Raw genomic sequence first — 115343 nt, forward strand, 5'->3', positions numbered from 1 at the left:
AGTAGTAGGTGTCGTCCACCCGGAAGACATCGATGTCGGCCAGGTCCTCCCACAACACCGGGTTGGAATAGGTCGACGACGGCGGCCACGGCCCACCCGACGGACTCGCCGACGGACTCGGACTCGGAGACGGACTCGGGGACTGGCTCGGAGAGGGCGAGGGGTCGGAGACGCTCCCGACGCGGACCAGTTGCCACTGCTGGTTGTTGCCGCCCCAGTCGGAGTACTGCACGATCCTGCCGCCGTCCGCGGTGGAGGCGTTCTGGACCTCCACGGCCTTGCCGCTGTTGCGGTTGATCAGCCGTACGTAGCCGCCGGACGAGTCGGCGAGCTGGAACTGCTGGTTGGTGCCGTTGTGGTCGCTCCACTGCACGACGTCGGCGGCGTCGGCGGTGGAGAAGTTGTAGACGTCCAGGACCTTGCCCGAGTGGCGTGACTGGAGGCGGTAGTAGCCGCCGCCGGAGTCGACGAACCGCCACTGCTGGTTGTTGGCGTCGGTGCGGGACCACTGCACGAGCAACCCGCCGTCGGCCGTCGAGAAGTTGGAGACGTCCAGGGCCTTGCCGCTGTTGCGGTTGACCAGGACGTACCAGGCGTTGGTGTCGACGCTCGCCGCCGACGCCGGCGCAACCCAGGTGAGGGCGGTGGCGAGGACGGTCGCGAGCGCCGCCAGCAGACATGCGACGAGAGTGGCCGGCGAGCGTCGTCGGCCACCCACCACGCGAACGGGGGGTGAGTGCATCTTTTCTCCTGTGAAGGGGGGACACGGCGGGCCATTCCGTCCGGCGTCGCGGTGGATGCCCGCCTTCCGCACGGCGGATTCCGAGCGTGAGGAATCTCCGCGGGTGGAGTGACCTCCGGGCCTCCTGGCAGGTTCGAGCCTGCGAGGGGTCTCCAGAGGATGGAGCCGGCGAGGCGCCGCCTGGGCCCCGAGCAGGGCTTCGCCTCGAGGCACGACCCGGTGCGTCACCGACGACGCGTCTGGAGTCGGCTCGTCACATGAGGACGCGCTCGTCGCCGGACGAGCCAGACAGTTCGACAGGGACTGTGAGCGCTAACATCAACAGGAAACGTTCGCTCCTCTCCTCGTACCGACCGGAGGTGGTGGTGCGCGGGAGCAAATCCGAGGCGGCGAGCACCTGTCAATGCCGCGGCCTCCGCCTGGCGCCGCCGTCGCGTCCCGCGCCCCGTCTCACCTGCCACGACGCGCCGTGGGCGGCCATGCCTGCGGGTGTTTGGGATGAAACGTTCATCCAGACCACGGCCGCGGCGGACCGCCAACCAAGGGAGGTCGGAAAATTACCCGATTATTGACACATCAGTGCAGCCTACGAGCACCGTCTCGGCCCGATGAGGAGAAAATTTCCAGAAACGTTTTGGGGTGATTTCCAGATCGCCTCGTCAAGGCGGGTCCCTCCTGCCAGGCTCGGTGGCCAGCCACTCCACCGTCAAACGGCGTCACGCTCCAGATGCGGTCCTGCAGCAGCCTCTCCAACCAGCGCCGGACCCGGGTCCGGCCTCGACGAGGCAGGCGAGCCCGGGCCGATCCCCGCTCCTTTACACTGCTAGACATCCGATGTATGCGGCCTCGTTCGCGAGGAAACAGTGGAGGAGGCTCCGTGGCGGTCACGGACGCGGCGATCGACAAGATCAAGCAGATGATCACGTCGGGCGAGCTCGCTCCGGGTGACCGGCTGCCGAAGGAGGCCGATCTGGCCGAACGGCTCGGTTTGTCCCGCAACTCCCTGCGGGAGGCCGTCCGCGCCCTCGCCCTGATCAACGTACTCGACGTCCGGCAGGGCGACGGCACCTACGTCACCAGCCTCCAGCCCCACCTGCTCCTGGAGGCGATGTCGTTCGTCGTGGACTTTCACCGCGACGACACCGTGCTGCAGTTCCTGGAGGTGCGGCGGGTCCTGGAGCCCGCCGCCACCGCGATGGCCGCGATGAACATGCCGGACGAGGACGTCAAGGAGCTCCGCGCCATCCTCGACGCGCTGCCGGACGATCCCAGCGTGGAGGAGCTGGTCGCCAACGACCTGCGGTTCCACCAGCACATCGCGGCGGGGTCGGGCAATCCCGTGCTGTGCTCGCTGATCGACAGCCTCTCCGGCCCGACGACGCGCGCCCGGGTGTGGCGCGGCCTCACCCAGGAGGGGGCGCTCGACGACACCCGGGAGCAGCACGTCATGATCTGCGACGCGATCGCGGCCCGGAGGCCGGAGGTGGCCAGGGCGTGGGCCACGGTCCACGTGGCGGGCGTCGAGGAGTGGCTCCGCCGCACGCTCTGAAGCGGCACAGCCCCGGGTCACGCCTCGGCCCGCGGTCCGGGCACGTTGCGCCCGCCGACGGCCGGGCGGGCCGGCACCGAACGCCGCGGCCGCCCCGGCTTCACCTTCACCTTTTCGGAGCGTTGACGGCGCAGTAGTGCCTATGTAACATCTGGCCAAACCTCTGCAATAACCGTGCAAGAGACGTCAAAACCCTTGCCGTTCACCGCAACACCCTGAGTGCATCGCGTCCGTGCATTCGCCGCCGGTTGCCGTGGGGACCGAACGTCCTCCAGCACCGGCCTGCCGTCCCCCACGAGAGATGGAAGAGCGCGGATGAGGACATCGCACGGACCGTTACGGCTGCTCGCGACCCTGGTCGTCGCAGGCATGCTCACCCTCCTGGCATGGGTCGTCCCGGCCGGCGCCGCAGGAGGGCCCAACCTGTCGCCGGGCAAGGCGACTCAGGCCAGTAGCTCCACGGCCGGCTATCCCGTGCCGGCCATCAACGACGGCAACCAGGACACCTACTGGGAGAGCGCCAACAACAGCTTCCCGCAGTGGGCGCAGGTCGACCTCGGCACCGCCAGGAGCGTGGACCGGATCGTCCTCAAGGTGCCCTCGCCGAGCGTCTGGCAGACCCGCACCCAGACGCTCTCGGTGCAGGGCAGCGCGGACGGCTCCGCCTTCAGCACGGTCGTGGCCTCGGCCGGCTACACCTTCGACCCGGCGACCGGCAACAAGGTCACCATCGACTTCACCGCCGCGACACACCGGTTCTGGCGGGTGAACATCACCGCCAACACCGGCTGGCCCGCCGCGCAGATCTCCGAGTTCGAGATCTACGCGGCGAGCGGCACCGAGGCCGACACCCAACCGCCGAGCGCCCCCACCAACCTCGCCTACACCCAGCCGGCCTCCGGCCAGATCACGCTCACGTGGAACGCCTCCAGTGACGACGTGGCCGTGACCGGCTACGACGTCTACGCCAACAGCCGGCTCCGGGCCAGCGTCGCGGGCACCGTGCTCACCTACACCGACACCCAACCGGCGTCCGCGACCGTGACGTACGTCGTCCGGGCCAGGGACGCGGCGGGCAACCAGTCGGCCGACAGCAACGCGGTGACCCGCGACGGCACCGGCGACCCGGGCTCCAACCTGGCCATCGGCAAGGAGATGGTCGAGTCGGGCCACGTGTACACGTTCGTCGCGGCCAACGCCAACGACAACAACACGGCCACCTACTGGGAGGCCAACCCGGGGGCGTATCCCAACACCCTGACCGTCAAGCTCGGCGCCAACGCCACCGTCAGCGCGGTCGTGCTCAAGCTCAATCCCGACCCGGTCTGGGCGACCCGCACGCAGAACATCCAGATCCTGGGCCGCGAACAGAGCGCGACCACCTACCAGACCCTCAAGCCGGCGGCCGACTACACCTTCAACCCGGCCTCCGGCAACTCCGTGACGATCGATCTGTCCGCGACCGTCGCCGACGTCCAGCTGAGGTTCACGAGCAACACCGGCGCGCCGGGCGGCCAGGTCGCCGAGTTCCAGGTGATCGGCGTCCCGGCGCCGAATCCCGACCTCACCGTCACGAACGTGTCGTGGACCCCGGCCTCCCCGGCCGAGACGGACACGATCACGCTGTCGGCCACGGTCAAGAACGCGGGCACCGCCGCCTCGGCCGCCGACAGCGTGAACCTCTACGTCGGCGGGGCGCCGGCCGGCGCCCCGGCCATCCCTGCCCTGCCGCCGGGCGGCACCGCGACCGTCACCCATGCCGTCGGCACGCGCGCCGAAGGGACGTACACGGTCAGCGCCAGGGTGGACGCCGACAACACGGTCTTCGAGCAGAACGAGAACAACAACCTGCTGAACGCCTCGTCGCCGCTGGTCGTCGCGCAGGCTCCCGGTCCCGACCTGCAGGTGCTCGGCGTCGCCCCCAACCCGCAGAACCCCGCGGCCGGGACGCCGGTGACGTTCACGGTGTCGGTGAAGAACCGCGGGACCGCCGCCACGGGGGCGACCACGGTCACCCGCGTGGCGGTGGGCGGCACGACGCTCAACGGCTCCACTCCCCCGATCGCCGCCGGGGCGACGGTCTCCGTCGCCGTCAGCGGAAGCTGGACCGCGACCGACGGCGGCGCGACGATCACCGCCACGGCCGACGCGACCGGCGTCGTCGCCGAGACCAACGAGAACAACAACACGTTCTCGCAGGCCATCGTGGTCGGGCGCGGCGCGGCCGTGCCGTGGGTCGAGTACGAGGCCGAGGCCGCCCGCTACCAGGGCACCCTGCTGGAGACCGATCCGCTGCGGACGTTCGGGCACACCAACTTCGCCACCGAGTCGTCGGGCAGGAAGTCGGTGCGGCTGAACGGCACCGGCCAGTTCGTGGAGTTCACCTCGACGAACCAGGCCAACTCGATCGTGGTGCGCAACTCCATCCCCGACGCCCCGACCGGCGGCGGCATCGACGCCACGATCAGCCTGTACGTCGACGACGTCTTCGTCCAGAAACTGCCGCTCTCGTCCCGGCACAGCTGGCTGTACGGGAACACCGACGACCCCGAAGGGCTGACGAACACCCCGCAGCCCGACGCGCGGCGGCTGTTCGACGAGGCGCACGCCCTGCTGCCGCAGACCTACCCGGCGGGCACGAAGTTCCGGTTGCAGCGCGACGCGAGCGACACGGCGGCCTTCTACGTCATCGACTTCGTCGACCTGGAGCAGGTCGCGCCGCCGGCGAGCCAGCCGGCCGGCTGCACCTCGATCACGGCGTACGGCGCGGTGCCGGGCGACGGGGTCGACGACACGGCCGCCATCCAGCGAGCGGTGACCGACGACCAGAACGGCGTGATCGACTGCGTCTGGATCCCGCCGGGCCAGTGGCGGCAGGAGCAGAAGATCCTCACCGACGACCCGCTGAACCGCGGCCAGTACAACCAGGTGGGCATCAGGGACGTCACCATCCGCGGCGCGGGCATGTGGCACTCGCAGCTGTACACCCTGACCGAGCCGCACCTGGCGGGCGGCATCAACCACCCGCACGAGGGCAACTTCGGCTTCGACATCGACGACAACGTCCAGATCTCCGACATCGCCATCTTCGGCTCCGGCCGCATCCGCGGCGGGCCGGGCGGCGCGGAGGGCGGCGTCGGGCTGAACGGCCGGTTCGGCAGGAACACGAAGATCACCAACGTGTGGATCGAACACGCCAACGTCGGGGTCTGGGTCGGCCGCGACTACGACAACATCCCCGCCCTGTGGGGCCCGGCGGACGGGCTGCAGTTCAGCGGCATGCGCATCCGCGACACCTACGCCGACGGCATCAACTTCACCAACGGCACGCGGAACTCGCGGGTGTTCAACTCCTCATTCCGTACGACCGGAGACGACTCGCTGGCGGTCTGGGCCAACCGGTACGTCAAGGACCCCTCGGTCGACATCGCCCACGACAACAGCTTCGTCAACAACACCGTCCAGTTGCCCTGGCGTGCGAACGGCATCGCGATCTACGGCGGCTACGGCAACACGATCGAGAACAACCTCGTCTACGACACCATGAACTACCCGGGCATCATGCTGGCGACCGACCACGACCCGCTGCCCTTCTCCGGCCAGACGCTGATCGCCGGCAACGCCCTCTACCGGACCGGCGGCGCCTTCTGGGGCGAGAACCAGAAGTTCGGCGCCATCACGCTGTTCGCGGCGACCAGGGACATCCCCGGCGTCACGATCAGGGACACCGAGATCCACGATTCGACCTACGACGGCATCCAGTTCAAGTCGGGCGGCGGCGCGACACCGGGCGTGGCGATCAGCAACGTGAAGATCGACAAGTCGAACAACGGCGCCGGCATCCTGGCCCAGAACGGCGCCCGCGGCAGCGCGACGCTGACCGGCGTCACGATCACCGGCTCGGCCAAGGGCGACATCGTCCGCGAACAGGGCACGAGCTTCGTCATCAACGGCGGCTAGCGCGACACGAGGGCGGCCCGGAGTTCACTCCGGGCCGCATTCTCGTGCCGGGCACGTCGCCGGGCACATCTCCCCGGGGCCACGCGGGCGGCGTACGGTCAGTCCTGCGCCTTGCCGCTGGTGAGCCGGGCCATGATGAGGGCGAGCAGGATGATCGCGCCGTAGATGGCCTGGATCCACTGGGCGGACACGCCGGCCAGGGTCAGAATGTTGTTGATCAGCCCGAGCACGAGCACGCCGCACAGGCCGCCGAACAACGTGCCCTTGCCGCCGTCCATGCTCACCCCGCCGATGACCGCGGCGGCGAACACGGTGAAGATCATGCCGTTGCCCTGGTCGGCCGCCACCGAGCCGAGCCGTCCGGTCATCAGCAGGCCGGCCAGGGCGGCGAGCAGCCCACCGATCACGAACACCGTCCACACCACCTGGTCGGCCCGGATGCCGGCGGCGCGGGCCGCGTCCGCGTTGCCGCCGATGGCGTAGATCGACCGTCCGTGCCGGAAGTAGCCCAGCACGACGATGCCGATCGCGAACAGCACGCCGCAGATCCAGATCGAGGCGGGCAGGCCGAGCCAGCGGGCGTTGCCGAGATAGAGGAACGACTCGGGCAGCTCGAACAGGTTCTGCCCGCCGGTGAAGCCGATCTGCAGCCCGCGCAGCACGATGAGCATGCCGAGCGTCACGATGAACGCCGACAGCTTGAACCGCACGATCAGCATGCCGTTGAACGCGCCCACCAGCGCGCCGACCAGCAGGCAGAGCGGGATCGCGGTCCAGGCGGGCAGCTCGGCGCCCAGGCCGTTGGAGACCGCGGGGATCACCAGCCCGACCGCGAGGGCCGGGGCGAGGCCGACGGTCGACTCCAGGGACAGGTCGAACTTGCCGGCGATCAGGATGACCGCCTCGGCGAGCACCAGCAGCGACAGCTCGGTCTGCTGCTGGAGCACGTTGACGATGTTGTCCCCGCTGAGGAAGGCCGAATCGATCAACGCCCCCACCAGCACCAGCAGCGCGATGGCCGGGAGCAGCGCCAGGTCGCGGAATCTGGCCAGCCGAAGCGCCGGCGCGGCCGTCACAACACTCGTCGAGGGGGTCATCGGTCGCCGACACCTTCCATCACGGCCACCAGCTCGGCCTCGGCCCAGCCCCGTGGCATCTCCTTCACGACCCGGCCGTGGAACATCACCAGCACCCGGTCACAGATCCGCAGGTCCTCCGGCTCGTCGGAGACGAGGACGGCGCCGGCGCCCCGGGTGACGGCGTCCTCCACCGCTGCCAGCAGGGCCTGCTTCGACTTCACGTCCACCCCGACCGTCGGGTTGATCACGACCAGGGCCTTCGGATCGTCGGCGAGCGCCCGCGCCATGACCACCTTCTGCGCGTTGCCGCCGGACAGCTCCCCGACCGCCTGCTCGGGCCCGGACGTCTTGATCGCCAGGTCCTCGATCATCCGCTCCGCCCTCGCCCGCCGTCCGGCCGGGGAGACGACGCCGAACCGGCCGAGCTTGTGCGCGATCGGGAAGGTCGCGTTCTCGGCGATCGACAGCAGCGGCACGAAGCCCTCGTGGTGGCGGTCGCGCGGCACGAACCCCAGGCCGGCGCGCAGCGCGGCGGTCACGTCGCCGGGCCGGGGGACGGTGCCGTTCACGGTCACCGTCCCGGTGTCGGCCCTGCGCAGTCCCACCAGCGTCTCGGCCAGTCCGACCTTCCCGCTGCCGCCCGAGCCGGCCAGGCCCACGATCTCGCCGGCCCGCACCGCCAGGTTCACCTCCCGATATCGCCCCTCCAGGCCCAGCCCGGCCGCCTCCAGCACGACCGGCGCGGCCGGGTCCGGCGTACGGCCGCGCGTCCGGTAGGCCGCGGCGGCCTCGCCGGTCATCGCGGCGACCAGCTCGTCGTGCGGCAGGTCGGCGACGGGAGCGGACATCACGTGCCTGGCGTCGCGGTAGACCGTGACGGTCTGGCAGATCTCGTACACCTCGTCGAGGTGGTGGGAGATGAACAGCATCGTGACGCCCTGCTCGCGCAGCGCCCGCATGCGCTCGAACAGCCGCTGGATGGCCGGGCCGTCGAGCTGCGCGGTGGGCTCGTCGAGGATGATGAACCGGGCTCCGAACGACAGCGCCCTGGCGATCTCCACGAGCTGCCGCTGCTCGACCGACAGCTCTCCCGCCACCACCCGGGCGTCCACGTCGAGGCCGTACTGCGCGAGCAGGTCGGTCGCGCGGTCGCGCAGGGCCTTCCACCGGATCGGCCCCCGGCCCGACTGGCGGTTGAGGAAGAGGTTCTCCGCCACGGTCAGGGTGGGGATGATCGTGGACTTCTGGTACACGCAGGCGACCCTGCGGCGCCAGGCGTCCCGGTCCGCGATCGGCGGGGCGGGCTCCCCGCCGAAGCGCACCTCGCCCTCGTCCGGGCGTTGCAGGCCGGTGAGGATCGACACCAGCGTCGACTTGCCGGCCCCGTTCCTGCCGACCAGCGCGTGCGTCTCCCCCTCGGCGACGGAGATGCCGACGCCGTCGAGCGCGACCGTGGGGCCGAACCGTTTGGTGACGTCCCGGGCCTCTACCGCGATGCTCATGTCCTCACTCCGCTGTCCCCATTCCGCGGGGCGAGCCCGTCACTTGCCGACCTGGTTGCCCCAGAGCGCGGGGTCGTCGACGTTGTCCTTCGTCACCAGCGGGGCCTTGAGCTGGTCCTCCAGGCGTCCGCCGCCCACGTCCACGATGGTGCTGTCGTGGTCGGTCGGGCCGGGCGCGAAGGTCTTGCCCTCGATCGCGGCCTTGGCGTAGTAGACGCCGTACTTCGCGTACAGATCGGCGGGCTGGGAGAGGGTGGCGTCGATCTGACCGTCGCGGATGGCCTGCAGCTCCTGCGGGATGCCGTCGTTGGACACGATGAAGATGTGCTTGGGATCGTCCGGGCCCACCAGCAGGTTCTTGCTCTTGAGCACCTGCAGGGTCGGGGCGAGGAAGACGCCGCCGGCCTGCATGTAGATGCCCTTGATGTCGGGGTGCTGGGTCAGCCGGGTCTGCAGCGCGGCCGCCGCCTTCGGTCCCTCCCACTCGGTGGGTTCGGCGAACACCTGGATGCCGGGGTAGTTCGTCTTCATGCACTCGGCGAACGCCTCCGACCGGTCGCGGCCGTTGACCGACGACAGCGAGCCCTGGAACTCGATGACCTTGCCCTTGCCGCCGAGCTTGTCCCCGAGGAACTTGCACGCCTCGCTGCCGTAGAGCCGGTTGTCGGTGCGGACCACCATGAACGTCTCGCCCTTGTCCGGCCGCGTGTCCACCGTCACCACCGGGATCTTCCTGCCGGCGAGCTGCTGCAGCGTGCTCGCGACGGCGCCGGTGTCCTGCGGCGCCATGACCACGGCCTTCGCCCCCTGGCTCACCAGCGCCTGGACGTTGGCCACCAGCTTGGCCACGTCGTTCTGCGAGTTGGTCGAGGGCATCAGGTCGACGCCGAGCTGCTTGGCCTGCTGCGGCACGTACTTCGCGTAGGAGTTCCAGAAGTCGGAGTCGGCGCGGGGCAGATCGACCGCGATCTTCCCCCCGGCCGCCGCCGCACCTCCTCCCGCAGAACCGCCGCCCGCCGCCGGCTTGTCGGCGGAACCGCAGGCCGCGAGCGAGAGCGCGAGAGCGAGCGCGGCCGCGCCCGGGCCGGCCGTACGGATGATCATGGTGTACCTCGATTCGCCACTGTGGGGGGTTGGGAAAAGATCACGAGTGCGTCGCGCCGCTCCAGGCGGGGCCGTCCGGGAAGGAGTACGCGGCGATCGACTCGGCGCGCATTTCGGCGTTGAAGCCGGGGGCGGCCGGCGCCCGGTAGGCGCCGTTCTCGACCACGACGGGGTGCGTGAAGTGCTCGTGCAGGTGGTCGACGTACTCGATCACGCGGTCCTCCGTCGTGCCGCTGACCGCCACGTAGTCGAACATCGACAGGTGCTGCACCAGCTCGCACAGGCCGACCCCGCCGGCGTGCGGGCAGACGGGCACGCCGAACTTGGCGGCGAGCAGCAGGATCGCGACGTTCTCGTTGACGCCGCCGACGCGGGCGGAGTCGAGCTGGAGGATCGACATCGAGCGGGCCTGCAGCATCTGCTTGAAGACCACCCGGTTCTGCACGTGCTCGCCGGTGGCCACCTTGATCGGCGCGAGCGCGCGGGCGATCACCGAATGGCCGAGCACGTCGTCGGGGCTGGTCGGCTCCTCCACCCAGTAGGGGTCGAACTCGGCCAGCGCGCTCACCCATTCGATGGCCGTCCGCACGTCCCACCGCTGGTTGGCGTCGATCGCGATGCGGAAGCCGTCGCCGCAGACCTCGCGGGCGATGCGCATCCGCCGGATGTCGTCGTCGAGGTCGGCGCCGACCTTGAGCTTGATCTGGGTGAAGCCCTCGGCGAGCGCCTCCTTGCACAGCCTGCGCAGCTTCTCGTCGCCGTACCCCAGCCAGCCGGGCGAGGTCGTGTAGGCCGGGTAGCCGCGCTCCCGCAGGCGCGCGACGCGCTCGGCCCGTCCCGGCTCGGCCCGGCGCAGGATGGCGAGCGCCTCGTCCGGGGTGAGTGCGTCGCTGAGGTAGCGGAAGTCGACCAGGGAGACGATCTCCTCGGGCGCCATCTCGCCCAGCAGCAGCCACAGCGGCTTGCCCGCCCGCTTGGCCGCCATGTCCCACAGCGCGTTGGTCACCGCGGAGACCGCCATGTGCATGACGCCCTTCTCCGGCCCGAGCCAGCGCAGCTGCGAGTCGTGCGTCATCTCGTGGTGCAGCCCGGCGAGGTCGGCGGGGTCGCGGCCCACGACGTACGGCTCCAGCGCCCTGATCGCGGCGGCCTGCACGTCGTTGCCCCGCCCGATGGTGAAGGCGAAGCCGTGCCCTTCGAGACCGTCGTCGGCCCTGAGCACCACGTAGGCGGCCGAGTAGTCCGGGTCCGGATTCATCGCGTCGGAGCCGTCCAGTTCCCTGGATGTCGGAAAGCGGATGTCGTGGGTCTCCAGCGCCACGATCACGCTGTGCTTACCGGTTCGCTCGCTCATGCTGGGCCCGGCGTCCGCGGCCGGCCCTGGCCGGCGATCTCCGGTTCTGTGGCGGCCTGCCCGGCAGGTCTCACTCGCAGCAGCTTCACACCGCATCCCTCGGGTAATACATCCGATGTCTCGCCCCCGGATGCTGTCCCTGCGACGCTGATCGTGTCAATACCCTCACGGCGGATACATCCGACCTGTTATGCAGTCGGGCCCGCGAATCACCGGCAAGCACGCACACGATTACCCCTAAAGGCCGCCCAGATTCACAGAAGACATCCGATCGGTGTCTTGTTACACAAGAATTTCGGTGCTATCTCCTTGTCTCAAGGTCACCCTGTGATCGGAGGAATGCGTGTCCCACCCCCCGTTACGACTCCCAGCCGTCCTCGCGGCCGTCCTCGCACTGGCCGCGGGTCTCGCCCCGCCCGCGCAGGCGACCGCCGAACCCGCCCAGCAGGCGGGCGCGCCCGACAACCTGACCCTCTGGTACGACAGGCCCGCCACCGACTGGGAGACCCAGGCGCTGCCGATCGGCAACGGCCCGCTTGGGGCCAAGATCTTCGGCGGCGTGGCGACCGAGCAGCTCCAGTTCAACGAGAAGACCCTGTGGACCGGCGGTCCCGGCTCGCCCGGCTACGACTTCGGCAACTGGAAGACCCCGCGGCCGGACGCCATCACCGACGTCCAGCGGCAGATCGACCGCGACGGCAGGATGGCGCCGGACGCCGTGGCAGCCAAACTGGGTCAGCCCAAGACGGGCTTCGGCGCCTACCAGACCTTCGGCGACCTGTATCTCGACTTCGCCGGCGCGCCCCGGAACCCCACGGCGTACCGGCGCGAGCTGAGCCTGCGCGACGCCGTGGCCCGGGTGACCTACGCCGCCGACGGCGTCACGTACGCCCGCGAGTACTTCGCCAGCCACCCCGGCAACGTGATCGTCGGCCGGCTCTCCGCGGATCAGGGGGGCAAGGTCTCCTTCACGCTGCGCCACACCTCTCCGCGCAACGACAAGACGGTCACCGCCACGGGCGGGCGGCTCACCATCCGCGGCGCCCTGTCGAACAACAAAATGAAGTTCGAGGCACAGGTGCAGGTGGTCAACCAGGGCGGCGTCCGCACCGACGACGGGGACAAGGTCACCGTCACCGGCGCCGACAGCGCGGTCTTCGTGCTGTCGGCCGGCACCGACTACGCCGGCGACTACCCCGCCTACCGTGGCCCCGACCCGCACGCGAAGGTGACCGCCGCCGTGGACGCCGCGGCCGGCAGGAGCTTCGACCAGCTCAAGCAGGCGCATCTGGCGGACTACCGCGACCTGTTCGACCGGGTGAAGCTGGACATCGGCCAGAGCACCCCGGCCGTTCCGACCGACCGGTTGCGCCGCGCCTACACGGGCGGCGGATCGGCCGACGACCGGGCGCTGGAGGCGCTGATGTTCGCCTACGGCCGCTACCTGCTGATCTCCTCCTCGCGGGAGGACGACCTGCTGCCCGCCAACCTGCAGGGCGTGTGGAACAACTCCACCAGCCCGCCCTGGTCGGCCGACTACCACGTCAACATCAACCTGCAGATGAACTACTGGCCGGCCGAGCAGACGAACCTGGACGAGACGACGCGTCCGTACGACCGGTACATCTCGGCGATGGTCGCCCCGGGCACCACGACCGCACGGGAGATGTATGGCGCCCGGGGCTGGGTGGTCAACAACGAGACCAACCCGTTCGGCTTCACCGGCGTGCACGACTGGGCCACCTCGTTCTGGTTCCCCGAAGCGGCGGCCTGGACCACACAGCACCTGTACGACAGGTATCGGTTCACCGGCGACGTGGCCTACCTGCGCGACACCGCCTATCCGGTGATCAAGGGCGCCGCCGAGTTCTGGCTCGACTTCCTGCACACCGATCCGCGTGACGGCACGCTCGTCGTGTCGCCCAGCTACTCCCCCGAGCACGGCGACTTCTCCGCCGGGGCCTCGATGTCCCAGCAGATCGTGCGCGAGGTCCTCACCAACGCGCTCGCCGCGGCGAAGAAGCTCGGGGTGGACTCGGACTTCCAGGCCGAGGTGAAGGCGAAGCTGGCCAAGCTCGACCCGGGCATCCGCGTCGGCTCCTGGGGCCAGCTCCAGGAGTGGAAGAGCGACTGGGATTCCACAACCGACGACCACCGGCACGTCTCCCACCTCTACGCGCTGCACCCCGGCAACCAGATCACGGCGGGGACGCCCGAGGCCGAGGCCGCGAAGGTGTCGCTCGCGGCCCGCGGCGATGGCGGCACCGGCTGGAGCAAGGCCTGGAAGATCAACTTCTGGGCCCGGCTGCTCGACGGCGACCACGCGCTGAAGATGCTCAGCGAGCAGATCAAGACCTCCACCCTCGACAACCTCTGGGACACCCACCCGCCGTTCCAGATCGACGGCAACTTCGGCGCCACCTCCGGCGTGGCGGAGATGCTGGTGCAGAGCCAGCACGACTACGTGCACGTGCTGCCGGCGCTCCCGTCGGCATGGAAGAACGGCTCGTTCTCCGGCCTGCGCGCCCGCGGCGACGTCACCGTGGACGCGACCTGGAAGGACGGCGCCGCCGACACGATCACCGTGCATCCGGGCACGACCGGGCCGATCACCGTGAAGTCCGGCTTCATCGCCGGCCGCTACCGCGTCTATGACGGAGACGGCCACGAGGTCGGCCCGCACCGCGACGGCGACACGCTGACGTGGAACGCCACGGCCGGCAAGGCCTACACCATCCAGAACGAGGCCGCGATCACCCTCACCGCGCCCGCGGCGACGGGGCCGGGCGACTCCTTCCCCGTCGAGGTCGCCGTGACGGCCACCCGGAAGCGCGCGGTGCCGGCGTCCGATGTGTCGCTGACCCTGCCCAAGGGCTGGACGGCGGCCCCCGCCACGGTGCACCTGCCGGCGTCCGCGCCGGGCCGGACGCGGACCGCGACGTTCACGGTCACCAGCGGGCCGGCCGACGGCACCAGAAGCGCACGGCTCACCGCCACGGCGACCGGGGACGGCTGGACAGGCGGCGCCTCGGCCACCGTGGCGCTGAACCCCTGTGCCACTCCCCCCGCCGACCGGCCGCTGGTGGCCTGGGACCCCTCCTCCGGAGACACCGTGACCGACGCGTCGGGCAACGGGCGCGACGCGCGGATCGTGGGCGGCGCGGCCTACGACGCCACCGCGCCGAGCGGCAGCGGGCTGCTCCTGTCCGGCTCGACCTACCTGACCACCGGGAACACCACCCTCGGCTATCTGCCCGAGGCCACCTTCGCCGCCGAGGTCAAGGTGGCGGGCAGCGGCTATCGGCGGCTGTTCGACTCCCAGCCCTCCGGCAACCCCGGCACCGACGGGATCATCGTCGACCTGACGCCGTCGAACACGCTGCGGTTCATCGGAGCCGGCCTGAACGTGGGGATCAACACGACCATCCCCACCGGCCGCTGGATCGACCTGGTCGTCACCCTGGCCAAGGGCGGGGCCATCGACGTCTACGTCGACGGCGTACGGGTGGCCGGAGGCCAGGCGACCGGCGACGGCATCACCGGCTGCACGTCCCGCCCGCTGCGCTTCGCGGCGGACCAGGGCGGCGGTCAGCGGCTGTCCGGCACGGTCGACCGGATGGCGATCTTCGCCGGCAGGCTGTCACCTGAGCAGGTGAAGACCTGGCAGGATCTGGCCTTCTGACACCTGGCCTTCTGACATCTCATGAACGGGCTCCGGGGCACGCCTCCCCGGAGCCCGTTCCGCGCGCCGACCTTCCGTCAGCGGCCGTACACCTCCAGTTCGTACACGCGGGCGGCCCGGTCGCCGTCGCCGGTCGGGGTCAGGACGTCGAGCCGGACGTACCGCGCCGTCACCGGCGTGATCGCGTGGGTGGTCACGTCGGCGGTGTTGCCACGGACCGACGCCACGGTCGTCCAGGTGGTGCCGTCGGTGCTCGTCCGCAGGTCGAAGTCTCGGGTGTTCCAGCTCGCCTTCTCCCCGCCCGCGCCGGCGTGCCGGACGACGAGGCGGCCCACGGTCACGGCGGAGCCCAGGTCGAGGCGCAGCCACTTGGCGGCGCCGAGCGAGCACCACTTGTCGCCGATGCCGCCGGTCCAGCTTCCGTTGACCGCCTTCGCGGGGCCCTCGGACGGCGCGCAGGCGCTGTCCGCCGTGGCGGGCCGGTTGAGCGCGAGGTTGGCCGGCGACCCGGCCCGCCTGTTCTCGAACTCCGTCGTCCAGTACTTCGTCCGGTCGAGGTAGGCCGTCTCGGCCGCCGCGCCGGTCCTGCCGTACGCGCCCTCGTAGGTCTGGTAGCCGTGCCCGGCGGGCGGCGTGCCGGACGCCGGCTCGATCACGCTGCCCTCGTGCCACTCGTTGAACGAGGTGACGGACACCCACGTCGGCAGCCCGCCCGTCGCGGGGTCGAGCGCGTTCGCCCATTCCGTGTCGTACGTCGCGCCGTTCGCCCGGCCGAGCGTGGGCGTGGTGTTGCCGGGTACGGCCCGGTCGTCGACGTACCCGGGGCCGATCGACGGCGCCCAGACGAGCCCGTGCTGCCTGGCGTAGTCGGAGGCGTTCTTCCAGCCGGGGGCCGTGGCGCCCGCGATGGCGTCGTAGGTGTACATGCCGGAGAAGTGTGCGATCTTCGTGGTGTCGGTGGTCTGCGCCAGGACGATGTTGTCCCGGTTCACCTGGTCGAGCGCGGACCAGTCGGCGACGCGCAGGCTCTCGAAGACGTAGAACGCCGGCCGGTTCCCCTGGTCGGCGGCCCGGTAGAAGGCCGGGTGGCCCCCGTACGTCGCGTCGATGTAGCGGATGTCGGCGACGGTCGAGTCGGCGGTGCGGCCTTCGTACGGCTCGAGGTGCCAGGCCACCTTGAGTCCCTGCGCCTGGGCGGCGTCCAGGACCCGCCTGACCAGGGTGTCCTCGTAGCTGCCCCTCCCCCACCAGCTGTAGACCAGCACGCCCACTCCTGCCTGCCGGATCCACTTCATGTGCTGGGCGACCGCCCCTGCGACGTCGCCCGAGTCGTACGCGCCGAGAGCGGGGTACAGGTCGGAGCCGATGTCGGCGGGCGGGGTGTGGCCGCCCTGCTGCCAGTGCCGCCAGCTCCCGTTCACCGAGGGCGAGCCGTACCAGGGGTAGTAGAAGATGTGGGTGTTCGCCGACAGGTCGGGGGCCGCCGCCCGGGCGGGCGAGAGGGGCAGGCCCAGCAGGCCGCCGGCCAGCAGGAGCGCCAGGACGATACGTCTCATCACGCCGTCACCTCGTGACCGTGAAGGAGTCGAGGTCGAACAGGTAGTTGCCGCCGCTTCCCGTGAAGACGAGGTACAGCGGGCCGGAGGCCGAGCCGGTCAGCGTCCCCGAGACCGTCCGGAAGGTGTCCCAGCTCCCGGTCACCGGCACGTTCACCGACCCCAGCAGCGTCCCCGTCGCCGAACCCGAGCGGACCTGGATCGTCCCACCGGAGCCCGCCGAGGACACCCGCGCGCCGAACGACTTCAGGCCCGAGGTGCTCACGCCCGAGTACGCGGCCCAGTCGCCGTTGTTGATGTACCCCACCGTCTTGCCGCCGCTCGCCCCGGCGTGGTCGGCGGGCTGGACGCCGGACTGCGAGGTGTACGCCTCCCCTTCGACGGTCGTCGTGGCCGACGTGGTGAGCGAGAACGTGTCCACGTCGAACAGGGAACCGGAGCCGCCGGTGAAGACCAGGTACAGCGGTCCGGAGGCCGATCCGGTCAGCGTGGTCGAGATGGTCGTGAAGGTGTCCCAGCTGCCGGTCACCGGGACGGTGACCGAGCCGAGCAGGGTGCCGGTCTGGGAACCTGACCGGACCTGGATGGCGCCGCCCGCTCCCGCGGAGGAGACCCGGGCGGTGAACCCGGTCGCGCCCGCCGTGCCGACCGAGGCGTACCCCACCCAGTCGCCGTTGTCGATGAACCCGACGGTCGTGCCGCCGCTGGCGGTGCCGTGAGAGGCGGGCTGGACGCCCGACTGGGAAGTGTAGGACTCCGCTTCAATCGTCCCGCCGCCCGGACCGCCGCTGGGGGGAGCGCAGTCGGCCTGCACCGCTCCGGCCGCGTACCTGATGCCGCCGAGCAGCAGGCGGCGGAAGTTCGGCTCCGTGTAGGACTCGGCGGTATGGCCGAGACCGGTGTAGAACGCGCGGCCGGACGCCTGCGGGTGACACCAGGTGATCGGGTGGTCGCCCATGTTCCCGCCGCTGTAACTGGACTCGTCCAGGCTCTGCAGCACGTGCACGTTGGGCCGCGGGTTGGTGCGGTAGTTGTACCACTCGTCGGTCCGCGTCCACGTCGCCGGCAGGCCGGAGGTCGCGGGATGTGCGGCGTCCTCGGTCTTGACGTTCGCCTGCTGGATGGAGGGATGGCTGTCGAACCACGCGCCCACCAGCTGGCCGTAGTAGGGCCAGTCGTACTCGGTGTCGGCGGCGGCGTGCACGCCCACGTAGCCGCCCCCGCCGTCGACGTACGACTGGAAGGCGGCCTGCTGGGCCGCGTCCAGCACGTCGCCGGTGGTGCTGAGGAACACCACGGCCCTGTATTGCGCGAGATTGCTCGAGGTGAACGCGCCGGCGTCCTCGGTCGCGTTCACCTCGAAGTCTCCTGTGGCGCCCAGGTCGCGGATGGCCTGGACGCCCGCGGGAATGGAGTCGTGCCGGAACCCGGCCGTCTTGGAGAAGACGAGCACCTTGAAGGCGGCGGCCTCGGCGGCCTCGGCGGGCACGGCGGGGATGGCGGTGGCGGCGGCGGTGGCGAGCACCGCCGCGGCGAGCATCAGACGTCGCAGCATGGGGGTCCTTCCGCCGGGTCACTTGGTGATCGTGAAGGTGTCGATGTCGTACAGGTAGTCGGTGCCGCTGCCGGTGAAGACGAGGAACAGCGGACCCGAGGCCGAGCCGGTCAGCGTGGTCGAGACGGTCGTGAAGGTGTCCCAGCTCCCGGTGACCGGCACGTTCACCGACCCCAGCAGCGTCCCCGTCGCGGAGCCGGAGCGGACCTGGATGGCGCCTCCCGAGCCGGCGGAGGACACCCGGGCGCTGAAGCCCTTCGCGCCGGCCGTGCCGATCGACGAGTAGCCCGCCCAATCGCCGTTGTTGATGTACCCCACCGTCTTGCCGCCGCTCGCCCCGGCGTGGTCGGCCGGCTGGACACCCGACTGCGAGGTGTACGCCTCGCCCTCGACCGTCTGGCTGGTGGAGGTGGAGGCGTCGAAGGTGAAGGCGTCCAGGTCGAGCAGGTTGCCCTGGCCGGTCACACCGCGGAAGACGAGGAACAGCGTGGTCGAGCCGGTGGGCGCGCCGCTGAGGGGTGCGGAGACGTCGGTGAAGGTGTCCCAGCCTCCGGTGTTCGGCACGGTCACGCCGCCGAGCAGCGTGCCGGTCGCCGAACCGGCCCGCACCTCGATCCGGCCGCCGGGGCCGCCGGACGACACCCGGGCGGTGATCTTCGTCGCGTTGCCCAGCGCGTACGGCTGGAAGGAGATCCAGTCGCCGTCGTCGGTGAAGCCGACGGTCTTGCCGCCCTCGGCGCCGCCGTGGTCGGCGGTCTGGACGCCCTGCTGGGCGCCGAAGTGCTCGGCCTGCCGGTGGCGCGGCTGCAGGATGCGCTTGCTGTGTGCGGTGAGCCCGGCGGAATCCGTGTAGCTCGCGTCGAAGACGCCGTAGATGTTGGCCGCCGCGTCGTGCTCGCCGTCCGTCGGCACCTGGACGCTCCCCGAGCAGCCGGTCCTGGAGGTGATCTGGTGCTCGTGGCTGTCGTGTCCGAGCAGGTAGGTCACGGTGACCTTGGAACAGTCGATCGTGCCGTCCTCGGGGTCGCTCACCTGCACCTGGAACGGCACGGTGTCGCCGAACGCGAACAGCTGCCCGTCCGCGGGGGTGGTGAGCGACACGGTCGGCGCGGTGTTGCCGGCGGTGATCAGCACGTCGGCCGTCCCGGTCAGGCCCTGTGGGTCCCTGACGGTCAGCGTCGCCGTGTAGGTGCCCTTGGTCGTGTACGTGTGCGCCGGATTGGCCTCGGTCGAGGTGCCGCCGTCCCCGAAGGCCCACGAGTAGGTCAGCGCGCCGCCCTCCGGGTCGGAGCTGCCGGCCGAGGAGAAGGTGACGGCCAGCGGCGTCGGGCCCGAGGTCTTGTTCGCCGACGCCTTGGCGACCGGGTTGCGGTTGCTCCCGCCGATGTACTCGATCCGGTAGAGCGCCTGGTTGTTGCTCCCGGTGCCGTAGTCGAGCACGTACAAGGCGCCGTCGGGGCCGAAGGCCATGTCCATGACCTGCGTGCCGGTCCAGGGGAAGGCGGAGATCTCCCCGGGCGAGCCGTCGCTCTTCACCTCGATCGCCTTGATCCACCGCCTGCCGTACTCACCCGCGAAGAAGCGGCCGTTCAGGGAGGAGGGGAACTTGACGCCGGAGTTGAGACCGGCGTCGTAGCGGTAGACCGGGCCACCCATCGGCGACTCCGACCCGCTGCCGAACTCCGGCGGCGATCCGGCGTCGCCGCCGTACCTGATCCAGCTCGGCTTGGCCGGGGGCAGCTTGGCGAGGCCGGTGTTGCGGAAGGAGTCGTTGGTGGGCCCGCCGGCGCAGTCGTACTTGGCTCCGGAGGGGCCGCTGGGGAACGTGTACTCGTTGTAGGTCTCGGCGGTGGTGTTCGTCCCCGTGCAGTACGGCCAGCCGTAGTTGCCCGGCCCGGTGATCCGGTCGAACTCCACCTGCCCGCCCGGCCCGCGGTTGGGGTCGCTCACTCCCGCGTCCGGCCCGTAGTCGCCCAGGTAGACGATGCCGGTGGCCTTGTCGACGGACATCCGGAAGGGGTTGCGGAAGCCCATCGCGTAGATCTCGGGCCGCGTCTTCGCCGTGCCGGGCGGGAAGAGGTTGCCGCTGGGGATCGTGTAGGTGCCGTCGGGCTGCGGCTTGATGCGCAGGACCTTGCCGCGCAGGTCGTTGGTGTTGCCCGACGAGCGCTGCGCGTCGAACTGCGGGTTGCGGTCGGTGCGCTCGTCCAGCGGGGAGTAGGCGTTCGACTCGAACGGGTTGGTGTCGTCGCCGGTGGTCAGATAGAGGTTGCCCGCCGCGTCGAAGTCGATGTCGCCGCCGACGTGGCAGCATTGCCCGCGGTCGTTGGGGACGGCGAGGACGACCTTCTCGCTGGCCATGTCGAGCGTGTCGTCCGCCTTCAGGGTGAACCGGGACAGGTGCAGCTCGCCCTTCCACTGGTCGAACTGTGCCTGGGTGCCGTTCGTCGGCGCGTCGCCGTCCAGAGTGGTGAGCCGGGGCGAGTAGTACAGCCAGATGTAGCGGTTGGCGGCGAAGCCCGGGTCGGCCGCCACACCCTGCAGGCCCTCCTCGTCGTGCGTGTAGACGTTGAGCTTGCCCGCCACCTTGGTGGTGCCGTTCGCGTCGGTCACACGCACCGTGCCGTCGCGAGCCGTGTGCACGACCGACCGGTTCGGGAGAACCGCCAGCGACATGGCCTCGCCGAGCTCCGCTCCCCCGGCCGCGAGGGCGACCTGCTGGTAGTCGGAGGCCGGGATGGTCAGCGCGTTCGCCGCGGGAGCGGTCAACGTGACGGCTCCCGGGATGATGAGCGCCAGCGTGGCCAGTTTCGTCAGCCACGGACGTCGGGACATGGGGACTCTTCCTTCCTGACCTGAAGACTCATGTCAGGCAAGGCGCGCGCCGCCGCGCTGTTGCCCTTGTGCCGGGTGGAGGGGTGCCGCCCCTGATTTCTTCCTTCACTGCTCTGTCCGCTTCTTGCGGAGAACTGTAGAGGAATTTACCGGTTTCTAACACAGGTGGTATCCGTCTGTCACCCCCTCGCGTTCGAGCATCCGGTCCTCAGCCCTTGAGCGCGCCGACGAGGCCGTTGACGAAGTAGCGCTGCAGGAACAGGAACAGCGCGACGACAGGCAGGACGATGATCAGGGACGCCGCCATCACCTCGTTGTAGCGGGGCACCTCGCTCGATATCAGCGACTCCAGCCCGATGGGCAGGGTGTAGCGGGAAGGGTCGGACAGCGACACGCGCGACAGCAGGTACTCGTTCCACGTCGGCACGGCCGTGAGCACGGCGACCGTGACGTGCGCCGGCCTGGCGAGGGGCAGGTAGACGGACAGGTAGATACGCAGGTCGCCCGCCCCGTCGCAGCGCGCGGCGTCGCGCAGCTCCCCCGGCACGGCACGGAAGGAGCCGGTCAGCAGCAACACCGTGAGCGGCGCCGTGCCGTTGACGAACGGCAGGACCAGCCCGAGGTGTGTGCCGAGGATGCCGAGGTGCTTCTCCAGCACGACCACCGGCAGCAGCATCGTGATGCCGGGGACGAACAGCAGCGAGACGAACATCCAGAACAGCGCCCGCCGTCCCGGGAAGTCGAGCACGGCGAAGGCGTAGGACGCCAGGCTGTAGACCACGAGCACGCCCGCGACCGTCAGCCCGGTGACCTTCAGGCTGTTGAGGAAGTAGTCGAAGAAATGCAGCCGGCTCCAGGTGGACGTCACGGTGGCGAAGGTCGGGGCCTCGGGGATCAGCCCGCCGCCGCGCAGGATCTCCAGCCGGCCCTTGAAGGCACCCGACACCATCCACAGGAACGGGTAGAGGCTGACCAGGGCGTAGCCGGCCAGCCCGGCGTACGCCAGGATCCGGGCCGTGCGGGAGCCGCTCATCGCACCGCCCTGAGCAGCCGCGCGTTCGCGAGCGTCAGCAGCAGCGCCACCGCGAACAGCAGCCAGCCGAGCGCACTGGCCAGTCCCAGGGTCTGGGCCAGGCCCTTGAAGAACGACAGCCGGTAGGCCATCAGCCCGAGGACGTCGGTGTGCCCGCCCGGCCCGCCGCGCGTCATGACCAGGAAGATCTGGAAGCCGTGCAGCGCGTCGCGGATGCCGAGCAGCACGATCGCGGCCGTGATCGGCCGCAGCAGCGGCCAGGTCACGTGGCGCAACACGTGGCGCGGCGCGGCCCCGTCGAGTTGCGCCGCCTCGGGCAGGTTCGGGTCGATCGCCTGCAGTCCGCTCAGGTAGAGCAGGGTCGCGACCGGCACGCTCGACCAGACGAGGACGACGATCAGGGTCGGCAGCGCGGTCGCGGGGTTGCCGAGGAAGCCCTGCGGCTGCGCGAGCGATCCAAGGCCGGTGGCCCGCAGCAGGAGGTTCACCGCCCCGTCGGGCTCCAGGACATAGCGCCAGGCGAAGTAGACGGCGATGCCCGTGGTCACGTACGGCAGGAAGTAGACCGAGCGGAGCACGGCGCGCAGGCGCCCCACGGAGTTCAGCGCGACCGCCAGCGGCAGCGCGATCACGACAGTCAGCAGGGGCACGGCAACCATGACCTGCAGCGTGTGCCCTGCGGCCCGGCGCAGCTCGGCCGCGAGGACGGGGTCGGCGTAGAGCAGGTCGAGGTAGTTGCGCACACCGACCCAGATCCAGCGAGGGGTGAAGCCGTTCCACTTGGCGAAGCTGAGCGCGAGTCCGCTCGCGATGGTGTAGACCCCCATCAGCAGGAACAGCGCGACGGCGGGCAGGACGAAGACCACGCCGGTCACCCGGGACGACCACCGGCGGGCGCCGCCGGACGCGCCCGCCGCGGTCTTCCGGGTGCGCTCCCTCAGTGTGAGGACGCTCATCCGGTGGCCTTCCCCATCGAGGCCATGGCCTTGTCCAGCTCGGCTCCCGCCTGCCCGGGCGTCAGCTCCCCGAGCGGGCTCAGCCGCACCATGACGTCCCCCGGCTTGACCTGGTCGTAGTCGGACGGCTGGAAGCTCACGTCCGCCGCGTCGTACGCGCCGGCCGGCGGCCCGCTGAAGAACTGCTGCATGGCCGCGAGGTCGGGGCCGACCAGCGACTCGGCCTGCGCCCCGAGGTCGGTGGCGGGCAGGTCGAGGGACTTCCTGGCGACGGCGCCGGCGCCGGCCGGCGAGGTGAGCCAGTCGATCCATCGGACGGCGGCCGCGCGGTCCTTCGCGGTCGCCGTCAGGCCGAGCCCGGTCAGCGCGAGCGGCGACATGGAGATCTCCTTGTTCGCCCCCTCGGCCGGCGGCGGGACGGGGAAGGTGAGCAGCGTGGCGGGGGACACGCCGTTCTGCGCGAGGAACGCCAGCGTGAAGGTTCCGCCGACGTCGAAGGCGGCCTTGCCCTGGGCGAAGGCGATGTCGGCCTCGTCGATGCCCAGGGTGGTCGCGCCGGGCATCCAGTACGGCGTCAACCTGCTGTAGAGCTCCAGCGTCTCGACCCCTTCCGGCGAGGCGAAGCCCTGGGCCGCGCCCTTGGCCCACATCGCGTGGAACCGGTCCCTGCCGAGGTAGGAGTGCGCGAGCGGCTGGTAGATCCAGTTGAAGCCGGTCTGGCTGACCTTCAGGCCGAGGGCCAGGCCGCCCTGCCGCGGATCGCGGGCCGTGGTGGCCTTCAGCGCGTCGAGGAAGTCCTCCCAGGTCTTCGGCGGTGTGTCGGGGTCGAGCCCGGCCGCCTTGAGCTTGTCCTTGTGGGCGTAGACGATGCCGAAGGCGCCGGCCGTGAACGGCACGCTGAACCGCTGTCCGGCCGTGGCGTTCTTGAAGGGGGAGTCGGCGGCCGCCTGGTCGATGCGCTGCCGGGTCAGCACGCCGCTCTCCCGGGTGGTCGGCAGGAGTCGCTGCTTCCATGCGTCGGTGACGTCGTCCCGGATGTCCTGCAGCAGCCCGGAAGCGCCCATCTCGAGGTCTTCACCGCCGGAGTGGACCTCGAGCACGTCGGGCAGCCCGCCCGTCTGCGCGGCGCTCTGCACCTTGCTCACGAAGACGTCGTCGGGGGTCACCGCCTCGACCTTGACGGCGATCCCGGTCTCCTTGGTGAACTGCGCGGCCGCCGTCGTCAGGGCCTCCGCGTGGGACTTCTTGAACGTCCACATCGTCAGCGTCCGGTCACCTCCCCGGGCCGGCTCACCGGTGTCGCCCGCGCAGCCCGCCGCGGCGACCGCCGCCGCGAGCACGAGCGCGGGTGCGAGCAGGCGGCGGAGCCGCCCGCGTGCCACGTCCATGGATCTTCCTCTCTCCGTCGGCCTGTCCGTCCCCGCCCGGGTCCGCCGCCCGGCCGCCCGGCCGCTTCCGGGCCGGCGGACAGGGCTCTCCGCGATCCGCGGGGCCGGTGTCCGGGTGGGCGACGTCGTCTCCGGGTGCCGCCGGAGGTGCACGTCACGCCTGGTTCTCGTCGTCGAGAGCGTCGTGCAAATCGTTAAGACTGATCCCGAAAGTCGCACGGGACCATCCGGATGTCAAGGGGCCGGATCAGGCGGAGCCGCGCCGCACGAGACGGGCGGGGATGACCACCTCAGCGGACGGCCCGGCGCCGCCGGACAGCCGGTCGAGCAGCCGCCGCGCGCACGCCCGGCCGATCTCCCTGGCGGGGTTGGCCATGGTCGTGAGGCCGGGCACGACCATGGCGGCCGCCTCGATGTCGTCGAACCCCATGACGGCGAGGTCCTGTGGCACGCGCAGGCCGCGGGCGCGGGCGGTGTCCAGCGCGCCGATGGCCATGACGTCGTTGGCGCACAGCACGGCGTCCGGGGGATCCGGCAGATCGAGCAGCGCGGCGGCGCCCCGGGCGCCGCCCGCGCGGTCGAAGTCGGTGTGCACGACCAGGCGCGGGTCGGGGGGCGTCCCGGCCGCCGTGAGAGCGGCCCGGTAGCCGGCGACGCGCTCGGCGGCCGGCCCCTCGGCCGGGGGCCCGCTGACGAAGCCGATCCGCCGGTATCCCCACTCCAGGAGGTGACGGGCCGCCTCGCCCGCCGCGCCCTCGTCGTCGCTGCGCACGACGTCGACGCCGTGCTGCGCGAGCCTGCCGCCGAGCCGTACGACGGGGATGCCGGCCTCGATGGCGGGCGCCAGGTCCTCGGCGTGGGTGTGGAACACGGCGAACGCCAGCCCGTCGACCTGCCGGGCGATCATCCGCTCGATCGCGGCCCGCTCCCTGCGCCGGTCGCCGTCGGTGTTGCTGATGATCTGCTCGTAGCCCGCGCCACCGAGCACGTCCTGCATGCCGCGGGCGAGCGCCGGATAGAACGGGTTGGTGATGTCGGGGATGGCCAGGCCGATCGTCTGGCTCCTGCTGGTGCGCAGGCCGCGGGCGAGCGCGTTCGGCCGGTAGCCGAGCTGCTCGATCGCCTCGAGCACCCGCCGCCGGGTGTCCTCGGCGACCGGGCGGCGGCCGTTGAGCGCGTGGGAGACGGTCGTCGCGCTCACCCCGGCGAGCCGCGCCACGCCCCGGATGCTCGGCCGCTGCCCCCTCGCCACCGAAGAGCCGGGGGCGGGCTCGGCGGAGGTTTCCCCCGCGGGAGTCACGGGGCCTCGATCCCGCCGTCCGGCCGCCTCACCCGCGCCGCCCACCGCTCGTGCAGGTGGGTGAGCGGGGGATGCCGGGCGGCCGCGGCCTCGTCGACGTCGATGCCCCATCCGGGCCGATCACTGGGGTAGAGGTAGCCGTTCACCGGGCTGATGGTTCCGGGGAAGACCTCGTGCACCGCCTCGGGGTAGACGTGCCCCTCCTGGATCTGGAACGCCGGGGACGTGACGTCGAGGGCCACGTTGGCCGCCGCGCCGATCGGTGACACGTCCGCGGGCGCGTGCCAGGCCGTGCCCACCCCGGTCAGCTCGCACAACGCCACCAGCTTGTGCGCCGGGGTGAGGCCGCCGACCGCGGAGACGTGCAGGCGCAGCAGGTCGACCCCGCCGTCCCTGACCAGGCGGGCCGCGTCGGCGACCGATGCGACCTGCTCCCCCGCCGCGATCGGCATCGGCGCCGCCTCGCGCACCTCGGGCAGCCGGTCGTACAGCTCCGGCGGGATCGGATCCTCCAGGAAGAACAGGCGGTACGGCTCGAGCGCCCGCGCCAGCGCCACGGCCTGTTTGACGGTGAGCCGGGAGTGCACGTCGTGCATCAGGCCGGGATCCTCCCCCAGCTCGGCCCGGGCCCGTTCGAACAGCTTCGGGGTCTCCCGCAGGTAGCGCTGCACGTCCCAGCCGTCGGGGTAGGGCGAGGCGGGGTAGCCGCCCGGAGATCCGGGCGCGCCGTAGTTCCCGAACCCTGGCGCCCCCGTCTGCAGCCGGACGTGGCGATAGCCGTCCGCCAGGATCGCGGCCGCGTGCTCGATCGTCTCCTCCACGGTCGCCCCGCCCGCGTGCAGGTAGGTGTCGGCCGCCGCGCGCACCCTGCCGCCGAGCAGCTCGTACACCGGCATGCCGGCCCGCTTGCCGGCGATGTCCCACAGCGCCTGATCCACCCCCGACAGCGCGCTGTTGAGCACCGGCCCGCCGCGCCAGTAGGAGGACAGGTGGACCATCCGGGTGATGTCCTCGATGTCGGCGGGGTGCCTGCCGGTCAGCATCGGCCCGACGTGCCGGTCCACCGCGGCCGCCACCGCGTGGAAGCGCTGGGTGAAGGTGGCGCAGCCCAGGCCGTACAGGCCGGGGTCGCTGGTGTCGACGCGGACGACGACCAGCGGCACCCCTTCGGGGGCCGTCACGATCGTCCGGACCGCGGTGATCCGCAGGCCGTCGCGGGCCGGCCAGGGGGCCTGCGTCTCCGGCATGACCGCCGCGCCGTCGAGGGGGCGGGTCACGACGCCTCCCCGGCCGGAACGGGCTCGTACAGGTGCTCGGCGGTGAAGCCGAGCAGGGTCTCGGCCGCCGTCAGGTCCACCGGCGCGGTCCTGCCGGGCAGCGGGGCGCGCCGTTCCGCGGCCGGATGGAAGCGGGCGAGCAGGTCCTCCGTCCGCTGCGGGGCGAGCGTCACGGGGGCGGTCACGAAGACGACCCGGAAGCCCTCGACCGGCCGGACCAGCGACAGCCAGGCGGCCCGGGCCGCATCGCGGGTGTCCAGGTAGGTCCACAGCTCGCTCGCGCCGCGCCCCGGGTCCTCGGCGTATCCGGCCGCCCGCTCGTCCAGCTTGTCCCCGGGGCCGCCGAGCAGCGGGTAGCGCAGCGCGACGACCGTCATGCCGTGGCGGCGGGCCATCATGGCGGCGGTCGTCTCGTCGACCTGCTTCGACAGCCCGTACGGATCCTCCACCTGCAGCGGCAGGGCCTCGTCCACCGGCACGTACGCCGGGTGGAGCGGCCGCGCCGCCCACGGCAGACCGAGGGCGCTGAAGCTGCTCGCGACGACGGCCCGGCGGACGCCGGCCGCGCCCGCCTCCTCCAGCACGACGAACGTCGCCCCCACGTTGCCCAGGAACACCTCCTCCGGGGTGCCGAGGGTGGGTGCGGGGATCGCCGCGAGGTGGATCACGGCGTCGACGCCGTCGAGCGCCTCGCGCACCGCCTCCGGATCGTCGGCGCGCCCGGCGACGACGCGATCCGCCCGCAGGTCGCCGGGATCGCGCAGGTCCAGCGCGCTGGCCGGCACGCCCTCCCGGGCGAGCAGGTCGAGCGTCGCACGGCCCACCCGCCCGGCGGCGCCCGTCACCAGGACCCGGCGCGGCAGCTCCGCCATGTGCCCCCCACTTCCGTCCGTTGACCCGCAAAACGTTTTGTGTACGGTGAGAGCAGCATGCGTGCGCCCGGCGACGGGAGTCAAGGCGGTATTCGCCGACCGTCGATCGATGCTTACATCCGACCTATCTTTTCCGCGCCTGTGAACGATCACAACAAATCCGGACATCAGCAGCCCTTGACGGGCGGAGACATCCGATGTTAACTGCGGCTGACAGTCCGGAGACTGCGATTGTGCGCCACCTCGTGCCGGAGGCGGCGCACGAAGCCCCCGGGCTGTGACACACGGGGAGAGGCCCGCGCGGCGTCGATCCGGTCGCCGACAGCCGGCACGGCGCCGCGCGGCCTCTCCACCCCGTGATCCCCGTCCTCACTCACCGCCGCACCGACTCCCCGTCTCCCGCCGGATCGCGGGAGGCGGATCCGCCATGCCGCGACGCGTCCACCCGTCAGGGGGCGGCCACCACCACGAAAGGGTGAGCCATGTGATGAGGCTCCTGCGGCTCCTGCCGCTGCCCGCGCTCCTCGCGGGGCTGCTGACCGGCGGGGTCGCCGCCCCGGCGCGCGCCTCGGCTGCCGACGCCGCCTTCGACCAGGCGAGCGGCACGCTGAACGTCGACTACGCGAGCTACCTGTCCAAGCACGACGTCGTCTACAACCGGCCCAACACCAACCCCCTGTACGGCCTGACCGTCGGCAACGGGCGCACCGGCGCCATGGTCTGGAGCCAGAACGGGCTGACGATGCAGACGTCCGGGGTCGACCTGTCCGAGCAGTCCGCGTACGCCGCCGGGCTGGTGAACCTGGCGACCACCCCGGCGATGGACGCGGGCTACTCCAGTTACCAGCAGCGGCTGTCCCTCTACGACGGCACCCTGGTCACGAAGTACGACACCAACCGGACCGTCACCGTCATGGGGTCGCCGAACTCCGAGGTGATGGGCATCCACGTGGACGACGCGCGCGGCGGCGTGTCCGGTGTGGCCCTCACGCTGAGCATGTGGGACCCCGCCACCGTCACCAACAGCGGCGACGTGCCCTCTCTGAACACATGGAAGACGATCTCCACGTTCGCGGACGCCGGCGTCGCCGGGCTGAGCCGGGGGCAGTCCGATCCGAACGGCTTCGGCTACACGCTGGCGGCCACGGTCGAGGGCGCGAGCTTCTCCACCCAGGTGGTCGACTCGCGGACGGTCCGGCTGACCGTCACGCCGGCCTCCAGCTACACGATCTGGTTCACCGCGGCGAGCCGGATCAACGCCCCCGGCCACGACTCCGTGGCGCAGGCCCGCAACCAGCTGAGCTCGGTCAAGTCCGCCGGGTACGCCACCACGCTCACCGGCTACAAGAACTGGTGGCACGCGTTCTGGGCCAGGTCGTTCGTGCAGTACTCCGGCCTGGGCGGCGACGCCGACTACCTGGAGAACGTGTACTACCTGTCCACCTACATGATCGCGGCCGGCGGCCGCGGGAACTACCCCTTCCACTTCATCAACGGCGTCTTCCGGGCGACGCGGGACGAGACGAAGTGGAGCAACGCGTACTGGTACTGGAACCAGCGCGATGTCTACCTGTCCTTCCTCGCCTCCAACCACACCGACCTCGTCGACCGGCACGACACCCTGTACAGCCGGAACTACGCCGCCCTGAAGGCGTACACCCTGACGAGGTACGGGGTGGACGGCCTGTGGGTGCCGGAGACCATGGGCTGGGACGGCAACGCGCGGGGCACGGTCGGCAGCGACTACACCAAGAACATCCTGTCCACTGGTTATGAGGCCGCCTACAGCATGTACATGCGGTACCGCTACACCGACGACGCGGACTACCTGCGAAACGTGGCCTATCCCTTCATGCGGGAGACCGCGAAGTTCTACTCGGCCATGCTGTCCCGCGACGCGGCCACCGGCGCCTACTCCATGGCGAACTCCAACGCCCACGAGACGTACTGGAACGTGCGCAACGCGATCACCGACCTGGCGGCCGTGCGCAGCCTGTTCCCGCTGGCGATACGGGTGAGCGCGCAACTCGGGGCCGACTCCGGCCTGCGGTCGACGTGGCAGGACGTGCTCGACCACCTGACGCCGTATGCCGTCTCCAACGGCGCCTACCAGCCGCACCAGCCGCCCCTCTCCCAGACCCGCAACAACGAGAACGTGGCGGCCGAGCTGATCTGGCCGTACGAGGTGACCGGCATCGGCTCCCCCGACTACCAGACGGCCCTGAACACCTGGAACCAGCGGCCCTTCCCCTACGGCAACGTGTGGTCCAACGACGCCGTGCAGGCCGCCCGGCTGGGCCTCGGCGACCAGGCCTACCAGGGCATGAAGACCATGCTGCAGAAGTACCAGAACTACCCGAACGGCATGACGAACAACACCAACGGCGTCTTCGAGTACCTGGGGGTACACCTGACGGCGCTGAACGAGTCGCTCATGCAGAGCTACAACGACAGGATCCGGGTGTTCCCGGCCGTGCCCGGCGACGCGTCGTTCGCCGGGAAGTTCACACTCCTCGCCAAGGACGGCTTCCTCGTCAGCTCCGAGCGGGAGGCCGGCGAGGTCAAGTACGTCGGCCTGAAGAGCCTGTACGGCAAGCAGGCCACGGTCGTGAACCCGTGGAACGGCCAGCAGGCGCGGGTCCGGCGGGTGTCCGACGGCGCGATCCTGACCACGGGCTCCGGCGCCGAGCTCACGTTCGCGACGGCCGCCGGCGCGGTCTACGTGGTCGAGCGGACGACCAAACCGCTGAGCTCGTACGCGCAGGCCCGGCTGACCGGCACGGCGAACCAGGGCATTAAGGCCCTGAGTGGCACCGCGTCCGCCCTGGGCCTGGGGGCCACGCAGAGCGGGCTGGTGAACGACACCGAGCTCACCTACGACGCGAACTGGCACCACACGACGGCCCGCGGCTACGGCGACTACAACGACGACACCCACCACACGACCACGGCGGGGGCGACCGCGCGATACGCCTTCACCGGCACCGGCGTCGACTACCTGTCCGAGCGCAACGGCGACATGGGCAACGTGGACGTCTACATCGACGACGTCTTCCAGGCCAACGTCAACCTGTACGTGCCGGGGGCCCGGCAGGCCCAGCAGGTCGTCTACAGCAAGACCGGCCTGGCGAACGGACAGCACACCATCACGATCGTCAACAGGACCACCTCGGTCGGCATGGTGGACGCCCTCCGGATCCGCACGCAGCAGGGCGGCTCCCCCGCCGTCAGCCTGCGCTCCCGGGCCAACGACCTGTACGTCACCGCCGCCACCGGGTCACCGCTGATCGCGAGCAGGTCCGGCGTCGGCGTGAACGAGCAGTTCGACCGGATCGACCTCGGCGGCGGGGACATCGCGCTGCGCGCCCGGTCGAACGGCAAATACGTGACGGCAGAGAGCGCCGGGGCGCAGCCCCTGATCGCCAATCGCGACGCCATCGGCCCATGGGAGACCTTCCGGCAGGTCGCCAACCCGGACGGCACGATCAGCCTCAGGGCGCAGGCGAACGGCAGGTACGTCTGCGCCGAGAGCGGCGGCGCCCAGCCCCTGATCGCCAACCGCGACGCGATCGGCCCCTGGGAGTCGTTCGACCTCGTGACCACCTGACGCCCTCGTGGGCGCCACGCGGACGCGGGACATCCGTGCCCGGCCTCACAGTGTGCCCGTGAAACCAGTGTCCTCGTGAAACTTCCACCGGCAGGTGAGGGGGTGTGGCTGCTCAACGCGTACCCGCCGCGCTCCGGCGAACCGCGTTCTTGTTCCCCGCCCGGGTCTTGGCCAGCGTGATGGCCTGGCCGCGCGCCGGGTGCTCCCCGCGCACCCGGCGGCCCCAGGAATCTCCAGGAACCCGAGAGGAGACCCGTGCGAACGCGAACGCTCCCGATCGCCCTCACCGCGGCGATCGCCCTGTCGATCGGCGCGGCCGGACAGGTGCCCGCCCTCGCGGCCGCCGACGGCCCGGCGCTGACGGTGGACACCACCACCGGGCGGCACCCCATCAGCCCGTACATCTACGGCATGAACTTCGCCGACGAGGCGCTGGCCAAGGAACTGCGCCTCCCGGTACGCCGGTGGGGCGGCAACGCGACGACCCGTTACAACTACCTGTACGACACCAGCAACCGGGCCTCCGACTGGTACTTCGAGAACATCGCCGAGGACAACGCCGACCCGTCGAAACTGCCGGACGGCTCGACGAGCGACCGGTTCGTCGAGCAGGACAGGCGCACCGGCACCGACACCATCCTCACCGTCCCGCTGATCGGCTGGGTCCCCAAGGGCCGCGACGCCTCCTGCGGGTTCTCCGTCGCCAAATACGGCCCGCAGCAGCAGACCGACCAGTGGCGTCCCGACTGCGGCAACGGCGTGAAGCCCGACGGCACGAAGATCACCGGCAACGATCCCCACGACACGAGCGTCGAAGCCGGGGCGGCGTACGTGAAGGACTGGATCGGCCACCTCACCGGCAGGTACGGCACGGCCGCGGGCGGCGGCGTGAAGTTCTACAACCTCGACAACGAGCCCGACATCTGGCACAGCACGCACCGGGACGTCCACCCCGAGGGCGCGAGCTCGGTCGAGCTGCGCGACAGGGCCTACCTCATCGGCGCCGCCGTGAAGGCCGCCGACCCCGGGGCGAAGACGCTCGGCCCGGTCGGCTGGGGCTGGTCCTCCTGGGACTACTCCGGCCTCGACCAGGAGACCTGCGGCCGGACCAACTGCTGGTCGAACCCCCCGGACAAGGAGGTCCGCGGCGGCCTTCCGTTCACCAGGTGGTATCTCCGGCAAATGAAGAAGTACGAGGACGAGCACGGCCTGCGCGTCCTCGACTACTTCGACGAGCACTTCTACCCACAGGCGTCCGGCGTCGCCTTCGGCTCCGGCGGCGACCCGGCCACCGACGCCCTGCGGCTGCGCTCCACCCGCGCGCTGTGGGACCCGTCGTACACGGACGAGAGCTGGATCAACACGCAGGTGCGGCTCATCCCCCGGATGAAGGAACTGGTGGCCGCCGAGTATCCCGGCACCAAGACCGCGATCACCGAGTACAACTGGGGCGCCCTCGACCACATCAACGGCGCCCTGGCCCAGGCAGACATCCTCGGCATCTTCGGCCGCGAGGGCCTCGACCTCGCCACCCTGTGGGGGCCGCCCACGGCCTCCCAGCCCGGCGCGTACGCCTTCCGCATGTACCTGAACTACGACGGCAAGGGCGGCCGGTTCGGCGAGACGGCGGTCGGCGCGACCAGCGCCGACCAGGGCAAGCTGGCGGTGTACGCCGCCGAACGCGCCTCCGACAAGGCGCTCACGCTCGTCGTGGTGAACAAGACCGGCGACGACCTGACCAGCGAGGTCGCCGTCAATGGACGCGACGGCGGAGCGACCGCCCAGGTCTACCGTTACGGGGCGGCCGACACGTCGGCCATCAGGCGCGACACCGACGTGCAGGTCGGGGCCGGCGGCTTCACCGGCACGTTCCCGGCCAACTCGATCAGCACCGTCGTGATCCCCGCCGGCGCCGGCCCGTCGCCCTCCCCGTCGCCTTCTCCCTCACCATCCGCCTCGCCGTCCCCGAGTCCCTCCCCCAGCCCGTCGCCCTCCCCGAGCCCCAGCCCGTCCCCTTCGCCCAGTCCCTCTCCCAGTTCCTCGCCGACGCCGGCCGCCACCTGCACGGTGACGTACACGGTCACCAACCAGTGGCCCGGCGGCTTCCAGGCGGGAGTCCGGATCGTCAACCGGGGGGCCGCGGCCGTGAAGGGCTGGCGGCTCGGCTGGACGTACGGCAACGGGCAGACCGTGACCCAGCTGTGGGACGGCTCCTACACCCAGAGCGGGTCGAAGGTCACGGTGACCAACACCGGCTACAACGCCACGATCGCGGCGAACGGCGGCAGCGTGACCTTCGGCTTCCTCGGCCGCTGGGACAACGGCGCCAACCCCGCGCCCAAGCAGTTCACGCTCAACGGCTCGCCCTGCGCGACGAGCTGACCCCACCGATCCCGGTGCCGGCCTTCCCCGGCCGGCACCGCCGGGGTCAGTCCACCATCGCGCCCTTGTCGCGTCCGCACGTACTGAAGTCGTCGTGCCGGCCGCAGGCTCTGACGAGGGTGAAATCACGCCAGACGGCCATCGGCGAGGAGACCGCCTGGCCGTCACGGCTCACCGGAAAGGGGCCGCACCGATGCCACGGGCCGCCGCCCGGAGGCCAGACGTTCAGCCAGACCGCGTCACCCGGGCGGGTGCGGCCGGTGAGGGTCGCCCAGTAGTGCCACTCCCCGCGCGGGCCCGCGTCGCCGCGCCAGAGCGTGACGTCCACCTCGTTGCCCCACTTCCCGTTCGTCAGGGAGTACACGGGCCTGACGTTCTTCACGGTGTGGGGGTTCGGCTCCGGCCAGGCGCGGCAGTCGATCGGCCGATCACCGCCGGGGCCGGCGGAGGCCGCGCCGGATGGGACGCACAGGATCACGGTCGCGGCGACGATCGCCGCGGTGGTCCTGCCATGCCTGGTTCGAATCACCCCGGACCTCCCGAGTGCGGCTGCCACCCGGACGAGTATCGATGACGGAACGCACCGATGCAATCGCATAGCGTAATCGAGTGACCGGCGCCAGCCGGGGCAGATTTGGTCGATACACGCACCAGAACGGCCAAAAAGCAATCATTGACCGCCATTTGACAAAAAGTTACATTACGTCGGCAGATCGGGGGTTCGGGCGCTCGAAGGGAGACCCTCCTCATGATGCGACGATTCCTGATCACCACGGCGGCGGCCCTGCTCGTCCTCGTCTGGGGCGTTCCGCCGGCCCACGCGGTGGACGGGACCAGGACGCCCGGATCGCCCTCCTACACGGTCACCTTGACCAGCAACACCTCGGGCAGCACGTGGACGGGGCACGAGAGCGTCACCTTCGCCAACCCGTCGGCGGACCCTCTGACGGAGGTCTACCTCCGTCTGTGGGACAACTACCACGGGACATGCCCGTCCACGCCGGTCACCGTGACCAACGTGACCGGAGGCACGCCGTCCCCGCTGTCGGTCTCCTGCACCGCGATGAAGATCGCTCTCCCCACGCCGCTCGCCCAGAACCAGAGCGCCTCGATCGGGTTCGACCTCAGCATCGTCGTGCCCAGCGGCGCCGACCGGTTCGGGCGCGACGGGTCCTACAACTTCATCGGCAACGCGCTGCCGGTGCTGGCGGTCCGCGACGCGAGCGGCTGGCACCTCGACCCGTACAGCAACAACGGCGAGTCCTTCTACGCGCTGACCAGCGACTACTCGGTGACGCTCGACCACCCGACGTCGCTGCTGGTGCCCGCGACCGGCACCTCCGTCGACACGCCGGGCACGTCCGGCCGTACGATCACCAAGGCGACGGCCAAGAACGTCCGCGAGTTCGCGTGGGCGGCCGGGCCGTTCGTCAAGACCACGAGCACCACCACGACGGGCGTCGTCGTGAACGTCTACCGGGTGAGCTCGATCAGCTCCGGCAGCGCGAGCTCGATGATGACCACCGCGAAGAACGCGCTCGTCGGTCACGCGGGACGGTTCGGCGCCTACCCGTACGGCGAGGCGGACGTGGTGCTGGACAACAACTTCTGGTTCGGCGGCATGGAGTATCCGGGCTTCGTGCTCGACGTGGTCAGCTCCACCGCGCTCGCCCACGAACTGGCCCACCAGTGGTGGTACGGGATCGTCGGCGACGACGAGTACGCCAGCCCGTGGCTCGACGAGTCGTTCACCGACTACGCCACCGACCTCTACAACGGCATCTCGGGCACCAACTGCTGGAACAGCGTCTCCTGGCAGTCGTCGGCCGAGAAGATCAGCAACTCGATGGCCTACTGGGACGCCCATTCGAGCCGGTACGGCACGGTCGTCTACACCTACGGCAAGTGCGCGCTGCACGACCTGCGGCGCGCGATCGGCACGACGGCGATGCAGAACCTGCTGAAGAACTACGCCGCCGCCCACTGGTACGGGGTTCGACCACCGCGGAGTTCAAGGCCGCCGCCCAGGCGGCCACCTCCGTCGACCTGTCCTCCTTCTGGACCACTCACCGCATCGACGGCTGACCGCTTCGGGCCCCGGTGAGTCCGGGCATCGGCCGAGCCCGGACACTCACCACGACCGCCAAGGCGGGCCGGGTCAGCCGAGTCGGCAGGTCACCACCGGTGCGGTGTTGCTGCCGTTCCAGGAGGCCAAGAAGCCGAAGCTGGTCGAACCGCCGGCCGGCAGGCCCCCGTTCCAGCTCAGGTTCCGCCCTGTCACCGCCGCTCCGCTCTGGCTCACGGTGGCGTTCCACGCCTGCGTGATCTGCTGGCCGTCGCCGAAGCCGAAGGTGGCCGTCCACCCCGACGTCGCCGCGGCGGTGTCGTTACGCACGCTCACCTCGCCCTGGAACCCGCCGGACCACTGGGAGACCACCCGGTAGGTGGCGCTGCATCCGGCTCCCCCGGTGGGGGACGCGGACGGGGACGGGGACGGGCTGGGCGAGGGAGTCGGAGTCGGCAGCGGCGGGATGATCCCATCGAGCACCTTCGTGAGCGCCGGATACCACCGGTCGGCCATCTTCTGGAAGCCGGCGTCCCACATGTCGTTCGTGCCCAGGTGCATGAGCACGATGTCCGGCTTGGTGGCCGCCAGCCATGGCGGCAGCTGGTCGTTGTCGGCGATACCGGTGGCCGAGAAGCCGCCGTGTCCCTCGTGGTCACCGTCGTGCTGCACCGAACAGCCGCGTCCGGTCTGGGTTCCCACGAAGTCGATGTCGGTGTAGCCGGTCCGCTGCAGGCGGTCCCAAAGCAGCGCGCGCCAGCACCCGGGCCCGGCGGTGATGGAGTCACCCAGCGGCATGATCTTGATCGGGGCTGCGGCCGAGAGCGCGGGCTTGGCCGCCGTGAGCGCCAACGCGGCGGTGAGCGCTGCGAGGACGGCGTACAGGACAGACTTTCGCGGCACGTCGTTTCCTTCATGGCTGGGCTTGGTCATCGACCAAGGGAGGACCGGCCACGGTCGCGGTGGCCGGTCCGGGCGTGTCACCTGCGGTCAGGACAGGTGTTACGCGTATGGGTTCTGGGTGAGCAGGTGCGCCTTGTAGCCCTCACCGATGCCGGGCTCGGGGGTGCCGGCGTAGTCCTTGATGAGCACCGCGCCCGTGCTGCAGCCCCACGGGCTCCAGGTCCAGGCGAGGTACGACACGCCGTTCTTGTCTGCCCACTTCGTGAGCCGGTCCATGTAGTCGTAGCCGCAGTTGTCCGCGCCGAACTCACCGGTCACCACGGGGACCTTCGCGGCGAGCGGAGCGATCTGGCTGTCCCAGCAGGCTTCGTTGGAGCAGTAGTTGAAGCTGTAGGAGTGCCACGAGGCGACCAGGTTCCCCGTCGGGTCGCTCGGCTTGTACTGCTGCCACTGGCTCAGGTCGTTGGACCAGGCCAGGCCGCCGACCATGACGATGTTGGTCGCCCCCGTCGCCCGGACTGCGTCGACGAGGCTCTGCATCCCCGCCACCTCGTAGGAGAAGCCGGGGCAGTTCCCGCCGTCGCGCAGGCACTTCCAGCCCGAGGTGGTGTCGCCGGTGCCGTACTCCGGCCACGGCTCGTTGAACAGGTCGAAGACCACCGCGTTGTCGCCCTTGAAGGTCTTCGCGACGCCGGTCCAGAACTGCGGGGCGTACTTGGCGTCGGGCATCGGCTTCTGGCAGGTGGCCGCGGTGTCGGTGCACGCCCACGAGACGCCCGTGAACTGGCCCCAGTTCCAGTGCAGGTCGAGGATCGGCGTGATGCCGTTGGCGACCAGCAGGTTCACGTAGTCCTTGACGTCCTGCTGGTAGGCGGCGCCGCTCGGCGAGCCGTTGGTGCCCAACCAGCACTCCTCGTTGAGCGGGACGCGGACGGCGTGGATGTTCCAGCTCTTCATCGCGTCGACGGACGCCTGGTCCACCGGGCCGTGGTCCCACGTCCCCTTGCCCTGGACGCAGGCGTACTCACCACTGGAGCGGGAGACGCCCAGCAGGCGGTACGGCTTCCCATCCGCCGTCACGATCTTGTTTCCTGAGACGTGCAGCTGCGGCGCCGGTCCGCCCGGACCAGGGCTCGGGCTCGTACTGGGGCTCGGACTCGGGCTCGGGCTCGGGCTCCGGGTGGGACTCGGGCTCGGGCTCGGGCTCCGGGTGGGACTCGGGCTCGGACTGGGGATGGAACCGTCGCAGGCGACCCCGTTGACCTTGAATGCGGTGGGCGCCGGGTTGCCGCCACTCCACTTGCCGACGAAGCCGACCGACACAGAGCCGTTGGAGGCGACGTTGCCGTTCCAGCTCAGGCTCTTGGCGGTGACGTGCGAGCCGGACTGCGACCAGTCGGCGCTCCAGCCGTTGTTCACGCCCTGGCCGGCGGTGGGAAAGTCGAACTCGAGGGTCCAGCTGGACCACGGATCTCCCAGATTCGTGATCGCCACGTCACCCTGGAATCCGCCCTGCCACTCACTCACGACCTTGTACTTCACCGAGCAGCCGGCGCCGGCGGCGGATGCCGGACCGGTCATGACCGCCGCGCCGACGGCCACGAGGCCGACCGCGGCCGCTGCCGCCCAGGCGACACGATGTTTCATGGCTTTCCTCTCCTGCCGGATGAACCCGATGAACGCCCGCCTGACGACTGGATCCGGTGGTCGTAGGCGGGGCCACCGGGCCACGACGGCCGCTCCGGACGACCGCGTGTGCCGCCGTCTTGATGGGATGGCGAAAGGTCCTTTCGACCGTGCGAGATTCTTAAGTAGATGACTTAAGTAAGTCAACGATCGGTGAAACTTTCAGTCGCTCCCGTCGGCCCGTACCAGGCCGTGCCAGGCCGGACCGCCACAGGGCGCCACGGCGGGCTTGTACGCTCACAGTGGCCGGACGATCAGATCAAGACGGGATGGCAGTGAGCGCAGGAGTGAAGGCGAAGCCGCACGCGAGCAGCAAGGCCGCCGTCCTGGACGCCATCAGGGCCGCGGGCACGATCAGCCGCGTCGGCTTGGCTGCCGCCACCGGTTTCACCGGCCCCACGATCTCCGCGCTGGTCCGCAAGCTGATCGAGGAAGGCCTGGTGGTCGAGACCGGCCACGCCGAGTCGACCGGCGGGAAGCGGCGCGTTCTACTCCAGCTCAATCACACCGCCCGGTACGCGGTGGGGGTGCATCTCGACCACGCAAGCGTGACACACGTCGTGACCGATCTCGCCGGAACCGTGGTGGCCCGCATCGCCAGGCGTGGCGCGGGCGTGGAGGAGCCGCGGACGGTCGTGTCGAGGATAGCGACGGAGATCTCCGGTCTGATCGAGAGCATCGGCGTGGAGCGCGAGCGCGTCCTGGGCGTCGGCCTGGTCTCCCCCGGCCCCCTCGGCCCCACGCCGCGCACCGGCCTCGCCCCGCCGACCATGCGGCACTGGGAGGGGTTCCCCGTGAGCCAGACGCTCGAGCAGGCGACAAGCCTGCCGGTGGTGATCGACAACGACGCCACCGCCGCCGCTCTCGGCGAGCACTGGTCCGGCGGCCTGGGCACCACAACGTCGTCGGCGGTCATCTACCTGGGCACCGGGATCGGCGCCGGCCTCGTCATCAACGGCATCACCTACCGCGGCCCCAGCGGCAACGCGGGCGAGTTCGGGCACGTCTGCGTCGATGTGGACGGCCCCGAGTGCTGGTGCGGGGCTCGGGGCTGCGTGGAGGCGATGGCCGGCGCCGCCGCCGTCGTGGCGGCCGTGCGAGCAGACCCGGCGCTGACCAGGGCCGTCGGCCTGGGGACCCGCGGGATGCGGGCCTCGACCGCCGCCGACTTCGCCGCGGTCAGCCGCGCCGCTCGCAGAGGGGAGCCAGGAGCGCTGGCGCTGCTGGAGCGGTCGGCCCTCTACATCGCGGCGGCCGCGCGAACGCTGGCCAACATCATGGATCTCGAAGTCCTCGTGCTGACCGGGCCGGGCTTCGCCGTCGCCGGCTCGGTCTACCTCCCGGTTGTCCAACGGGAACTCCGGCGAACGGCCTTCTCCCGGGGCGCGCACGCCGTGGACGTTCGGCTGTCGCGCTCGGCCGCCACGGCCTCCGCCGTCGGCGCCGCCGCACTCGTGCTGGAGTCGGAACTGGTGCCCCTCAGTCAGGGCACGCGCCTTCCCGAGAGACTCGACGCCGAGTCCGCCGCTCTCCCCTGACCCGCCCGGTCTGTCACCGGAACCGGATGCGTCCCGCTTACTTCGGTAGGCTACCTAACTGAGTCAGTGGCTCCAGGTCGTCGTTCCTGTTTGAGGAGAAGACTAGGGCGGATGATCCGCGAAACGTCGCACGGCGTACGACGCACCCAGGCGGCGGCTGACCCGGGCCAGGACACCGTCGCGGGCCGCGATGCGGGGGTGCCGCGGTGAGCGCGGCCATGGCGGTGGGCCTGGTGCTGGCGAGGCCGCCCCGGCTGCTGGGTGCGGAACCGTTCTTCCTGGAGTTCATCGCGGGCATCGAAGAGCGTCTGGCCGAGCACGGTCAGTCCGTGCTGCTGCACGTCGTCACCACCCACGACGCCGAGATCGCCGCGTACCGCCGATGGGCCGCCAACCGGAGCGTCGACGCGGTCGTCCTGGTGAACCGGATCGTGGACGACGGCAGACCCGCCGTCCTGCGCGCCCTCGGCCTGCCGACCGTGGTGGCGGGCGAGCCGGAGGGAGACGCCCCGTCCGTCCGCACCGACGACGCCGGCGCGGTGCGGGAGGCCGTCGCCCACCTGAGCAGGCTCGGGCACCGCCGGATCGCACGCGTCAGCGGGCCGGACAATCTGATCCACACTCGTATCCGCACCTGGGCACTCGTGGACAGCATGCGTTCGGCCGGGGTCGAGCCCGTCGTGGTGGAGGGGGACTACTCGGAGGAGTCCGGGGCGAAGCTCACGGCGATGCTGCTGGAACGGCCCGACCCGCCGACGGCGATCATCTACGACAACGATCTGATGGCGGTCGCGAGCCTCAACACCGCCAAGGAGCTCGGCTACGACGTTCCCCGCGACCTCAGCCTGATCGCCTGGGATGACTCCAGCATGTGCCGCCTCGCGTCTCCACCGCTCACCACGATGAGCCTCGACGTCCACCTGTTCGGGCAGTTGGTCGCCGAATCCCTGCTGGAACTCATGGCGGGCAAGCCGGTCGCGGAACGCCGGTGCCCGACCGCCGCTCTCGTTCACCGGGGGACCACCGCCCCCGTGAGCGCCCGAATCGTGTAGCCGGCGACCAGGCCGCACATGGCGGGGCGATCGGCTCAAAGCGAGCCGCCGGCACCCGGAGAAGCCGACACGAGACGGCGGGACCTCCTGATCGGAGCGGGGTCACAGCTCGAGGACGAGGCGGTCGGACCGGGCCCGCGACACGCAGATGAACATGACGTCCCCGGCCTCGCGCTCCTCCTCGGTGAGCAGGTGGTCGCGATGGTCGGGGACGCCGCCGAGCACCGCCGTCTCGCAGGTGCCGCAGGTGCCCTCGCGGCAGGACGACAGCACCGCGACCCCCGCCTCCTCGACCACCTCCAGGATCGAGCGGCCGGTCGGGACGGTCAGCGTCGTGCCGGTCAGGGCCAGCTCCACCTCGAAGGCGCCCTCCGCCGTCTCCGCCATGCCCTGCACCGCGGCGGCGCCGTCTCGGGCCGCGGGCACGAAGCGTTCCACTCGCAGCGCGCCCTTGGGCCAGGAGGCGCACCGCTGCTGCGCCGCCGCCAGCAGCGGCTCGGGTCCGCAGCAGTAGACGAGGGTGTCCGTACGCGAGACGCCGAGCAGCGCGTCGAGGTCGAGCAGGCCCGTCTCGTCCTGCGGGCACAGCTCCACCCGGCCCGGGTGCCTGCGTACGAGCCGGTCGGCGAACGCCATCGAGGCCCGGGTGCGCCCGCCGTACACCAGCCGCCAGTCGGATCCGCGCCGCGCCGCCTCCTCGATCATGGGCAGGATCGGAGTGATGCCGATGCCGCCCGCGACGAACAGGTAGCGGGGTGACTCGGCGAGGCCGAAGCGGTTGCGGGGACCGCGCACCCGGATCGTGTCGCCCTCGGCGAGCCGGTCGTGCACGTACGCGGAGCCGCCCCGCCCTCCGGGCTCCCTGAGCACCGCCACCTGGAAGACCGAGGGATCGCCGGGATCGCCGCACAGCGAGTACTGCCTGACCAGTCCCGGGCCGAGCAGCAGGTCGACGTGGGCGCCCGGCGTCCAGGCGGGCAGCGGGCCGCCGTCGGGACGGACGAGACGCAGGAGGACGACGCCCTCGGCGACGGGCGCCTTGCCCGCCACCTTCACGTCGAGCTCCGGTTCGGTGACGGGCATGGTCGCCGAGGCTTCCTTTCTGATGGATATCCGTCTCAGACGAGCGCGGCGGCCGGGGCCGGGGAGTCGTGCGCCGTCGCGGGGCGGGGCCGGTGGCCCTCGGGGTGGCCGAGCAGCCAGTCCCACAAGGCCACCGGGTCCTCGAACTCGCGCTCCGCCCCGCAGAAGCAGGAGGCGTGCAGCCGGTCCGTCCCCGGCAGCCATCGGATGCGGTAGACGGTGCGGCCGGCCCGCGCGCCGGCGTCGTCCGCGCTCATCGGGCGGCGGCCTCCGGTCGTACGGCACCGGCCTCGGCCATCCGGGCGAGAAGGCGGCGGGCGGCCAGCCCGCCGGTGTCGATGTTCACCGACAGCTCCTGGTATCGGTCCGGCTCCGCGGCGAGGACCTGCTCCAGCGTGTTGAGCGCGGCCACGTCCTGCAGGACGACGGTGCGGTTGCTGTCCCGCAGGAAGTCCGAGACCTTCTCGTCCTCGAGCGCGAAGTCGCGTGCCACCGCCCAGAAGTCGTAGGTGGTGTTCTGCGTGGACGGGGTGATCGCGTACACGACCTCGACGTGGAAGGCGTGGGGGTCCGTGCCGTCGGCGGCGGGCGGGGGCGACCCGACCGGGGCGACGCGGCTGTGCAGCAGATACAGGCACGGCGGGTGATACTCGATGTCCTGCCAGCGGGTGATCCGGCCCTTGATGCCGGTCGACTCGGCGTAGAACGGCGGGCACGCCGCGTCGTCCATGTGGCGGCTGACGTAGACGACGCCCGCGTCCTCGTCCACCTCCGTCGTGATCGGGGTCTCGGCCACCTCCGGGGTGCCGATGTACCCGCCGTGCAGGTACGTCTCGTGGGACAGGTCGAGGAGATTGTCCACGAGCAGGCCGTACCGCGCGTTCAGCGGCTCCATCCCGCACACCGTGGCGTAGTCGGGCGAGACCAGCCAGGGCGCGCGCGGCGGCAGCGTGCCGCCCGGCTCGCGGTCGCCGATCCACACCCAGACGAACGAGTCCTGCTCCACCACCGGGTAGGTGCGCAGCCGCGCGGTACGCGGGATGCGCTGCTGGGCGGGCACGGCGACGCAGACGCCGTCCGGGCCGTAGGTGAACCCGTGGTAGCCGCAGACGACGCGGTCACCGACCAGGTGGCTGGGCGATTCCGACAGGGGGAACCGGCGGTGCACGCAGCGGTCGGCCATCGCCACCGCCCGCCCGTCCTCGGTGCGGTAGAGCAGGATCGGCTCGTTCAGGACGGTGCGGCCGAGCTGACGGCGGCCCACCTCGTGGCCGTAGGCGGCCACGTACCACTGGTTGCGCGCGAACTCGGTGACGATCACAGATCACTCCTCGGGGCCGGCGGGCAGAGGCCGCCTGCGCAGGTCGGGTTTGCGGATCTTTCCGGAACCGGTCTTCGGCAGCGCGTCGACGACGTCGACGTAGACCGGGATCTTGTACTTCGCGAGCCGGGTGCGGAGGAAGTCGCGCAGCTCGCCGGGGGTGACGGCGGCGCCGGGGCGCGGCACGACGAAGGCCCGGCCGACCTCGCCCCATTTGTCGTCGGGCACCCCGACCACGGCGGCCTCCGCCACGACCGGGTGCTCGAAGAGCGCGGCCTCGATCTCCGCCGGGTAGACGTTCTCGCCGCCGGAGATGTACATGTCCTTCACCCGGTCGACGACGTGGAGGTGGCCCTCGTCGTCCAGGGTGGCGATGTCGCCGGAGCGGAACCAGCCGCCCTCGGCCAGCGCGGCGGCGGTCGCCTCCGGATCGCGCCAGTAGCCGGGGGTGACGTTCGGCCCCTGCACGAGCACCTCGCCCGGCTCGCCGGGCGCCACGGGGGTGAGGTCGGGCCGGACGACGCGCACGTTCGCGAAGAACACCGGGACCCCGGCGGAGCCCACCTTGCGCACGCTCTCGCCCGCTTCCAGGAAGGTCGCGCCCGGGGAGGTCTCGGTCATCCCGTAGCCCTGGCAGAAGACCAGGCCACGTTCCTGGTAGGCGCGGATCAACGCGACCGGGATGGCCGCGCCTCCGGACATGAGGGTGCGCAGCGAGGACAGGTCGGCCCCGGGCCACCGGGGCGACCGCGCGAACGCGGCGAACATCGCGGTGACCCCGAACATCCAGGTGACCCGATGCTTCTCGATGAGCTCGTAACACCGCTCGACGTCCCACGACGGCATGATGACCGAGGTTCCGCCCTTGAGGAAGGTCGGCAACAGGGTCTGGTTCAGGGCCGCCACGTGGAACAGCGGCGCGCTGATCAGCGTGACCTCGGTGCTCGCCACGTCCACGCCGATCAGGACGTGGAAGCAGTTCCACGCCAGGTTGGCGTGGCTGAGCATGGCGCCCTTGGGCCGTCCGGTGGTGCCGGAGGTGTAGAGGATGAGGGCGATGTCGTCGAGCGCCACCGGGGTGTCGATCGGCGTGGGGTCGCCCTGCGACAGCCAGGTCTCGTAGTGCCGCTCCCCCTCCGCGGGCGCCTCGAGCGCCACGACCGTGCGCGGGCCCGGGAACCCGGGGAGATCGCGGACCGCCGCACGCTGTGCCGCGCATTCCGGCGCGTAGACGAGGACCGACGCGCCCGAGTGCTCGAGCATGTACGCGATCTCGGGCGCGGCCAGCCGGAAGTTCAGCGGGACGAAGATCCCGCCGAGCACGTGGGTGGCGAACATCGTCTCGGCGAAGGCGACGTGGTTGGGCCCGAGGTAGGCGACCCGATCCCCCGCCCGCACCCCCGCGTCACGCAGCCGCGACGCGAGCCTCGTCGTCCGTTCGTGGACCTCCACGTAGCTGAGCGGCCGGTCCTCGTACACGAACGCGGTGCGGTCCGGGCTCATCTGGGCCCGGCGGGCCGGCCAGCCTCCCAGTCCGGCGTTGCGCATCGATGGCACCCCTCGTCAGGCGGAGGACGGTTTCGCGGTGTCCGCGACGCGACCGGACGCGGGCACGGCGGAGGTGACCGAGGTCAGGTCGTGGCGGCTGGTCTCGCGCAGCGCCAGGACGCAGACCACGGTCAGCAGGCAGCAGGCGGCGATGATCACCGAGATCGTCGTCGTCCCACCGCCGGTCGACGCGTCGAGCTGGGCGAACAGCAGCGGCGCGAGACCGGCGCCGAGCCCGGCGATCTGGTAGCCGAGCGAGGCTCCCGTGTAGCGGCTCCCGGTGGAGAACAGCTCGGTGTACAACGCCGCGAGCGGACCGTACATCAGCGGGTGGATGAGCGACTGGCCGAGCACCAGCGCGACGGCGAGCACGGCCGTGCTGCCGGAGTCCACCATCGGGAAGAGCGCGAAGCCGTACGCCGCCATGAGCACCGCGCCGGCGAGCACCACCGGCCGGCGCCCGACCCGGTCGGACAGCGCCGACCAGCCGACGATGCCCAGCACGGCCAGCGCGGACGAGAGCGTGAGCGCGTTCAGCACCGCCTGCCGGGCGAAGCCGGCGCGCACGCCGTACGCGATGAGATAGGTGGTGAGGGTGCCCTGGGCCACGAACGCGGACAGTCCGACGCCGACCCCGAGCAGGAGGGCCTTCGGGTGGTCGCGGAACACGTCCAGCAGCGGCAGCCGGGACACCCGCTCCCTTGCGGCCTCGAACACCGGGGTCTCCTCGACCCGCAGCCGGACGAACAGGCCGACCGCCAGCAGCACGATGCTGATCAGGAACGGCACCCGCCAGCCCCAGCTCAGGAACGCCCGCTCGTCCATGACGGCGGCGGTGCCGCTGAGCACCGCCGTGGACAGCACCATGCCGAAGGGGGCTCCGGCGTTGGTGAAGCTCGCCCACAGGCCGCGCCTGCCGGTCGCGTGCTCGGCGGACATCAGCACCGCGCCGCCCCACTCGCCGCCGACGGCGACGCCCTGCAGGACCCGGAGCGCGACGAGCGCGATGGGCGCGAGGCTGCCGATCTGGGCGTAGGTGGGGAGCAGGCCGATGAGGAAGCTGGCGACGCCCATCAGGGTCATGGTCAGCACGAGCATGCGCTTGCGTCCCAGCCGGTCGCCGTAGTGACCGAAGACGACACCGCCGAGCGGCCTCGCCAGGTAGCCGGTGGCGAACGTGCCGAAACTGGCGACCGTCGCCGCGAGCGAGTCGAGGGAGGAGAAGAAGACCTTGTTGAAGACCACCGCCGAGGCCGTGGCGTACAGCAGGAAGTCGTAGTACTCGATGACGCTGCCCAGGAAGCTGGAGGCCACCGCGCGGCGGAGCTGAATCGGGCTGGGGGGTGCGACTGACAGGTTCGGCATGACCGAGCTCCTCGTCCGGGAGCGAGCTGAGACTCTCGCCTTCTCGTCCGGAGGTTAGGCACATTTCTAACGGAGGTCAATACTTTGCCCAATATGGATGCGGGCAGCCCGGTCCGGGCGCACGCGTGCCCGGCCCTCGGCCTCCATTCCGGCCTACCCCGCCCGGCCGCGGCACCCACGGGCCGCACGCGTGCTGTGCCGCGACTGCCGGAGAGACGCAGATCACACTCGCCCGCTGTCATATCCGTGCCGGGTCGTGTGTCTAGGGGGTGAAACAGCAGACAACCGCAGAAAGAACGGAAAGACATCATGAGCAAGGTCTGGTTCGTCACCGGTTCGTCCCGCGGTCTGGGCCGCAACTTCGTCGAGGCCGCGCTGTCCCGCGGCGACAAGGTGGCCGCGACCGCGCGGAACACCGCGAGCCTCGACGAGCTGGTCGCCGCCTATGGCGACGCGGTGCTCGCACTCGAACTGGACGTGACCGACAAGGCGGCCGTCTTCGAGAGCGTGAAGCGGGCCAAGGAGCACTTCGGCCGTCTCGACGTCATCGTGAACAACGCGGGCTACGCCCAGGTCGGCGCGATCGAGGAGCTGACCGAGCAGCACCTGCGCGACCAGTTCGAGACCAACCTGTTCGGCGCGGTGTGGGTGATCCAGGCCGCGCTGCCGTACCTGCGCGAGCAGGGAGCGGGACACGTCATCCAGATGTCCTCGGCCGCCGGGCTCATCGCGATGCCGCTCGGCGGCGCGTACCAGGCCTCCAGGTGGGCCCTGGAAGCCCTGGGCGAGACCCTCGCCCACGAGGTCGCGGACTTCGGCGTCAAGGTGACCGTGATCGAGCCCGGCGGCTTCGCCACCCGGTCCGGCAAGAACCCCGATCCCCTCGACAACGGCCACGTGGCCGAGCACAACCTGATCTACGACAGTCTCCGCCGGCGCCTCGCCGCGTTCGCGGGAAAGCAGCCCGCCGGCGACCCGGCCGCCGCGGCCCGGGCACTTCTCAAGATCGTCGACTCCGACAACCCGCCGCTGCGGGTGCTCTTCGGCCGGGGCTTCTACCCGATGCTCCAGCAGGTCTATGCCGACCGGCTCAAGACCTGGGCCGACTGGCAGGACCTTTCGATGGAGGCGCACGGCAATCTCGATCAAGAAGATCGGTGACGGGGCCGGCTTCGAAGGAGAAGGACCGAGACATGAGCGGCCACGCCGGCAACCTGGCGACCGAGACCTTCCTCGCCCACCGCAACCTGCTCTTCACGGTCGCGTACGAGATGCTCGGATCGGCGGCCGACGCCGAGGACGTCCTCCAGGAGACCTGGCTGCGATGGGTCAAGGCCGACGTGGAGCAGGTGCACGACCAGCGCGCCTACCTGATCCGGATCACCACCCGGCAGTCCCTCAACCGCCTGCGCAGCGTGAAGCACCGCAGGGAGGCGTATTTCGGCCCCTGGCTGCCCGAGCCGCTGCTGACCGCGCCGGACGTGGCCGAGGACGTCGAGCTCGCCGAGAGTCTGTCGATGGCGCTCATGCTCGTCCTCGAGACGCTGTCGCCGACCGAGCGCGCCGTCTTCGTGCTGCGCGAGGCCTTCGATGTCGGTTACGACGAGATCGCGGCCGCCGTCGGCAAGAGCCCGGCGGCCGTCCGCCAGATCGCCTGCCGCGCTCGGCGGCATGTCGATGCCCGCCGCCCTCGCGGGGCTGTCTCCTCCGGTGAGACCCGGGCGGCTCTGGAGGCGTTCCGGCGCGCGCTCGAAGCCGGCGACCTGCAGGGCCTGCTTGACGTGCTCGCCCCCGAGGTCGTCTTGGTGAGCGACGGCGGCGGCGTCAGGCAGGCCGCGCCGCGGCCCGTCATCAGCGCCGGCAAGGTGGCACGCTTCATTCTCGGCGGCACCGGCAAGGCCGAAGTCACGATCAACGGTCAGCCCACCGTGGTCAACGGCAGCCCGGCACTCATCCTCCGGGTGGACGGCGAGATCGACGGCGTCCTGGCGATCCGTGTCGAGGGCGCCCGCATCACCGGCCTCTACTACGTCCGCAACCCCCAGAAGCTGACCCGCATCGAATCCGAGACCCCGCTCACCCTTCGATGAACGCCGGCCGGTGGCGACATGGATCAGGACGGCCGCCGCCCGCCCGTCGAGGCGATTGGGCGGCGGCCGTACCGGATCGTGCCGGCGGGGCGGCCTCAGCCGGCCGGCTTGCGCTCGTGCAACAGTTCGCGCGCCTGCAGGAACGGCGCCCGCAGGAAGGCCAGGTGGTCCTCCTGCCCGTGCCGATGGCAGACCTGGCCGGGCCACAGACGCCGGCTGCGCTCGTCGATGTACGCGAGGGAGCCGTCGATGAGGTTCAGCATGTGGTCGACCGTGGCCGCGTCGAAGCGGGCGTACTCCTCGCCCGTGCGCAGGTAGACCGGAGACGTGTGCGCCATGATCGGCCTGGCCCAGACGTCGTGGTGCCGGGCGACGTCGGCGCCCGGTCCGTAACAGCGCGCGGCGATCCAGCTGTCCTCGGTCACGGGCACGTCCGCGATCAGTTCGAGCACGCGGCCGGGGGTGTCGATCCGGCGCTCGGCGACGACGTGGCCGTTGACCACGATCTCGAGCCGGTCGACGTCGAAGATCGACTGAACGCGGGCCTCGACGCGTACGGTTCCGCTCGCGGGCACGCGGGCGTCCTGGCCCGGCCGACGGCCGTCCACGCCGAGCCACAGGAGCGGGCCGCTGGTGACGAAGGTCGCGCCCGCCCGGACGGCCCGGCACCAGGCCCAGTAGTCGAACTCCTCGTCCGCCGGCACGTGCGCGTAGGTGCGGATGAGGCCGATCGGCACCTCGCTGCTCATCTTGTCGGTGCCGCCGACCAGGGTGATCCGGTAACCGGCGTTGAGGTAGCGGTAGTACTCCTGGATGTTGTACCGGTCGTAGGCGATCATCTCGACGGCGTCGAGCCTGCCGGTGGCGAGCAGGGCCGCGGCCTCGCCGTTGGGCACGGGGAAGTGCGCCAGCACGACGGTACCGCCCTGGTCGTGGCATTCGTCGGCCCAGTGGGACAGCGTGGTCTCCAGGCCGCCGCCGAGCTCAGACTCCTCGGCGCCGCCGGTGCACCACGGCATGATCGGGCGACGCAGGCCGAGCAGGTTGATGTGGCCGAGCATGCCGCTGCGGTTCTCCTGGCCGGCGAACACGTGCGTGTGGCCGTCGTGGGAGGTGTGCGGGCGTCCGGTGAACTCCTCGGTGTTGGTGAACAGGTGTCCCCACTGGCTGAGCAGCAGGTTGGTGACCCGGACGTCCTCGCCGCGGGCCTCCAGCTCCGCGCCGAGAGTCGAGACGAAGTGCACGTGGGTGTCGCCGCTGTACCAGCCGTCGGCGGCCAGGTCCGTCACCCTGGCCAGCGTCAGCTCGAGCTCGGTCTGGCCCGGCCGGATCGTGACCGTGGTGCGCAGCGGCTCGTACTCGAACCCGCGAGCCGCCTCGACCGTGACCTCGCCCAGCGGCAGCCAGCCCTCGCAGGTGCCGTCGACGTAGGAGTAGGTCGTGGTGCCCAGGCGGACGTCGCCGCCGATGTCGAGGTTCCAGGTGTTGCCGTCGGAGTTGATGTGCCCGTGGTGGCCGTGCGGCGGGTAGGGCACCCCGTCGGCGGAACGGAAGTGGATGCGGCACGGGACCGGCTCACCGGTGGCCGCGTCCCTGACAGTGGTGCGCACCCAGGCCCGTCCGGCGTCGGGGACGCGCCAGGTGACCCCGCCGTCGCTGTGCCGCCCGGCGGTGAGCAGTTCCTCCCAGCCGCAGGCACTGATCACCGTCTCCCCGCGGGTGAGCGTCAGCCGCGCCGACGGGGTGGCGGTGACGCGTACGTAGCCCTGGTGGTGCTCCCCCACCGGCGTCCCCCAGGCCGGCGTGTCCCCGGCGGCCGCGTCCCCGGAGCCGACCGTGCGGTAGACGTAGGTCGCCGATCCCCGGTCGACGGTCACCGCCAGGTCCTCCGAGATCGGCCCCGCCGACGGGCCGAGGTCGAGCAGGACGTCGCGCCACACCGTACGCCCGAAGGGGTCCTCGTCGAGCTCGCTGGTGGTCAGCGCACCGACGAGGATGGCCTGGCCGGCCGAGTGGATCTCCAGGGCGCGGACCGTCTGCCGCGGCCGGGGGTTGCGGCAGGGCCACAGGTAGAACCGGTAGGGCAGGACGTACGGCGACCTGGCCTGCGGGTCGTCGATGTCCACGAAGCGCGCCCCGGCGGCGTCGAACCGCCCGTGGGTGCGCGGCATGAGCCGGTGCTGGGCGTCGGGGACGGCCAGGAACGGAGTCTGCCCCCAGTCGAGAGGAATGGCGCGGTCGCTCCACAGCCGGGGCGTGGGCCCGATCTCCAGGCGCTGGCGCACCGGCAGCCGCTCGGTGGTCCCGTCGTCGTAGACGAGGGTGTAGTGCCCGCAGAGCTGGCCGGCCATCTGCCCGTCGAACAGGTCGGGGGACTCCAGGGCGTGGGCGACCACCATCCACGTGAACGCGCGGTCCACCGGAATGGTCACGGTCGCCGGGTCCGGCCCGCCCACGCGCAGCAGCGCCGCGCCCGCGTTCCCTTCGTCGCCGAACAGGAACGGCAGGCCGTAGAGCGTACGCGGCCCGAGCGGATAGGAGTCGCCGTCGTCGAGGACCGAACGCGGCGCGTTCAGCACGCCGGCCAGGTCGAGCGGCAGGTAGCCCCGGCAGCCGCCGGGCGATGAGGTGTCGTGATCAGGCATTTCCGATGGCGGGCTCTCTCCGCCCGGCGGGCGGTTCGTCGACGGACGTCTGGGCCAGTCCGGCGTAGAGCCGGGGTGCGCGGGCCCGCAGATACAGGGCCCTCGTCACGCCGGCGACGACGGCGGCCACGCCGAGACCGACGATCAGGATGTTGGTGGCGGTGCCGGCGCCGGTCAGCAGCGGCAGGTTGCTCAGGACGAGGAAGAGCACCACGGCCAGGGCGGCGAAGCTGAGCCCCGGAGCGATCGTGGTCCGGAAGAGCCCGGCCTCGGGCGCCTGCCTGCGCAGGAAGCGGATGATCGCCAGGGAGCAGAACGCCCACAGGCAGATGATCCCGAGGAACCCGAGCGCGCTGCCCCACAGCAGCAGCCCCAGGTAAGGGTCGATCCCGAAGACCGCGAACGTGACGACGGCCACGGCCGCCAGCACGGTCTGCACGAGGCCCGCCCTCAAGGGGGCCTTGGTCCGCGGGTGGGTGCGGCCGAGCGCGCGGGGCAGCAGGCCCTCGCGGCCCATCGCGTAGAAGTAACGGTTGGCCGCGTTGTGCAGCGCGAGCAGCGCGGCGAACGCGCTGGTCAGCAGCAGGATGTGCATCACCTCGGTGATCGGGGCGGGCACGTACTTGTCGAACACGGCGACGACGAGGTTGACCGGGTCGGCCTCGGCAGCGGGCCCGATCTTGTCGACGCCGTAGGCCATGACGACGACCCAGGTGATGAAGGCGTAGAAGACGGCGATGAACCCGACCGCGATGTAGGTCGCCCGGCGGACCGTACGGATGCCGCCCCGCGCCTCCTCACTGAAGATCGCGGTGGCCTCGAAGCCCATGAACGCCCCGGCGACCAGGGCGAACATCGCACCGTTACCCGGGTCGAAGACCCTGCTGGGCGCGAACGACTCGGCGGACCAGTCACCGGCGCCGCCCTTCACCAGAACGTAGGCCGCCAGCACGACGAGCACGGCCGTCTCCAGCACCAGCAGCGTCCCGAGGATCCGGGCGCTGGTGTGGATGCCCCGATATCCGAGCCATCCCACGAAGATCAGGCCGGCGATCGCGAACACCCACCACGGCACGTCACGGTGGAAGTAGTTCTTGAACGTCTCGTTGGCGTACACACCGAGGGCGCCGTACGTGCTGATCTGCAGGGCGTTGTAGGCGACGACGGCGAGCATCGCCGCGCCCGAGCCCGCCGGCTTGCCCAGGCCGCGCGAGATGGTGGCGTAGAAGGCGCCCGCGTTGCGGACGTAGCGGCTCATGGTCATGAAACCGACGGCGAACAGCGCCATGACCACCCCGGCGACCAGGTAGCCGCCGGGGACGGCGGCACCGCCCTTGAGGAAGTGCAGGGGGGCGACCGCGACGATGAGCGTCAGCGGGGCCAGCGCGGCCAGGACCGTGAAGACGAGGTCCTTGGTGCCCATGGCGTTGCCGGCCAGGGTGTCGGGCGCGCTCGCGGAGCTCCCGGGGGGATGACCTGGCATGGTGTGTGTGCTCCTTACTGCGGGTCGGCTCGGGGCTGAATGCAGGTGGGGCCCGAAGGCAGGAAGGGGGAGCTCAGCGGCTGACCGCGACGAAGACCTTCTCGCTCGGCTCCAGGGTGATCCAGTCGCCGCGGAAGCCCTGCGGGATGTGGAAGGACTCCCCCGGGCCGAACTCCTTGCGCCGCCCGGACTCGTCCTGTACGGCGACGCGGCCCTTGAGGATGAAGCAGATCTCGTCATAGGGCCAGGAGTCGAACCGTACGGCGCCGGGCTCGCCGGTCCAGAAACCGCCGGTGAACGAGCTCGCGGTGCCGCCGAAGACCCGGAACTCCGCCTCCGTCCACTCGGCGGACAGCAGATGGTAGTCGCTGAGCGGGGGCACGAAGCGCTCGCCGTTCCCGGCCGTGATCGCGCGGACGGCGTCGATGCCCGTCGGGCTCTGCGGGTCGCTCACGATGCGGCTCCTCCATGGTTCTTGAAGCGGCTGCTCTCGACGCGGCCGCGCAGGCCGAAGCGGCGCAGGACGTTGTGGGTGATGCGCTCCACGAAGGGGTCGCCGAGGCTGAGCACGTGGGACCACTCGGTGGTGCCGCCGTTGAAGACCTCGCCGTCGCCGCGGGTGAACGCCGCGATCATCCCGGCGCCCCGCATCTCGCCCTCGTGCACGTAGCCGGGCAGGTCGTCGCCGAGGTCCGCGTTGTAGTTGTAGACCTCCTCCTCCGGCCCGCCGATCGGCACCCGGCCGCCGAAGCGGTCCTCCTCCCCGCGTACGGCCGGTGCGAGAGCCAGGATCTCCAGCGTCTCCGGAGCGCCGTCCTCGAACGTCGGGTACGGCAGGCCGCGCCGGAAGGTGTACTCGACCGAGTCGAGCTCGAAGGCCGCCAGGAAGTACGGGGGCCCGCCGAGCAGGTCGCCGTAGTAGAGGTCGGTCCCCTCGAAGGCCCAGTGATGCGGCCGGTAGACCGTGAAGCCTCCCGACGAGCGCGGGGTGGCGACGCCGTAGCGGTTGTAGATGCCGCCGAGGCCGTTGAGCCCGATGGTGGTGGCGCCAGGCCGTCCGACCGACTTCGCCTCCCACACGGTGGTGGCCAGGTGCGGCGTCGTAGCCGCCTCGGGGTCCAGTGACGGCAGCCGGTAGCAGTACTGCGTGGTCCCGTCGTCGCTGAGCCGCACCTGCCACTGGTAGTTGCCGCCGAACCTTGCCAGGTTGCCGCCGGCGTCGACGAACGCGTCGACCGTGTCGCGCATCCGCCACGACCAGTACTCGTCGTGCCCGACGACGATCGCGCAGGAGTAGCCGTCCAGCGCGTGGGGGTCGAAGTGCAGGTCGTGCTGGGTCAGGTAGTCGATCTCGTAGCCGTTGCGCTCGGCCCACACCACGAAGTGCCGCTCGTAGGTCGCCCAGAACGCGTCGGCGTGGTGGCGGCTGTACCCGAACAGGCGCGCCCACTCGTACGAGGGGTAGCGGGGGGCGCCGTTGATCGGCAGCGTGCCGGGGTTGGCCTCCCGCGGCGCGCCCGCCGGCTTGCGGATCATCCCGCGGGCGATCGGGCGCTGCGTCGAGGCCAGCGGCGATCCGTTGTCGGAACGCGGGTCGTCGCCCAGGCCGCGGTAGTGGTTGGCGCCGCCCCAGTCGTTGTAGGCCAGCATCGTGCCGGTGGTCAGCACGAGCGCGGCGGGGGCACGCCGCCCGGCCGGCGCCTTGACGACGAAGAAGTGCTCGCGCTCCCACAGTTCCCCGGACGGCGTGACCGCGCGCACGGTGACGATGTAGAAGCCGCTCCGCCAGTCGTCCGGGATCTCCAGTTCCAGTCCCACGGGCCAGCCGCAGCCGACGGCGTGGGCGTCGGCCGGCGCCTCGTAGCGGCCGGCCGACAGCCCCTCGCACGACCAGACGACGCGCGGCTCCAGCCCGTCTCGGACCACTTCCAGATCGAAGGACGGGACACTCGCGCTGAGATGGAAGCGGACGGTATCCCCGGGAAAGTACGAGAACCGGTCCGTGTAGCACCACACCTCGGCCGCGTCCGGGCTGCTGAAGGCACGCTCCGAGGGCCAGCCCTTCGGGGACCAGGCGAAGGCGGCGGGCAGCCCCTTCGCCGCGTTCGTGTCGCTCACTTCTCCTCCTTGAGTGCGAGCAGGCTGATCAGGTCGTAGGCCACATGGGAGGCCGCGACGGAGGTGATCTCGGCATGGTCGTAGGCGGGCGCGACCTCCACGACGTCGGCGCCGACCAGGTCGGTGCCCTCGAGGCCGCGCAGGATCTCCAGCAGTTCCCGGCTGGTGAGCCCCCCGGCCTCGGGGGTGCCGGTGCCGGGCGCGTGCGCCGGGTCGAGCACGTCGATGTCGATCGAGAGGTAGAGCGGCCGGTCCCCGATCCGCTGCCGCAGCGCGTCGGCGACCTCGTCCACGCCCCGGCGCATCACATCGGCGCTGGTCACGATGCCGAAGCCAAGCCGGCGGTCGTCGTCGAGGTCCTTCTTGCCGTACAGCGGGCCGCGGGTGCCGACGTGGCACACCGCCTCGGTGTCGAGGATGCCCTCCTCGACCGCCCGGCGAAACGGCGTGCCGTGCGTGTACTCGGCCCCGAAGTAGGTGTCCCAGGTGTCGAGATGCGCGTCGAAGTGCAGCAGCGCGACCGGGCCGTGCCGCCGGGCGGCCGCCCGCAGCAGCGGCAGCGCGATCGTGTGGTCGCCGCCGATCGTGACCAGCCGGGTGCCGCCCTCCATCAGCCCGGAGGCGGCCTCCTCCACGGTCTCGACCGCCTCGCGGATGTCGAACGGGTTGCACGCGATATCGCCCGCGTCCGCCACCTGCATCGCCGCGAACGGCGAGACGTCCAGGCCCGGGTGGTACGGCCGGAGCAGGCGGCTGGCCTCGCGGACGGCCGAGGGGCCGAACCGGGCGCCGGGGCGGTAGGAGACCCCGCTGTCGAACGGCACGCCCACCACCGCCACGTCGGCGTGCCCGATTTCGTCCAGCCGCGGCAGCCGCGCGAAGGTGGCCGGTCCGGCGAATCGCGGAACCCGTGAGGAATCGACGGGCCCCCGGGGCACGCTCATACCTGATCCTTTCTCTCCACCGCGAAGCCCCAGGTCAGGGGCTTATGGATGGGCAAGTCTGCACGCAAGCGGACTAAACCGGCAATTGGTGCAGCAACGGAGAGTCGGGGGCAGGTTTGTGGATGAGAACAAATGCCGACGACCCGGCGGCCGGGATGGCCGCCGGGTCACAGGCGTCAGGCGTCAGGCGTAGTGCCGGTAGATCACACGCGCCACGCAGGCGGGCTTGGCGGAGCCGTCGCTCTCGACGGTGAAGTCGAGCAGCATCTGGACGCCGTCGCCGGGGACGTCCTCGACGGAGACGACGACGGCGGCGAGGCGGATCTTGCCGCCGACCTTCACGGGGCTGGGGAAGCGGACCTTCTCCAGGCCGTAGTTGATGCTCATCTTCACGCCCCGGACGTCGAGCAGCTCGTTGAAGAGCGGGATGACCAGGGACAGCGTCAGGTAGCCGTGGGCGATCGGGCCGCCGAACGGCCCGTCCTTGGCCCTGTCGGGGTCGATGTGGATCCACTGGTGGTCGTCGGTGGCGTCGGCGAAGGTGTTCACCCGGTCCTGGGTGACCTCCAGCCAGTCACCGCGGCCGAGGTCGCGGCCGGCGAGCGCCCTGATCTCGTCGAGCCCGTTCACCGTGATGGTCATGTGCCTGCCGTCCCTTCCGTGGAGCCGTCCTGTGCGCCTTCTCCGGTGCCGAGCCCGAGCAGGCGTACGGCGTTGTCCTTCAAGATCTTCGGGCGGACCTCGGGCTTGATCTCGAGCTTGTCGAAGTCGGCCAGCCAGCGGTCCGGGCTGATCACCGGGTAGTCGGACCCGAACAGCACCTTGTCCTTCAGCAGCGTGTTGGCGTATCGGACGAGCTGCGGCGGGAAATACTTGGGCGACCACCCCGACAGGTCGATGTAGACGTACGGCTTGTGCGTGGCGACGGCCAGCGCCTCGTCCTGCCAGGGGAACGAGGGGTGGGCCAGGATGATCCGCAGCTCGGGGAAGTCCACGGCGACGTCGTCCACCAGCATCGGGTTGGAGTACTTCAGCCGGATCCCGCCCCCGCCGGGGACTCCCGCGCCGATGCCCGTCTGGCCGGTGTGGAACAGGGCGACCGCCCCGAGCTCCTGGATCGCCTCGTAGAGGGGGTAGGCCATCCGGTCGTCGGGCGCGAATCCCTGGATGCTGGGGTGGAACTTGAAGCCGCGCACGCCGTACTCCTCGACGAGCCTGCGCACCTCCCGGACCCCCGCCCGGCCCTTCCAGGGGTCCACGCTGCCGAACGGGATCAGCACGTCCGGGTGCTCGGCGCAGCTCTCCGCCACCTCCTCGTTGGAGATGCGGGGGTGTCCCGTGGCGTGCTCCGCGTCGACGGTGAACACCACCGCGGCCATCCTCCGCTCGCGGTAGTAGGCGGCGATCTCGGGGATGGTCGGTCTCGGGTGCTCCTTGAAGTACTTCTCCGAGGCGCCGAACAGCTCGGCGCTCAGCGAGGCGTGCCCGCCGGCGGAGACCTCGGCGTGCGTGTGCACGTCGATCGCGACCAGGTCCTCGGTGTTCATCGGGTCTCCGGGTGCACGGGTGCGGGGATGCCGTACGTCTCGGGGTCCGCGCCGACGCCCGTACGCCAGGAGGCCGCGATGGCCTCGGCAGTCCAGCCGCCGTCGGCGTACGCCACGGCCTTCTCCGCCGGGTGCGACCACAGCGCGAGCCGGTCTCCCCCGATGCCGATGGCCTGGCCCGTCACCCCGGCGGCGGCGTCCGACGCGAGGAAGACGACGAGCGGGGCGACGTCCTCGACGGAGCCCATCCCCTCGTCCCTGCGCAGCCACCGCGGGAACGGCTTTCCGGTCCGCTCCGCCTCCTCGATGACCGGGGCGAAGGCGGGGATCGTCTTGGTCATCTCCGTGGCCGCCACCGGGACGACCGCGTTCACCGTGATGTTCGCCCTGGCCAGCTCCATCGCCCAGGTCCTGGCCATGGCGACCACGCCCGCCTTGGCGGCGGCGTAGTTCGTCTGGCCGAAGTTCCCGCGCTGGCCCGCGGGTGAGGAGACGAGGATCAGGCGCCCTCCGCTCCCCTGCTCGCGCATGCGCACCGCCGCCGCCCGTGCGCAGGTGAACGTGCCGCGCAGGTGCACGCCGATCACCGCGTCGAAGTCGTCGTCCGTCATCTTCCACAGCACCCGGTCACGCAGGATTCCCGCGTTCGTGACCATCACGTCGAGCCGGCCGAACTCCTTGACGGCCGTGTCGACCAGCCGCTCGGCGACCTCGGCGGAGCCGACCGGGGCCACGACGGCCTCGGCCCTGCCTCCCTTCGCGGTGATCCCGCCGGCGACCCCCGTGGCCGCGTCGCCGTCCACGTCGTTCACGACGACCGCCGCCCCCGCCGCCGCCAGCGCCTCGGCGTACGCGCGCCCGAGGCCGCGGCCCGCGCCGGTGACGACGGCCACCTTGCCGGAAAGATCCATAGTGTCGCCCTTCGCTCGGCAGCGTGACTTCGTCGAATGTATGGCAACAATGTGACGGTCGTCAAAGATTTGCATGACGTTGGGGACGGTCTACCCTTCTGCTGTGACCCTCGGCGGCGAAGACGACCAGACGGCGCCATCCCTGCGCCCGCAGCCCCTGATGTTCAGCTTCCTCGGCATCTACGTGCTGCACCGCGGCATCGCCGTCTACTCCGGGAGCGTCATCGACGTCTTCGCCCGCCTCGGCGTCTCCGAGGAGGCCGTACGGTCGACGCTCGCACGGATGGTGAAGCGAAACCTGCTGGCGCGGCACCGGCAGGGACGGAAGGTGTATTTCGGGCTCACCCCGCGTGCCGTCGAGGTCCTGGAGGACGGGCGCAGGCGGGTGTGGGAGACCGGCGCGGTGAACCGCGACTGGGACGGCACCTGGACGCTCGTCGGCTTCTCCATCCCGGACAGCCGGCGCAGCACCCGGCACGACCTGCGGTCCCGGCTCATCTGGCACGGATTCGGCCTGCTGCAGAGCGGGCTGTGGATCGCGCCGGGCGTCAAGGACGTCAGCGACATCCTCGCGACTCTTGATCTGGGCGACCACGTCACCGTGCTGACCGCCAGGGCGTTCAAGCCGACCGAGGCGGCCGACCTCGTCGGGAAGGCGTTCGACATCGAGCAGATCGCCGCGCGCTACCGGGCGTTCCTCGCCCAGTGGGACGTCTCCCGGCCACTCCCCGTCGCGCCCGACGACCTCGCACGGCAGTTGCTGTTGCACACCGACTGGCTGCAGCTCGTCCGCCAGGACCCGCATCTGCCGGCCGAGCACCTGCCCCGGGACTGGCCGGCGATCCAGGCCGAGCAGACCTTCCAGGCGCTCGCCCAGCGGTACGAGCCGCCCGCCGCCGAGCTGGCCGCCACCGTCCTGGACACGCTGGCCGTCTGACGCCCGGCCGCGCCGCCCCCTGACGGCTCGTCGCGGCGCGGCCGGGTGCGGTCAGGCGACGGTGCAGGCCGCGCCGTTGAGGGCGAAACCGGCCGGTGCGGTGTTGCTGCCGCTGTAGGAGGCCTGGAAGCCGAAGCTCGTGCTGCCTCCGGCGGGGATGGCGGGGTTGTAGGAGACGTTGCGCGCGGTGACCTGGGCGCCGGACTGGGTCACGCCGGCGTTCCACGCGTTGGTGATCTGCTGGTTGCCCGGCCACGTCCAGGTGACGGTCCAGCCGTTGACGGGAGCGGTGCCGGTGTTCGTGATCGTGACGTCCGCGGTGAAGCCGTTGTTCCAGGAATTGGCCCTGTAGGTGATCCGGCACGCGGCGCCCTGCTGCGGATTCGACGGGCTCGCGGACGGCGAGGGGCTTGGCGACGGCGACGGGCTCGCGGACGGGCTGACGGACGGACTGACGGACGGGCTGACGGTGGCGCTCGGGCTCGGGCTGCTACCGGTGAGGCCGAAGAACTGGATGGCGACCGCGGCCATGCCGCTCATGGGGAGACTGTGGCCCGCGCCCTGGATGCTGTACGCCTCGACCTTCACCGCCCCCGTGGAGTCGGCGTAGCGGCGGCGGTTCCAGCCGGACTGCGGGGTGTCGGTGCTGGAGGGTGTCTGGCTCAGGCCGTGGACGTTCGTCCACTGCTTGATCTCCTCCTCGAGCTCGGCATAGGCGACGACGGTGTCGCTGGTGCCGTGCCACAGCTGCATCCGCGGCCAGGGCCCCCGGTAGGTGGGGTTCGCGTTGCGGACCGCGTCGCCCCACTGCTGCGCGGTCTTGCCCACGCACGGGGCGGAGTTGCCCCCCGGGCTGTAGGCCGCCTCGTTGGGGAAGCACGTGAACGGCACGCCCATGAACGCCACGCCCGCCTTGAACACCTCGGGATACAGGGCGAGCATGGCGTTGGTCATCATGGCGCCCGAGGAGGCGCCGGTCGCGAACACCCGGTTCGGGTCGCCGTGATACTGCTGCTCGACATAGGTCACCATCGACATGAGCGACACCGGGTCGGTCTGGCCGCCGCGCACCTTGGACGCGTCCGACCAGTTGTCGAAGCAGTTCATCTTCTTGGACGCCGACGGGTAGATCACGATGAAGCCGTACCGGTCGGCCAGCGACGCGAACTCGGTGGACGAGTAGAAGCCCGGCCCCGAGCCGCCGCACGTGTGCATGGCCAGCACGATCGCCGGGTTCGGCTGGGCGCTGTTCGGGACGTACACGTACATGCGCAGGTTGCCGGGGTTGGCGCCGAAGTTCGTCACCTCGGTCAGCGTCGCCGCGGCGGCGGGGTGCGCGGACACCAGCGCCGACACCAGGACCGCGGCGGCACACAGCACCGCGGCGACGGCGCCGGCGAGCGCCGTGAGTAATCGCTTCATCCGCTCCTCCTTTGTCGATCAGCGGCGGTTCCCTTTTTCTCGGGCCTTTTCCGCGCACGTTGCGGAATCGCCGCTCACTCGCAAGTAGTGACGTCAGCCGGTATAGGAGCGGAGGCGCCCGGCGGTCAAGACGCGACCCCGAGGGCTCCGGCGATCAAATAGGCGTTTCCACTGCTTATCAAGCTACTTGCTATCAAGTCACTTGATAGCCACCCGCGAAACTTACATTCCGGAGATCGCGCGGTATGGTCGTCCGGTGACCGCCCGCCGCCCCCGTCCCGCCGCCCAGCCGTCCGCGCCCGCGGCCCGCCTGAGCTACCTGGTGTTCCGCCTGGAGCGCCGCATCCGCGCCCGCCTGGACGACGTGCTCGCCCGGCACGGCGTCACCACGACCGAATACATGGCGCTCAGCGAGCTGCGCACGCGCGACGGGGTGTCGTCGGCGGAGCTGGCCCGCATCGCCTTCGTCACGCCGCAGGCGATGAACCTCGTCATCCGCGACCTGGAACGGCGCGGTCTGATCCGCCGCGACCCGCACCCGGACGGCGGCCGCACGCTGTGCGCCCGCCTCACTCCCGAAGGGGTGGCCGTGCTGCGGCGGTGCGACGATTCGCTCGACGACATCGAAGCGGTCATGCTCGCGAAGGTCGACGACGCGACGTGTGAGGTCCTCAGGGAGGGCCTCACCGTGTGCGCCCGGGCCCTACGTCCCGACGCGTACTGACGAAGTCGTCAGAGCAGCCTGGTCATGAACACGCTGTGCGGATCGGGCCGGTAGTCGGCGAAGGGCTCGCAGTAGCCGAACCCGAACTTCTCGTACAGCCTCCTGGCGGGCAGGAAGAAGTCGGCCGAGCCGGTCTCCAGGCTCAGCCGGGTGAAGCCCATCCGCCCGGCCTCGGCGATGATGTGCGCCAGCAGCAGGGACGCGATCCCGCTGCGCTTGCGCGCCGCCGACGTGCGCATCGACTTCAGCTCGGCGTGCGCCGGGTCGAGCCTCTTGATCGCACCGCAGCCCACGACGGTGTCGCCGTCCATCACCGACCAGAACGTGACATCGGGCGCGCGCAGGCCGTCGAGGTCGAGGGCGTGCTTGCTCTCCAGGGGCGTGATGGACCGCATCTCCCGCACGTGTTCCCGCAGGAACTCGGCGATCTGCGGACCGGACAGGTCGTCCTCGACGATTCTCATCGTGCTCGCTCATCCAGGGTGCTCGGTGACATCGGCGGTCGGGGAACCACGGCAGGACGCCACTCTAGCCGCCGCCGCGTCAGTCGAAACCGAAGCCCGGGGGCAGCGGCTCCCGCCGGAACAGGTGGGCGGGCACGGCGTCGGCGAGGGCCTGGTAGCCCGCCGGGTTCAGGTGCAGGTGATCGCCCACGTCGTACGCCGCGAGCAGCCGGCGGGGGTCGGCCGGATCGCGGGCGGCACGGTCGAAGTCGATCACCGCATCGAACCGGCGGCCGGTGCGGATCCACTGGTTGACCGCCTGCCGGGCCGCCTCCCGGTAGCCCCGCGCGTCGTCGTAGGGGGCGTTGCCGCCGAACGGCGTCAGCGTGGCGCCGTAGACGCGGATGCCCCGCGCGTGCGCCCGCGTGACGATCTGGTCGTAGGCGAAGATCAGATCGTCGGCCACCTGCTTCTGCGCGGCCGGACCGGCCTCTGCGGTGCCGATGTCGTTGACCCCCTCGAACAGGATCAGCCAGGCCACCCCGCTGTGGGCGAGCACGTCACGGTCCAGCCGGGCCAGCACGTTGGGCCCCAGGCCGTCGTTGAGCACCCGGTTGCCGCCCGCCCCCTGGTTCACCACCGCCACCGCGGAGGTGGCGCGCCGGGACTGCAGGCGGTCGAACAACCGGTCCGGCCAGCGGTCGTTGCCGTTGGTGGTCGATCCCCGGCCGTCGGTGAGCGAGTCGCCCACCACCGCCACAACGGCGACCGACGGCTCGGCCCACACCTCCACCCCGCTGAGGAAGTACCAGTGGTCCACCGCGGTGGCGCCGGGCAGGTCCGCGGCGTCGGCGTGGTCGCCGGCCAGCAGATAGGAGGTGGTCCGCGAGCCCGGATGCGAGGTGATGCTCGCCGAGCGCTGCCCGTCGGCCAGATGGACCGTCACCGTCAGGTTCGACCGAGGCGCCGGCTCGACGTTCAGCGGGTCGGAGACCACCTGCGCCCCGACCGGGATGGACACCGACGGGCGGCCGTGGAAGGTCACCGGCCGCACCGTTTCCGGCCGGATCGCGCTCACCCCCGCCCGCCCGCCGACCGGCAGCGCGACGGTGACCTTCGTGATGGGCAGCGCCGCGCCGCCGAAGGCGTTGGAGAACCGCAGCCGCATCTGCCGCCCGCCCATCGAGACCCGGACCGTCTGCCGCAACGTGGCATCGGCGAGAACGAGGTCGTCCCGGGCGAACGGCGGCGGCGGCATGTTGCCGGGCTCCGTCAGCTGCGGCATCGCCGTCCAGGAGGCGACCCAGCGTCCTTCTCCCCTGCGTCCTTCTGGTCTGCGTCGTTCTGCTCTGCGTCGTTCTGCTCTGCGTCGTTCTGCTCTGGGCACGCCGTCGCGTCGTGGTTCCGTCATGGGATGCGGCGACCGCGAACGTCGGGGACGCCCGACTTGCGGAAGAAGTAGGCGTTGATCTGGTCGCGCCACTCCTCCGCGCAGCGGACCTGCTCGTCGAGGAGCTCTTTCACCCGGGCGTGCAGGGACGGGTCGAACAGTCCGGCGGCCTCCACCCATCGCCGCCGGGCCTGTTCCACCTGCTCGGCCCCGGCGAAATGGGTGTCGTAGACGTGCTGGATGACAGTCGATCCGCTGTGCAGCACGTGCCCGTACGGGACGTGATGGAAGAACAGCAGCAGTTCGTCCGGGCACCGGTCGAGCGACTCGTACACCTCCGACCACGGCGGCGGGTACTGGCCGGTGAAGCCGGTCCCGGTGGCGCGGGTGCGGTCCACGCCGACGCCGTCCCGGTCGGCGAAGTGATAGGTGCCCCACGGGGTGTACTCGTATCCGTCCACGTCGGGCCCGTAGTGGTGGCCGGGACGGACCATGAATCCGACGCCCAGCGGCGCGGTGTACCGCTCGTAGGTGCGCCAGGAGTCGTCCATGATCGCATGCAGCGTGCGTCGCAGCCGCTCGATTTCTCCGGTCGCCGCAGGCTCCGTGTCCCCGCTCGCCGTCGGCACGAAGGTGAGGTCGATCCACTCGTCGAGGATCGCCGCCGGGTCCGACCGCGGGGCCCAGGCGAGCCTGCCGAAGGCGTACAGGTTGGCCTGCGCGAGCGGGTGGCCGGTCCAGTAGGGGTCGTCGCCCACGTTGGAGACCCCGACCAGATCGCCGCCGTCGATGACGTCCGCCACGGCGTCCCCGTCAGGTCCCCAGGGGCGGAAGCCGAGCACCTCGCGCCACATCGGGGCGAGGTAGCAGACGTGCCGCTGCTGGCCGGTGTATTCCTGTGTCACCTGCAGTTCCACGGCGAGGCGGGTGGCGGGCATGGCCGCGATCACCGGCGACACGGGCTCGCGCACCTGGAAGTCGATCGGGCCGTGCTTCACCTGCAGGATCACGTTGTCGCGGAACCGGCCGTCGAGCGGGGCGAAGTGGTCGTACGCGGCGCGGGCCCGGTCGGTCGCCCGGTCGCGCCAGTCCTGCCGGTGGTTGTAGACGAAGGCGCGCCAGTGGACGACCCCGCCGAACGGCTCCAGCGCCTCGGCCAGCAGGTTCGCGCCGTCGGCGTGGTCGCGCCCGTACGCGAACGGGCCGGGCTGCCCCTCCGAGTCGGCCTTCACGACGTAGCCGCCGAAGTCGGGGATCGTGTCGTACACCCGCTCGGTGACTCCCGCCCACCACTTCCGCACCTCCTCGTCCAGCGGGTCGGCGGTCGGCAGCCCACCGAGCGCGACGGGCGAGGCGAAGTTCACCGACAGGTGAACCCGGATCCCGTACGGCCGCAGCACGTCCGCGATCGCGGCGACGTCGCTGAGCCGGTCCGTCAGCAGGCGGGCCTCGGTGGCGTGCACGTTCACGTTGTTGACCGCGACCGCGTTGATCCCGCAGGCGGCCAGCAGCCGCCCGTAGGCGCGCACCCGCGCCAGGTCGCCGCGCGGCGCGCCGTCGTGCCAGAAGATCGACCCGCCCGCGTAGCCGCGCTCGACCTGGCCCATCACCGGATGGACGTCGACGTTGTCCCAGTGGTCGAGCATGCGCCGCCGCGTCGCGGGCCGATGGTGCTCGGCCGGTCGCTCGCCCGTGAACGCCGACTCGCCGAGCCGTACGACGTGGAACAGGCCGTAGAGCAGCCCGGCGGGATCGTCGGCGAGCACCACCGTGACGCCGTCGCGCCGCGCGAGCAGGTATCCCTCCGCACCGGTCGCGGAATCGGGCCGGACCTCGCCCGCGACCCCCGGCAGGACCTCCACGGTCGTGAGCGCGAGCACCAGGTCGTGCGGCTCGTTCTCGGCGCCGCGACGCACGCGTCCGCCGAACCGGGCACAGGCCCGCGCCACCTCGTCGTGCACGGTCTCGGCGAGGAGCCCGTCGCCGAACACGAGCACGCGGCGCGAGCCGATCGCCCGGAACGCCTCCGGAGGCAGCCAGGCGGGATGAAAACCGGCCGGGTCAGGAGCCGTCACGAGGCCCCCTCGACGGTGAACCGCTCGGTGACCTCTTTGATCACCGGGCGGCTGTTCAGCAGCAGCGCCGACGCGAACACCGAGGCCAGCAGCGCCAACGCGGCCTCGGTGGCGACCACCGTGACGCCGGCCGCGACGACGAGCAGGCAGGCGTTGGCCAGCGCGACCCTGGGCGAGGAGAAGAGGAAGTAGGCGGCCAGGCGGGCGACGTCCCTCGCCCGGAACGCGAACAGCGATGTGATCACGAGTGCGTTCGCGCCCCAGAGGGCCGCCGCCAGCGCGATGAGGACCAGCAGGATCGCCCACCACCCCGGGACGCCGGCGGCGCCGAAGTTCGCGAGCGTCGATCCGAGGACGGTCAGCCACACCAGCCACGGGATCCAGAGCTTCACCACTCCGCGGACGTTCATCCGGTAGCCGCGCCAGAACGCCGTCGCCGGGTGGAGATCCGTCAGGTCCAGCCGGCGGTGGTGCAACGCGTACAGCGCGGCGGACAGCGCCGGGCCGGCCGGGAGCGCGCAGGCCGCGGCCAGCGGGACGTTGGCGGCGTCGCGGTCGAGCAGGACGAGCCCGGCCAGGCCGGGCACGGTGGTGGCCAGGACCAGGAGCTCGACCACGAGCAGGGTGTAGACCAGCGCGGAGGCGCGGGAGAGCGGTCCCTGGCCGAACCGCCGCATCGTCGTCTCGGTCATGGCGCGGCTTCCCCATCCGAAGCGAGCGCGTTCAGGCCGAGCAGGCGGCCGTCGTCCCACCCGTCCGCCCAGGGCGGGGTCTCGTCGACCACGGGCGTGATCTCCAGCAGGGTGACCTCGTGGCGGTCGAGGGTGATGTCCAGGCCGACGCGCCCGCCTTCGATCGGCAGGCTGCGATGGCTGCGGACCGGCTCGGCCGCCTCCCGGAGCGCGTCGAGTTGCCGGGGCCGGGGGGACGCCGGGCGGCCCATCTCGCACCACGCCCTCCAGGCGTTGCCCTTCTCCTCGCTCACCGACGAACGCAGCAGGAAGGCGCGGCCGGACGGGGAGCCGACCGGGATCGACAGCCGCACGGTGTGGCCGTCGACGGGCGGGCCGCCGGTGACGTCCACCGGCGCCCAGGCCAGCGCGGTGACCCGGCCGGCGTCGTCCCGCGTGACCAGGTGGTCCGGTCCGCGCGCGAGGATCTCCTCGCCCATGCGGGCCATGAAGGCGTACAGGTGATAGGTCGGCTTCTTGATCTGGCGGTGGGTCAGCAGGCCGAAGCCGCCGTGGAACAGCGAGGCCGGCACCCCTGCCTCCTCGAACACGTCGCTGAAGGTCCAGTAGGAGAAGGAGTCGGCCAGGTCTCCCCCGGCGGCCAGCACTGGCGCGAGGTACGCGGCGTGGAAGGCCGTGTCGTGGATCGGGTTGTCGGGGCGGTAGGAGGAGTTGAACTCGGTGATGTGCACGGGCAGGTCCGCCAGCGGACCGCCCCGGAGCTGCCGCCGGGGTGTGGCGAACTGCTCCAGCAGCCGCGACGGCGGGGCCAGCGTCTGGTGCACGCCGAACGGCACGTGCTGGGCCGGGCCGGAGGTGTAGGCGTGCCGGCTGACGAAATCGATGGGCAGAGACCGCTCGACGACGAAGTCGGCGAAGCGCACCAGCCAGTCGTCGGAGCCGGGAGAGATGGCCGGTCCGCCCACCTGGAGCGAGGCGTCCACGTCCTTGACGGTGTTCGCGGTCACCTCGTACAGACGGTGGTAGGCGTCCTGGTCCGCGTCGAGCCAGAACTCCTTGAGATTGGGTTCGTTCCACACCTCGATCGGCCAGGTGCGCACCTGCTCCAGGCCGTACCGGTCGACCAGGTGGGTCACCGTGGCCCGCACCAGCGCGGCCCACTCCTGCCAGTCCCCGGGCGGGGTGATGTTCCCGCGCCACCAGAACACGGTCTGCTCGCCGGACGCCAGCCCGGAGGGCATGAAGCCCAGCTCGACGAACGGCTTGATCCCGAGGTCGAGGTGGGCGTCGATCACCTGGTCCACGTAGGTGAACACGTGCCGCACGTGCCGGGTCCCCCGGTACTCGTACGGCCGGTGGACGCCCACCCCGTCGCTCAGCAGCCCGTGCCCCCGGATGTGCCGGAAGCCGATCTCCCGCTGCACCAGCGCCAGCGACTCCTGGTAGTCGCGCCGCAGGGCCAGGTCGAAGCGGCCGGTGCCCACGCAGAACCGCCAGGCATCCGTCAGCCGGGTCGTGGTCTCGGCCGGAACATCGGGGACAGGATCGCGCATCATCATCCTTCACTCACCGTCGGTGACAGCGCGCGCCGGCCGTGGGGCAGGCACGGCCGGCGCGGGCCGGTCAGCCGTGCTCCTTCTTGTACCGGTCGTAGGCGCTGTTCACGAGGTTGACGTAGGACGACATGTTCTTCGCCTCGAGCTCCTTGACGTACGCGTCCCACTCGTCGAAGCTCCGCTTGCCCAGGATGAAGTTGAGCATGTTCTGGCTGACGTGGTCCTTGAGCGGCGTCTCATACAGCGAGGCCTGCTCGCGCTCCTCGTCGCTGAGCGGATGGGGAGGCGCCACCGGCATCGCCTTCCTGGCGTTCATCACCTTCTGGAACTCGATCTCCTCGTCGGAGAAGGTCGACTGGAGCAGTTCGGTGCTGCCGCCGTAGGCGAACACGCCGTTGGAGAAACCGAAGTCCTTCTGCAGGTGCTTGGGCGCGCCGGGGTTGAGCCCGACGAAGTCGACGTCCTTCGCCAGCTGGAACTTGCCGGAGGCGTCCTTGGTGTACGTCGTCCCCTCGACACCCCACTTGGCGAACACCTGGCCCTCGTCGGAGTACCAGAGCCAGTCGATGAACTGCATCATCGCGACGAAGTTCTTGCTGTCGCGGGCCTTCTTGGAGATCATGATGCCGTTCTCCAGCCGGGTGGTGTTGGACCCCGCCTTGATCGGGCCGAGCGGCCCGATGGGCACCGGAATCTTGACCAGCCTGGCTTTCGGGTCCGCCTTCTTCAGCGGTGGACGGTACTCGTTGACCAGCGTCTGCGCGTTGGTGCTGATCGCGAAGGACTTGCCGGACACCAGCTTCTGGATCGCCTGGTCGTCCTGCTGCGTGAAGCTCTCCGGGTCGAGCAGTTTCTCCGTCACCAGCGTGTTGAGGAACTGCAGCGCCTGCTTGAACTGGTCCATGGCGCCCACGTAGGCGAACTTCTGCGCGGTGGGGTCCCAGATGACACCGCCGCTCGTGTAGCCCCAGCCCCAGGGAGCGCCGTAGCCCGTGCCGAGGTAGTTCATCAGGGCGCCGCCCGTCGTGGAGACGGTCCCCCACCGATCGGAGAAGGGATAGGAGTCCGGGTTCTCCTCCTTGATCGCCTTCAGCACGGAGTGCACGTCGTCCCAGGTCTGCGGAATCTCCAGACCGAGCTTGTCGAGGACGTCGGCGCGGATCGCCATGGTGTAGTCCACCCAGTAGTCCTCGTGGAGGCCGGGGAGCACGTAGAAGCGGCCGTCGGACTGCCGGAGCGTGTCAAGGTCGGGCTGGAGGTTCCACTTGGCGACCTTCTCCTTGAAGTTCGGCATCAGGTCGAGGTAGTCGCTGACCGGGAGGACGGCACCGGAGGCGACGAAGGGGGTCTCCTGGCCCGGGTAGGTCTTCGGAATGATCATCGGTGCGTCGCCCGCGCCGATGATCAGGCTGCGCTTGTTCTCGTAGTCGCTCAGCGGCACCACGTTCGGCTGCAGCGTCACGTTGGTCCGCTTGGTCAGCTCCGACCAGAACAGCCAGTCGTTCTTGATCGGATAGAAGGGGTGGTTGTTGTAGAGGATGCTGAACGACACCGGCGCGGTGGCCTTGAACTGCGTGCCGACCCCGTAGTCGGTCATCGCGCCGTCGCGGTTCGCCGCGAAGCCGTCGCCGCTCTTCTTGCCGCCGGAACCGCCGTCAGTGCTGCAGGCGGCGAGCGCGAGGAAGGCTCCCACGGCGACCATCGCCTGACGCCGGTTGATCTCATACATGAAAGGGGGGTCCTTTCCCTGGGGAAACGAGCTGGGGAAACGGGCTGGGTGAAAGCGGAATGAGAGGTCCGGCGTTGGCTATCCCTTCACCGCGCCGAGCATGACGCCCTTGACGAAGTACCGCTGGACGAAGGGGTAGACCACCAGGATCGGGATGACGGTGAGCACCATCGTCACGGACTTGATGTTGGTGGCCACCGTCATGTCGGTGGCGTCGGCGCCGACGGACGTGCCCGTGGTGGCGCCGGCGATGAGGTTGCGCAGGTAGACGGTCACCGGGAACAGGTCGTTCTGGCTCATGTAGAGGAAGGCCGCGAACCACGAGTTCCAGAACGACACGGCGTAGAACAGCACCATCGTCGCCAGAACCGCCTTCGACAGCGGCAGCACGATCCGGAGCAGGATGCCGTAGGTGCTCATGCTGTCGATCGCGGCGGCCTCCTCCAGCTCGGCGGGCAGGCCCTCGAAGAACGCCTTCATCACCAGGAGGTTGAAGACGCTGACCGCGTTGGGCAGCACGATGGCCCAGATGCTGTCCTTCAGCCCGAGGCTGGAGATGAGGATGTAGTTGGGGATGAGCCCGCCGGAGAAGAACATCGTGAAGACCGCGATCCCGATCAGGAACGTACGGCCCTTCAGGTGCTTCTTCGACAGGACGTACGCGTAGCACGTGGTCATGACCATCGCGATGGCCGTGGCGACGACCGTGTAGACGACAGTGTTGCGGTAGTTGATCCAGAACGTCGGGTCGGAGGCCACGAACTCGTACGTACGGAAGGTGAACCCGACGGGGACGAGGTTCACCTTGCCGGCGCGGATGGCGAACTCGTCACTGAGCGACCGGGCGACGATGTTGACGAAGGGGTACAGGGTCACGACCACGACGCCGGTCAGGATGATCGCGTTGACGACCCGGAACACCCGGTAGCCCCGGGTCCTGTCGACGGTCACCACAGGCTCGTCCCCACTGTGCGCCGGGAGATCAGGTTCGCCGACATGACCAGGGCCAGCCCGATCACGGCCTCGAACAGGCCGATCGCCGCGGCGTAGCTGAAGCTGTTGGAGACGATGCCCATCCGGTAGAGGTACGTGGAGATCACGTCGGCGGTGGGATACGTCAGCGGGTTGTAGAGCAGCAGGACCTTCTCGAAGCCGACGGCCATGAACGTGCCGATGTTGAGGATCAGCAGGGTGACCGCGGTCGGCCGGATGCCGGGGAGGGTCACGTGCCAGACCTGCCGCCACCGGCTCGCGCCGTCGATCCTGGCCGCCTCGTACAACTGCTCGTCGATGGTCGTGAGCGCGGCGAGGTAGATGATCGTCCCCCAGCCGACCGTCTGCCACATCTCCGAGGAGACGTAGATCGTCCGGAACCACCCGGCTTCCTGCAGGAACGCGATGGGCTCGTTGCCGGCCGCGCGCAGGAGCTGGTTGACCGGTCCGTCCACCGACAGCATCTCCATGACCAGCCCTGCCACGACCACCATCGACAGGAAGTGCGGCAGGTAGGACACCGACTGGACGAACCGCTTGATCCTCCGGCCGCGCAGCTCGTTGATCAGCAGGGCGAGCACGATCGGCGTCGGGAAGCAGAACAGCAGGGTCAGCGCGCCGATGACCACGGTGTTGGTGAACACCTGCCAGAACGACGGGTCGTTCAGGAACATCTTCACGTAACGCAGGCCGACCCATTCCTCGCCCAGCACGCTGCCGCCGGGCTCGAACTTCCGGAAGGCGATGACGTTCCCGATCATCGGCAGATACCGGAAGATCACGAAGAACAGCAGCGGAAGGACCGCAAGCGAGTAGAGCTGCCAGTCACGGCGCAGCGCCTGTCGCCATGTGCGGCGCGGCGGGCGCTGCTTGCGGGCGGGATCCGGCCGTGCCCGCCGCGGATCCCCGGTGTCCGGCGACGCGTCGATCGTCCTGGTGGTGCTCATCCCGTGCCTCCGGTGCCATCCGAATGGATCCACGGCGGCGCGTGCGGCCGCCGAAGGGGGCGGCTTCGCGCACCCCGCCCCGGAAAACGGCATGGCAGCGCGAACCGAAAGTTTCGAAAGTTCCCATTAATATTGCGGAAATATAGGACCCGGACATGAGTGCGTCAAGAGGGCAGTCAATTGCCGAGACTCTCCCACAGCCGAGCCCAATACGGCCTGGATCTCGGTATATCTCGGGGCCTTCCGGTGGTAGAGTTTCGCGAAACTTTCGGAGAAACGACGAGCGGACAGATGACCAGCACCTCCCCCGCCCGCGATCCACGCCCCGCCACGATCGCGTCCATCGCCGAGGAGCTCGGCGTCTCGGTGACCACGGTCTCCAAGGTCCTCAACGGCCGCCCCGACGTCGCACCCGGCACCCGGGAACGCGTCGAGGCCGGCCTCGCACGGCACCAGTACCGCCGCCGGCCGAAGCGCCGGACGCTCAAGGGGCAGATCGACCTCGTCTTCCACCAGCTGAACTCCATGTGGTCGATGGAGATCATCCGAGGGGTCGACGCCGTCGCCGCCGCCGCGCGGATCGAGGTCGTCCTGTCGCAGCTGAAAGGAGCGCATCGGCCACCGGAGGAGTGGCTGGACGGCGTGCTCGACCATCGGCCCCTCGGCGTGCTGTTCGTCATGTCCAGCCCGTCTCAGTCGCAGCAGCAGAAGCTGCGGCGGGCGCAGATCCCGTTCGTCGTCGTCGACACCGACGGCGAGATCGCCGAGTCCGTGCCCGTGGTCGGCTCGAACAACTGGGACGGCGGCCTGCTCGCCACCCGGCATCTCCTCGAGCTGGGCCACCGCCGCATCGCGGTCGTCTCCGGGCCGAAGGACGTGATGTGCAGCAGGGCACGGGTCGCCGGCTTCCGGGTCGCCCTCGACGAGGCGGGACTCACTGTCGACCCCGGCCTCGTCAGGTATGGCAACTTCTACGTCGACGCCGGATATGAGCACGCCATGGAACTGCTGTCACGCCCGGACCGGCCGACCGCGATCTTCGCCGGGTCGGACCTGCAGGCGCTCGGCGTCCTGCGCGCGGCCCGGCGGCTCGGCCTCGACGTCCCCGGGGACCTGTCGGTGGTCGGCTACGACAATGTGCCCGTCGCCGGCTGGGTCGAGCCCGCCCTGACCACGGTGGGCCAGCCGCTGTGCGACATGGCGACGGTCGCGACCCAGATGCTGCTCGACCTGGCCCGCGGCGTGGAGCCTGCCACGAGCCGGATCGACCTCGCGAACGAACTCGTGGTCCGCGAGAGCACCGCGCCGCCGGGCGGCCGGGCCGCGGTCACGCCTGCCGCGCCCGGCGGACGACCGCCGCACCGAGGGGAGGCACGGTGATCTCCCCTGGCGCCGGCAGGCCGGTGAGGAGGTCCGAGCCTCCGCTCTCCACCGGGACGGTGACTGGCGTCTCGGCGTCGTGGTTGAGGAGGAAGAGGTATTCGTGCCGCTCGTCCTCCCGGACCGTGCACTCCAGGTGGGCGGGGAGGCCGTCGAAGCGGTTCTCCACGCCCGCCGCTCTCAGCTCGCCGATCAGCACCCGGTCGAAGGCGTCCTGTTCCAGGAGGGTGGCGAAGTAGACGACCCGGCCGGTTCCGAAGCGGTTGACGACGACCGCGGCACGCCCCCTGAGCAGTCCGTCCGTGTAGGTCGCCAGTGCCGTCCCGGTTTCGAGGTGGATGTCCTCGCGCCACCAGTCCGCCGTCGCCGTGCGACCGTCGGCGAACTCGACGGTGAACCGCTCGCCGGGACGCGCCGGCCAGTATTCGTCGATCTTCGCGCCGATGAGGCCGCGGAAGGCGCCCGGGTAGCCGTCCGGCCGGACGCGGTTGCACTCGTCCACCACGCCCGAGAAGAAGGACATGACGATCGTTCCGCCGCCGCGGGCGAACTCGGTGACGGCGGCGACGCCCTCGTCGTCGATGAGATACGCGTTGGGCACGACCAGCACCTTGTACGGCGACAGATCGCTTCGGGTGGACACGACGTCGACCGCGTAGTGGTGCTCCCACAGCGGCCGGTAGTGCCGCATGACGGTCTCCACGTAGCTGAAGTCGTTGCGGGGCAGGCCCCACAGCTCCTCCAGCCCCCACCAGCCGTTCCAGTCGAACAGGACGGCGACCTCGGCCCGCGTGGTCGTCCCCGCCACGGGTGCGAGCAGCCCGACCTCGCGGCCGAGCTCGGCGACCTCCCGGAAGGTGCGCGATTCGGGACCGGAGTGCGGCAGCATCGCGGAGTGGAAGCGTTCGTGCCCACCGCGACTGGCCCGCCACTGGAAGAACATCACGGAGTCGGCCCCGCGAGAGACCGCCTGGAGCGAGCCGAGCCGCATCCGGCCGGGCTCCTTGACCACGTTGAGCCTCCACTGGCTGACCGCGCTCGCGGCCTGCTCCATGAGCAGCCACGGCCGCCCGCCCTTGAGTGACCGGAACAGGTCGAACTGGAAGGCCGACGACACGTGCGAGTCCGGCTCGGCGGGGTCGGGGTAGATGTCGAGGGCCGCCGCGTCCTCCTCCGGAGCCCAGCGCCAGTAGTCGGCGTTCCGGTAGAAGCGCATGAAGTTGGTGACGATCGGGATGTCGTCGCGGAAGGAGCGGACGATGTCGCGCTCGGCGACGAAGCACTCCAGCAGGGCGTCGGAGGTGAAGCGCTTGAAGTCCAGGATGCGGCTGGGGTTCATCCAGGTGCGGGGGACGCTCGGCACCTCGACCTGGTCCCAGCCGGTGTAGACCTGCCCCCAGAAGCGGGTGGTCCACGCCTCGTTGAGGGTCTCCAGGTCGCCGTACCTGCGCTCGAGCCAGCGCCGGAAGCCGGCCGAGGCGGCCTCGTTGTACGCCGTTGGGCCGTACTCGTTGCTGATGTGCCACATGGCCAGGGCGGGATGGAAGGAGTAGCGCTCGGCGAGCCGCCTGGTGATGTTCGCCGCGTGCTCGCGGTAGATCGGGGACGAGGGGTCGTAGTGCAGGCGATTGCCGAAGCCGAACCGCTCGCCGTCGGCCATGACCGGGAGGACCTCGGGGTGCCGGTGGGTCAGCCAGGCGGGCGGCGCGGCGGTGGGAGTGGCCAGGTTGACCGCGATGCCGTTCTCGTGGAGCAGGTCCATGACCTCATCGAGCCAGCCGAACTCGTACTTCCCGGGCTCCGGTTCGAGCGAGGCCCACGCGAAGACGCCGAGCGACACGAGGTTCACGCCCGCCTCGCGCATGAGCCGGACGTCCTCCCGCCACACGGCCCGGTCCCACTGCTCGGGGTTGTAGTCCCCGCCGTACGCCAGGCCGCCGACGCGGTCTCCGAAGGCGCGCATGCGAGCGTCAGTCATCCATAAGCTCCTGTGCTGGTCAGGTCATCACAGTTCCAAAAGGCACAGTTAGCGTTAATACGGGCGAGACGGATGCGCAAGGGAGCAGGGCCGGGGTCGCGCAGGAACACGGTCCGGCGGATGCGGAGGCACCGAGCCCGAGGCGCACCCCCGAAGCAGCGGTCATCCCCCGGCGGTCACGGGCGTGCTCTCGCCGCTGCCGCTGCGCGCGCCGGTCCGCAGCGGGTAGAGCAGGAAGCAGCAGAAGGCCAGCGCGAGCACGGCCGGCGGGACCACGCCCAGCATCAGCCGGACGCCCGCCGCGACGGACTCCGGCTGCACCGCCGCCTTCTCGTCGTAGCCGGACAGGGTGAGCACCACCGAGATGATCACGGCCTGCAGCGACACCGACCAGCGGACGATGAACCCGTTCATCCCGAAGTACATCCCCTCGCGGCGGGCGCCGGTCCTGCGCTCGTCGTCGTCGATCACCTCGGCGAGCAGGATCTCCAGCAGCACCAGCATGCCCGCGATCCCGAATCCCACCGCGGCCCCGGCGGCCGCCGCGAGGACGAGGCCGTCGATGAGCAGGAACGGCGTGAGGGCCAGGCCGTACACGACGATCGCGGCGAGGGTCGCGCGGCGCGGCCCGATCCGGGTGGTGACGCGGCTCCACACGTAGACCATCGGGATCGCGGTGACGAACACCGCGCCCAGGATGACGGAGTTGGCCGACTCCGGCTCCCCCAGGGCGTACTTGGTGAAGAACGGGATGCCCGCCTGCAGCACGGCGAAGGTCAACTGAAGCAGGAAGCTGCCCGTGACGTATGTGACGAACGCGCGGTTGGCCAGGGTGTAGCGGACCGCGGTCGCGAACCCGAAGCTTTCCCGCCCGGCCCGGACCCGCTCGACCGACCCGCGCAGCGAGAGCGCGAAGAAGGCCAGCGACACGATGCCGAAGGACACGCCCATCGCGGCCCAGCCGATGGTGCCGTACAGCAACGGCGCGGCGGCGACCCCGACGATCATGCCGACGATGCCGAACATCTGCCGCCACGACACGGCGACGGCCCGCTCGGCGATGGTGGTGAACATCTCCGGGAACAGCGCCACGTAGTTCAGCACCACGACGACGTACAGCACGTCGTAGATGAGGACCACGATCAGGAAGTACCAGAATCCGGCCGTGCCGCCGTCCACCAGCGGAATCCAAATCATCGTGAACGCCGCGGCCAGCGGCGCCATCCCGATCGCGATGTACGGCACCCGCCTGCCCCAGCGGGTGCGGGTGCGGTCGGAGACATGCCCGACGAGCGGGTTGAGCAGGGCGTTCACGATGCCGTGCACGACCATCGCGACGCCGATCAGGTTCGGCGCCACCCCGAGGTGGTCGATGTAGTAGAAGGTGGCGAACGTCGCGAACGCCTGCGAGATCAGGTTGACCGACAGGTTGCCCGCGCCGTACGCCAGCACCCGGCCGCGCTTCATCGGACCCTGCGCGCCGCCCGCCGTCGGGCCCTCCGCACGGTCTTTCATCGGGCCCTCTGCACGTCACGCAGGTCGGACCAGCCGATGAGGCGGACGCCCTCCTCGGCGATGGCGCGGCGGACCTCCGGATCGGTGAACAGCCGCAGCTCCATGCCGCGTTTGGCGTGATGCGGCATGATCTGCCGGAGCTCGCTGGTCTCGTCGAACGGGTGGATGTAGATCTCGGTGACGCCGGGGCGCAGTGCCCGGATCAGCCCGATCATGTCGTTTCTGACGCTCTCGTACGTCTCCCCCTCGGCCAGTTCGAAGGGCAGCGTCCACAGCCGGTCGAGGATCACCACGCCCGCCGCGTCCGCGGCCTCGGCTCTCGCCTGCGCGAACGGCTCCAGCTCCTCCGGCAGGCCCATGCCGTCGAGGGTCCGGGGCAGGCGGAACGGCAGGCCGTGCTCCGCGCACGCCTTGAAGACGACGTCGAGGAAGTCCCTGCCGGTGGCCAGGCCGTACAGGCTGCCCATGTGGTTGTCGGCGTGGGACGGGTCGAGGCCGAGGGCGACGGCCCTGCCGATCTGCGCGTCGATCTCCGCGCGGACCTCCTCGGGGTCGGCCCGCTCCTCCACCGTGCGGCAGTCGGCCGGGAAGTAGCCGGAGTCGTCCACGAGCGAGGACACCGCGCGGTCGCGGGTCACCGGTCCCCACCGGTATCCCTCCCACTCGCTGGTGAACGTCAGGTGGACGCCCACGTCGTAGCCGCCCGCGACAGCCGTACGGACCGCGTCGGGGGCCCACGGGCACGGCGTCATGACGGTCGCCGAGCTTATGGCGCGGGCGGCCAGCAGTGCGGTGATGCCGGTGTTGGCCGCCCGGCACATGCCGTAGTCGTCGGCGTTCACGATCAGCAGCCGATCGTCCGGCCCGGCGCCGAGCCGTTGCGCGAGGTTCACGTGGTCTCCCCTTTCGCTGCCCCGGTGAGGTCCGCGTCGTACGGTTCCCCGGTCGTCATGTCGTGCGGCCGCCCGCCGATGACGGCGGCGAAGGCGCGTTCCCGTGCGCGATGGCGGGCGAGCCAGGCCGCGCCGCGCAGCACCGCGTCCCCGGAGACTCCGCTCGCGATGATCCTGATCGGGAGCGGCGCGGCGTCCCTGGCCAGGTGACGGCGGATGCGGGTGAGCAGCAGGTCGGCGCTGGCGCCGAACGCGCCGCCGAGCACGAACAGCTCCGGCTCGATCACGAGCGCGATGGAGGCCGCGACGTGGGCGATCCTGCGGGCGGTCGCGTCGACGACCGCGAGCGCCCTCTCGTCGCCGCCCCTGGCGCTTTCGAAGATCTCGCGCGGGGACGGCCTGCCCTCGATGCCGGCCTGCCTCGCCTGTTCGGCGATGCGGCGGGCGCCGAGCACCTCCGTGCCGAGCTCGGTCGCGGGATGGGGCAGGAATCCGACCTCGCCCGCTCCCCCGGCGAAACCCCGGTGCAGACGGCCGCCGAGCACGATCCCGGCGCCGAGGCCGACCCCGGCGCCGAGCAGGACGAAGTCGGCGACGTCGGCGCACGCCCCGAACCGCTGCTCGGCGACGGCGGCGAGGTTGACGTCGTTCTCCAGCAGAAGGGGCACCGGCAGGTCGCGCTCGATCACGTCGGCCAGGCCGCGGCCGCCCTGCGGCAGCCCGTAGGCCCGCCTGACGGTGCGGCCGTCGCGCGCCACGACCGCAGGGACTCCGACGACGGCCTGGCCGATGGCGCCCGGCTCGGTCCCGGCCCGTGCGGCGCACTCGGCGGCGAGCGCGGTCACCGCCGCCGCCGTGTCGGCCAGCCTGCGGCGCGGCGCTCTGGTCTCCGCCTGGGCGAGCGTCTCCCCCACCGCGTCGACGAGGACGGCGCGGATGCGCAGGTGGCCGATGTCGACGCCGAGCGCGAGCGCGCAGCGGGGAGCGACCCGGTAGAGGGTCGCGGCGGGCCCGCGACGGGTGGTGTCGGCGCCCGCCTCCTCGACGACCCCGCGCGCGACGAGCTCGCGCAGCGTCTGGGCGACGGTGGTCTTGGACAGGCCGGTGGCCCTGGTGATCTCCGGCCGGCCCAGCGGCCCCTCGCGGTCGATCACGTCGAGCACGGCGCGGGCGTTGATCGACCAGAGCAGGCCCTGCGGCCCGGCCAAGTAGTTCCCGCTCACGCTCACCCCGCGTCCGGCCCGAGTAGGTCGGAAAGTTTCCTACTCGAGGTGAGCCGTTTCTATCCGATCGTCGGCCCCACGACAAGACCGCTACGGTTCATTCGACGCAGAAAGGAGATCATCGTGAGCAATGCCGATACGGGCGACATTCCGTTCGGGGCACGGGTACGCGGCTGCCTGCTCGGCGGGGCCGTAGGGGACGCCCTCGGCGCGCCCGTGGAGTTCGACTCGATCGCCGCCATCCGCCATAACCACGGCAAGGCGGGCCTGACCGACCTCGCGCCCGACTGGCGCGGCAAGACCGGCCTGATCACCGACGACACCCAGATGACGCTGTTCACCGTCGAGGGACTGATCCGCGCCGGCGTACGCGTCGATGAGAGAGGCATCGGCGGCGGTGAGGTGCAGGTGGTCCGTCACGCCTACCTGCGCTGGCTCGACACACAGGAGCACCGCGTGCCGCCGCCCGCGGACGACCTCGTCCGCACCGGCCGGCTGCGCGAGCAGACCTGGCTCTACTCCCGTCGCGCACCCGGCAACGCCTGTCTGTCCGGCCTGCGCGCCGACCTCGGCCCGCTCGCCGCTCCCGGCCTGCCCGGGCCGGTCAACCCCGGTTCCAAGGGCTGCGGCACCGTCATGCGCTCCGCCCCGTTCGGGCTGGCCACCCGCGACCCGCGGGCCGCCTTCACGCTCGCGGCCCAGTGCGCCCAGATCACGCACGGACACCCCACCGGCTATCTGGCGGCCGGGGCCTTCGCCGCGCTGGTCTGTTTCCTGGCCCAGGGTGCGCCGCTCGCGAAGGCCGTACACGACACTCTCGGCCTGCTCGCCGAACGGCCCGCGCACGAGGAGACCACAGCCGCGATCGAGGCGGCGGTCGCCCTGGCCGGCACGGCGGAGCCGTCGCCCGAGACGGTGGAGACGCTCGGCGGCGGGTGGGTCGCCGAGGAGGCGATCGCCATCGCGGTCTACTGCGCGCTGGTGAGCCGCGACGACATCGAGCGGGCGCTGCTGCTGGCGGTGAACCACTCCGGTGACAGCGACTCCACCGGCTCCCTCTGCGGCAACCTCCTCGGCACGGTGCACGGCGACGCGGCCCTCCCCCGGCACTGGGTGTCCCGGCTGGAGGGCAGGGACACCATCGTCGAGCTCGCCGACGACTTCACCACCCAGTTCACCGGCGGCCGTCTCGACCACGACAAGTACCCCGGCGGCTGACCGCACCGAATCCGAACCGCGTGAGACGCACGCTCTGCCGGGATCATGTCGGTGGATCGTTGTAATCTTCCGGACGTACTGGTGATGCGGCCCGACGGGCTTCCGTTCTCTCGCCCGGGAACGGACATGCCCCCATACCGCACGAGTCTTTCGTGCTGCCTGGGGGTAGGTCCGTGGCCGTTGTCCGGCATTCCGCGGAAGGTCTGCTTCAGCTCGCGTCCGTGCCGGAGAGGGTGCTGAGCGATGTGATCGCCGAACAGCTTCGCATCACTCAGGGCGTCAACCCCGGCAAGAGCGAGCGAAGGTCCTGGGATCGCAGTCTGCCCGTGCTCGCCCGTGATCTCGTCGAGGCCGGGCTCGGCGGCGTTGAGATGCTGCTGGAATACCAGTTACCGCTCACCAGCAAGCGGGCCGACGTGATCCTCGCCGGCGTGGACCGGCACAGTGGCGACGACGCGTACGTCGTCGTGGAGCTCAAGCAGTGGAGCCACGCCGAGCTGTACGAGGACGACGCCGACCTCGTTCTCGTCCCCGGCATGGGCAACCACCCCAAACTTCACCCAGTCGTGCAGGTGCACGGCTACTGCGACTACCTCGCCGACTTCGTCGCCGCCCTGGAGGACCGCCGTCACGCCGTCCGCGGCGTCGCCTACCTGCACAACGCAAACGACCTGGACATCCACGACCTCTACGACCGGGTGGAGGACGAGCGGACCCGTCTGTTCAGCCAGAGCCGTCGTGGTCAGTTCATCGACTACCTTCGCACGCAGTTCGCGCCCGAACACGGTGCGCGCGCCGCCGACAGGCTGCTGGCGTCGGCGATCCGGCCGTCCAAGCAACTGCTGAAGGTGGCCGCGGCCGAGATCAGGCATCGGGACCAGTTCGTCCTGCTTGACCAGCAGCGCCTGGCGTACGAGATCGTGCTGCACGCGGTGGAGAAGGCCAGGGCGTCCGACTCCAAGGAAGTCGTCATCGTCACCGGCGGTCCCGGCTCGGGCAAGAGCGTCATCGCACTGTCGCTGCTCGGCGAGCTCGCAGAGCGCGGCTATCCGGCACACCACGCCACCGGATCGCGGTCCTTCACCGAGACCATGCGCCGCCACGTGGCCAAGGGATCCACGCGCACGAAGGCGCTGTTCAAGTACTTCAACAACTTCATGACCGCCAAGCCGAACAACCTCGACGTGCTGATCTGCGACGAGGCCCACCGGATCCGCGAGACCTCGGCCAACCGCTTCACCAAGGCCGCCGAACGGACGGGGCGTTCCCAGCTCGACGAGCTGATGAGCGCCGCCCGCGTCCCCGTCTTCCTCCTGGACGAACACCAGGTGGTGCGACCGGGCGAGACCGGGACCGTCGCCGACATCAGGGCGCACGCACAGGCCCGCGGTCTGGCCGTCCAGCAGGTGGATCTCGACGCCCAGTTCCGCTGCGGCGGCAGCCGCGCGTACGAGGAATGGGTGCTGCGACTGCTCGGCCTGAACGGCGAGGATCCCGAGCCGTGGACCGGCGACCCCCACTTCGAGGTAACCCTCGCCGACTCGCCGTACGAGCTGGAGGGGCTGCTGCGCGCGAAGCTGAACGACGGATACTCGGCACGGATGACGGCCGGTTACTGCTGGCGATGGAGCGACCCCGACGGCGACCGCCTCGTCTCCGACGTGCGGATCGACGGCTGGTTCAAGCCGTGGAACGTCAAAGGCGACCGCGCCGTCGGTGACGCCCCTCCCAGCGCGCTGTGGGCCACCATGCCGGGCGGCTTCGAGCAGGTCGGCTGCGTGTACACCGCCCAGGGCTTCGAATACGACTGGAACGGCGTGGTGTTCGGCCCCGACCTCGTCTGTCGGGACGGCCGTCTGATCACGGTACGCGCCGCCAGCAAGGACCCCGCGCTGCTGAAGAAGTCCGTCACGGACGAACAGGCCGACCGGCTGATCCGCAACACCTACAAGGTGCTGCTCACCCGCGGCATGATCGGCACGGCTGTCTACTCCGTCGACGCCAAGACACAGGACTTCCTCGCCACCCTGCTTGATCGATAGGGTGTCCCGGCGCCCATGTTCACGGCGCGGCTCGACGGTCCGAACGCTGCACGCTGAGAACGAGCTCATGACCCTCATCACCCTGAGGCAGGCCGCGATCCGCTTCGGCATCCCGCTGGCCGCCCTGCGGAAAGTCGCGGCCGCCGGTCTGCTTCCGGCGATCGCCCGGCACGGCGGAAAGCCGGTCGTCCCCTCGGACGTGGCGCGGCGAATCGCGACTCGCTCCGCTGTCGCGCCACACCACCTCATGCCCATCACACCGGGCACCACCAGAATGGCGGTGTTGCGAGTCGACGTCGCGAAGCCGGTCCCGGACGAGGACCGGCCCTTCATCGGCTTCCACGCCGATCTGGCACCTGCGGAACTGCTGGAAGCGCTGCGTGGGTGGTGGGTGGGGAATCCGGCGAGAATCGCGGAGGCCGGTGTCCTCCCCGTCACGCTCGGCGGGTTCGTCGTCGCCGTACTGACAGGCCTGAGCGGCTGGGACAGCAGAGTGACCGACGAGGGTGTGACGCGTCACCGTTTCGACGCGCGACTGGCCGGCTACATCAGGGACCTCGACGCTCCCGTCAACGTGGTCGGGAGCGGAACCACTGACGACCTTCGAATCGCCGAGCTCCTTCTCGGCAAGCCCCTCCCGTCCATATCGGGCGGCCCCATCGCCTACGTGACCCTGCCGGCGCACGAACGCACTCTTTCCCGATAGTCGTCGGGGCCGGCGGGGCGGTCAGGAGACCATCATGGGACGCATGATCGAAGAGCGACGCCTCCCGGGCGGGAACACGAATGGGGCGGTCAGGGTCGGCGACACGGTCCGCCGTGTCCCCGGCCCCTGGACGCCTGCCGTGCACGCGCTGCTCCGGCATCTGGAGGACGCCGGCTTCGACCGGGCTCCGCGTGCACGAGGGTTCGACGACCAGGGGCGGGAGGTCCTCTCGTACCTGCCGGGAGAGGTGGTCGGGACCGCGCGGCCGTGGCCCGCGTGGGTGCACAGTGACGACGCGCTCCGTCAGGTGGCCGGCTGGCTGCGCGACTTCCACACCGCGGTGGCGAGTTTCGTCCCTCCGCCGGACGCGGTCTGGCGTGAGGGAGGGACCTGGCGGCCCGGCCTGGTCGTCGGCCACAACGACGCGGCGCCGTACAACGCGGCGTGGGCCGACGGGCGCCTCATCGGTTTCTTCGACTGGGACTTCGCCGGTCCTGTCACGCCGGAGTGGGACCTCGCCTTCACCGCCTTCTCCTGGGTGCCGCTCCACGCCCGCCATGTCGTAACGGCGGAGGGGTTCACCGCGTTCGCCGAGCGGCCCCGGAGACTGCGGCTGTTCCTCGACGCCTACGGCTGGGACGGCCCGGCCGGGCGGTTCATCGAGACCGTCCGCCAGCGGGTCAGCGCCTCCGCCGACGGCATCCGGCGTCTCGCGGCGGCGGGCGACCCGGCGTACCGGAAGATGGTCGGCGACGGCGTCGACAGGTCATTGGACACGGCGGTCGAGGAACTGACCGGCTTTCCCGCCGAGTGAGACCGGTGCCTGCGAGTCCGCTGCCCGGGTATCGCCTCTAGGGGCGGGGCCAGGGCCGTCCGGCGAGGCTTTCGATGTCGGTGTTGAAGCGTCTGAGGTAGGCGGCGAAGGCCGCGACGTCCTCGGCCGTCCAGTCGGCGAGCACCTTCTCCAGGCCGAGGATGTTCTTCTCGCGCTCCTCACCGAGCCACCGCTCGCCCTCCTCGGTCAGCCGGAACTTGCGGGCGATGCCACCGTCGGGGTCCGGGATGCGTTCCACCAGCCCGGCATGCAGCAGGGCCGAGGTGTGCCGGTTGAGAGTGGAAACGTCCAGTCCGAAGGCGTCGCTGAGCTGGCCGATGGACATGGGGCCCGTCATGTGGATGCGACTGAGCAGCAGGTAGGCGCTGCGGTCGAGGTGGCGGTGCCGCCCGAGCAGCATGGTCTCGAACTCGATGAGATGCGTGGGCTTGTCCATGCCGGTTCCTTCTCATACAGATATGTGCACCCTACATGAATTGTGCGCGTAACACACGATGTGTAGGGTGCACATCGTTTTGACCATCGATTCGAGGGAGACCCACGTGGGAGCCTCCACGTCCACCGCTCGCCCCGGGGGCATCGTCAGCGTGACGGCGGTGGCCGGCATCGTCGCGTCGCTCATGCAGACCCTGGTGGTGCCGCTGATCGGCGAACTGCCGAACCTGCTGCACACCACCGCGTCGAACGCCTCATGGGTGATCACCGTCACGCTGCTCGCGGGAGCGGTCACCACTCCGGTCACCGGCCGGCTCGGCGACCTGTACGGCAAGCGCCGCATGATGCTGGTCTGCTCGGTGCCGCTGATCGCGGGCTGCGCCGTCTGCGCGATGGCGGGCTCCCTGACCCCGATGATCATCGGAAGGGGCCTGCAGGGCATGGGCATGGGCATGATCCCCCTGGGCATCAGCGCCCTGCGCGACCTGCTGCCGCCGGAGCGGCTCGGCCCCTCCATCGCGCTGCTGAGCTCGTCCATGGGGATCGGCGGCGCGCTCGGACTGCCGATCGCGGCGGCCGTGGCCGAGTACGCGAGCTGGCGGGTGCTGTTCTGGGGCTCGGCCGTGCTGAGCGTGCTGGTCGCGGTGCTGATCTGGCTGCTGGTCCCCGCCACGCCCACTCGGGCTTCGGGCCGGATCGACGTCGCCGGGGTGCTCGGCCTGGGCGCCGGGCTGGTGTGCCTGCTGCTGGGCGTCTCCAAGGGCGCCGACTGGGGCTGGGCGAGCGGCACCACGCTCGGCCTGCTCGCCGCCGCACTGGTCGTACTGCTGCTGTGGGGCTGGTGGGAGCTGCGCGTCAAGGACCCGCTGGTCGACCTGCGCGTCACCGCGCGGCGGCAGGTGCTGCTGACCAACCTGGCCTCGATCGTGGTCGGTTTCTCGATGTACGCCCAGGCGCTGATCGTGATGCAGATCCTGCAGCTCCCCGCGGCCACCGGCTACGGCCTGGGCCAGTCGATGCTGGCGGCCGGCCTGTGGATGGCTCCTTCCGGCCTGATGATGATGGCCGTCTCGCCGCTGGGCGCCCGCCTGTCGGCCGCCCGCGGCCCCAAGGTCACCCTGATCGCCGGCAGCCTGGTCATGGCGCTCGGATACGGCTCCTCGACGGTCCTGCTGGGTTCCACCTGGGGCCTGCTGATCGTCACCTGCGTCTGCAACATCGGCGTCGGCCTCGCCTACGGGGCGATGCCCGCTCTGATCATGGGCGCGGTCCCCCGCTCCGAGACCGCCGCCGCCAACAGCTTCAACACGCTGATGCGCTCCATCGGCACCACGGTCTCGGCCGCGGTGGTCGGCGTCGTCCTGTCGCAGATGACCGTCCGGCTGGGCGGGCACATCCTGCCGTCGGAGGGCGGCTTCCGCGCCGGGATGCTGATCGGCTGCGCCGCCGCCCTCGTCGCCGCCGCCGTGACCATGGCGCTCCCCGCACGCCCGGCGGGCCGTACGGCCGGTCACGACGTCCCCGCCGAGCCCGTCACCGCCACGAAGCCCTGAGCCCCGGCTCAAGGGGTCGCGCTGCGCGATTCGGTTCAGCGATCCGCCGCGCCGGGCGTCTCGGGGAACGGCGAGTGGCCACGAGCGCGGCCAGATCCGGCGCGAGGCGGAGTTCGGCGGCGTCCAGCCCCGGATGGCCGAGCCAGTGCATCCGCGCCTGGTCGACAGCGCCGTCGAACCGCGGCGGCCAGTGCCGAGCCGGGGTCAAATCGTCGATGACCAGCGTGCCTCCCGGCCTGAGCAGCCGGTGCGGGTCAGCCGGCTGCTCGCCGCTCTTGCCTTGGCCGCCGCCGTCGAGCACGAGCAGGTCGTACGGCCCGTCCCGATGGATCTCCCGCCAGTCACCGCAGATCACCGAGACCGGCGGATGGTCGAGGAAGACCTGGGCGGCCAGGAACGCCCGATGTGCGTCCCGTTCGACGCTGACCAGCCGGGTCCCGGGCCGGGCGCCCGAGGCCAGCCATGCCAGGCCAACGCCGCACCCGGTGCCGGTCTCCCCGATCACCTCGGCGCCGGCCGCCATGGCGTACAGCAGCCGCCCCTGCTCGGGCCGGCAGGAAGGGGCGAAGCCCGCCTGCCGGGCCATCTCGACCGCGCGCCTGACCAGCGGAGGCAACTCCGTGAGATCGGCATATGCCGCCGTACCGTCGACCGACATCGCCCCAGACTAGGCGGGGCGAGGTCATCCCCCTAGTAGGAGCAGGCGCGGCGGGGAAGCTTGCCCGACGCCTTGATGACGACCGTCTTGTGGCGCTTGCTGTTCGGATCATTGATCCACATGGTCAGGCGCGGGTACTCGTGGGCGCACACCCTCTTCTCGCTCTTCTTCAGGTGCTTGAACTGGTAGACCACCCGCTTCCAGTTCTTGACAGGGGTCTCGACCATCCATCCCTCGCCGTCCTGCATCGCTCCCAGGCAGTTGCGGATCCCCTGGCACGGGCTGCTGTACGTCCTAGCGGCCGCGGCGGATTGGGCGGCCGACGGCTGCGCGATCAGCGCGGTCAGGGCGACGGCCGCGCCCACGGCGAACTTCCTGGTCACGTTTGCTGTCCTCACGATCGTCCTCTCAAGGGTCGTCACCACATCGACCGCGCCAGCGTGGCGGGTCGCCCTTGTGAACCGCTTGGAGATCGTTGTGGCGTCGGTCCTCGCCGGCGGGTACTGCCCGGAGCCCTCGCCCGTGCGCCCGTGGACGCTCCGGCCGCAGGGCGACGGCATGGACTATGCTCGTGGCGTTCGCAAAATGAACCGGCGTTCGCATAGCGAACAAGAAGGGAACGTCATGGGCTCGGCCTTCCTCTATGCCGCGGCGCGTACGCCGTTCGGCAGGTTCAACGGCGCATTCGCGGGTGTCCGCCCGGACGACCTGGCGGCCACCGCGTTACGCGGCGTGCTGGCCAAGCTCCCCGGGCTGGATCCGGCGGAGATCGGCGATGTGGTGTGGGGCAACGCCAACGGCGCGGGCGAGGACAACCGCAACGTGGGCCGGATGGCCGTGCTGCTGGCCGGGCTGCCGGTGACCGTGCCGGCCACCACGGTGAACCGGCTGTGCGGGTCGAGCCTGGACGCCGCCATGATCGGCTCGCGGACCATCGAGAGCGGCGACGCGGACGTCGTCGTCACCGGTGGCGTGGAGTCGATGACGCGAGCCCCCTGGGTGCTGCCCAAGCCCTCCCGGGCCTTTCCCGCCGGGGACGTGACCGCGGTCTCCACGACCCTCGGGTGGCGGCTGGTGAACCCGCGCATGCCCAAGGAGTGGACGGTCTCCCTCGGCGAGGCCAACGAGCAGCTCGGCGAGAGGTTCGGCGTCTCGCGCGAGCGGCAGGACGCCTTCGCCGCGCGGTCGCACGTGCTGGCCGACGCGGCCTGGAACGCCGGCTTCTACGACGACCTGGTCGTTCCGGTCGAGGGCGCCGACCTGGCGCGGGACGAGGGCATCAGGCCCGGCACGACGCCGGAGATCCTCGCCGGGCTCAAGCCGGCCTTCCGCCCCGACGGCGCCATCACGGCCGGCAACGCGTCCCCGCTGAACGACGGCGCCTCGGCGGTCGTGCTCGGCTCGCGGGCCGCCGCGGACCGGATCGGCGCCGACCCGATCGCCCGCGTCGCGGGTCGCGGCGCCGCGGCGCTCGAACCGCAGATGTTCGGGTACGCGCCGGTCGAGGCGGCCAACCAGGCGCTGCGCCGGGCCGGCATCGGCTGGGACGACGTCGGCGCCGTCGAACTGAACGAGGCCTTCGCCGTGCAGTCGCTGGTGTGCCTGGACGCCTGGAAGATCGACCCCGCGATCGTTAACACCAGGGGCGGCGCCATCGCCATCGGCCACCCCCTGGGCGCCTCCGGCGGGCGCGTGCTCGGCACGCTCGCCCACGTGCTGCGCGAACGGCGCGAGCGGTGGGGCGTGGCCGCGATCTGCATCGGCGTCGGCCAGGGCCTGGCCGTCGTGCTCGAGAATGTGAGCGCGTCATGACCACGGTGTTCACCGACCCCGCCGAGGCGGTCGCGGGCATCGCGGACGGCTCCACCGTGCTGATCGGCGGCTTCGGCATGGCCGGCATGCCCGTACGGCTCATCGACGCGCTGATCCGGCAGGGCGCCACGGACCTGACGGTGGTCAGCAACAACGCGGGCAACGGCGACACCGGCCTGGCGGCGCTGTTGGCCGCTGGGCGGGTGCGCAAGATGATCTGCTCGTTCCCGCGCCAGAGCGACTCGTGGGTCTTCGACGGCCTGTACCGGGCCGGGAAGATCGAGCTGGAGGTCGTCCCGCAGGGCACCCTCGCCGAGCGCATGCGCGCGGCCGGGGCCGGCATCGGCGCCTTCTACTGCCCGACCGGGGTCGGCACGCCGCTGGCCGAGGGCAAGGAGACGCGTACCATCGACGGTCGCGACTACGTGCTCGAGTATCCGATCAGGGGGGACGTCGCCCTCATCGCCGCCCATGTCGGCGACCGGATGGGCAACCTCGTCTACCGCAAGACCGCGCGCAACTTCGGGCCCGTCATGGCGACCGCCGCGACGCTGACGATCGCACAGGCGCACCACGTGGTCGAGACCGGCGAGCTGGACCCCGAGGCCGTGGTCACCCCCTGCATCTACGTCGACCGGATCCTGGACCTGAGCGCGACGGAGGCGACGTCGTGAAAACCACTGCGAAAACCACTGTGAAGACCGTCGAACACCTCGGCCGCGGCCCGCTCGGCCGCGACGAACTCGCCGCCCTCGTCGCCCGCGACATCCCGCCGGGGTCCTTCGTGAACCTCGGCATCGGCCAGCCGACGACGGTCGCCGACCACCTCCCGGCCGGCTCCGGGGTGGTCCTGCACACCGAGAACGGCATGCTCGGCATGGGCCCCGCCGCGCGCGGTGACGAGATCGACCCCGATCTGACCAACGCCGGCAAGATCCCCGTCACCGAGCTGCCGGGGGCGTCCTACTTCCACCACGCCGACTCGTTCGCGATGATGCGCGGCGGCCACCTCGACGTGTGCGTGCTCGGCGCCTTCCAGGTGTCCGAACGCGGCGACCTGGCCAACTGGCACACCGGCGCTCCCGACGCCATCCCCGCGGTCGGCGGTGCCATGGACCTGGCCACCGGCGCCAAGCAGGTGTTCGTCATGATGACCCTGTTCACCAAGGACGGCACACCCAAGCTCGTCCCCGAGTGCACCTACCCGCTCACCGGGCTGGCCTGCGTGAGCCGCATCTACACCGACCTGGCCGTCTTCCACATCGGCCCCGAGGGCGTCACCGTGGTCGAGACGTACGGCACGAGCGTGGCCGGGCTCGCCTCCCGGCTGGAGGTCGCCGTACGCACCGTCGCGTAGGAGGGCGAGCGGCCGGACGCCGGTCACAGTGCCTTGGCGGTCTCGCGGCAGATGGCGAGGCCCAGGCCGCTGCCGCCGGGGTCGTGACGCCGCCCGCAGCGGGCCACCTGCGGCGTGCAGGGTGATCGACCGGGTAGGGCTGGGGAATCCGGCCGGGCCGCATCGACGAGACCCAGGCGATGCCGACGCGCTGCGTCTCACCGAACGCATGCTCCTGGACCCGGCCGCGCGCACCGAGGTCCAGGCTGACACCGATCACCGTGAGGACGATCAGGGCCAGCACCCCCAGTGGCTAGTGGGGACGCAGTCTCAGTCGTCCGGATCTCACAGCCCTCCCTCCCGGTCGACGCGAAGGCTCCAACGGCAGCCACTGTGATGATCGGGACAGAAGGGACGCTAGTCTCCCCCTGTGAGTGAGCGAGCAGTCCTCGTTACCGGCGCGTCGCGTGGAATCGGGCGGGCGATCGCGGTGGCCTTCGCCGCCGCCGGCGACCGCGTCGCGATCCATCACCGCGGCTCCCCCGAACTGGCCGAACGGGTCCGTGCCGAACTGCCGGGAGAGGGCCACGCCGTCGTCCAGGCCGACGTCGCCGATCCCGCCGACGCGCGGCGGATGGTCGAGGAGGCGGCGGCCGCCCTCGGCGGCATCGACGTCCTGGTCAACAACGCGGGGGTCTTCCTGCACCACCCGATCATGGAGACCTCGTACGAGGAGTGGCAGGAGGTGTGGCGCGAGACGCTGGCCGTCAATCTCGTCGGACCGGCCAACGTCACCTGGAACGCCGTACGGCACATGGCGCCGGGCGGCAGGATCGTCAACGTCTCCTCGCGCGGCGCCTTCCGCGGGGAGCCGGACAGTCCCGCCTACGGGGCCAGCAAAGCGGGCCTGAACGCGCTGGGCCAGTCGCTCGCCATCGCCCTGGCGCCCCTCGGCATCGCCGTGGCGACCGTGGCGCCCGGCTTCGTCGAGACCGACATGACCGACGAGCATCTCAAGGCGCCGCGGGGCGACGAGATCCGCGCCCAGAGCCCGTTCGGGAGAGTGGCGAGGCCCGAGGAGATCGCGGCCGCAGTCCTGTATCTGGCGTCACCGGACGCCGAGTGGGCCAGCGGCACGATCGTCGACCTGAACGGCGCCTCCTACCTGCGCAGCTGAGCAGAGGCGGTCAGCTGGGCGTCCAGTATTTGACCAGGACCTTCTCCAGCCTGCTCACCACCGGTTGCCAGGTGGGGGGCAGGGTGTAGCGGATGGCCCGATGCCCCTTGTAGGCCAACCGGTAGGCGATGAAGTCGGCCCCCGGAGGCTGGGACTCGGAGCGCCCGAGCCGCAGGTGTTTCAGCGAGCCGCGCAGGCCGCGCCACTCCGCCGCGGTCAGGCATTTGCGGACGGTGGGTCCGGTGCGGCGGCTCAGCACGGCGCAGCCGTCCGTGTAGACGGCCACCCGGTTGTGCAGCCCGGCGAACCCGCCCTCCTCCCGCAACTCCACGAGCAGTTTTCCGTGTGCCGTGGCCGCCTCGGCGGGAGCGGTGACGGCCAGCACGGACAGGGCCGCCACGGGCAGCAACGTGATACGCGAAATCCTCATGCTCTCTATGACGCATCACGGCGCCCTCCGGCTCACGGAAGACATCCGGTCGAGGTGCGGGTGTAGGCGAGCCGGGTTCGGGCAGGCGGGTCGGAGTCTCCGACTCGAAAGGTGACGAAAGTGACCACTGCTACAGAACAGGACGTCATCGACCTGCTGCTGGCGCAGCACAACCAGATCAAGACCATGTTCGCGGAGGTCGCCGCCGCGCGGGGCGAGCGCAAGCGCGAGCTGTTCAACGAGCTCGTACGGCTGCTGGCGGTGCACGAGAGCGCGGAGGAGCAGGTCGTGCACCCGGCGGCGCGGTCGAAGGCGGGAGAGGAGGTCGTCGAGGCCCGGCTGCACGAGGAGGACGAGGCGAAGCACGCCCTGTCCGACCTGTACGACCTCGGCGTCGACCACCCCGAGTTCGACACCCGGCTGGCCGCCCTGGAGAAGGCGGTCGTCGACCACGCCACGCACGAGGAGCGAGAGGAGTTCCCCCGGCTGCGCCAGGAGACGTCCCCGGAGCGGTTGCGCCGCATGGCCGGCGCGGTCCGGGCGGCCGAGGCGATCTCGCCCACCAGGCCCCATCCCGGCGCCGGGGAGTCCGCGACCGCGAACATGCTGCTCGGTCCGCCGGTGGCCGTGTTCGACAAGATCCGCGACGCCGTACGGGACTGGCGGCAGTCGAACAAGGACTGACCCCCGCCCGCTCCGTCCGGCATGAGAGCGGCTCGGCGGTGGGACCGCTCAGGCCTGATCCCGACGGCGATAGGAGCCTGCGGCACCTGCGACCGAGCACCGGTCGCGGCACGTGCGGGCCCGTCCACGCGGACGGGCCCGCACGCCGTGCACCTGTCCATAGGCCTGGCGGCATGGCGAGCGCCTACCACCCGGCCTACTGGGCAGTGCTCATCCGCATCAGGGCGGCCGGCAGGCTGATCACCGGCTGGTGAATCACCGGCTGAGGCGCCACAGCGCCGCTCGGCCTGCGGCGGTTCCGGCGTCCTTGACTATCGAGCCGAGCGCGTAGATCGTGCCGTCCCGCGACACCAGGTCATACACCACCGCGTGGCCGCCATCCGGCACGGGGAGGAATTCCAGCGTCCACCGTCCGCCGGACAGGTGCCACAGAGTGCCGCGCTCGATGTCATACCTGCCCGTAGCGGTCCATAGGCCTCCGCTCCCGTCGGGCACCGTGTCGCCGAACTCGGGCATCGCGTCGCCTGAGCCGGGCTCCGCTGTCGGTCCCCAGAAGCACGTCCACACGCCGGAGACGTTGCGCATGGCCAAGGGTCGCCTCGGGAAGACGTCCTCACCGTCCTCGAGGTCATGCTCCACCCAGGCGAAGCTTCCGAGCACCCAGAACTCCGCAGGACCGGTCCGCACCGCCGCCTCCACATAGCGGGTGCCGACGTTCCCGTGCTCCGGCTTGGCATCCGAAGGCAGCTTCAGGTCCGGCATCGGAACGTCCTGCCAGGCGCTTCCGGTCCACCGTGCCACGCGCATCCGCGCGCCGTCCGTGCCGCCGAGCCGCATCTCGCCCACCACCCAGGGCTCGTCATCGGTGCCGCCCACGGAGTAGGCGGGCGCGGGCAGCCGGGCCGGCTGCCACCGCGTACCGTTCCACCGCATCGACTGATCTCCGACCACCACCCACGGCCCTTGCGCTGAGCTGTGCAGGTTGTCGAGACCGGGGCGCAGGTGGAGCGGCGCCGTCTGCCAGGCCGTGCCGTTCCAGGCGGACAGTGTCCTGGGGCCGTAGGTGTCTTCCTCGCCCCTCGGATGGGTCACGATCCAGGCCACGTCACGGGAGGCGGCCGCCAGGGCCTGGTCCGCGCCAGGGGCGCTCGGCACCTGCGGCAGTCGCGTCCATGTCCGGCCGTCCCAGCGGCGGGCCACCAGGTGGTCGCCCATGGCGTCGGGCGTGCCATGGAGTGCCCACAGCGTGCCGTCTGGTGTGATGGTGCCGTTGTCGAGGTAGCCCCCGGATTCGTCGAGCGAGACCAGCCGCCACCTGGACCCCCGTACTGTGACCGGCCGCAGTTGGTCGGCCTGTCTGGGGACCGCAAGACAGGCGCCGGGCGAGACGGCGGCGGGCTCGGCGACCGTCTCAGTCGGCGCAGGAGAGCCCGCACGAGGCATTCCGGTCGTGTGCGAGCTCGCGCCGGCGCTCGTGCACAGCGCCAGTATGGCCAGCACCACCGTCGTTCGTCTCAGCGCGATGCTCCCCAAGGACATGGACTGAATGGTCACATTGTGGTGCGCCTTAAGAGCGCTCGAGGCGGCGGACTCCCTGCCCGGGGCGCCAGAGGTCCATGACCATGACGGATCCCTCGATCTGCGTCAACACGACCTCGCGGATGTCCGCTGTGAAGAAATGGGACCCGCTGAAAGCATCGGGATCGAAGCCGCGCGCGGCCAGCATCGGCGCGAGCCGGTCTCGATCGGTGACCTCGACCGCATAGCCGGACAGCTTCGTGTCACCCCCCGACGAGCCGGGGGTCTCGCCGGCGCCGAGGAGAACCGGAGGGCCGTGCAGGGCGAAGCGTGGATCACGCTGCAGGTCACGGGCCTTCAGAGCACCAGGCATCGATCCGAACCACAGTTCGTCGCCGACGACGTACGCCTCGATGCCACTGACCCGCGGCGAACCGTCCTTACGCAGCGTCGCGATGGTCTTGTGCTTGTGCGACTCGAACGACTCCCGGACCCGGGCGGCGAACTCCGGTGCCGATTCGGCCACTTCACGCCAGCTGGCCACACGGTCCCCTTTCATACGATCTTGACTGGCGACCCAGCCTGTCAGACGGGACCGACAGAAAGCCGCACCGCCGCTCGCAGGTCCCCTGTCCGGGAAGCTCAGTGGCCGGAGTTCCCGCGCTCGCAGGAGCCTCTGCGGTGCCGTCGGACGCGCCACACGATCAGGGCGGTCACCACGACCGCGGCGAGAACGGCCGCGACCACACCGCCGACGGCCGACTGCACCCGCTCGTACGCCGCCCCGGCGAAGAAGCCCAGGAGGGTGTAACCGACGCCCCAGAGCACCCCGCCCAGCACGTTGAACAGCAAGAACCGCCGGTAGTTCATGCGCGAGACCCCGGCCAGGGTCGGCATCATGGCGCGGAGGAACGCGGCGAACCGAGCGAAGAGCACCGCCTGGGCGCCCCACCGGCGAATCAGCGCCTGTGCCCTCTCCACACGGTCGCGACGGCGGCGCAGAACCCGTACGTCCAGGACACTGGGGCCGAGGCGGCGGCCGATGAGGTAACCCACGCTGTCGCCGGCGATGGCGGCCAGCGTCACCACGAGCCCCAGCCAGTACACCGACAGCCTGCCCTGGCTGGCGAGCACGCCGCCCAGCACGGCGGCCGTCTCCCCCGGCACGACGAACCCCACGAACAGGGCGTCCTCGGCGAAGACCAGCGCGGCCACGACCGCGTAGAGCACCGCCCCCGACAGGCCCCAGAGCCAGTTGAAGATCTCGTCCACCCGTCCTCCATGCGCCTCCCCCGTTGTCGTGTCCCCGAGGAGGTGCGCTTACGCGCGCCGCACGGCCGAGCGCGGTTCGCTCGGTTGTCGCCGGACCGCCCGGTCAGGCGTCCATGCCCTTGCGCAGCAGGGCCCAGGCCCGTGCGGCGGCGACGCGCCGGGCCGGCGCGGGTCTCATGGTGAGGACCGCGGCGAACATGCCGACGGCCAAAATCAGGTCCTCGGTGGTGAGGTCCGCGCGGACGTGCCCGGCGCGCCTGGCCTCGGCGAGCTTGCCGTCGAGCACCTTGGCCACGCGGTCGCGTACGGCGATGATCCGCAGGTCGTCGGCGTATGCGCTGACCATCTCGATGAACGCGGTCGAGGCGATGGTCTGCTCCGTGATCAGGGCCAGCAGGTCGTCGAGCGTCGCACAGGGCTCGGCGGCCAGCGCCTCCAGCTCGGCGACGCCGTCCTCGAACACGGCCAGGGCGAGGCTGGTGCGGTCGGGGAAGTGCCGGTAGAGGCTGCCCTGACCGACTCCGGCGGCGCGGGCGACCGCGCTGAGCGGCGCGTCGTAACCGGCGGCGGCGAACACATCCCGGGCCGCGGCGATCAGCGCCGCCCGGTTTCCCGCCGCGGCGCTGGGTCCCCTGTTCGTCCGGCGCGCTACAGCCATGCGGTCAGGATAGCAACCGGACATCAATGTCCGATTTTTCGACATGCACTTCGTCTTTACTCGACATATCACTGTCAGGCGGGCTACGGTGTTCCGGACAATGTTGTCCGGTTGAACCGGTGCGGGCGTCCCCCCGAGCCCTGACCGGCGCCACCGTCGCCGGCCTCACAGCTATCGGAGGGAACGCGATGAACACGCTGGGGCAGTCGTGAACCGGGTCGTGATCGTCGGCGCCTCGGCGGGCGGGCTGATCACCGCCGAGGCGCTGCGCAGGGCCGGCTATCGGGGCGTCGTGACGCTCGTCGGCGACGAGCCGCATCCGCCGTACGACCGCCCGCCGCTGTCGAAGCAGATCCTGACCGGGGAATGGGAGCCCGGCCGGCTGCCGCTGCGGCGGGACGACGACATCGAGGCGCTGGGCCTCGACCTGCGTCTGGGAGTGGCCGCGACCGGGCTTGACGTGGCCGGGCGGACGGTGGAGCTGGCCGACGGCGCCCGCGTGCCGTACGACGCGCTGGTCGTCGCGACCGGCGTACGCTCCCGCCGCCTGCCGGGCAGCGAGGGGGTGGCGGGGATCCACACGCTGCGCACCCTGCAAGACGCGCTCGAGCTGAAGGCCCGGCTGCGTCCGGGACGTCGGCTGGTGATCGTCGGCGCCGGGTTCGTGGGCGCCGAGGTCGCCGCCGTCGCCCGCGGCCTGGGGGTGGCGGTGACGATGCTGGAGGCGGGCCCGGTCCCGATGGCGCAGGCCGTCGGCGAGCAGGCCGGCCGGTTCCTGGCCCAGGTCCACCGTGACCACGGGGTCGACCTGCGCACCGACGCCGCCGTCCGCGAGGTCGTCGGCGTGGGCGGCGCGGCCAGCGGGGTGCGGCTGGGCGGCGGGACGGTCCTGCCGGCCGACGACGTGCTGGTGGCCATCGGTTCCGTGCCCAACACCGGCTGGCTGGAGGGCACCGGGCTTCCCCTGGCCGACGGGCTGGTGTGCGACGAGTTCAGCGCCGCCGCCCCCGGCGTGTACGGAGCCGGGGACGTGGCCCGCTGGCACAACCCGCTGTTCGGCACGGCGATGCGGGTCGAGCACCGCACCAACGCCGCCGAGCAGGGCATGGCCGTCGCCCGCAACCTGCTCTCCCCCGAGGCCCGGCGGCCGTTCGCCCCGGTCCCGTACTTCTGGTCGGACCAGTACGACATGAAGATCCAGGCGTACGGGCACCTGCGTGGCCACGACGAAGCGGTCGTCGTGGACGGCGACATCGCGCAGCGGCGTTTCCTGCTCGCCTACCGGACGGACGAGCGGCTGGCCGGGGTGCTCTCCGTCGGCATGCCGCCGAAGACCCTGCGCGCCTGGCGGGCAATGGTCGCGGCCGGCGCCGCGTGGGCGCACGCCGTGAGCACGGTCGCCGCCCGCCCCTGAGACCCCCGCCCCTGAGACCCCCGCCCCGAAGACGCCCGGGAGTTTGCATGCAGACGGGCACCGGCACGACCGGCCTTCACGCTTGCCCGGGCATACGTGATGGGCGCCGTCCTTCCGATCCGCCGTCCTTCGATCCGGGAGTCCACGGCGACCGACCATCCATAAGAGGAGATGCCGAATGAGTGTCAACGACCAGGTCCTGAGCTACCCCATCCCCAACGACGCGGCGCTGGACCCGCCCGCGGAGTGGGCCGAGTTGCGTGCCCGATGCCCGGTGGCCCACGTCACGCTGCCCAGCGGCGACCGGGCGACGCTGCTGACCCGCTACGAGGACGTCAAGCAGGTGCTGGCCGACCCGCGCTTCACCCGCCAGCTCAACGCGCCCGACGCGGCCCGGCTGTCGGCGGACGGCGGCGGGGTGTTCAGCAGCGAGATGGCGACGATCATCCCCGACAGCGGCGAGGAGCATCAGCACTGGCGGCGTCTGGTCGGCAAGTGGTTCACCGCCAAGCGCATGAACGCCATGCGGCCCGCCATGATCCGGATCGCCGAGGATCTCATCGACGACATGGTCAAGCGCGGCGCCCCTGGCGACCTCAGGGCGAGCCTCGGCTTCCCGCTGCCGGTCTACGTGATCTGCGACATGCTCGGCGTGCCCGCCGCCGACCGGGACCGGTTCTCCTACTGGTCCGACACGCTGCTCAACCTCACCCGCTACGGCAAGGACGAGATCGAGGCCGCCCAGGGCGAGTTCTTCCAGTACATGTCCGACCTCGTCGCCGCCAAGCGCGCCGAGCCCGGCGACGACCTGCTGAGCGAGCTGATCACGGCCGGCGGTCCGGAAGACGGCGGGCTGTCCGACATCCAGATCCTGGTCACCGGCATGGCGTTGCTGGTCGCCGGGCACGAGACCACCGCCAACATGATCGGCAAGATGGTCTCCATGCTGCTGGCCGACCGCTCTCGGTGGGAGCGGCTGCTGGCCGACCCGTCGCTGATCCGCACCACGGTGGAGGAGTCGCTGCGCTTCGACGCCAACTCCGGCTTCGGCCTGCCCCGCTACCTGAACGCGGAGACCGAGGTCAGCGGCACGGTCCTGCCCCGCGGCACGACCGTGGTGTGCAGCATGGCCGCCGCCAACCGCGACGAGTCCGCCTTCGAGCACGCCGCCGAGATGGACCTGACCCGCAGCCCGAACCCCCACCTGGCCTTCGGCTCCGGCGCCCACTCCTGCCTGGGGCAGGCGCTGGCCCGCACCGAGCTGCAGGTCGTCCTGGAGGTGCTGCTGCGCAGGCTCCCGACGCTGGAGCTGGCCGTGCCGGTGGAGGAGCTGGAACGCGTGGAGGGGCTGGCCGTCGGCGGCCTGCGCGAGGTCCCGGTCCGCTGGTGACCCCTGACCACGAAGACTCGATGGCAAGGAGGACATGGACATGAAGGTCATCGTCGACGAGGCGAAGTGCTGCGGTGCCGGCCAGTGCGTGCTCATCGCACCCGAGGTGTTCGACCAGCGCGACGAGGACGGCATCGTCGTCCTGCTGGAGCCCGAGCCCGCCGAGGACCAGCACACCGCGGTCCGCGAGGCCGCCGCCGTCTGCCCCGCCGCCGCCATCCAACTGGACGAGGACGCCTGAGTCCCCGCGTACCCGCGAGTCGGGAGCGTGCCCGCCTCTCCTGAGACAGGCACGCTCCCGCAGGTCACCCGAACGGCCGTCGGCCGAACCAGCAGGAACGCCCCCGCACTGGACAGCTCGTGACCAGGACCGCATCGTCGTCATATGACCATGGATGTGGAGCCGGCGCCGGTCGGCGCGCCCAGGCCGCCGTCGCTCGTGACGTTGCGGGTGACGCAGATCGCGGGCGCGTGGATGGTCGGATCACTGCTGGCCGTGTGTGCCTTACGTCTTGGTTCTCGGCTTGCTCATGCGGAGCGTGGCGGCTCTCGTGCTGTCGGTTCCCCTGCTCGCGGCCGCCGCGGCAGGCGTGCTGGCCGTGGTGGCCCGGCTGACCACGGGCGCGTCGCCGATGACCGGCACGCCCGGCCGGTGCGTCGGCTGGGGCCTCCTCGTCGTCACCGGAGGTGGCCTCTGCTGGATCGCTGCAGGAGGGCTCTACGCCAACCATCTGCGGCCGCTGCACCCGCCCGCCGTGGTCACCGTGGTCCTGGCCGGGGTCCCCTTCGCACTGGCCGCCGCGTTGCTCGCGGGCGGCCGGACCTCGGTGGTCGCGCTCGTGGTCGCGGTCACGCTCGTCGTGGCCCTCGTGGTCGCCGTCCGGCTGACGGGCGGGCACGGATCCGGGGGCCTGGCGAGCGCGCCCGGTGGTGCCGGGACGGGGCGGCCCGTCCCGGCACTCGCGGGGGTTCAGCCGGCGGCCGGAGGGATCCAGCCGGCCGGGATGCGGGCGATGCGGACGCGCTGCGGGTGGTCGCCGACCGGCACCGAGGTGATCTTCTGCCCGGTCGCGAAGTCGATGGCGGTGACCCGGTCGGCGCCGCTCTCGGAGATGACGCAGGCCCGTCCGTCGCCGCTGACGGTGGCCCAGTAGGGCTTGGACGCGCTCACCAGCGGGCCCTCCTGCAGCGTGGCCCGGTCGACGACGGTGGCGTAGTCGTCCATCGTCGCGGCGACGCAGAGCTTGTCGCCGGCGGGGTTGATCGACAGCCCGTGGTGCCGGGAGTCGTTGACCCAGGTGGTGCGGTCCTCGCTGGTGGCGGGGTTCTTCGGCAGGGTCTTGATTCGCGTGATCTTGTCCGTGGCCGTGTCGTACTCGGCGAAGCCGTTGAAGAACGAGACCTGGAAGTACAGCTTCGACTCGTCGGGCGTGAAGACGGCGGGCCGCACCGCGTCCGACAGGTCCGTGCGGCCGAAGGCGTCCAGCCGGTCCCGCATGTCGATGGTCCTGACGACCTTGTACGTCGAGGCGTCCGCGATCGTGATGTGGCGGTCGCCCTTCAGCCAGTCCTGCGACGGGCTGTCGAAGTCGTTGTTGACCTCGCCGATCGACATGTTCCAGATGTACCTCCCGCCGCCGGTGAAGATGTTCTCGTGCGGCTTGTCGCCCGTGCCGAACGAGCCGAGCTGCCTGCCGGTGGTGATGTCCAGAACGTGGACGGTGTTGGAGGTGGAGGCCGACACCGCGACCTTGGTGCCGTCGGGTGACACGGCCATGTGGTCGGCGCGGAAGCCGGAGACCGGGAACCGCCATCTGATGGCGCCGGAGGCCAGGTCGATCGACACCACGTCGGCGAAGCTCGGGCGTGAGACGACCATGGCCGTGCCGTCCGGGGTGGCGTACATGTCGTCGACGAACTGGTCGTGGCCCTCGCCGGGCCCCTGCCGAATGCCCAGGAAAAAGGCCAGCTTGACGGGGTTGAGGTAGATCTCGGCCAGCCGCCGGGCCTTGTCGGGGATGACGTTGATCCGGCCGATCCTGGCGAAGCTCCCGCTCGACTCGATGACGTCAGCGGTGCCGTCCCAGTTGTTGCCGACGAACATCACCTCGCGCAGTCCGTCGGCGGCGCGCGCGGGACCGGCGGGAACGCCGCAGACGACGGCGCCGGCGACCGCCACGGCGGCGAGCAGGGATCTGCGCCGGCGTGCGAGGGCCGAAGCGTGCATGTTCTTCCTCCGGGGGGTGGGAGGTGGACGGAGATCGAGCATGGCCGGCCGAGGGGTCCGCACGCCTCGGCGCGTGGACCCGTGCAAGTCTGAACATTTTGATATTCAGACTTGTTACTGGATGGTAGGCACGTGTGACGCCCGCCTACAAGGCCCAAAATTCATGCATCACGGGAGCGGAGGACACGGTGGCGGGCAGGATCACCCCGGCGGCGGGCCGGTACGGCGGAAGAACGGCGGAAGAACGGCAGGCCGAGCGCCGCAGGCGCTTCCTTGACGCGGGACTGGACCTGTTCGGCGCCGGACCCGGCTACCGCGCCACCAGGATCACGGACGTGTGCCGGGCCGCGGGCCTGTCCAGCCGCCAGTTCTACGAGGAGTTCCACACCCTGGAGGACCTGCTGGCCGAGTTGCACCTGTACGTCAACGACGTCGCCCAGCAGGCCGTCCTCGACGTCCTCCCCCAGGTGCGGCACCTGGAGCCCATCGACCGCTGCGCCCGGCTGTTCCGCGCGTACGCCGCCGGAGCCACCGCCGACCCCCGCCACACCCGTATCGCGTTCGTGGAGATCATCGGCGTGAGCCCCCGGCTGGACCGCCAGCGCCTGGATCGCCGCGCCCGCTGGATCGACTTCCTGTGCGATCAACTGGACGACGCAGCCGACCGCGGCGAGCTTCCCCCGCGCGACTTCCGCGTCACGGCCGCCGCGTTCATCGGAGCGATCAACGGGCTCATGCACGACTGGGCCGTCGGCTGGGTCGACGCCACCCGCGGCCAGATCGTGGACGAGCTCCTGCTGATGCTCCTGGGCAGGCTCCAGGTCACCGATGACGGCGAGGCCGGCCCTGCCTCACACCCCGCCTCCTGACGCACGGCCCCGGAGGTGCGCGCTGAAGCGGCGTGCCCGGCATGCGGATCACGTCGCCGCCGGCTTCACGGGCCTGCCGCAGGACGTAGCTGCCGCCGGTGACGGCATGGGTGGCGCCGTCCTTGGGGCAGTGGCCCGAGGCGCCTGGGGAGTGACGCGGTGGCGGCCCCTCCCCCGTGGCGTGAGATCCTCATCACCCACCCCTGAGACCGGCAAGCGGCGGAGGCCAAGGAGCGACCGGCATGAGCGACAAGACCGCGCTCGGCGACCGTATGAAGGCGTACGAGCGCGCCACCAGGAGTGTGCTGCCGCGCCGGGCGTACACGATCCTCCGCGTGGACGGGCGGGCGTTCCACACCTTCCTCCGCGACGCCCACCGGCCCTTCGACCGCGCGGTCATGGACGCCATGAACGAGGTCGGCAGGGCGTTGTGCGAGGAGATCACCGGCAGCGTGTTCGCGTACGTCCAGTCCGACGAGTGCAGCGTCCTCATGACCGACTTCGCCACCCCGTCCTCGCAGCCGTGGTTCGGCGGCGTGACTCAAAAGGTCGTCAGCGTGGCCGCGAGCATCGCGACGGTCGCGTTCAACGAGGCATACGGCACCGGGCCCGCCGACGGCCGGCGCGCCATGTTCGACGCCCGCGCGTTCACCCTCGCCGACCCTTTCGAAGTCGCGAACTACTTCCTGTGGCGGCAGAACGACTGCGTGCGCAACAGCATCACCATGGCCGCGCAGGCGAAGTTCTCCCACCGGGAGCTCCACGGCAGGTCCACGGGGCAGATGCAGGAGATGCTGTGGGCCGTTCACGGCATCAACTGGAACGACTACGAGGCCGGTGCGAAGCGGGGCCGCGTCGTCGTCCGGGAGAGCGGGCAACGCGAGGTCGCCTACCGGGACGGCCGGACGGGGAAGGCGGAGACGATCCTCGCCGTACGGTCGTGGTGGGAGGCGCAGGCGGCACCGCGCTTCACCGCGGACCCTGCCGGATGGCTCGCCGCCGTGATTCCCGCCATGCCGTCGCTGACCGCCGGGAGGGCCACATGACGCCCGTGCCGGCCGCTTGCCGACCGGCACGTGGCCGCCTCACGGCCGGGTGCGCGGCGGCGCCGTGCTCTCGCGGACGACCAGGCGGGTGGGGACGAGCTCGGTGCCGGGCTGGGACGCCCCGCCCTCGCGGATCTGCCGCAGGACCCCCTGGACGCAGCGCCGCCCGACCTCGGCGAAGTCCTGGTGGACGGTCGTCAGCGGAGGGACGAAGCAGGAGGCGTCGGGGATGTCGTCGAAGCCGACCACGCTGATGTCGGCGGGCACCGCGCGCCCCCGCTCGTGGAAGGCGCGCAGCAGGCCGAGGGCCATCTGGTCGTTGGAGGCGAACACCGCCGTGCAGCCGGGTTCGCCGGCCAGCGCCAGCCCGGCGGCGTAGCCCGACTCGGCCGACCAGTCGCCGTGCAGCGGCGGGGGCACAGGCCGACCGGCCTCCTCCAGGGCCAGGCGCCACGCCTGCGCGCGGCGCTGGCTGGCGAAGGACGTCTCGGGGCCGGTGACGTGCCAGACCGTCTCGTGGCCCAGGTCGAGGAGGTGGCGTACGGCGAGCCGGGCGCCTTCGGCCTGGTCGGTGTCGACGACGCTGTAGCGGTCTCCGGCGTCGGAGTCCACGACGACGACGTGGACGCCGGGAGGAAGCGTCACCGTGCCGGCGTCGAGAAGGTGGATCTCGATGATGACGATCACGGCGTCGACGGCCAGTTCGCCCATCCGGGTGAAGGCGCCCAGCACGTTGTCCTGGGTGGGGATACCGATGGGGATCAGCGTGATCGCGTAGCCCTCGGCCGCGGCGTGGGTGGCGATCGCCTCCACGGTGCGGCTGTTGCCGGTCGAGGCCAGCCCGAAGAGGATCACGCCGATCGTGTTGAACTGGCCGTACCGCAGCGCCCGGGCGGCACTGTTGGGGCGGTAGCCCAGCTCCCGCATCGCCGCGAGCACCTGCTCCCGGGTCGCGCCGACGACGCCGGGATGGCCGTTGGCGACCCTGGAGACCGTCTGCGACGAGACGCCGGCGAGCCTGGCCACGTCGGCCATGGAGACCCGCTGCTTGCGGCGCCCGCCCGGGATGCCCGAGCCTCCCCGCTGCGCGCCGCCGATCGGCGCCGGGGCCTGCCGGGCCGGGCCGTCCGGATCCATCGCTGTGTCGCTCCCGCCTGCTCGCCCCGTCGCCGAGGATCGTACGCCGCGATCCGACCGGCTGTGACGTGGGGAACCCTTGACCTCTCGTAGGACGGGTGCCACCATACCGCAGCAGAAGTTTACGTAAACATAACCTCGGCGACTCGAGAGATCACCCTCCGCAACATACAGAGCCGTGCTCGTTCGCTCATGATGTTCACGTAAACATGCTCATGATGTTCACGTAAACATGCTCGTGATGTTCACGTAAACAGGAGAGTCACGGCCGGTAACCACGCCGCGGAGAGGAGCGAGCCGGTGGTCTCGGAAGGGTATTCGAATGCTCGGCGCGTCTTGGCCGGCAGACGCCGGTCATGGGTCGGCTGGCAGTTCGTCGGGCCGTTCATGGCGGTGTTCGCGCTGGTCTTCCTGGCCCCGATCGCGTACTCGGTCTACCTGAGCCTGTTCCGCACCCGGCTGATCGGCGGGACGGCCTTCGTCGGCGCCGACAACTACCTCAAGGTCCTGCAGGACCCGCAGTTCTGGTCGGCGTTCGGGCGGGTGGCGCTCTTCCTGGTCGTCCAGGTGCCGATCATGTTGTTCCTCGCGCTGCTGGTCGCGCTCGCGATCGACAGCGGCAGGCTGTATGGGTCGGCGTTCTTCCGGATCTCGGTGTTCCTGCCGTACGCGGTGCCCGCGGTCGTCGCCACGCTGATGTGGGGCTTCATGTACGGCACCAGGTTCGGCCTGATCGGCAACATCAACGAGGCCTTCGGGATCTCGCTGCCCGATCCGCTGTCGCCCGACCTGGTTCTCGCCTCCATCGGCAACATCGTGACCTGGGAGTTCGTGGGTTACAACATGCTGATCCTCTACTCGGCGCTGAAGGTGGTGAACCCCTCGCTGTACGAGGCCGCCGCGCTCGACGGGGCCGGCCAGCTCCGGATCATCTGGGCGATCAAGCTGCCCGCCCTGCGCGGCGCGCTGCTGATCGCCACGATCTTCTCGATCATCGGCAGCTTCCAGCTGTTCAACGAACCGAGCATCCTCAAGACGATCGCGCCGAACTCGGTCACCACCTACTTCACGCCGAACTACTACGCCTACTCGCTGTCCTTCGCGGGCCAGCAGTTCAACTACTCGGCGACGGTCGCCATCGTCATGGGGATCATCACGATGATCGTCGCCTACCTCGTCCAGCTGCGCGGCATGCGGAAGGCGGTCTGACCCATGGCGACCTCCACTCCCACCGCCGACCGGGCGTCTGCGCCCAAGACCGCCTCGCCCCGGGGTCCGCTGGTCATCCGGCGGCGCCGGTCCCCACAGGACCGCCGCAGCGCGACGCTGACCGTGCTGACCGCGCTCATGCTCGTCTACACGCTGCTCCCCCTGGTGTGGCTGGTGATCAACGCCACCAAGACCCAGGAGGGCCTGCTGGGCTCGTTCGGCCTGTGGTTCGACGGCGACTTCGCCCTGTTCGGCAACATCGGCACGACCTTCACCTACAACGACGGGATCTTCGTCCGCTGGCTGCTCAACACCCTGCTGTACGTGGTCGTCGGGGCGGGCGGCGCGACCCTGCTGGCGACGCTCGCGGGCTACGGGCTGGCGAAGTTCGACTTCCCTGGCAAGAAGGCGCTGTTCGCCGTCGTCATCGGGGCGGTGGCGGTGCCCGGCACCGCGCTTGCCGTCCCCACGTTCCTGATGTTCGCCAAGATGGGCCTGACCGACACCCCGTGGGCGATCATCATCCCGTCGCTGGTCTCGCCGTTCGGCCTCTATCTGATGTGGACCTTCGCCACCGACGCCGTGCCGAAGGAGATCCTCGAGTCGGCGCGGGTGGACGGCTCGGGCGAGTTCCGCACCTTCTTCCGCATCAGCCTGCCGCTGCTGGCGCCCGGCCTGGTCACGGTGCTGCTGTTCAACGTGGTCGCGACCTGGAACAACTACTTCCTGCCGCTGATCATGCTGAAGGACCCCGACTGGTATCCGCTCACCGTCGGCCTCAAGGAATGGAACCAGCAGGCCCTCACGGCGGGCGGCGAGGCGATCTTCAACCTCGTGATCACCGGATCACTGCTCACCATCGTCCCGCTGATCGCGGCGTTCCTGCTGCTGCAGCGCTACTGGCAGTCGGGCCTGGCCGCCGGAAGCGTCAAGGAATGACCGGCCAAGGAACAGCCGGTACGGCATGACCGGCCACGGAATGACTGGCACGGCGTGACCGGCACGGCGTGACCGGCACGGCGTGACCGGCACGGCATGGCCGCCCCCACCGACGTCTGTCTCCCCCGATAACCCAGAAAGGCACACCCATGGCGATAACCCGCCGTCGCGCACTCCTGCTGGGCGCGGCCCTGACCGTGTCGCTCACCGTCGGCGCCTGCGGCTCCGGCGACGACGGCTCCTCCCCGGGCGCCGACGCGGCCGCCGCCCCCGCGGCGTCCGCGGCCGTCTCCGACGCCGACATCCAGAAGGCGCTCGACACCGGCGGCTCCATCACCGTCTGGGCGTGGGAACCGACGCTCAAGCAGGTCGTCGCGGACTTCCAGGCCAAGTATCCGAAGGTCAAGGTCAACCTCGTCAATGCCGGCACCGGCAACGACCAGTACACGGCCCTGCAGAACGCGATCAAGGCCGGGTCCGGGGTGCCGGACGTCGCCCAGGTGGAGTACTACGCCCTGCCGCAGTTCGCCCTCGCCAAGTCGGTCGCCGACCTCAGCGCCCTGGGCGCGGGCAAGCTGGACGGCACCTTCACCCCCGGCCCGTGGAACTCCGTCCACATGGGCAACGGCATCTACGGCCTGCCCATGGACTCCGGCCCGATGGCGCTGTTCTACAACAAGGAGGTCTTCGACAAGTACGACCTCAAGGTGCCTGCCACCTGGGAGGAGTTCGCGGCCGACGCCGAGAAGCTGCACAAGGCGAACCCGAAGGCGTACATCACCAACGACACCGGCGACGCGGGCTTCACCACCAGCATGATCTGGCAGGCGGGCGGCAAGCCGTACACCGTGGACGGCACCACGGTCGGGATCAACTTCGCCGAGCCGGGCACGCAGAAGTTCACCGCCACCTGGCAGAAGCTGATCGACGGCAAGCTGCTCGCGCCGGCCTCCAGCTGGAGCGACGCCTGGTACAAGGGCCTGGGCGACGGCACCATCGCCACCCTGGTCATCGGCGCCTGGATGCCCGCCAACCTCGAGTCCGGGGTCAAGGCCGGAAAGGGCAAGTGGCAGGTCGCGCCCATGCCGCAGTGGGAGGCCGGCGGCAGGTCCACCGCCGAGAACGGCGGCAGCTCGCTCGCGATCCCCGAGGCCAGCGCCAACAAGAACCTCGCCTACGCCTTCGTCAAGTACGCCAACGTCGACGAGGGGGTGCAGACCCGGGTCGACGGCGGCGCCTTCCCCGCCACCACCGCCCAGCTGCAGGACCCGAAGTTCCAGGACAAGGAGTTCCCCTACTTCGGCGGCCAGAAGGTCAACCAGGTGCTCGCCGAATCCGCCTCCCAGGTCGTCACCGGCTGGTCCTACCTGCCCTTCCAGGTCTACGCCAACAGCATCTTCAACGACACGGTCGGCAAGGCGTACACCTCCTCCACCACCCTGCAGGACGGCCTGAAGGCCTGGCAGGACGCCTCCCTCAAGTACGGCGAGGAGCAGGGCTTCACCGTCAAGTAGCAGTCACCGTAGTCACCGGGGCCATCGCTGCCGCCGTTCCGCGGGGAGCGCGGCGGCAGGACGGGCCCGGCGCCGAGACAGACCCGGCCCACGCGTTCCCGGCACGCATGCCGATTCCACCAGGCCGATTCCACCACGCCGATCTCACCGCATACGTACTTCCGCGGCGCCGCCGGTCGGCGGCGCCGTCCCGGCCACCGACAGCCGACCCCTACACGCTGCAGACGCTGCAGGGCAGCGGCGTCAACCTCACGCTGAGCACCCCCAACAGCAGCGGCGTCGACCGGATCAGGTACGCCTGGGGCTCCGGCTCTGGGGGGCGCCTCCGTGCTGCGCGGCGTGCCCTCCAACCGGTGCCTGGACGTCCCCGGCTCCTCTCAGGCCAACGGGACCCAGGTGACGATCTACGACTGCAACGGCGGCGCCAACCAGCAGTGGAAGACCACGTAACCATCACTTGAAGGAGTCGTTGTGAACGCTGACCGACACCGTTGGGTGCGCTGGCCGTCCGACCCAGGACGGGCCCGCCTGGGGTTCGGGGCCGACTACAACCCCGAGCAGTGGCCCCGGGAGGTCTGGGACGAGGACATGCGCGCGATGCGGGCGGCCGGGGTGAACATCGTCTCCTTGGCGATCTTCTCGTGGGCGCGGATCCAGCCGGGCGAAGACGTCTGGGACTTCGACTGGCTCGACGAGGCGATGGACCTGCTGCACGCCCACGGCATCGCGGTCGACCTGGCCACGGCGACGGCCTCGCCGCCGCCGTGGCTGACCGCCAAGCACCCGGAGATCCTCCCCGTGGACCAGCACGGCCACACGGTGTGGCCGGGAGCGCGGCAGCACTGGCGGCCGACCTCGCCGGTCTTCCGCGAGCACGCGCTGCGGCTGACCCGGGCCCTCGCCGAGCGGTACGGCGCCCACCCCGCCCTCGCCGCCTGGCACATCTCCAACGAACTGGGCTGCCACAACGTCTACGACTTCTCCGACGACGCCGCGACCGCCTTCCGTGAGTGGCTGCGAGGTCGGTACGGCACGCTGGACGAGCTGAACCGCGCCTGGGCGACCTCGTTCTGGTCCCAGCGCTACAGCGACTGGTCGCAGATCCTGCCGCCGCGCCTTGCGGCCTCCTACCCCAACCCCACCCAGCAACTGGACTTCAAGCGGTTCTCCTCCGACGCGCTGAAGGACTACCTGCGCGCGGAACGGGACGTCCTGCGCGAGCTGACGCCGGACATCCCCGTGACCACGAACTTCATGGTCATGGGCGAGACCAAGGGCATGGACTACGCCGACTGGGCCGCCGAGCTCGACTTCGTCTCCAACGACCACTACCTGCTGACCGGCCCCCAGGCCCAGGACGAGCTGTCATTCTCGGCGAACCTCACCGGCTCACTCGCCGGCGGCCGGCCCTGGTATCTGATGGAGCACTCCACCAGCGCGGTCAACTGGCAGCCGGTCAATCTGGCCAAGAAGGCCGGCGGCCTGGCTCACGACTCCCTCACCCACGTCGCGTACGGCGCCGACGCGGTCTGCTTCTTCCAGTGGCGGCAGTCGGCGGGCGGCGCCGAGAAGTACCACTCGGCGATGGTCCCCCACGCGGGCACCGACAGCGACGTGTTCCGGTCGGTCGCCGACCTGGGCGCCACGCTGGCCGCCCTCACGCCGATCGCGGGCACCCGGCGGCTGCGCGCCCCCGTGGCGATCGTCTTCGACTGGGACTCCTGGTGGGCCAGCGAGCTCGACTCCCACCCCACCTCGCTGCTGCGCTACCGGCAGGAGGCCCTCGACTGGTACACCGCACTCCTCGACGCGGGCGTCCGGGTGGACGTCGTCGACGTGGACGACGACCTCAGCGGCTACCGGCTGCTCGTGGCGCCGATCCTGCACGTCGTCCCCGGCTCGCTCGCCCGCAGGCTGGAGGACTACGTGGCCTCCGGCGGGCATCTCGTCACCACCTACTTCTCCGGCATCGTGGACGAGGACGACCACGTGTGGCTCGGCGGCTACCCCGGGGCCCTGCGCGACCTGCTCGGCATCCGCATCGAGGAGTTCGGCCCTCTGCTGCACGGCGACGCCGTCGACCTTGACCTCGGCGTGTCAGGCACTCTGTGGACGGACCGGATCGACCTCGCCGACCCGGCGACCGAGGTGCTGGCGACGTACAAGTCCGGCGACCACGCGGGCCGCCCCGCCGTCACGACGCGCCGTACGGGAGCGGGTTCGGCGTCGTACGTCTCCACCCGCCTCGGCCCGGAGGGTCTCGGGGTCGTCCTCCCTCACCTGCTGGACGTCGCCGAGGTCTCCTCGGAGCTGCCCTCCGAAGCCCGCGGGCTCGTGGACGTCGCCGTCCGCACCGACGGAACGGACGACTACTGGTTCCTGATCAACCGTACCGACCGGCACGTCGACCTTTCCGCGATCCCCGGCGACCCCCTCCACGGCCCCTCCCTGGCGCCGGACACCACCCTGGCCCCCCGGCAGGTCCGGGTCCTGCGGCGGCCCCGCCGCTAGCGGGCCGAGGGTCCGGAAGGGCCCTCCACGATGGAGACGGCCAAGTGCTGGTCGTGCCCCATCGGACCCGGCCTCCACCCGGTGGCGGGCGTCGACGGCACCGGCGCCCTCGGGTATGAGGGCCGGCCCGCCGCCACCGTGCGGGGATGGGCTCCCGACGGGCTATTGGACGGCTACCACGTGGAAAGGCACCGGGTCGGCGCGGCCCGCTGCGCCTGACCTGGGGGCGGACCGCGCTCATGACGACGTTCACGCCCGAGAACCTCGCCCTGCGGTCGGTCCTGGCCCTGCGTGCGGACGAGCCGGTCGAGTCCCGGGCCGGATGGCGGCGGGTCCGCCTCGACGGCCTCCCCGGCGGGGCGGCTCATCGGAGGTCACGATCAGCGGGGCGTGTCCGTGATGACGGCGAACACGCCGCGGACCTCGGCCCCGTCCGGCAGCCGCCAACCGGCCGTTACGTGACCCAGGGCGTCGGCGACGTCGGCTTCGCCGGGCCGCAGGACACGGGTCACACGCATGGTCAGCCGTCCGCCCCGGCCGCCGTCCCCGGCGTCGTCCACCGTGGCGGCGTCCACGACGATGTCGGTGGCGTGCGGCGCGTCGGCCACGGCCGTCAGCCGGATGGGGCCCGGCACGGCGGCCCCCGTGAAGCTTCTGATGACCGAGGGGTCGGGGGTGTCGCTCACGTTCTGATCCTGCGCCTCGGCCTCGCCCTGGAACAGGGCGTGGAGTTGTGCGACGAGGACCGGATCGTGGGTCCCGTCGTAGATCCACCGCCGTCCCAGGACGCCGTGCTCCGTCGTCCCGATGAGAGCGTGATCGGCCCCCTCCAGCGGCGCCCCTCGGTAGCTGAACGGCACCTGATAGGAGACCGGTCCTTCCCCGGACACGTCGGTGACCACCATGAACTCGATCCCGACCTCGCCCTGCGGGTCGTCGAGCCGGAAGCCCCCGGCCTTCGCCAGCTCCGGCCGCCCCTCGCCTTCGTACCAGGGCTGTACAGGAAGCCACGTGGTGAGCAGCTCCAGTTTGCTGGGCGTCAGCGTGGTGCGATGGATGACAGCCATACCGTGAAGCCCCTCCGTCGGCGTCCCGTCACCGTGCTCCCCGGTGCCACCGCCCGGGGGCGATCATCGTCTCACACAGCCGCCGCGACGATGAGCGAGGGCGGTGGGACGGTCGCACGGCCGAGGATGGAGCGGAGGGTCTCGGGGTCAGCGTGGGGGCGGAGTAATCACCGGTCACACGCGTACGCAGGTTCTCAGCTGATGGCGCCCCAGGTGAGAGAGAGACCGGTGGCGGCGCGTTCGGTTCGGATCTCCATCATGCTGCCGAGGATGGTGGCATGGTCGGACACCACGGGCGTGGCGTCGAGCGTGTAGGTGATCCGGGTGCTGACGAGCACCGGGCTGCCCTGCGGCTCGTGGAGGTGGCGGGCGGCGGCGGGGTCGAGCAAACCGGGCCGGACCACCTCGGACGCCCGGGCGACCGCCACTCCCGCGTCGGCGAGGGCCGTGTAGAGGGAGACGGCGGTGAAGTCGCGGTCGCGGATCCGGTCGGCCACCGGCCGGCGGATCCAGGACACCTGGTGTACGGCGGGACGTCCCGCGAACTCGCGGACCCGCTCCAGCCGCAGGGCGGTGTCGCCGGGACGCAGCCGCAGCTCCGCGGCGATCCGGGCGGGGGCCCGGCGCACCGCCCGCCCGGCCACCGCGGTGCGCACGTCGTGGCCCTGTTTACGCAGGTCGTCGACCAGGCTGCGGAGCGAGTCGAGCTGGTACGCCAGGTGGGGTGGGGCGACGAACGTACCCCTGCCGGGCTGCTGCACGATCAGCCTCTCGTCGCTGAGCTCCCGCAGCGCCTGGCGCAGCGTCATGAGAGTCACCCCGTAGGAGGCGCTCAGCTCCCGTTGCGGCGGAAGGGCCTCGCCGGGGGCGTAGTGTCCCGACCGGATCTTCGCGGCGAGGTCGGCGGCAATGGCGCGGTATCTCGCCTCGTGCCCGGCGTCGGGGGTCATCGTGCTCGGTCACACTCCTGGTCGAGGGCTTGCCGCAGGGTCGCGAGGAAGGCCCGCAGGTCGTCCGGCCCAGCCCCGTCGAGCACCCGCCGCATGACCGCGGCGCCGACCACCACGCCGTCGGCGTGCCGGCAGGCTTCACGTGCCTGGCCGGGGGTGGAAATGCCAAATCCTAGCAAGACCGGCCGGTCGGTGACGCTCCTGATCCGCTCGGTGAGCTCCGCCGCCGAAGCGGCGAGGGCGGCTCGCTCACCGGTGGTGCCCATCAACGACACCGCGTAGACGAATCCGCGGCTGCGGCACGAGATCTCCGCCAGCCGCGGCTCCGGCGTCGCCGGCGACGCCAGCAGGACCAGCTCGATCCCGGCGGCGGCGGCCACGGTCGTCAGCTCGTCCGCCTCGTGCACCGGCAGGTCGGGCACGATCAGGCCGCCGACACCGGCACGGCGCAGCGCGGCGCAGAACGCCTCGGGGCCGTCGTGCAGCACCAGGTTGTAGTAGGTGCTGACGACCAGCGGCACGCCCAGGTCCGGCATACCGGACAGGTCGGCGAGGATGCGGCGGGTGCTCGCTCCCCGGGCCAGTGCCGCGTCGCCGGCCTGCTGGATGGTGACGCCGTCCAGCGTGGGGTCGGAGAAGGGCAGGCCGACCTCGATCGCGTCCGCCCCGCCGGCGGCGAACGCCCGCAGGTACTCCGTCCAGCCGGGCGTGATCCCCCCGGTGACGTACGGCATGAGCAGGCCTCGGCCGCTGTCCCGGCGGGCACGCAGGTGGCGTTCCACCGCGCCCACGGCCAGGGTGGGGTTCGTCACAGCAGCTCCTTCATGGTTGAGACGTCCTTGTCGCCCCGGCCGGACAACGTCATCAGCACCGTCGATCCTGCGGGCAGGTCGCCGCCGCCCGCCGCGCGGATCACCCAGGCGAGGGCGTGCGCCGATTCGAGCGCCGGGACGATGCCTTCGGTGCGCGCCAGCCGTACCGCCGCGCCGACCGCCTCGTCGTCGGTCACCGTGACGTAGCGGGCCCGGCCCAGGTCGCGCAGGTGGGCGTGCTCCGGACCGACTCCCGGGTAGTCGAGCCCGGCGGCGATGGAGTGCGCCTGGGTGATCTGCCCGTCGTCGTCCTGCAGGAACAGCGAGCGGCAGCCGTGCATGACGCCGAGCCGGCCGCGGGTCGCTCCGGCGCCGCCCTCCGCCTCGACACCGACCAGGCGCGCCGGGGTGTCGGCGAATCCGGCGAACGTACCGGCCGCGTTGGAGCCGCCGCCGACGCATGCGACCGCATAGTCCGGGACGCCGGTCCGCAGCTCGGCGGCGCACTGCCCGCGCGCCTCGTCGCCGATGACCCGCTGGAACTCCCTGACCATCCACGGGTACGGATCCGGCCCGACGACCGAGCCGAGGCAGTAGTGGGAGTCGCCGGTCGCGCCAACCCAGTGCCGCATGGCCTCACTGGTCGCGTCCTTGAGGGTACGGCTGCCCGTGGTCACCGGAACCACCTCGGCGCCCAGCATGCGCATCCGGAAGACGTTCAGCGCCTGCCGCTCGACGTCGCGCTCGCCCATGAACACCGTGGCCTCCAGCCCGAGCAGCGCGGCGGCGGTCGCGGTCGCCACCCCGTGCTGGCCCGCTCCCGTCTCGGCGATCAGCCTGCGCCGTCCCATTCTGGCGGCCAGCAGGGCCTGGCCCAGCACGTTGTTGATCTTGTGGGATCCGGTGTGGGTGAGATCCTCGCGCTTGAGGTACAGCTGCACGCCCAGCGCCTCCGACAGCCGGCGGGCCGGTGTGAGCGGGGTCGGCCGCCCGGCGTGCACGGCGAGCAGCCGTGCCAGGGCGCCGCGGAACCCCGGATCCACCCAGGCCTCCCGGAACGCCTCCTCCACCTCGCGGCACGCCTCCACCAGGGACTCCGGCGCGTACCGTCCGCCGTACTCGCCGAATCGGCCCCGCGCCCGGGGCTCGCCCATCGTCCCGTCCAGCGGGACCTGTTCACGCCACGGCAACACGTCTCGCATGCCATGCTCCGATCGTTCTATAACTCCGCTGAGAGTTCTATAACAGTGAGTGTGGCATGAATGGCATGGACGCGCCACCACCGATGCTCGTGGGGAGCGAGACGTGCTCTATCTCGCGGTGAAGGCCGACTGGGTGGTGACGGCGCCGCTCGGAGCCGCGCGGCCGCGCCGGAGCGGGGGCGGGTGACCCACGCCCCGGCGGCCCGCTGCGGAGGTGCTAGCCGACGAAGTCCGCGACGTGGTCGCGGGCCCACGTGGCGAAGGTGCGGGGAGCGTGGCCGGTGACCTGTTCGACGGTGCCGGTCAGGGGCACGGGGCGGCCGTCGTTGGCCTCCCAGTAGTCGAGCAGGGCGTCCGCGTAAGGACCGGGGATGTAATCGGCCATCTCCTGTCTCCATTCCTCGGGAGTGACGTGGTCGACGGTGACCGGCCGGCCGATGATCTCGGCGAGTTGCTCGATCTGTTCGCTGAACGTGAGGCTCTCCGGGCCGGTCAGGTGGAGGCACCGGCCCTGGTGGCGCGGGTCGGTGAGCACGGTGAAGGCCACTTCGGCGAGGTCCCGTTCGTGGATGGGGTCGGTGTGGGAGCCCGGGTAGGGCAGGCTCACCGGGCGCCCGGCCTTGATGGGCCAGGCCCAGGCGCCCGCGTTGCCGGCGAAGGAGCCGGGGCGCAGGATCGTGGTGGTGAGCGGTGCGGCGAGCAGTGCGGTCTCGACGTCGAGATGGGACTTGGCCAGCGGGTTATCGGCCGCGCCGGGATCCAGCACGCTGGCGGAGGACAGCAGGACGACGTGCCTGACCCCGGCCGTGACGGCGGCGTCGACGAAGTCGGCGATGTGCGAGGCCTCGGCGTACAGGAAGACCTCGGTGACACCGGCGAGAGCCGCCGGGAAGGTGGCGGGATCGCGGAGGTTGCAGGTGACGGCCGTGACGCCGTCGGGGACCTGGAGCTGTCCGGGGTCGCTGGAGGCCACGCGTACGGGGCGACCGGCCTGAAGCAGCAGGGTCAGCAGGTGGGTGGCGACCGCGCCGCGGCCTCCGGTGACGAGAATCATGGAAATACTCCGGTGATCGGTACGGATGTGAATGCGGATGCCTTCCGGCGGAAGCGTGGAAGGCTCAGTGCGCAAGCGCTCCCCGGCGCGCGACCAGCGGGATGCTCATCGCGCACGCCGCGGTGATGGCCAGGGTGAGGAGCAGGCGGGGCGGAACGCCGCTGGACGGCACGACCGGCACGACCGGCCGCGAACGTGGAACGGGCTCAGGCCCAGGCGGCGGCCGATGGTTATGCGGGAGCCCATCGCGGCCCACGCGCGGGGAGACAAGGTTGAGGACATGGCAGGGCGAACTCTCCGCTGAGAGATCCAGACAGCCTTTCCTGAGGCTGTCGTGCCGGCCGGATGTCCCGACACGCTCGTGAACGAGCGCCGCACCTTACGATCAAGAACGTACCACGAATTCACGCAACCGGACGACCCGGGCCGGCAGGCCGAGGGCAGGCAGCCGCACTCGCTCCTGCGGCGCCGGGTTGAACGACCGCCGGCCCGGTCTTCTGTCACTCGCCGTGAGCGCTCGGCCTCCGCGGCACGACGTCGACGGCGGAGGCCCGGCCTGCCGGCGTACGCGTCCGGGTGCGCGTGGCGTGGATGGAGCCGAGCAGGTGCAGGGCTTCCGCGCTGCTGCTGCCGGGCTCGGCGTGGTAGACGACGAGTTGCTGGCCAGGGGTCTGTCTCACGTCGAATGCCTGGTAGGCGAGGGTGAGGGGGCCGACCTCGGGGTGCAGGAACCGCTTGGCCTCCTGGGTCTTGCCGCGCACGGCGTGGCTGTTCCACAGGCGGGCGAAGTCCGCGCTGGTCCTGGTCAGGGTGGCCACGAGCGCGCGCAGGCGCGGGTTGTCCGGCTCGTGGCCGGCAGCCTCGCGCAGATTCGCCACGGTGGCCTGTGCCGCCCTGTTCCAGTCCTGGTAGAAGGTGCGTCCGGCGGGGTCGGCGAACGCCATGCGCGCGAGGTTGTCCGCCGGGTCGAACGGCGAGTAGAGAGCGTCGGCCAGGGCGTTGGCGGCGAGGATGTCGAGGGTCCGGTTGAGCACGAAAGCCGGCGTGTGAGGGAAGCCGTCCATCAGTTGCCGCAGCCCGGCGCCGACCTGATCGGGTACGCGGGCGGCGGGGTCGTCGGGCACCGTGCCCGCGAGCCGGTGCAGATGGGCCCGGGCGTCGCCGTCGAGGCGCAGCGCGCGGCTGAGCGCGTCGAGCACCTGGGCGGAGGGGTGGCGCTCCCGGCCTTGTTCCAGCCGGGTGTAGTAGTCGGCGTTGATACCGGCGAGCACCGCGACTTCCTCACGGCGCAGTCCGGGGACACGGCGGGTGCCGTAGCTCGCCATGCCGGCCTCTTCGGGCCGGAGGCCCGACCTGCGGCCGCGGAGGAACTCCCCCAGGTCGTTGTCTGCCATGGAGCCAGGCTAAGCGGCGCCGCGACCGTGTGCCTGGGTGTGTCACACCCAGGCGGAAGGCGTCCTGGCCGGCGCGTGGGGCGAGGCCCAGACTCGGTGGCGCAGGACATCCTCACCACCGGCGAGAGGTTTCACCATGACCACGAATTCGGCGGACGGCCCGGACATCGACGTCGTCGGCATGTGGGTCACCGCGGACGGTCACATCCGCCAGGAGTTGCGTGCGGACGGCCGCTACGACGAGGCGCGGGGCGGGCGGGCCGGTGCCTACACCGGCCGCTACCGCGTCACGGGCAGCCACATCGACTACGTCGACGACACCGGCTTCACCGCCACCGGTGACGT

General features: G+C 70.8%; 94 protein-coding genes (1 of these 94 running past the window's edge). 35 read left to right on the top strand and 59 right to left on the bottom strand.

Annotation, left to right across the window (positions count from 1 at the left end):
* A partial coding sequence (locus IL992_RS22365) for an RICIN domain-containing protein (RefSeq protein ID WP_193205338.1) occupies nt 1-742 on the bottom strand: 742 nt, incomplete at its 3' end.
* An 877-nt stretch (nt 743-1619) separates the two neighbouring features.
* Here IL992_RS22365 and IL992_RS22370 point away from each other — a divergent pair.
* Both IL992_RS22370 and IL992_RS22375 read left to right on the top strand, forming a co-directional pair.
* The gene (locus tag IL992_RS22370) at nt 1620-2291 is read left to right on the top strand and encodes a FadR/GntR family transcriptional regulator (protein WP_193205339.1); all 672 of its coding nucleotides are present in this window, start codon (nt 1620-1622) and stop codon (nt 2289-2291) included.
* A gap of 315 nt (nt 2292-2606) precedes the next feature.
* On the top strand, nt 2607-6251 hold the full coding sequence (locus IL992_RS22375; RefSeq protein ID WP_193205340.1) for a CARDB domain-containing protein: 3645 nt from the start codon (nt 2607-2609) through the stop codon (nt 6249-6251).
* 98 nt (nt 6252-6349) lie between these two features.
* Here IL992_RS22375 and IL992_RS22380 read toward each other — a convergent pair whose 3' ends face one another.
* The 4 genes from IL992_RS22380 to IL992_RS22395 are packed head-to-tail and all read right to left on the bottom strand — an operon-like array spanning nt 6350 to nt 11290.
* On the bottom strand, nt 6350-7348 hold the full coding sequence (locus IL992_RS22380) for an ABC transporter permease (RefSeq protein ID WP_193205341.1): 999 nt from the start codon (nt 7346-7348) through the stop codon (nt 6350-6352).
* Entirely contained in the window at nt 7345-8832 is a 1488-nt protein-coding gene (locus IL992_RS22385) for a sugar ABC transporter ATP-binding protein (protein WP_193205342.1), read from the bottom strand. Before IL992_RS22385 ends, IL992_RS22380 begins: the two co-directional genes overlap by 4 nt.
* A gap of 39 nt (nt 8833-8871) precedes the next feature.
* Nucleotides 8872-9936 carry a sugar ABC transporter substrate-binding protein gene (locus IL992_RS22390; RefSeq protein WP_193205343.1) on the bottom strand — a complete coding sequence of 355 codons (1065 nt, stop codon included), beginning with the start codon at nt 9934-9936 and terminating at the stop codon, nt 8872-8874.
* A gap of 40 nt (nt 9937-9976) precedes the next feature.
* Nucleotides 9977-11290 (bottom strand): L-fuconate dehydratase, encoded by a 1314-nt coding sequence (locus tag IL992_RS22395; RefSeq protein WP_193205344.1) that lies wholly within the window; start codon nt 11288-11290, stop codon nt 9977-9979.
* 343 nt (nt 11291-11633) lie between these two features.
* Here IL992_RS22395 and IL992_RS22400 point away from each other — a divergent pair, with 343 nt between their 5' ends.
* Entirely contained in the window at nt 11634-14972 is a 3339-nt protein-coding gene (locus IL992_RS22400) for a glycosyl hydrolase family 95 catalytic domain-containing protein (RefSeq protein WP_193205345.1), read from the top strand.
* 77 nt (nt 14973-15049) lie between these two features.
* Here IL992_RS22400 and IL992_RS22405 read toward each other — a convergent pair whose 3' ends face one another.
* The 9 genes from IL992_RS22405 to IL992_RS22445 all read right to left on the bottom strand — a co-directional run bounded on the left by IL992_RS22405 (nt 15050) and on the right by IL992_RS22445 (nt 27744).
* The gene (locus IL992_RS22405; protein ID WP_193205346.1) at nt 15050-16528 is read right to left on the bottom strand and encodes a galactose-binding domain-containing protein; all 1479 of its coding nucleotides are present in this window, start codon (nt 16526-16528) and stop codon (nt 15050-15052) included.
* Nucleotides 16529-16535: 7 nt separating this feature from the next.
* Nucleotides 16536-18083, bottom strand: a complete 1548-nt coding sequence (locus IL992_RS22410; RefSeq protein ID WP_226873590.1) for a ThuA domain-containing protein — start codon at nt 18081-18083, stop codon at nt 16536-16538.
* 18 nt (nt 18084-18101) lie between these two features.
* On the bottom strand, nt 18102-20918 hold the full coding sequence (locus tag IL992_RS22415) for a carbohydrate-binding protein (protein ID WP_193205347.1): 2817 nt from the start codon (nt 20916-20918) through the stop codon (nt 18102-18104).
* A gap of 208 nt (nt 20919-21126) precedes the next feature.
* Nucleotides 21127-21951: a carbohydrate ABC transporter permease gene (locus IL992_RS22420; RefSeq protein WP_193205348.1), complete on the bottom strand. Its 825-nt coding sequence runs from the start codon at nt 21949-21951 to the stop codon at nt 21127-21129.
* Nucleotides 21948-22907: a carbohydrate ABC transporter permease gene (locus tag IL992_RS22425; RefSeq protein WP_193205349.1), complete on the bottom strand. Its 960-nt coding sequence runs from the start codon at nt 22905-22907 to the stop codon at nt 21948-21950. The genes IL992_RS22420 and IL992_RS22425 overlap by 4 nt, the downstream gene beginning before the upstream one ends.
* Nucleotides 22904-24295: an ABC transporter substrate-binding protein gene (locus IL992_RS22430; RefSeq protein WP_193205350.1), complete on the bottom strand. Its 1392-nt coding sequence runs from the start codon at nt 24293-24295 to the stop codon at nt 22904-22906. The genes IL992_RS22425 and IL992_RS22430 overlap by 4 nt, the downstream gene beginning before the upstream one ends.
* 247 nt (nt 24296-24542) lie before the next feature.
* A complete protein-coding gene (locus IL992_RS22435) occupies nt 24543-25514 on the bottom strand; it encodes a LacI family DNA-binding transcriptional regulator (protein ID WP_193205351.1) in 972 nt (323 codons plus the stop codon).
* Between the two features lie 77 nt (nt 25515-25591).
* Complete coding sequence (locus IL992_RS22440) at nt 25592-26872, bottom strand: enolase C-terminal domain-like protein (protein ID WP_319018733.1); 1281 nt, start codon at nt 26870-26872, stop codon at nt 25592-25594.
* Nucleotides 26869-27744 carry an NAD-dependent epimerase/dehydratase family protein gene (locus IL992_RS22445; protein WP_193205352.1) on the bottom strand — a complete coding sequence of 292 codons (876 nt, stop codon included), beginning with the start codon at nt 27742-27744 and terminating at the stop codon, nt 26869-26871. The genes IL992_RS22440 and IL992_RS22445 overlap by 4 nt, the downstream gene beginning before the upstream one ends.
* 487 nt (nt 27745-28231) lie before the next feature.
* Between IL992_RS22445 and IL992_RS22450 the strand changes: the two genes are divergently transcribed.
* Nucleotides 28232-31351 (top strand): fascin domain-containing protein, encoded by a 3120-nt coding sequence (locus IL992_RS22450; RefSeq protein WP_226873592.1) that lies wholly within the window; start codon nt 28232-28234, stop codon nt 31349-31351.
* Nucleotides 31352-31606: 255 nt separating this feature from the next.
* The gene (locus tag IL992_RS49270) at nt 31607-33733 is read left to right on the top strand and encodes a glycoside hydrolase family 44 protein (RefSeq protein ID WP_319018734.1); all 2127 of its coding nucleotides are present in this window, start codon (nt 31607-31609) and stop codon (nt 33731-33733) included.
* A 46-nt stretch (nt 33734-33779) separates the two neighbouring features.
* Here IL992_RS49270 and IL992_RS22460 read toward each other — a convergent pair whose 3' ends face one another.
* Nucleotides 33780-34262: a hypothetical protein gene (locus IL992_RS22460; protein WP_193205353.1), complete on the bottom strand. Its 483-nt coding sequence runs from the start codon at nt 34260-34262 to the stop codon at nt 33780-33782.
* A gap of 219 nt (nt 34263-34481) precedes the next feature.
* On the opposite strand from IL992_RS22460, the gene IL992_RS22465 reads away from it, so the two are divergent.
* The gene (locus tag IL992_RS22465) at nt 34482-35837 is read left to right on the top strand and encodes a M1 family metallopeptidase (protein WP_226873593.1); all 1356 of its coding nucleotides are present in this window, start codon (nt 34482-34484) and stop codon (nt 35835-35837) included.
* Between the two features lie 54 nt (nt 35838-35891).
* Here the strand turns inward: IL992_RS22465 and IL992_RS22470 are convergent, their stop codons facing one another.
* The gene (locus IL992_RS22470; RefSeq protein ID WP_319018735.1) at nt 35892-36701 is read right to left on the bottom strand and encodes a cellulose binding domain-containing protein; all 810 of its coding nucleotides are present in this window, start codon (nt 36699-36701) and stop codon (nt 35892-35894) included.
* Nucleotides 36702-36800: 99 nt separating this feature from the next.
* Nucleotides 36801-38348 carry a cellulase family glycosylhydrolase gene (locus IL992_RS22475; protein ID WP_193205355.1) on the bottom strand — a complete coding sequence of 516 codons (1548 nt, stop codon included), beginning with the start codon at nt 38346-38348 and terminating at the stop codon, nt 36801-36803.
* Between the two features lie 314 nt (nt 38349-38662).
* Between IL992_RS22475 and IL992_RS22480 the strand changes: the two genes are divergently transcribed.
* Both IL992_RS22480 and IL992_RS22485 read left to right on the top strand, forming a co-directional pair.
* Entirely contained in the window at nt 38663-39925 is a 1263-nt protein-coding gene (locus tag IL992_RS22480; protein ID WP_319018736.1) for an ROK family transcriptional regulator, read from the top strand.
* 206 nt (nt 39926-40131) lie between these two features.
* On the top strand, nt 40132-40977 hold the full coding sequence (locus IL992_RS22485; protein ID WP_319018737.1) for a LacI family DNA-binding transcriptional regulator: 846 nt from the start codon (nt 40132-40134) through the stop codon (nt 40975-40977).
* 102 nt (nt 40978-41079) lie between these two features.
* Here the strand turns inward: IL992_RS22485 and IL992_RS22490 are convergent, their stop codons facing one another.
* Genes IL992_RS22490 through IL992_RS22510 form a run of 5 tightly spaced genes read right to left on the bottom strand, consistent with a single transcriptional unit; the run spans nt 41080 to nt 46294 of the window.
* Nucleotides 41080-42060, bottom strand: a complete 981-nt coding sequence (locus IL992_RS22490) for a PDR/VanB family oxidoreductase (RefSeq protein ID WP_193205357.1) — start codon at nt 42058-42060, stop codon at nt 41080-41082.
* Between the two features lie 35 nt (nt 42061-42095).
* The gene (locus IL992_RS22495; protein ID WP_193205358.1) at nt 42096-42317 is read right to left on the bottom strand and encodes a hypothetical protein; all 222 of its coding nucleotides are present in this window, start codon (nt 42315-42317) and stop codon (nt 42096-42098) included.
* Nucleotides 42314-43381, bottom strand: coding sequence for an aromatic ring-hydroxylating dioxygenase subunit alpha (locus tag IL992_RS48455; RefSeq protein WP_319018738.1), 1068 nt, complete (start codon nt 43379-43381; stop codon nt 42314-42316). The genes IL992_RS22495 and IL992_RS48455 overlap by 4 nt, the downstream gene beginning before the upstream one ends.
* 3 nt (nt 43382-43384) lie before the next feature.
* Nucleotides 43385-44929 carry an acyl-CoA synthetase gene (locus IL992_RS22505; RefSeq protein WP_193205359.1) on the bottom strand — a complete coding sequence of 515 codons (1545 nt, stop codon included), beginning with the start codon at nt 44927-44929 and terminating at the stop codon, nt 43385-43387.
* A gap of 15 nt (nt 44930-44944) precedes the next feature.
* Nucleotides 44945-46294, bottom strand: a complete 1350-nt coding sequence (locus IL992_RS22510) for an MFS transporter (protein WP_193205360.1) — start codon at nt 46292-46294, stop codon at nt 44945-44947.
* Between the two features lie 309 nt (nt 46295-46603).
* Here IL992_RS22510 and IL992_RS22515 point away from each other — a divergent pair, with 309 nt between their 5' ends.
* Nucleotides 46604-47455 carry an SDR family NAD(P)-dependent oxidoreductase gene (locus tag IL992_RS22515; RefSeq protein WP_193205361.1) on the top strand — a complete coding sequence of 284 codons (852 nt, stop codon included), beginning with the start codon at nt 46604-46606 and terminating at the stop codon, nt 47453-47455.
* 32 nt (nt 47456-47487) lie between these two features.
* Entirely contained in the window at nt 47488-48384 is an 897-nt protein-coding gene (locus IL992_RS22520) for an RNA polymerase sigma-70 factor (protein ID WP_193205362.1), read from the top strand.
* 95 nt (nt 48385-48479) lie between these two features.
* Here IL992_RS22520 and IL992_RS22525 read toward each other — a convergent pair whose 3' ends face one another.
* The 8 genes from IL992_RS22525 to IL992_RS22560 all read right to left on the bottom strand — a co-directional run bounded on the left by IL992_RS22525 (nt 48480) and on the right by IL992_RS22560 (nt 58032).
* The gene (locus IL992_RS22525; protein WP_193205363.1) at nt 48480-51029 is read right to left on the bottom strand and encodes a CehA/McbA family metallohydrolase; all 2550 of its coding nucleotides are present in this window, start codon (nt 51027-51029) and stop codon (nt 48480-48482) included.
* A complete protein-coding gene (locus IL992_RS22530; RefSeq protein WP_193205364.1) occupies nt 51022-52512 on the bottom strand; it encodes an APC family permease in 1491 nt (496 codons plus the stop codon). Before IL992_RS22530 ends, IL992_RS22525 begins: the two co-directional genes overlap by 8 nt.
* A gap of 73 nt (nt 52513-52585) precedes the next feature.
* Nucleotides 52586-52966, bottom strand: coding sequence for a cupin domain-containing protein (locus IL992_RS22535; protein WP_319018739.1), 381 nt, complete (start codon nt 52964-52966; stop codon nt 52586-52588).
* The gene (locus IL992_RS22540) at nt 52963-54630 is read right to left on the bottom strand and encodes a N,N-dimethylformamidase beta subunit family domain-containing protein (RefSeq protein ID WP_226873594.1); all 1668 of its coding nucleotides are present in this window, start codon (nt 54628-54630) and stop codon (nt 52963-52965) included. Before IL992_RS22540 ends, IL992_RS22535 begins: the two co-directional genes overlap by 4 nt.
* Nucleotides 54627-55574 (bottom strand): agmatinase, encoded by a 948-nt coding sequence (gene speB, locus IL992_RS22545; RefSeq protein ID WP_193205365.1) that lies wholly within the window; start codon nt 55572-55574, stop codon nt 54627-54629. Before speB ends, IL992_RS22540 begins: the two co-directional genes overlap by 4 nt.
* A 183-nt stretch (nt 55575-55757) precedes the next feature.
* Nucleotides 55758-56216 carry a MaoC family dehydratase gene (locus IL992_RS22550; protein WP_193205366.1) on the bottom strand — a complete coding sequence of 153 codons (459 nt, stop codon included), beginning with the start codon at nt 56214-56216 and terminating at the stop codon, nt 55758-55760.
* Complete coding sequence (locus IL992_RS22555; RefSeq protein ID WP_193205367.1) at nt 56213-57121, bottom strand: amidohydrolase family protein; 909 nt, start codon at nt 57119-57121, stop codon at nt 56213-56215. The genes IL992_RS22550 and IL992_RS22555 overlap by 4 nt, the downstream gene beginning before the upstream one ends.
* The gene (locus IL992_RS22560; protein ID WP_193205368.1) at nt 57118-58032 is read right to left on the bottom strand and encodes an SDR family oxidoreductase; all 915 of its coding nucleotides are present in this window, start codon (nt 58030-58032) and stop codon (nt 57118-57120) included. Before IL992_RS22560 ends, IL992_RS22555 begins: the two co-directional genes overlap by 4 nt.
* Before the next feature lie 103 nt (nt 58033-58135).
* On the opposite strand from IL992_RS22560, the gene IL992_RS22565 reads away from it, so the two are divergent.
* Nucleotides 58136-58969 (top strand): PaaX family transcriptional regulator, encoded by an 834-nt coding sequence (locus tag IL992_RS22565; protein WP_319018740.1) that lies wholly within the window; start codon nt 58136-58138, stop codon nt 58967-58969.
* A gap of 51 nt (nt 58970-59020) precedes the next feature.
* Here the strand turns inward: IL992_RS22565 and IL992_RS22570 are convergent, their stop codons facing one another.
* Nucleotides 59021-60391: an extracellular catalytic domain type 1 short-chain-length polyhydroxyalkanoate depolymerase gene (locus tag IL992_RS22570; protein WP_193205369.1), complete on the bottom strand. Its 1371-nt coding sequence runs from the start codon at nt 60389-60391 to the stop codon at nt 59021-59023.
* A gap of 256 nt (nt 60392-60647) precedes the next feature.
* On the opposite strand from IL992_RS22570, the gene IL992_RS22575 reads away from it, so the two are divergent.
* Nucleotides 60648-61115, top strand: coding sequence for a MarR family winged helix-turn-helix transcriptional regulator (locus IL992_RS22575; RefSeq protein ID WP_319018741.1), 468 nt, complete (start codon nt 60648-60650; stop codon nt 61113-61115).
* An 8-nt stretch (nt 61116-61123) separates the two neighbouring features.
* On the opposite strand, the gene IL992_RS22580 is transcribed toward IL992_RS22575, so the two are convergent.
* From IL992_RS22580 to IL992_RS22615, 8 genes are all read right to left on the bottom strand, one after another.
* Entirely contained in the window at nt 61124-61579 is a 456-nt protein-coding gene (locus IL992_RS22580) for a GNAT family N-acetyltransferase (RefSeq protein ID WP_193205370.1), read from the bottom strand.
* 79 nt (nt 61580-61658) lie between these two features.
* Entirely contained in the window at nt 61659-62843 is a 1185-nt protein-coding gene (locus IL992_RS22585; RefSeq protein WP_226873595.1) for an SGNH/GDSL hydrolase family protein, read from the bottom strand.
* A gap of 122 nt (nt 62844-62965) precedes the next feature.
* A complete protein-coding gene (locus IL992_RS22590) occupies nt 62966-65023 on the bottom strand; it encodes an alpha-glucuronidase family glycosyl hydrolase (RefSeq protein ID WP_193205372.1) in 2058 nt (685 codons plus the stop codon).
* On the bottom strand, nt 65020-65715 hold the full coding sequence (locus tag IL992_RS22595; RefSeq protein ID WP_193205373.1) for a hypothetical protein: 696 nt from the start codon (nt 65713-65715) through the stop codon (nt 65020-65022). Before IL992_RS22595 ends, IL992_RS22590 begins: the two co-directional genes overlap by 4 nt.
* Nucleotides 65712-67268: a GH39 family glycosyl hydrolase gene (locus IL992_RS22600; RefSeq protein ID WP_193205374.1), complete on the bottom strand. Its 1557-nt coding sequence runs from the start codon at nt 67266-67268 to the stop codon at nt 65712-65714. The genes IL992_RS22595 and IL992_RS22600 overlap by 4 nt, the downstream gene beginning before the upstream one ends.
* Nucleotides 67269-67338: 70 nt before the next feature.
* A complete protein-coding gene (locus IL992_RS22605) occupies nt 67339-69000 on the bottom strand; it encodes an ABC transporter substrate-binding protein (protein WP_193205375.1) in 1662 nt (553 codons plus the stop codon).
* A gap of 78 nt (nt 69001-69078) precedes the next feature.
* Nucleotides 69079-69951: a carbohydrate ABC transporter permease gene (locus IL992_RS22610; RefSeq protein ID WP_319018742.1), complete on the bottom strand. Its 873-nt coding sequence runs from the start codon at nt 69949-69951 to the stop codon at nt 69079-69081.
* Nucleotides 69948-70940, bottom strand: a complete 993-nt coding sequence (locus tag IL992_RS22615; protein ID WP_193205377.1) for an ABC transporter permease — start codon at nt 70938-70940, stop codon at nt 69948-69950. The genes IL992_RS22610 and IL992_RS22615 overlap by 4 nt, the downstream gene beginning before the upstream one ends.
* Nucleotides 70941-71231: 291 nt before the next feature.
* Here IL992_RS22615 and IL992_RS22620 point away from each other — a divergent pair, with 291 nt between their 5' ends.
* Nucleotides 71232-72320, top strand: a complete 1089-nt coding sequence (locus IL992_RS22620) for a LacI family DNA-binding transcriptional regulator (RefSeq protein ID WP_193205378.1) — start codon at nt 71232-71234, stop codon at nt 72318-72320.
* On the opposite strand, the gene IL992_RS22625 is transcribed toward IL992_RS22620, so the two are convergent.
* From IL992_RS22625 to IL992_RS22640, 4 genes are all read right to left on the bottom strand, one after another.
* Nucleotides 72268-74298, bottom strand: coding sequence for a beta-galactosidase (locus tag IL992_RS22625; protein WP_226873596.1), 2031 nt, complete (start codon nt 74296-74298; stop codon nt 72268-72270). The genes IL992_RS22620 and IL992_RS22625 overlap by 53 nt on opposite strands.
* A 162-nt stretch (nt 74299-74460) precedes the next feature.
* Nucleotides 74461-75813, bottom strand: coding sequence for an MFS transporter (locus IL992_RS22630; protein WP_226873597.1), 1353 nt, complete (start codon nt 75811-75813; stop codon nt 74461-74463).
* On the bottom strand, nt 75810-76706 hold the full coding sequence (locus IL992_RS22635; RefSeq protein WP_193205379.1) for a polysaccharide deacetylase family protein: 897 nt from the start codon (nt 76704-76706) through the stop codon (nt 75810-75812). The genes IL992_RS22630 and IL992_RS22635 overlap by 4 nt, the downstream gene beginning before the upstream one ends.
* The gene (locus IL992_RS22640) at nt 76703-77929 is read right to left on the bottom strand and encodes an ROK family transcriptional regulator (protein ID WP_193205380.1); all 1227 of its coding nucleotides are present in this window, start codon (nt 77927-77929) and stop codon (nt 76703-76705) included. The genes IL992_RS22635 and IL992_RS22640 overlap by 4 nt, the downstream gene beginning before the upstream one ends.
* Nucleotides 77930-78052: 123 nt before the next feature.
* On the opposite strand from IL992_RS22640, the gene IL992_RS22645 reads away from it, so the two are divergent.
* From IL992_RS22645 to IL992_RS22660, 4 genes are all read left to right on the top strand, one after another.
* The gene (locus tag IL992_RS22645; RefSeq protein ID WP_319018743.1) at nt 78053-79147 is read left to right on the top strand and encodes an ADP-ribosylglycohydrolase family protein; all 1095 of its coding nucleotides are present in this window, start codon (nt 78053-78055) and stop codon (nt 79145-79147) included.
* A gap of 221 nt (nt 79148-79368) precedes the next feature.
* Nucleotides 79369-81189: a DUF2075 domain-containing protein gene (locus IL992_RS22650; protein WP_319018744.1), complete on the top strand. Its 1821-nt coding sequence runs from the start codon at nt 79369-79371 to the stop codon at nt 81187-81189.
* 67 nt (nt 81190-81256) lie between these two features.
* Entirely contained in the window at nt 81257-81895 is a 639-nt protein-coding gene (locus IL992_RS46410; RefSeq protein WP_226873598.1) for a hypothetical protein, read from the top strand.
* 43 nt (nt 81896-81938) lie between these two features.
* Nucleotides 81939-82709, top strand: a complete 771-nt coding sequence (locus IL992_RS22660) for a phosphotransferase (RefSeq protein WP_226873599.1) — start codon at nt 81939-81941, stop codon at nt 82707-82709.
* 37 nt (nt 82710-82746) lie between these two features.
* Here IL992_RS22660 and IL992_RS22665 read toward each other — a convergent pair whose 3' ends face one another.
* The gene (locus tag IL992_RS22665) at nt 82747-83166 is read right to left on the bottom strand and encodes a MarR family winged helix-turn-helix transcriptional regulator (RefSeq protein ID WP_193205382.1); all 420 of its coding nucleotides are present in this window, start codon (nt 83164-83166) and stop codon (nt 82747-82749) included.
* A gap of 106 nt (nt 83167-83272) precedes the next feature.
* On the opposite strand from IL992_RS22665, the gene IL992_RS22670 reads away from it, so the two are divergent.
* Nucleotides 83273-84718 (top strand): MFS transporter, encoded by a 1446-nt coding sequence (locus IL992_RS22670; protein WP_319018745.1) that lies wholly within the window; start codon nt 83273-83275, stop codon nt 84716-84718.
* Here the strand turns inward: IL992_RS22670 and IL992_RS22675 are convergent.
* Nucleotides 84699-85376, bottom strand: coding sequence for an O-methyltransferase (locus tag IL992_RS22675; RefSeq protein ID WP_193205384.1), 678 nt, complete (start codon nt 85374-85376; stop codon nt 84699-84701). The two genes, IL992_RS22670 and IL992_RS22675, sit on opposite strands and share 20 nt — an antisense overlap.
* A 32-nt stretch (nt 85377-85408) precedes the next feature.
* On the bottom strand, nt 85409-85759 hold the full coding sequence (locus IL992_RS22680; RefSeq protein ID WP_193205385.1) for a hypothetical protein: 351 nt from the start codon (nt 85757-85759) through the stop codon (nt 85409-85411).
* A gap of 241 nt (nt 85760-86000) precedes the next feature.
* Here IL992_RS22680 and IL992_RS22685 point away from each other — a divergent pair, with 241 nt between their 5' ends.
* The 4 genes from IL992_RS22685 (at nt 86001) to IL992_RS22700 (ending at nt 89701) form a co-directional block, all read left to right on the top strand.
* Entirely contained in the window at nt 86001-87188 is a 1188-nt protein-coding gene (locus IL992_RS22685; protein WP_193205386.1) for a thiolase family protein, read from the top strand.
* Nucleotides 87185-87862, top strand: a complete 678-nt coding sequence (locus IL992_RS22690) for a 3-oxoacid CoA-transferase subunit A (RefSeq protein ID WP_193205387.1) — start codon at nt 87185-87187, stop codon at nt 87860-87862. Before IL992_RS22685 ends, IL992_RS22690 begins: the two co-directional genes overlap by 4 nt.
* The gene (locus IL992_RS22695; RefSeq protein ID WP_319018746.1) at nt 87859-88545 is read left to right on the top strand and encodes a 3-oxoacid CoA-transferase subunit B; all 687 of its coding nucleotides are present in this window, start codon (nt 87859-87861) and stop codon (nt 88543-88545) included. The genes IL992_RS22690 and IL992_RS22695 overlap by 4 nt, the downstream gene beginning before the upstream one ends.
* A 409-nt stretch (nt 88546-88954) precedes the next feature.
* Nucleotides 88955-89701, top strand: coding sequence for an SDR family NAD(P)-dependent oxidoreductase (locus IL992_RS22700; RefSeq protein ID WP_193205388.1), 747 nt, complete (start codon nt 88955-88957; stop codon nt 89699-89701).
* A 10-nt stretch (nt 89702-89711) separates the two neighbouring features.
* Here the strand turns inward: IL992_RS22700 and IL992_RS22705 are convergent, their stop codons facing one another.
* Nucleotides 89712-90131, bottom strand: coding sequence for a hypothetical protein (locus IL992_RS22705; protein ID WP_193205389.1), 420 nt, complete (start codon nt 90129-90131; stop codon nt 89712-89714).
* Between the two features lie 120 nt (nt 90132-90251).
* Here IL992_RS22705 and IL992_RS22710 point away from each other — a divergent pair, with 120 nt between their 5' ends.
* Complete coding sequence (locus IL992_RS22710) at nt 90252-90815, top strand: hemerythrin domain-containing protein (RefSeq protein WP_193205390.1); 564 nt, start codon at nt 90252-90254, stop codon at nt 90813-90815.
* Nucleotides 90816-91070: 255 nt separating this feature from the next.
* Here the strand turns inward: IL992_RS22710 and IL992_RS22715 are convergent, their stop codons facing one another.
* The 4 genes from IL992_RS22715 to IL992_RS22730 form a co-directional block, all read right to left on the bottom strand.
* On the bottom strand, nt 91071-92354 hold the full coding sequence (locus IL992_RS22715; protein WP_193205391.1) for a hypothetical protein: 1284 nt from the start codon (nt 92352-92354) through the stop codon (nt 91071-91073).
* Between the two features lie 28 nt (nt 92355-92382).
* A complete protein-coding gene (locus IL992_RS22720; RefSeq protein WP_193205392.1) occupies nt 92383-92877 on the bottom strand; it encodes a pyridoxamine 5'-phosphate oxidase family protein in 495 nt (164 codons plus the stop codon).
* 98 nt (nt 92878-92975) lie between these two features.
* The gene (locus tag IL992_RS22725; protein WP_319018747.1) at nt 92976-93605 is read right to left on the bottom strand and encodes a DedA family protein; all 630 of its coding nucleotides are present in this window, start codon (nt 93603-93605) and stop codon (nt 92976-92978) included.
* A gap of 103 nt (nt 93606-93708) precedes the next feature.
* The gene (locus tag IL992_RS22730) at nt 93709-94263 is read right to left on the bottom strand and encodes a TetR/AcrR family transcriptional regulator (RefSeq protein ID WP_193205393.1); all 555 of its coding nucleotides are present in this window, start codon (nt 94261-94263) and stop codon (nt 93709-93711) included.
* A gap of 208 nt (nt 94264-94471) precedes the next feature.
* Between IL992_RS22730 and IL992_RS22735 the strand changes: the two genes are divergently transcribed.
* From IL992_RS22735 to IL992_RS22745, 3 genes are all read left to right on the top strand, one after another.
* Entirely contained in the window at nt 94472-95677 is a 1206-nt protein-coding gene (locus tag IL992_RS22735; protein WP_193205394.1) for an NAD(P)/FAD-dependent oxidoreductase, read from the top strand.
* A gap of 178 nt (nt 95678-95855) precedes the next feature.
* Nucleotides 95856-97067, top strand: coding sequence for a cytochrome P450 (locus tag IL992_RS22740; RefSeq protein WP_193205395.1), 1212 nt, complete (start codon nt 95856-95858; stop codon nt 97065-97067).
* 40 nt (nt 97068-97107) lie between these two features.
* The gene (locus IL992_RS22745; protein WP_193205533.1) at nt 97108-97308 is read left to right on the top strand and encodes a ferredoxin; all 201 of its coding nucleotides are present in this window, start codon (nt 97108-97110) and stop codon (nt 97306-97308) included.
* Between the two features lie 729 nt (nt 97309-98037).
* Here IL992_RS22745 and IL992_RS22750 read toward each other — a convergent pair.
* Nucleotides 98038-99294: a YncE family protein gene (locus tag IL992_RS22750; protein ID WP_193205396.1), complete on the bottom strand. Its 1257-nt coding sequence runs from the start codon at nt 99292-99294 to the stop codon at nt 98038-98040.
* A gap of 188 nt (nt 99295-99482) precedes the next feature.
* Between IL992_RS22750 and IL992_RS22755 the strand changes: the two genes are divergently transcribed.
* Entirely contained in the window at nt 99483-100163 is a 681-nt protein-coding gene (locus IL992_RS22755) for a TetR/AcrR family transcriptional regulator (RefSeq protein WP_193205397.1), read from the top strand.
* A 242-nt stretch (nt 100164-100405) separates the two neighbouring features.
* The gene (locus IL992_RS22760; protein ID WP_193205398.1) at nt 100406-101209 is read left to right on the top strand and encodes a tRNA(His) guanylyltransferase Thg1 family protein; all 804 of its coding nucleotides are present in this window, start codon (nt 100406-100408) and stop codon (nt 101207-101209) included.
* A 39-nt stretch (nt 101210-101248) separates the two neighbouring features.
* Here IL992_RS22760 and IL992_RS22765 read toward each other — a convergent pair whose 3' ends face one another.
* Nucleotides 101249-102346, bottom strand: a complete 1098-nt coding sequence (locus tag IL992_RS22765) for a LacI family DNA-binding transcriptional regulator (protein WP_226873601.1) — start codon at nt 102344-102346, stop codon at nt 101249-101251.
* Nucleotides 102347-102682: 336 nt separating this feature from the next.
* Between IL992_RS22765 and IL992_RS22770 the strand changes: the two genes are divergently transcribed.
* The 6 genes from IL992_RS22770 (at nt 102683) to IL992_RS22795 (ending at nt 108738) form a co-directional block, all read left to right on the top strand.
* The gene (locus tag IL992_RS22770; protein ID WP_226873602.1) at nt 102683-103555 is read left to right on the top strand and encodes a carbohydrate ABC transporter permease; all 873 of its coding nucleotides are present in this window, start codon (nt 102683-102685) and stop codon (nt 103553-103555) included.
* A gap of 3 nt (nt 103556-103558) precedes the next feature.
* Nucleotides 103559-104494 (top strand): carbohydrate ABC transporter permease, encoded by a 936-nt coding sequence (locus IL992_RS22775; RefSeq protein WP_193205399.1) that lies wholly within the window; start codon nt 103559-103561, stop codon nt 104492-104494.
* A 149-nt stretch (nt 104495-104643) separates the two neighbouring features.
* Complete coding sequence (locus IL992_RS22780; RefSeq protein WP_193205400.1) at nt 104644-106008, top strand: ABC transporter substrate-binding protein; 1365 nt, start codon at nt 104644-104646, stop codon at nt 106006-106008.
* A 327-nt stretch (nt 106009-106335) separates the two neighbouring features.
* Nucleotides 106336-106458, top strand: coding sequence for an RICIN domain-containing protein (locus tag IL992_RS22785; RefSeq protein ID WP_319018749.1), 123 nt, complete (start codon nt 106336-106338; stop codon nt 106456-106458).
* Nucleotides 106459-106479: 21 nt separating this feature from the next.
* Nucleotides 106480-108519, top strand: coding sequence for a beta-galactosidase (locus tag IL992_RS22790; RefSeq protein ID WP_319018750.1), 2040 nt, complete (start codon nt 106480-106482; stop codon nt 108517-108519).
* A 30-nt stretch (nt 108520-108549) separates the two neighbouring features.
* On the top strand, nt 108550-108738 hold the full coding sequence (locus tag IL992_RS22795) for a hypothetical protein (RefSeq protein WP_193205553.1): 189 nt from the start codon (nt 108550-108552) through the stop codon (nt 108736-108738).
* 161 nt (nt 108739-108899) lie between these two features.
* Here IL992_RS22795 and IL992_RS22800 read toward each other — a convergent pair whose 3' ends face one another.
* The 6 genes from IL992_RS22800 to IL992_RS22825 all read right to left on the bottom strand — a co-directional run bounded on the left by IL992_RS22800 (nt 108900) and on the right by IL992_RS22825 (nt 114998).
* On the bottom strand, nt 108900-109586 hold the full coding sequence (locus IL992_RS22800) for a maltokinase N-terminal cap-like domain-containing protein (protein ID WP_193205401.1): 687 nt from the start codon (nt 109584-109586) through the stop codon (nt 108900-108902).
* A 194-nt stretch (nt 109587-109780) separates the two neighbouring features.
* Nucleotides 109781-110536, bottom strand: coding sequence for a GntR family transcriptional regulator (locus tag IL992_RS22805; protein WP_193205402.1), 756 nt, complete (start codon nt 110534-110536; stop codon nt 109781-109783).
* Entirely contained in the window at nt 110533-111348 is an 816-nt protein-coding gene (trpA, locus tag IL992_RS22810; protein ID WP_193205403.1) for a tryptophan synthase subunit alpha, read from the bottom strand. Before trpA ends, IL992_RS22805 begins: the two co-directional genes overlap by 4 nt.
* A complete protein-coding gene (trpB, locus tag IL992_RS22815) occupies nt 111345-112550 on the bottom strand; it encodes a tryptophan synthase subunit beta (RefSeq protein WP_193205404.1) in 1206 nt (401 codons plus the stop codon). Before trpB ends, trpA begins: the two co-directional genes overlap by 4 nt.
* A 217-nt stretch (nt 112551-112767) precedes the next feature.
* Nucleotides 112768-113604: an SDR family oxidoreductase gene (locus tag IL992_RS22820; protein ID WP_193205405.1), complete on the bottom strand. Its 837-nt coding sequence runs from the start codon at nt 113602-113604 to the stop codon at nt 112768-112770.
* A gap of 500 nt (nt 113605-114104) precedes the next feature.
* The gene (locus IL992_RS22825) at nt 114105-114998 is read right to left on the bottom strand and encodes a helix-turn-helix transcriptional regulator (RefSeq protein WP_193205406.1); all 894 of its coding nucleotides are present in this window, start codon (nt 114996-114998) and stop codon (nt 114105-114107) included.
* A gap of 136 nt (nt 114999-115134) precedes the next feature.
* On the opposite strand from IL992_RS22825, the gene IL992_RS22830 reads away from it, so the two are divergent.
* Nucleotides 115135-115343: the 5' portion of an Atu4866 domain-containing protein gene (locus tag IL992_RS22830; protein WP_193205407.1), read on the top strand. 61 nt of this gene lie beyond the right edge of the window; 209 of the gene's 270 nt are visible here — the first part of the coding sequence; its start codon is at nt 115135-115137; its stop codon lies beyond the right edge, outside the window.

It is taken from the genome of Microbispora sitophila, from assembly GCF_014892245.1.
GTDB classification, from domain to species: domain Bacteria; phylum Actinomycetota; class Actinomycetes; order Streptosporangiales; family Streptosporangiaceae; genus Microbispora; species Microbispora siamensis.

Excerpts from the sequence above, each read along its gene's own strand:
- IL992_RS22375 (WP_193205340.1), top strand. The coding sequence starts at position 2,607 with ATGAGGACATCGCACGGACCGTTACGGCTGCTCGCGACCCTGGTCGTC.
- IL992_RS22380 (WP_193205341.1), bottom strand. The coding sequence starts at position 7,348 with ATGACCCCCTCGACGAGTGTTGTGACGGCCGCGCCGGCGCTTCGGCTG.
- IL992_RS22385 (WP_193205342.1), bottom strand. The coding sequence starts at position 8,832 with ATGAGCATCGCGGTAGAGGCCCGGGACGTCACCAAACGGTTCGGCCCC.
- IL992_RS22390 (WP_193205343.1), bottom strand. The coding sequence starts at position 9,936 with ATGATCATCCGTACGGCCGGCCCGGGCGCGGCCGCGCTCGCTCTCGCG.
- IL992_RS22395 (WP_193205344.1), bottom strand. The coding sequence starts at position 11,290 with ATGAGCGAGCGAACCGGTAAGCACAGCGTGATCGTGGCGCTGGAGACC.
- IL992_RS22405 (WP_193205346.1), bottom strand. The coding sequence starts at position 16,528 with ATGAGACGTATCGTCCTGGCGCTCCTGCTGGCCGGCGGCCTGCTGGGC.
- IL992_RS22410 (WP_226873590.1), bottom strand. The coding sequence starts at position 18,083 with ATGCTGCGACGTCTGATGCTCGCCGCGGCGGTGCTCGCCACCGCCGCC.
- IL992_RS22415 (WP_193205347.1), bottom strand. The coding sequence starts at position 20,918 with ATGTCCCGACGTCCGTGGCTGACGAAACTGGCCACGCTGGCGCTCATC.
- IL992_RS22420 (WP_193205348.1), bottom strand. The coding sequence starts at position 21,951 with ATGAGCGGCTCCCGCACGGCCCGGATCCTGGCGTACGCCGGGCTGGCC.
- IL992_RS22425 (WP_193205349.1), bottom strand. The coding sequence starts at position 22,907 with ATGAGCGTCCTCACACTGAGGGAGCGCACCCGGAAGACCGCGGCGGGC.
- IL992_RS22430 (WP_193205350.1), bottom strand. The coding sequence starts at position 24,295 with ATGGACGTGGCACGCGGGCGGCTCCGCCGCCTGCTCGCACCCGCGCTC.
- IL992_RS22445 (WP_193205352.1), bottom strand. The coding sequence starts at position 27,744 with ATGGCGGAGCTGCCGCGCCGGGTCCTGGTGACGGGCGCCGCCGGGCGG.
- IL992_RS22450 (WP_226873592.1), top strand. The coding sequence starts at position 28,232 with ATGAGGCTCCTGCGGCTCCTGCCGCTGCCCGCGCTCCTCGCGGGGCTG.
- IL992_RS22465 (WP_226873593.1), top strand. The coding sequence starts at position 34,482 with ATGATGCGACGATTCCTGATCACCACGGCGGCGGCCCTGCTCGTCCTC.
- IL992_RS22475 (WP_193205355.1), bottom strand. The coding sequence starts at position 38,348 with ATGAAACATCGTGTCGCCTGGGCGGCAGCGGCCGCGGTCGGCCTCGTG.
- IL992_RS22490 (WP_193205357.1), bottom strand. The coding sequence starts at position 42,060 with ATGCCCGTCACCGAACCGGAGCTCGACGTGAAGGTGGCGGGCAAGGCG.
- IL992_RS22495 (WP_193205358.1), bottom strand. The coding sequence starts at position 42,317 with ATGAGCGCGGACGACGCCGGCGCGCGGGCCGGCCGCACCGTCTACCGC.
- IL992_RS22505 (WP_193205359.1), bottom strand. The coding sequence starts at position 44,929 with ATGCGCAACGCCGGACTGGGAGGCTGGCCGGCCCGCCGGGCCCAGATG.
- IL992_RS22510 (WP_193205360.1), bottom strand. The coding sequence starts at position 46,294 with ATGCCGAACCTGTCAGTCGCACCCCCCAGCCCGATTCAGCTCCGCCGC.
- IL992_RS22515 (WP_193205361.1), top strand. The coding sequence starts at position 46,604 with ATGAGCAAGGTCTGGTTCGTCACCGGTTCGTCCCGCGGTCTGGGCCGC.
- IL992_RS22520 (WP_193205362.1), top strand. The coding sequence starts at position 47,488 with ATGAGCGGCCACGCCGGCAACCTGGCGACCGAGACCTTCCTCGCCCAC.
- IL992_RS22525 (WP_193205363.1), bottom strand. The coding sequence starts at position 51,029 with ATGCCTGATCACGACACCTCATCGCCCGGCGGCTGCCGGGGCTACCTG.
- IL992_RS22530 (WP_193205364.1), bottom strand. The coding sequence starts at position 52,512 with ATGCCAGGTCATCCCCCCGGGAGCTCCGCGAGCGCGCCCGACACCCTG.
- speB (WP_193205365.1), bottom strand. The coding sequence starts at position 55,574 with ATGAGCGTGCCCCGGGGGCCCGTCGATTCCTCACGGGTTCCGCGATTC.
- IL992_RS22550 (WP_193205366.1), bottom strand. The coding sequence starts at position 56,216 with ATGACCATCACGGTGAACGGGCTCGACGAGATCAGGGCGCTCGCCGGC.
- IL992_RS22555 (WP_193205367.1), bottom strand. The coding sequence starts at position 57,121 with ATGAACACCGAGGACCTGGTCGCGATCGACGTGCACACGCACGCCGAG.
- IL992_RS22560 (WP_193205368.1), bottom strand. The coding sequence starts at position 58,032 with ATGGATCTTTCCGGCAAGGTGGCCGTCGTCACCGGCGCGGGCCGCGGC.
- IL992_RS22570 (WP_193205369.1), bottom strand. The coding sequence starts at position 60,391 with ATGAAGCGATTACTCACGGCGCTCGCCGGCGCCGTCGCCGCGGTGCTG.
- IL992_RS22580 (WP_193205370.1), bottom strand. The coding sequence starts at position 61,579 with ATGAGAATCGTCGAGGACGACCTGTCCGGTCCGCAGATCGCCGAGTTC.
- IL992_RS22585 (WP_226873595.1), bottom strand. The coding sequence starts at position 62,843 with ATGCCGCAGCTGACGGAGCCCGGCAACATGCCGCCGCCGCCGTTCGCC.
- IL992_RS22595 (WP_193205373.1), bottom strand. The coding sequence starts at position 65,715 with ATGACCGAGACGACGATGCGGCGGTTCGGCCAGGGACCGCTCTCCCGC.
- IL992_RS22600 (WP_193205374.1), bottom strand. The coding sequence starts at position 67,268 with ATGCGCGATCCTGTCCCCGATGTTCCGGCCGAGACCACGACCCGGCTG.
- IL992_RS22605 (WP_193205375.1), bottom strand. The coding sequence starts at position 69,000 with ATGTATGAGATCAACCGGCGTCAGGCGATGGTCGCCGTGGGAGCCTTC.
- IL992_RS22615 (WP_193205377.1), bottom strand. The coding sequence starts at position 70,940 with ATGAGCACCACCAGGACGATCGACGCGTCGCCGGACACCGGGGATCCG.
- IL992_RS22620 (WP_193205378.1), top strand. The coding sequence starts at position 71,232 with ATGACCAGCACCTCCCCCGCCCGCGATCCACGCCCCGCCACGATCGCG.
- IL992_RS22625 (WP_226873596.1), bottom strand. The coding sequence starts at position 74,298 with ATGACTGACGCTCGCATGCGCGCCTTCGGAGACCGCGTCGGCGGCCTG.
- IL992_RS22630 (WP_226873597.1), bottom strand. The coding sequence starts at position 75,813 with ATGAAAGACCGTGCGGAGGGCCCGACGGCGGGCGGCGCGCAGGGTCCG.
- IL992_RS46410 (WP_226873598.1), top strand. The coding sequence starts at position 81,257 with ATGACCCTCATCACCCTGAGGCAGGCCGCGATCCGCTTCGGCATCCCG.
- IL992_RS22660 (WP_226873599.1), top strand. The coding sequence starts at position 81,939 with ATGATCGAAGAGCGACGCCTCCCGGGCGGGAACACGAATGGGGCGGTC.
- IL992_RS22665 (WP_193205382.1), bottom strand. The coding sequence starts at position 83,166 with ATGGACAAGCCCACGCATCTCATCGAGTTCGAGACCATGCTGCTCGGG.
- IL992_RS22675 (WP_193205384.1), bottom strand. The coding sequence starts at position 85,376 with ATGTCGGTCGACGGTACGGCGGCATATGCCGATCTCACGGAGTTGCCT.
- IL992_RS22685 (WP_193205386.1), top strand. The coding sequence starts at position 86,001 with ATGGGCTCGGCCTTCCTCTATGCCGCGGCGCGTACGCCGTTCGGCAGG.
- IL992_RS22690 (WP_193205387.1), top strand. The coding sequence starts at position 87,185 with ATGACCACGGTGTTCACCGACCCCGCCGAGGCGGTCGCGGGCATCGCG.
- IL992_RS22705 (WP_193205389.1), bottom strand. The coding sequence starts at position 90,131 with ATGAGGATTTCGCGTATCACGTTGCTGCCCGTGGCGGCCCTGTCCGTG.
- IL992_RS22715 (WP_193205391.1), bottom strand. The coding sequence starts at position 92,354 with ATGTCCTTGGGGAGCATCGCGCTGAGACGAACGACGGTGGTGCTGGCC.
- IL992_RS22730 (WP_193205393.1), bottom strand. The coding sequence starts at position 94,263 with ATGGCTGTAGCGCGCCGGACGAACAGGGGACCCAGCGCCGCGGCGGGA.
- IL992_RS22740 (WP_193205395.1), top strand. The coding sequence starts at position 95,856 with ATGAGTGTCAACGACCAGGTCCTGAGCTACCCCATCCCCAACGACGCG.
- IL992_RS22745 (WP_193205533.1), top strand. The coding sequence starts at position 97,108 with ATGAAGGTCATCGTCGACGAGGCGAAGTGCTGCGGTGCCGGCCAGTGC.
- IL992_RS22750 (WP_193205396.1), bottom strand. The coding sequence starts at position 99,294 with ATGCACGCTTCGGCCCTCGCACGCCGGCGCAGATCCCTGCTCGCCGCC.
- IL992_RS22760 (WP_193205398.1), top strand. The coding sequence starts at position 100,406 with ATGAGCGACAAGACCGCGCTCGGCGACCGTATGAAGGCGTACGAGCGC.
- IL992_RS22765 (WP_226873601.1), bottom strand. The coding sequence starts at position 102,346 with ATGGATCCGGACGGCCCGGCCCGGCAGGCCCCGGCGCCGATCGGCGGC.
- IL992_RS22775 (WP_193205399.1), top strand. The coding sequence starts at position 103,559 with ATGGCGACCTCCACTCCCACCGCCGACCGGGCGTCTGCGCCCAAGACC.
- IL992_RS22780 (WP_193205400.1), top strand. The coding sequence starts at position 104,644 with ATGGCGATAACCCGCCGTCGCGCACTCCTGCTGGGCGCGGCCCTGACC.
- IL992_RS22795 (WP_193205553.1), top strand. The coding sequence starts at position 108,550 with ATGGAGACGGCCAAGTGCTGGTCGTGCCCCATCGGACCCGGCCTCCAC.
- IL992_RS22800 (WP_193205401.1), bottom strand. The coding sequence starts at position 109,586 with ATGGCTGTCATCCATCGCACCACGCTGACGCCCAGCAAACTGGAGCTG.
- IL992_RS22805 (WP_193205402.1), bottom strand. The coding sequence starts at position 110,536 with ATGACCCCCGACGCCGGGCACGAGGCGAGATACCGCGCCATTGCCGCC.
- trpB (WP_193205404.1), bottom strand. The coding sequence starts at position 112,550 with ATGCGAGACGTGTTGCCGTGGCGTGAACAGGTCCCGCTGGACGGGACG.
- IL992_RS22820 (WP_193205405.1), bottom strand. The coding sequence starts at position 113,604 with ATGATTCTCGTCACCGGAGGCCGCGGCGCGGTCGCCACCCACCTGCTG.
- IL992_RS22825 (WP_193205406.1), bottom strand. The coding sequence starts at position 114,998 with ATGGCAGACAACGACCTGGGGGAGTTCCTCCGCGGCCGCAGGTCGGGC.